The sequence below is a fragment of the Streptomyces gilvus genome, from assembly GCF_022513565.1.
GTDB lineage: Bacteria > Actinomycetota > Actinomycetes > Streptomycetales > Streptomycetaceae > Streptomyces > Streptomyces gilvus.
Window position 1 is genome coordinate 1 of the sequence record NZ_JAKWBE010000016.1, and the last position, 112,325, is coordinate 112,325.

The window sequence follows — 112,325 nt, forward strand, 5'->3', positions numbered from 1 at the left end:
CCGACGGGGGTGGAGAACGGACCGGGGGATGCGGGTCAGGCCGTGACGGTCGTGCTCTGGCCCGGTTCCACCAGGTGCGTGACGGTGCGGTCGCCGACATGGGCGACCCACTGCAGGGGACCGGTGCCGGACTGGAGCGTGAGGGTCGTACGGGCGTGGCCGTCGTGTCTGACCGCGACCCTCATGTCGCGGTACGGAAGACCCTCGACCTCGACCCAGCCCTCGGCCAGGTGCGAGCGGGTCTCCAGCGCCCCGTCGTGACGGGGTACGACACCGGTCAGGCCGGTGCACAGATGGGAGACCACGGTGAACGGCACCTCCGGGTACAGGGCACGTGAGTCGATCAGGTGCCTGATCCAGCGGATGGCGGTCGTGTCGTGGTCGTAGGCGAAGAACGCCTCCGGCAGATACGTGAAGGCCTCGATGTTGCTCGGGGGCCGCTGCTCGAGCGAGGTGTCGAGGAAGGCCAGATGGGCCTCGGCGCGGTCCCCGTGGGGCAGCAGACGCTTCACCGCGGGGAACCATGACGGCTCGAAGGCGAACTCGCCGAAGGTGCGCCGCGCAGAGATCCCGGTGAGGTAGTGGCCGCCGTCCTCGTCCCACCAGTCGCGTTCGAAGTGGAGGCGGAGCCGCTCGGCGTCTGCCTGCGCCTGACGGGCCAGGTCCTTGTCCCGGGCGGCCGCGGCGATGGCGGCCGTGGCCGCCCACTGGCAGGCGATGCCGTCGGAGGCCACCTGCATGTCCGGGGCGCTCGGCATCTCGTTGTAGGTGGGGCTGCCCGCGAAGATGTCGCGGGCGTCCTGCTCCCCGGCCACGCCCGTACCCAGGATGTCGTGGCGGGGCACGAACTCCCGCAGCAGGTCGCGGTAGTAGCCGGTGAACACCGGATCGCTCAGGTACCGGTCGTCCCCCGTCCACAGGTACTGCTCGACGCTCTTCTCGGCGATCTCGAAGGCGGCGGGGGTCTCGCGTACGAACCGGGTGTCGTCCACGTAGTCGATGGCGGCGGGGGCGCCGTCGAACGTGAACGCCCAGAGCGGGTAGAAGCCGCGGGCGGCCGTGGCGGATGCGGCGAAGTGCCGCAGCATCGAGAAGTTCTCGCGGTCGAGCCCCAGGAGGTGGGCGCCCAGTGCCTGGTGGGCGACATCGCGTGAGTAGAACATCGGGCGGTCGGTCAGCGCCGCCCAGTACGACGGGACCGCGCCGCGGTCACCGGTCCTGACGCGGCTGAGGGCTTGGGGGACGGCCCAGGCGAAGCCCTGCTCCAGGTGGGGGTCGGAGCAGGCGAAGCGGAGGCCCGGGCTGGGCGTGGTGTCGCGAGGTGTGCTCACGCCGAGGACGGTAACTCCATGACGTAAAAGGTGCAAGAACTTTCACAGATACGACAGGAAGGGAGCAGGGAGATGCTGGTGGCGGGGCGCTCGCGGCGGTGGATAATCGCCGCGCGGATGCAGGCTGAGGGCCGGAGGGGCTGAATGGCGAAGATCGGGATTGCGGACGTGGCCCAGGCGGCGGGCGTCAGCGAGGCGACCGTGAGCCGGGTCGTCAACAACCGCGGCACGGTCGCGGCCGCCACGCGCAAGGCCGTCGAGGAGGCCATGCGCACGGTCGGATACGTCCGCGCCCACGCCGGCAGCCTCGTCATGCTCGTCACCCCGGGGCTGACCGACCCGTTCTTCGCGCAGACGGCGGACCGGATCGTCGCGGGCCTGGGGCTGCACGGGCTGCGGGGCGCGATCTGCTCCGCGCCGGTCGGCGGGGCCCAGGAACTCGACTTCGCGTCGGCGATGGTCGACGCCGGGGTCGTGGGCGCGGTCTTCGTGTCGGCGAGCAACACGCTGGAGAACGCGGACCCGGGCGTCTACCGGCTGCTGGAGAGCAGGGCCGTGCCCTACGTCTGCGTCAACGGCCCGGCCGGCGACAGCCGTGCCCCGGTGCTGTCCACGGACGACCGCATGGCCGCCGAACTGGCGGTCGACCATCTGTGGCGGCTCGGGCACCGGCGCATCGGGCTGGTCGCGGGCCCCCGGGGCAACCGCCCCAGCGACCGCCGGGTCGACGGCTTCCGGGCGGCGATGAAGACCCGCGGCGCGAGTGCCGCGAACGCCCCTGTCGCCCGGCACGAGTACAGCATCGAGGGCGGCGTCTCGGCGGCCTCGCGGCTGTGCGAGGACTCCGCGGTCACCGCCATCGTGGCGGCGAGCGACGAGATGGCGCTGGGCGCCATCAGGGCCGCGCGGTGGTCGGGGCTGCAGGTCCCCGCCGACCTGTCGGTGGTGGGCTACGACGACGCGCTGCCCCTGGAGTTCTTCGACCCCCCGCTCACCAGCGTCAGGCAGCCCGTCGAGCGCATCGCGGCGTCGGTGGTGCAGATGCTCATCGGCCTCATCCGGGGCCGCCACGTGGACGAGACGGAGCTGTTCTTCTCACCCGAACTGATCGTGCGCTCCTCCACGGCGCCCGCGCCGACAACGGAGCGTTGACGTATACAGGAAAATTCTTGCAGTAACCAAGCAGCCTGCTGGTGGAGGCGGCTGCGTCCGGTGACGACGAAGAAGGCGTGGGGCGTCAGCCACACGTTGCGCTGGAGCAGGCGCTCGACGTCATGGTGGGTGCGGTCGCCGGTGTCCCCGAAGGTCTCCAGCGGGATCCCGGGCAGCATGCTCTTGGCACCCGGGAGCTGGGCCAGGTCCCGGGCGAGGAGGTGCGCCGGATACATCAATCCAGTACATGGACTACCGTTGGTACATGTCCATGAAGCGCACCAACGTCTACGCCGACCCCGAGGACCTGGCGATCATCAAGGAGGCCGCCAAGCGCCGCGGTATAAGCGAGGCCGAGATCATCCGCCAGGGCATCCACCTCGCAGCCATGGCGAACCGGGTCTGGGACGAGCCGCTGTTCTCGCGCACCTTCGAGGGGCCGGGGCGGACGCTGCCCAGGTCGGAGGTCCGCGACACGGTCGCCGAGGCCGTCCGGCGTGAGACCGGCTCGGGCTCCGGATCCGCCGCGTGATCATTGTCATCGCGGACACGTCCGGTCTTCTGGCAGCGCTGGACTCGGCTCATCCGGAACACGGGGCGGCGAACGAGGCGATCATGGCCGCGGGCCTGCTGGTGATGTCCCCGCTGCTGCTGGCCGAACTGGATCACGTGGCCACGCGTGAGCTCGGCAGGGAGGCTGCCCTCAGCGCGGTTGACGATCTGCGGCGTTGGATGAGCCGGGGTCGTGTCGTCCTGCCGGAGATCACGGAGGACCACCTGGGCGCAGCCCAGTCCGTCCGTGTCCGTTACCGTGCGGTGGACCTCGACCTCGCCGACGCGGTGAACGTGGCGCTTGCCGCCGACTACGACACGGACGCGATGCTCACCCTGGACCGACGAGACTTCCGGGCCGTACGCCCGCTGGGCCGCTACAAGGCGTTCCGTGTACTCCCCGACGACCTCCCGCTCTGACGCAGGGGCCGTAGCGGTCAAGTGCCTGCTTCCGCAAGGGGTTTGGGCACCGCCCACGACGAAGACAGGCGATCGAGAGTGGCTCCGACCCGCTGGGCAGCAGAGCGGGGTCGTCGCGACTGCACTCTCCATGTGCTGTACAAACCCGGTCCGTGTCCCAGTTCCGCCTTCGTCGTACGACGCAGCTGTCGTGGTCTCCGCTCACCTTTCGCCCATCCCGTTCGCACCCCGGAGCGCACGTCGTTCCCGCCCGGCTGGGGGTCGGTCAGCTTTCCGGCCGCCGGATAGCCTGACGGGATGAACGAGAATCCTCCGCCCTGTCCGAAGTGCTCCTGCGAGTACACCTACGAAATGAACGCTCTGATCGTGTGCCCGGAGTGCGCCCACGAGTGGTCTCCGGCCGAGGCCGGCGCCGAGGGCGGGGACGCCGCCGGGGAGCGTGTCGTCAAGGATGCCGTCGGCAATGTGCTGCAGGACGGCGACAGCGTGGTCGTCGTCAAGGCGCTCAAGGTCAAGGGCAGTCCCTCGGGGATCAAGGCCGGCACGAAGGTGCGCGGCATCCGGCTGGTCGACGGCGTCGACGGGCACGACATCGACTGCAAGGTCGACGGTTTCGGGGCGATGCAGCTGAAGTCCGGCGTGGTCAAGAAGGCCTGATCGCGGAGCCTGATTCCGCCGCCCCGTCCATGGCGGGAACACCGGGGCAGCAGCATGATGCTGAATTGCAAAATTTCGCAATTGGTTAGATGCTGTGTTGGCTGTGCCTGCAGGTAGCCGCGGGCACAGCCTTTCGCGTCCGCCCCGCGGTGGGGCTCGCAGGGGAAGCCGAGGGGTCGTGTCCGTTCCGCTGTACCAGGCCAAGGCCGAGTTCTTCCGGATGCTGGGGCATCCCGTACGGATACGGGTGCTGGAGCTGTTGCAGGACCGGCCGATGCCGGTGCGGGACCTGCTTGCCGCCATTGAGGTGGAGCCCTCCGGCCTGTCGCAGCAGTTGGCGGTGCTCCGCCGCTCCGGGATCGTCACCTCGACCCGCGAGGGCTCGACCGTCGTCTACGAGCTGGCAGGCGGGGACGTGGCCGACCTGATGAAGGCCGCGCGGCGCATCCTGACCGAGATGCTGGCCGGGCGGAACGAACTGCTGGCCGAGCTGCGGGAAGCCGAGGTCGCCGCGCGATGACCTCGCAGTTTTCGCGGATCGGCCGGGTCTGGGCCCGGATCGCCTTGCTGCTGCCCGGCCGTGCCGATCTGGCGGAGATGCGGCGTGACCCGCGCCGGGATCTGCTGGCCGGGCTGACCGTGGCCATCGTGGCGCTACCGCTCGCGCTCGGCTTCGGCGTCTCCTCCGGGCTGGGCGCCGAGGCGGGCCTGGCGACCGCGGTGGTCGCGGGCGCGCTGGCCGCACTGTTCGGCGGATCCAATCTGCAGGTGTCCGGACCGACCGGCGCCATGACGGTGGTCCTCGTCCCGATCGTGGGCCGGTACGGGCCGACGGGTGTCCTCACGGTCGGGCTGATGGCCGGCGTGATGCTGGTGGCGCTGGCCGCGCTGAGGGCCGGCCGTTACATGCAGTACGTCCCCGCCCCGGTGGTCGAGGGTTTCACCCTCGGCATCGCCTGCGTGATCGGCCTGCAGCAGATCCCGAACGCGCTCGGCGTGCCCAAGCCGGAGGGCGACCGGGTGCTGGTGGTGACCTGGCGGGCCGTCGAGGAGTTCGCGAAGGCCCCGAACTGGACCGCCGCAGGTCTCGCGGTCGCGGTGGCCGTCGGCATGTTGCTCGGGGCCCGCCGGTGGCCGACCGTGCCGTTCTCCATCCTGGCCGTGATCGCCGCGACCGTCGTCGCGCAGGTCGCCGGGTTGGACGCGGCGAAGCCGATCGGCGACCTGCCCTCCGGGCTGCCCGCGCCCTCGCTGTCCTTCCTGGACCTCGGTTCGCTGGGCACCCTGCTCGCCCCGGCCGTCGCGGTCGCCGCCCTGGCCGCCCTCGAATCGCTGCTGTCCGCGTCCGTCGCCGACGGCATGACGGTCGGCCAGAAGCACGACCCGGACCGGGAGCTGTTCGGCCAGGGCCTCGCGAACATCGCCGTCCCGCTCTTCGGCGGGGTCCCGGCCACCGGCGCGATCGCCCGCACCGCGGTCAACGTCCGCACGGGCGCGGGCTCCCGGCTCGCCGCCCTCACCCACGCCGCGATCCTCGCCGTGATCGTCTTCGCCGCGGCTCCGCTGGTCTCGAAGATCCCCCTCGCGGCCCTGGCCGGCGTGCTGCTGGCCACGGCGATCCGCATGGTCGAGGTCGGCTCGCTCAAGGCCATGGCGAAGGCGACCCGCTCCGACGCGCTGATCCTCGTCCTCACCGCGGTCGCGACGCTCGCCCTGGACCTCGTGTACGCGGTCGTCATCGGCCTGGTGGTCGCCGGCGCCCTGGCTCTGCGCGCTGTGGCGCAGCAGGCCCGCTTCGACCAGGTGCCGCTCGACCGCAGCGACCACACGGCGGAGGAACACGCCCTGCTGGCCGAGCACATCGTCGCCTACCGCATCGACGGGCCTCTGTTCTTCGCCGCCGCCCACCGCTTCCTGCTGGAACTGACCGAGGTCGCCGACGTCCGCGTCGTCATCCTGCGCATGTCCCGGGTGTCGACGATGGACGCCACCGGAGCCCTCGTCCTCAAGGACGCCGTGGAAAAGCTGCGGCGCCGTGGCATCACCGTCCTGGCCTCCGGGATACGCCCCGGCCAGCGCCAGGTCCTCGCCTCCGTCGGCGCGCTCGACCTCCTCAAGTACGAGGGCCGGGAGTACGCCACCACCCCCGAGGCGATCCGCGCCGCCCGCGGCCACCTGGAAACGGCCGGAGTACTGCCCGTCCTTCCTGCCCAGACGCCCCTGACCTCCCGCACCTCCACCGAGGAAGCCCTGCGATGACCACAGCCCCCGCCACCCTCCGCATGGTCGAGGTCTCCGGTGCGGAGGCCCTGTGGCTGCTGGGAGGCAGCGGCCTGGGCCGCCTGGTGTACGTGCGGCGTGACCTGACGGTCGTACGGCCCGCCCGGCACGTGTGGGAGTACGGCCGCTTGGTCGTGCGTACGCCGGCCCCGGCTGCGGCGGTGCCCGCGACGGCGACGTACCCGGTGGACGAGATCCGCGCCGTGCCCGGCACCGGCTGGACCGTCACCGTCTGCGGCCCCGCCGAAGTGATCACCGACCCCGACGGGACCGCCCACTGCCGGCGCACCCTGCCCGGCTGGAGTCACGGCCCGCACGACACCCTGCCGCGTCCGCACCCCAAGTCGGTCACCGGTTTCCGCCTCGCCCGCGCGGAGGCGTGATGTCCACACAGTCCCCGCAGCGCGAAGCCCTGCCCTACCGGCACGTCCTCACGCTGCCCACCGAACCGTCGGCCGTCCGCATCGCCCGCGAGACCGCCGAGCAGGCCCTGGTCGAGTGGGGGATCGGGTTACGCCACCCCGCCGTCGGCCCGGCCCTGCTGATCCTGAGCGAGCTGGTCACCAACAGTGTCCGGCACGCGGCCATCTCCTCTCCGACGCTGACCGTGATATACGCGGCCGGCCGGGGCTGCCTGGCCTTCGGCGTCCACGACCGCCACCCTTACCAACCCCCGCTGTACGGGTCGATCAGCGGCACCGGATCGGGGGGCCTGGCCACGGTCATGGAACTCGTCCTCGGCCTGGACGGCACCGCGGTGGTCCGCGCGGACGCCGACGGCAAGGGCAAGAGCATCTGGATCACCCTGCCCCTCTGACGAGACAGCAGACCCGAACTGGCGACCCGTACAAGGAAGTTCAGCCTCATGACCATCGACTGGCGCTACACCGTCGAGGAGAACCTCGGCGTCCTCTCCGTCGCCGGCTACCTCGGCCCGGACGCCGTGCGCCGCTTCACCGGCGCCATCGGCTGGGCCCTCGCCCGCGGCACCGGGCCCGTCATCGTCGACCTCGCCGAACTGCGCAGCTGGTCCGCCGAAGGACAGCTGGCCGTCATCGACGCCGCCCGCCGCCTCGCCGAGGCCGACCGCGGCCTGGAGCTGGCCGCGATCCCCGCCGACGGCTCCCTCGTCCCCACCGCGGACGGCCCGCCGATCCCGGTCCACGCCGACGTGGCCACGGCACTCGCCGCGCACCAGGCAGAACAAGGGGAGCCGGTGCAGGGGCGTCACGAATGGCGCACCACCGGGTGGCCGACCGAAGGCGAGGCGGGCGAGTAGCGCGCGGCCGGTCAACTGGTTCCGGAGGCAGTTGGTGATCAGCACAGGCGCGGAGGGCGATGCGGGCCTTCACCGTGGCTGCCTGGGCGTTCTCGCGCGGTGCCGAGAAGATCGTCCTGGCCTCGTCCGACGGTGAGGCACTGGCCTTGCGGCGCAGATGGCGGCACCGTTCGGGGAGGGCAGCGCCAGCCGGGCGGCGAACGGCGCCCGGTGCAGGTGGGCCGGGGACAGGGACCAGGGTTCAGCCGGCGTGACGGCGGTGCGGTGGACGGCCAGCCGGGCACCGGACTGCCGGGCGCAGGCGGCGGCCTTCTCGATGGCGGCCTTGCCGCGCAGCGGGGTGATCCTCACGCAAACCTCCCTCGCATGACCTCAGTAATTGCTAATGTTGGCAATTACTGAGGTCGTCACTGGTGGATTCGGTGGGTCCGGTTCCTTGGTGCGGGGTCGGCGTGGCCGGTACCGCAGGCGAGGATGGCCGCATGTTGTTGACGAGCGAAGCGAGGTGGGGGTCGCCCCGCCCGAAGGGTGGGAGAGGGCGGATGCGATGCGCCGAGGTCCGGCCGGTGGGGCCGTGCTGTTGCACCGGGGAGGGGACGGCCAGGTGAGCATGCCGCTGTACCAGCTGAAGGCCGAGTTCTTCAAAACCCTCGGCCACCCCGCCCGCATCCGCGTCCTGGAACTGCTCAGCGAGCGCGAGCACGCGGTCGCCGAGATGCTGCCCGAGGTGGGCATCGAGCCCGCCCATCTCTCCCAGCAGCTCGCGGTGCTGCGGCGGGCCAACCTGGTCAAGACCCGCAAGGAGGGCTCGACCGTGTACTACTCCCTGACCAGCCCGAACGTGGCGGAGCTGCTGCGGGTGGCGCGGACCATCCTGACCGGCGTGCTGACCGGGCAGGCCGAGCTGCTCGCCGACCTGCAGGCCGCTCAGGGGGAGGCGAAACCGCCGTCGTGACGGCGGCCCCTGACCGGCGGCCGTCTCCCGAGGAGTTGACAGCGCTCTGTGGTGCGGGCGGCGGCCGCCTTCACCATCAGTCGCCGCAAGGGCAAAGCGTCCGGAAAGTGCCGTAACTCCACTCGCGGGATGGCCTGTTGGTCATCTGCGGACAGTCCTCACCGTGTCAGGGAGGGTTCATGGGCCTGCTGCGCAAGATCCGCACCACCGGGCGGGTGGCCGAGCCCGCGCCGCCGCGCCCCGAGGGCGAGGCCCTGGAGCAGGCGCGGGAGTTCGGCGGGTCGGTGCAGGTGCGGTGTGTGGATGCCGGTTCCTGCAACGGCTGCGAGATCGAGATCGCGGCGGCCTTCAACCCGGTGTACGACGCCGAGCGGTACGGCGCCCGCCTGGTGGCCTCGCCGCGCCATGCGGACGTGGCGCTGGTGACCGGGCCGGTGACCCGCAACATGGCCGAGCCGCTGCGGCGCACGGTGGCCGCGATGGGGGAGCCGCGGCTGGTGGTCGCGGTCGGCGACTGCGCGATCAACTGCGGTGAGTTCGCGGGCGGGTACGGCGTCGAGGGCGCGGTCTCCGATGTCGTACCGGTGGATCTGGCCGTGCCGGGATGCCCGCCGGAGCCGGAGCGGATCGTGGCGGCCCTGCGGAGAGTGACCGGACGGTGAGCGCGATCCCGGCCGCCCTCGCGACGGCCACCGTCCTGGGCGGCGCGGGCGCGGCGGCCGGGCTCGGGATGCCGTACCGGGTGCGCATCCCGCTCGTGGGAGTACTGACGGCGGGTGTGGGAGTGGCCGGTGGCGCGGCGGGTGTGGCCGCATGGGGAGGCAGCCGCTGGTCGGCTGGGTTTCCCGGGCTGCTGCCGCTGGCCGGGGCGCATCTGGCGGTGGATGCGCTGGCGGGTCTGTTCATGGCGGTGGCGGGGGCCGTTGTGATCGCGGTCGCCGTGTACGGCATCGGCTATGCGGCCGGTCACGGTCCGCACGGGCTCGGGTCGCGTACGGCGCAGGGGGTGCTGCCGCTGTTCGCGCTCACCTTGGTCCTCGTCCCGGTGGCGGCGTCGGTGTCGACGTTCCTGGTGCTGTGGGAGCTGATGGCGCTCGGCTCGCTGCTGCTGGTGCTCGCCGAGCACCGGGAGCGGGCCTCGGTGCGGCAGGCCGGCGCCTGGTACGCCGTGATGACCCACCTCGGGCTGATCCTTCTGCTGGTCGGGTTCTCCGTCTTCGCCGCGCACGCAGGCGGGGAGACCTTCGCCGCCCTGCGGGCCGGAGCGCACGGAGTGTCGCCGACACTGCGGGGGCTGGTGTTCGTACTGGTCGCGGCGGCATTCACGTCCAAGGCGGGAGCGGTGCCGCTGCACGCATGGCTGCCGCGCGCCCATCCGGAAGCACCCAGCCCTGTCTCGGCATTGATGAGCGCCGCCATGGTCAACCTCGGCATCTACGGCCTGGTGCGGACCGGCCTCGACCTGCTCGGCGGCGGCCCGGCCTGGTGGTGGCTGGGCCTGATCGCGGTGGGTGGCGCCAGCGCGGTGTACGGGATCTTGCAGGCGGCGATGGCCTCCGATCTGAAGCGGCTGCTGGCCTACTCGACCAGCGAGAACATGGGCCTGGTCCTGATCGGGGTGGGGGCCTCCGGGCTGTTCACCTCCTACGGCAACCGGCCGTTGGCCGCCCTCGCGCTGGCGGCGGCCCTGCTGCATGTGGTCAACCACGCGGCGTTCAAGGCCCTGTTGTTCTGCGCGGCCGGGTCGGTGCTGCGGGCCACCGGGCTGCGGGACCTCGACCGGCTGGGCGGGCTACGGGCCCGGATGCCGTACACCGCCGGGCTGTTCGCGATCGCCGCGCTCGGAGCCGTGGCGCTGCCGCCGGGCAACGGGTTCATCAGCGAGTGGCTGCTGCTGCAGTCCCTCATCCACGGACTCCAGGTGCCGGGGGTGGCGGTGGCGGTCGATCTCCCCGATCGGGACCGGGCCCGCCTTCCGCGCGGCTCCCGCCCTGCTGGTCGCCACGACCGTGGTGGTCGCCGCACTGGTGCCGCTGCTGTCCACCGACACCCCGGTCAGCTCCCACGCGGACCTGATCCTGGTGGTGGCGCTGATCGCGCTGGGCACGCTGGCGCTCGCGCTGGCCGGGCTGGACACCGGGACCGCGTTCGGCGGGATGGGCGCCTCCCGGGAGATGACGGTCGCCTCGCTGGTGGAGCCCACGCTGCTGCTGTCGGTGTTCGCGCTGTCGATTCCGGCCGGGACGACCAACCTGCCCGCGATCGTCTCCGGCGCCGTCCACGAACCGGCCCGCCTGGCCTCCCCGGCCGGCCTGCTGGCCGTCGCCGCGCTCGGGGTCGCGGTGCTCGCGGAGACCGGGCGGATCCCGGTGGACAACCCCTCCACCCACCTCGAACTGACCATGATCCACGAGGCGATGGTGCTCGAATACGCCGGACCCGACCTGGCGCTGGTCGAACTCGGAGCCCAGATGCGGCTCACCCTGCTGCTCGGCCTGCTGTCCTCCCTGTTCGTGCCCTGGGGCATCGCCACCGGCGCCTCCTGGACCGCGCTCGTGGTGGCCCTGATCCTGCTCGCGGCCAAGCTCGTGCTGCTGGGCGCCGTGCTGGCGGCGGCCGAGGTGTTCTGGGCCAAGGTGCGGCTCTTCCGGGTTCCCGAACTGCTCGCCGGGTCCTTCCTGCTGGCGCTGCTCGCGGTGACCACCTCCTACTTCCTGACCGGAACCTCATGAGCGGCGGCCTGTACACCCAGCTCCTCGACCTGGCCTGCGGGGCCTTCCTCCTCGCGGCCGTGATCGTGCTGTGGATGAGCGAACTGACCATGATCGTGCGGGTGTTCGCCCTGCAGGGCGTCGCCCTCGCCGCGATCGCCGTCCTGCTCGGCGCACACGAGGAACGCTGGGACCTGGTCGGTGTGGGCGTCGGCGTCGGGCTGCTGAGGGCGGGCGTCCTGCCGTATCTGATGCGCCGCGCCCTGGCCGCGCTCGCCGACGACCGCGCGCACAGCGAGGAGGCACGGGAGACCCAGCCGCTGGTCAACGTCGCCGCCTCGCTGCTGACCGCGGCCCTGCTGACGCTGCTGGCCTACGCCGTGGCCCGGCCCTTGACCGAACTGCACCCCACGCCCGCCACCCGTGCGCTGCCGGTCGGCCTCGCGGTCGTGCTGATCGGCTTCTTCGTTCTGGTGACCCGCAGGCGGGCGCTGGCCCAGGTGGTCGGCTTCCTGCTGCTGGACAACGGCATCACCGCCACCGCGTTCCTGGCCACCTCCGGGGTCCCGCTGATCGTCGAACTGGGCGTCTCCTTCGACGTGTTGCTGGCGGTGCTGGTGCTGCAGATCCTCACCACCCGGGTGCGGGAGGCGTTCGGCACCACCGACATCGACGACCTGCGGGAGCTGCACGACTGATGCTGCATCTATCAGAAGCGCCCACCGCTTCCGCTGCGCTCCTCACCGCGCCTGCCGCCGTCCCACTGCTGGTTGCCGGGGCGTACGCGCTGACCGGACTGCGAGCCCGCGCGACCGCCGCAGCCTTCGCCGCGGAGCTCATCGAGGCGCGGCACCGGGTGACCGCGCAGGGTGCCGTCCTGGTCGCCGAGGCACCCGAGCCCAAGCAAGCCCCGCAGCAGTGGCATCCCACGGACCGGGCCGCTCTCCTCTCGCCGGCCGCGATCCTCACCTGCGGGAGCCTGCTGGCCGCAGACGTCGTCAGGCACGGCCCCACCGCGGCGTACTCCGGGCTCCTGCGCGCGGACGCGCTGACCGCCTGGATGCTTCTGGTGGTCGGCGCCGTCGCCCTCGTTGCTTGCGGATCCGCCCCTGCCTACCTGACCGGAGAACGGGCGGCGGGGCGGGATACCGCGCAGTCGGTGTGGCGCTATCACGTCCTCGTGCAGGCGTTCCTGGCCGCCATGTGCCTGGCCGTGGTGACCGCCAACCTCGGCGTGCTGTGGATCGCGATCGAGGCCACCACCATCGTCACCGCGTTCCTGGTCGGCCACCGCCGCACCCGCATGTCCGTGGAGGCGGCCTGGAAGTACGTGGTGATCTGCTCGGCCGGCATCGCGCTCGCCTTCCTCGGCACGGTGCTGGTCTACTACGCGGCCCGGCAGGCGGGCATCGCCGAGGCGTGGGCGCTGGACTGGCCCACCCTCATCGCCCGCGCCCACCGGCTCGACCCGGCGGTGACCCGGCTCGGTATCACCCTCGTCGTCCTGGGCTTCGGCGCGAAGGCCGGCCTGATCCCGCTGCACGCCTGGCTGCCCGACGCGCACAGTCAGGCCCCGGCACCGGTGTCCGCACTGATGTCCGGGGTGCTGCTGTCGGTCGCCTTCGCCGCCATCCTGCGCTACCGGGTCATCGCCGACGCCGCCCTCGGCCCCGCCTTCACCCGCGTCCTGCTGGCCGGGATCGCGCTGCTCACCCTCGCGCTCGCGGCCGGGCTGCTGCTCGCCCAGCGCGACTACAAACGCATGCTCGCCTACTCGTCCATGGAGCACATGAGCCTGATCGCGCTTGCCGCGGCGATCGGCGGCCCGCTCGCCCTGTCCGCCGCGCTGCTGCACATCGCCGGGCACGGGCTGGCCAAGTCCGTCGCCTTCTGTGCCTCCGGCCGCATCCTGCAGATCACCGGCACGGCGAAGATCGGACGGGTCCGCGGGCTGCTCGCCCAAGCACCCGCAGCGGCCGGGGCGTTCGGGTTCGCGGTGGTGGCGCTGATGGCGTTCCCGCCCTTCAGCCTCTTCACCTCCGAACTCGGCATCGCCCGCGCCGGCTTCGCCGCCAACGCCGGCCTGGGCTGGGCCACGGCGGCAGCCCTGCTGCTCGTCCTGGTCGCCTTCGCCGCACTGGCCGCCCGCACGGCCCGGATGCTGCTCGGACCGGGAACACCGACCGAGACCAACAGCCCGTCCACGGTGTGGCCCCTGCTGCTGGGCCTGGCCGCCTGCGCCGCCCTCGGTGTCGCCACCGGCCCGCTCACCGACCTGCTGCACGCCGCCGCACAGGCGATCGGAGGCTGAAGCGATGCGCACCGCCCACGAGATCAGCGCCACCGAACTGCCGGGAAAGGCTGAGGCGTTGCTGACGGACGGCCACCGGCTCGCGCTGGTCGCCGCACACCACGACGGAGTCGGCGTCCGCGTGGTGTACCTGTTCGTCTCGGGCCCGCCCGACACCCGCACCGAACTGCACGTGCGCCTCGACCCCGACCGGCTCGAAGTGCCCACTCTCGCCCATCTCTCCTTCTCCGCAGGCCGGTTCGAGCGTGAGATGCGCGACCTGTTCGGCATCGTCCCCCTGGACCACCCCCTGCCCCGCCGCCTGGTACGGCACTTCCACTGGCCACGCGGCTGGTACCCGATGCGCCCCGACGCCGGCCCACCGCCCACCTTCGGCGAGCAGGAAGGCCCGTACCCCTTCCTGGAGGTCGAAGGCGACGGCGTCTACGAGATCCCGGTCGGCCCGGTGCACGCCGGCCTGATCGAGCCCGGCCACTTCCGCTTCTCCGTCGTCGGCGAGACCATCCTCAAACTCAAGGCCCGCCTCTGGTTCGTCCACAAGGGCATCGAGAACCTCTTCCAGGGCCGCACCCTCGCCGCCGGACTCCCGCTTGCCGAACGCGTCAGCGGCGACACCGCGGTCGGCCACGCCCTCGCCTACTGCCTGGCCGTCGAGGAGGCCACCGGCACCGAGGTCCCGCCCGAGGCCCAGCGCGCCCGCGCGATGCTCCTCGAACTGGAGCGCATCCACAACCACGTGGCCGACCTCGGCATGCTCTGCAACGACGTCGGCCACGGCATCCTCAACGCCCACACCCAGCGCGTACGCGAACAACTCCTGCGCCTCAACCGGGAGATCACCGGCCACCGCCTGCTGCGCGGCGGCGTCGTCCCCGGTGGCGCGGCCCTGCGCGCGCTGCCCGACCCTCAGCAACTGAAGGCCATCGGCGCGGACATCCGCGAGATCACCGACCTTGCCCTGGGCCACTCCACCGTCCACGACCGCTTCACCGGCACCGCGATCCTGCATGCCGACGCCGCCCGCACCATCGGCTGCCTCGGCTACGTCGCCCGGGCCAGCGGCCTCACCGGCACGGACGCCCGCATCGCGCACCCCTTCACGCCGTACGACGACACGAGGCTCACCGTGCCCGTCCACAACAGCGGCGACGTGCTGGCCCGCTTCCTCATCCGCGCCGAGGAGATCGACGTCTCCCTGGCCCTGATCGAGCACTTCACCGAGGGGCTGGCGGCCCCCTTGGCCGTGCCGGCGCCTCCGCCGACGTCCGGAGCGCACCCTCGCACCGGGGTGGGCCTGGTGGAGGGCTGGCGCGGCACCATCGCCACGCGAGTCGAACTCGCCCCCGACGGCACCCTGACCCGCGTCAAGCCGGTCGACCCGTCCTTCTTCAACTGGCCTGCTCTGCCGGTCGCGTTGGCGGACACGATCGTCCCGGACTTCCCGCTGACCAACAAGAGCTTCAACCTCTCCTACGCGGGCAACGACCTCTAGCGTCTGCCGCCGGCGTCGCCGCATCACCCTCTCCCCGACGTGTCCGTTCCATGTCAAGCGGGACGGGCCGTTCTGGCTGCACTGGCACGATGGCACCCGAAGGCGTCGGCACGCGCCGGACTACTTCGTCCGGCTCGCCGACGGCCGCGGCCGTGTCGTGGACGTGCGGGCCGACGACCAGGTCGATGATGCGGCCGCCGAGTCCTTCGAGACGATGGAACTGGCCTGCCAGGCGGAGGACTGGGAGTTCGTCCGGGCCGGGACGCCCGAGCCGGTCTTCATGGCGAACGTGCGGTGGCTGGCCCGCTACCGGCGGCGCCGGTGTCTGCGGTGGTTGATCGCGGCACGGCTGCTGGAGGTCTTCGAGGAGCCGGTGCCGCTGCGGGAGGGGGTGCGGGCGGCGGGCGACCAGCTGGTGGTGCTGCCGGTGCTGTTCCACCTGATGTGGTCCGGTGTCCTGGCAGCCGATCTACGGGGCGAGTTGCTTCACGACCACAGCGTGGTCTGGAAGGAACGGGGCCGGTGAACGCGGTGCGGCGGCCGGCGGGCATCGAGATCGGGGCCTGGGTCCGCTTCGACGGACAGGTCCGCGCGGTGGCCGCGGTGGCCGCGGTGACCACGACGACCGTGACGCTGACCGAGACGAACGGGTCGGCGGTCGGCGTCGAGCTGGACGTTCTGTTGCGCGGGGAGGACTTCGCGGTCGTCGACGTCCCGGTGCGCCAGCCGCTGCCGGCGGCCTCGCTGCTGGAGACGTTCCCGAGGCCGGTGGTGGAGAAGGCTCTGTGGTGGGAGGGGCACATGCTGGAGGTCCTGCACGGGCTGCCTCCCGGAACCGAGCCGGGGACGTTGCCGCGGCCCGAGTACGGACCGGACCGCTCGCTGACGGCCCGGCAGCGGGCGAAGGCCGCCGAGCTGACCGCCGCCGGTCATAAGGTGGCAGCTCAGACGGTCGCCAACTACCGGCGCCGCTACCAGGCCGACGGAGTCGTCGGGCTTGCGGACCACCGTCCGGTCCGCAAGAAGCGCGAGTTCGGGTCCGTGGACGACGCCGTGGTCGCGGCCATGCGGCAGGCCATCGCCGAGGCGACGGACGCCTCCACCCGCCGGGGAACGTTCCTGCTCTGGCGGACTGCCGAGATCCTCCACCAGGCACCCGCCGGCGAGGCGGTCAAGCTGCCGTCCGAGCGGACCCTTTACCGGCTGCTGGACAAGCTCACCCGGAACACGCACACCTTCAACTCGGCCACGACCCGCAGGTCACGGGCCCACGGGGCCAGCGGCGAGTTCGGCGAGTTGCCGGTGTTCGCGCCGGGCGAGGTGATGCAGATCGACTCCACCCCGCTCGACGTCCTGGTCCTCCTGGACAGCGGCGTGGTGGGCAAGGTCGAGCTCACGGCCATGATCGACGTTGCGGCCCGGTCGCTGACCGCGGCGGTGCTGCGGCCCACCACGAAGTCGGTCGACGCCAGCGTGCTGCTGGCTCGCACCGTCACTCCGGAGCCGATGCGGCCGGGCTGGGTCGACGCGCTGAAGATGTCCGGCCGCGGTGAACGACGTGATTGCCCCGGCCTCGAACTGCCAAGGCCGTCCAGTCCGCACCGGGCGCGGGGACGCGGTTGTCGTGGACGCTGATGTACTCGGCTGCGTCGTGGCCGCTACGCAGCCGGGGAGTCCAGTTGCGCCAGAAGACGTTCCTTGCCCGATCGGTCCAGCCAGGTGCCGAAGTTCATGAGGTCGGGGAAGGCTCTCCGCACGGGCGCGAGGTCGATGTCGTAAAAGGTGTCGTTGGCCCAGGCCATCACCTTCGCCACCTCAGGGGCGTGCTCCCACAGCACGTCAAGCGGTACCTGGGTGTGGGGGATGGGGTGGCCGGCCGCGCTGCCCAGTGCGTCGGCGATCTGTGGGGCCGTCAGCCGGTCGCCGGCGATCTCCATCGTCCGGCCCGCGTAAGTGTCGGGGTCGGCGAAGGCCAGCGCGGCGAAGGCGCCGACGTCGTCGATGGCGATCAGTTTCATGACCATGTCGTCGTGCCAGGGCACGTTGAGCGCGCCGTTCTGGAAGAACCGCGCTGGGCTGGTGAAGTCCTCCATGAACCCGGCCGGACGCAGGATCGTTGTGGGGATGGCCAGTGTGCGGAGGTGCTGCTCGATCTGCCATTTGTCGATGGGGCCCCAGCCATGCTCCACGTAGAAGCGGTTCTGCTGCTCCACGCCGCCGACTGAGGAGTACACCAGGTGCTGCACTCCGGCGGACTGGGCGGCGTCCGCGATGTTCTTCGCCTGGGTGATCTCGTTGGGGTTGTCGGACTGGACGCTGTAGGCCCCGTACGCGCCGCGTATCGCCGCGTCGATGGAGGCGCGGTCGTCCAGGTCGCCGCGGACGAGTTCGGCGCCGGCGGCGGCGAGCGCGGTAGCTGCCGGGGCGTGGTCGTCCCGGACGAGTGCGCGGACCCGCCAGCCGGCGGCGAGCAGATGGCGGGCGGTCGCCCCGCCCTGGTTCCCGGTCGCGCCCGTGACAAGAACGGTTTCGGCGTGAGCGTCCATGGCGATCTCCTCTGCAACCCTTAATTGTTTCTGCATTCGATGCAAGCTTGCATTGGATGCGAGTTTGCTGTCAATGCATTAACCTCTACGTCATGGCCAGACATGAGACCGCCGCCCCGGAGCCCTCCCTGCGCGAACGGAAGCGGGCGCGCACCCGCCGGGCGCTGATCGAGGCGGCCGCGGAGCTGTTCGAGCGCCAGGGGTATGAGGAGACGACTGTCGCCGAGATCGCAGCGGCAGCGGAGATCGGCACCCGGACGTTCTTCGGGTACTTCGCCAGCAAAGAAGACATCCTGTTCCCCGACAGCGACGCGCGCGCGCGGGCCACGATCGCGGCGATCGCCGACCGCGACCCGGCTGAGGGCCCGGTGGACGTGCTGCTGCGGGCGCTCGACGCCATCGCCGAGAGCGACGCCGACATGGTGAGCCCAATGGCCGGCGTGCGCATGAGGCTGTTCCACACCGTTCCCGCAGTGCGGGGCAAGGCGCTGCAGGTCCAGCTCGCGGCCCAGCGGGAGATCGCTCGCGAGCTGCAGGTGGCGTTTCCCGACGAGCTGGACCGGGTGACTGCGGCGGCGCTCGCCGGGGGGCTGACGGGAGCGGTGAGTGGCGCACTTGACGCACTCATCGGGGAGGACGGCATCGACGGCGCGGACGCCGACAACGTGCGGACGCGGGTGCGGCAGGCGACGGAAGCGGCGTTGCGACCGTGGCGTCAGGCCGCCGGGCAGTAGTCCGGAGGGTCCGCGGTCGCAGCGCACCCCGACTCCATGACCTGCCGTTGACAGTCATGGACTCGATGAGGAGGAGCACCCACCCGGCGTCCACCGCTTTCGGCTGCAGTGCAGCGGCTGGCACGCGACCGGCAAGTGGACGAAGAACGTCACGGCGTCCGAGGTGGCCACGCTCATGCAGGCCTTCGTCGACGCGGTCCTCGCCTCGCAGGAAGGCCGGCCGCCTTCTCCCGGCACACCCAAGAGCGGGGTGACCGCCGGACGGGCAGTGTCGTTGAGCACGGCATCGCGTGCATGAACATCCGCCCCCGCGCGCATACGCGAGCGAGCCCCGGACCGCATCGGTCCGGGGCTCGCGGGCTGTTCGGGGCGCGGCTGCTACACGTCGAACTCGAGGTGCTCGACGTCCGTGAACCGGACCTCCTCCAGGCTTCCGGCGCGGCGACCGCCGTCCTGGAAGCACACCTCCCTTGAGCGCTTAGGCGGCGATCTTTTGTAGTCGGGCGTCGCCGGCGCCGGCCTCCTGGGCTTTGAAGAGGCGGGCGGCAGGGCGACGGTCAGGTGCCGGACGGGGTCCTGGTCCGTCGACCCGATCGGCGCGGTGTAGCCCATGCGGGCACGGGCGTCGATGACGATGCCGCCCGTGCTCGCCGCCTTGGCGGCCGGTCCAACTTCGATGGCAATCGATCCACGTTTCGTGTCAGAGGACACGGACGCCGGCTCGGGCCCTTCACTCGGCCCCGACGTCGAGCCGGAGTTCCGCCACCTTCTCCTTCAGGCCCTCGATGATCTCGGTGACGTCCTCGCTCGGGTTGGGCCGGGTAGTGGCGAACACCTGCTGGGTCAGTGCCTCGCCGTTGCGGTCGCGCAACGGCACCCACTTGAAGTCACGGCTTATCGGCCCGCCGAGTCGTCGTTTCGTGACGAAGGGGTAGGCGACGTCGGACGGGACGACGACCGTGCCGTGCCCGTCCTCGCCCAATGTCACCAGGACCTTGGTGCCGTACGCCTCGACTGCCGGAGTGGGATGCGGGGTCTTGGTGTCCTTGAACGCCTCGGTGAACGCCTTCTCCAGCAGTTCCCGGGAGCGCGCGGCGCTGGGGGGAACCAGCAGTGGGTGCTGGGCCACTTCGTCGAGAGTGAGGTGGTCGTGCGGGTCGTCGTGGGGGATCATCGCTTCCAGCCGCGAGGTGTACAGCAGGGTCTTCTGCAGCTTCGCCATGGACTTCGGCGGCAATCCGATCACGAGGTCGGAAACTCCGTCGGCGACTCGGCCGACGACTGCTTCCTCGAAGCGACTGCGGTCGCGGTCGTGTTCGCTGAGCGGCGCGAGTTTGATCTCTATGTGGTCCCTGACTTGGGCGGCGACCGGGGAGACGAAGTATGAGTGCTGCGGGAGGAACTCGACGACCACGGTGGTACTGCCGATGCGGGTGATCTGTGCCCACTGGTGTACCGCCCGCTGGGCTGCAGGCAGGACCTGCTTGCCGAACTCGGTGACCTCGTAGACGTTTCCTTCCCCCTTGGTCAGGAGAGGGCGGCCATACACCTCGTCGAGGGTGGCCAGGTGCTGACGGACGGCCGATGCCGTCATGCCCATGGCCTTGGCAGCGTGCTGCGGCGACTGCTTCTCGGCAGTGACCACGAAGGCGTGGAGCCGTTGGAGCGTCACACGAGGATCAAGGTCGACCGGGAGGTTCTCCATGCAAACCACCGTAATCCCTGGTAGCTGAGCTGTCTCGCAGCATCGGAGAACTTCGATCCCGATCGGCAGAATTTCTTCTTGCGGGGAAGGTGAAATTTCTGCTTTCGATCAAGGAAGCTTAGCTTGCCCTATGCGGGTTTCAGCCACTAGCGTGGCCAGACACATCAATAGGAAAGGGCCGCCGTGGCACCGGCAGCCCTTATCCGAATCGGCACGCACGGATTGGAGACCCCTGATGCCGATCAACAAGAAGTCTACGTCCGAGGGCGGTGACCCGCCTAGGGTCCTTCGCCCCCCGACCCTGCAGACCTGGGTCGCGCTCCAGCCGGCCTGGCTGGTCGCGGGGATGCTCATCCCGGACAGCCGGCTTGCCATCTATGCGTGCGTGCCGGTGAGCCTCGGCACCGCCTGGCTGGCCGGCCGGTGGAAGCTGCTGCGGACCCCGACCTGGCTCGGACTGCTCACCGCCTGCGTGGCCTACATCTGCGCCACGTACCTCGGTGTCCACGAAACCGCAACGATCGCCCTGGCCCAGGCCGGTGACAAGCTGGCGGTGACGATCACGATCCTGTCCTGCTACGCAGTCCGGGAATGTGTGGCCCGCGCGCCGCAGTGGTGGAACGCCTTCATCGAGAGCCTCGCCAGGAAGCTTTCGACGGCGATGCGGACCGACCCGCCCACCGCCGGGCTCGACCCGGCCGAATAGGCACGCCACAACAAAGGGGCCGGAGAGCTTCTGCTCTCCGGCCCCTTCCCGCGTCCGCAGGGCCGCTTCGACGTAGGTGGGGTCCCGTGCCCCTCGGCAGGATCGACGGATCGTGCGTCGCTCGCAGGGTCAGGCACCTTGGGCTTGCGCCAGCCGGTAGCCGCTGACGATCTCCGGCCGGATGCGCACCACCTGCCCCATCTCCTTGCCGATCCACGGCATGAGCAGACTCTCGTACCGGGCGAGCGCACCGGGATTCACCCGGGTCGCCGTGCCGGTGACCACGACGCTCCACCCGGTCCGCGTCGCCGGGTCGATCTCGTCGGCCTCGTACGCCACCACCTCGGACTGCAGCGCACGGCCCAGCAGGGCCGAGCCGCCGTGCGTGCGCACGATGATGTCGCCGGCGTCCACGAGGTGGTTGACGGGGCGGATCGCGGGCAGCGCCTGATCGGTGAAAGCCATGCGACCCAACTGCACGGAGCCCAGCAGCATCAGGGCCACTCGTCGCGGCTCAGCTCGACCGTACGCCCGGGTGAAACGGATTCGGCAGGGCTCGCGTCCGAGGGGTTCGAGGTCATCACGCCCCCTCCTCCGGCGTCACGCGCCCCGCTCCCTCGGGCCACAACACCTCGACGTCCATGCCACTGTCGCGGGCGAAGGCCACGAGATGGGCTGTGGCATCCCGGCTGTCCGACGGAGAGCCGTCCCACACCGCCGGCAGCCGGGCGCAGGAGCGCAGCAGGCTCTGACGCAGCGCCAAGTCGCCGCATCGATGGGAGTCTCGGCCCCCCGTGTTTCCGCGATCGAGCACGGCGAACTCGACCGAGCCGAGGTAGCCACTCTCAGGGCTTACGTGGAAGCACTTGGAGGTCGGCTGCGCGTGGTCGCAGATTTCGGGGATGCGGAGTACACAGTCGCTTGAGGCGCCTGACATCCTCGCGTACGCGCACCGGACTGGCCGTTTGCCGCGATTCCGTGAACGATCATGGTTCGCACATGCCGCACTGACAGCCGGGGTACCCATTGCGCGGGTCTCTCTCCGAAATGTCAGGGCGCCTCACGGGTTCGGGTCCTGGTGGTTCCGTCCAGGTGCGGGCTTGGGGCATTGGCCTTCTGCGGCCGCCGCGCGGTGCCGAGGATCAGTGGGCGGACGAACGGAGGTGACTTGGGCAGTTCGCCGTGCTCGACGGTCCCGACCTCGAAGCCGGCAGCCTCGATCGAGTCGAGGGTCGGGCGGTTGCACTCGCAGCAGACCAGCAGGCGGTTGAGCCAGTTGAAGCGGTCCTGGGTGCGGGCGAGGTGTGCGTCTCGGGAGCGTACGTGTTCGAGGAAGAGCAGCTGTCCGCCAGGACGCAGTACGCGGCCGATCTGGCGCAGGGCGCGCGGCTGGTCGGCGACGCCGCACAGGACCAGGGTGGAGACGACCGTGTCGAAGCTGTCGTCCTCGAAGGGGAGGTCCTCGGCCGGGGCGCGGAGCACGGTGGTGTGCGGTGCCCTTTCCCGGACGTGTCGTTCGAGTCGGCGGAGCATCGTGGCTTCGGGCTCGGTAGCGGTCAGGGAGCGCACGTCGGGGCCGTACAGGTCGAGGTTGGCGCCGGTTCCGGCACCGATCTCCAGGACCTCGCCGGTGGCTCGGGTGATCAGCCGGCGCCGCAGCTCGCGCAGCCCCGCCTCCTCGGCCCGGGCCATGGCACGGTCGTAGGTCAGTGCGAAGAACGCCGTGTGGATGCTCATGGCTGCCTCGATTCCTCACCACCGGGCTCACGCGCCCGGTACGCCTTCGACGCTACGGACCGGGGGCGAGCACCGCGTGGGGCGGTTGCCCCATCTTTCGCGGCGTCCTCACGCGGTGGCTGCCTCGGTCTGCGGCAGCAGGCCGTGCTCCAGGGCGAAGAGACAGGCGCCGGCGCGGCGGGAGGTGCCGATCTTGGCGTAGATGTGCTCGACGTGGTTGCGGGCGGTCTTCGGGGAGATGACCAGGCGGCTCGCGATCTCCTTGTTGGACAGGCCGCGGGCCAGCAGCCGCAGCACGTCGACCTCGCGCCCGGTCAGACCGGCGGGTCCGACGGTCCGGCGGGGGACGCGATGGCCCGCCGCGGCGAGCACCGCCGTGACGGCCTCCGCGTCGAGTCGACCGGCCGCGGCCTCGGCGCGCAGCTCGGCGGCGGCCTGCGGTGCGGTCAGGGCCTCTCGGTGCGGCCGTGGCTCGATCATGGACCGGTAGGCGTCCGCCGCACCGAGGATCCGGGCCCGCCGGGAGATGGCGGGCGCCATGAGTCCGCGCGGGTAGCCGGAGCCGTCCAGCCGCTCCCGGTGTTGCACGGCGATCGCCCCGAGCGGAGCCAGCGTCGGCGACTGGCAGAGCATGCGCTCCGTCAGATAGGGCTGCAGGCGTACCCGTTCCCGTTCGCCCGTGCCGAGCGGCCCGGGCTTGTCCCAGATCGCGTTCGACACACCCAGGCGTCCCAGGCCGTGGAGCAGGGCGGCCCGGTGAAGTTGGGTCCGCTGGTCCTCGGCCAGGCCCAGTCCGGCGGCGGCCGCGTCGACCAGGTCGGCCACGGCCCGCGCATGGCCCAGGGTGTAGGGCGACTTCAGGTCGACGAAGTCGGCGACGGCCAGCAGCGCCTGCTCGAACTTCTCTCCGCCCAGCCACACCTCCAGCGCCGGTTCGGCGCCGATCACCGCCTCCCAGGTGTGCACCGCGTCCAGCTCGCCGAGCACCGTCTCGGCGTCCCGGCACAGCACGGCCACGAGACGGGGATCGAACTGGGATCCGGCGCGCCGTTCGGCCAGCGCCGTGGCGGCCGCGGTGCCACCCAGGCGGTGCGCGACCTCGATGAACTCGGCCAACTGCGCCAGGCGCGACGCGACCGGTACGGATTCGCCCTTGAGCTCCCCGGGCCAGCCGCGTCCGTCCCACTGCTCGTAGGAGGTGGCCACCGCGCGGCGGACGGAGTCCGGCAGTGCGAGCCGCCCGGCCAGCGAGGCGGCCAGGGCAGCATGGCCGCTGATCATCTGGTCCACCTCGTGGAAGCCGCCCAAGGCGAACTCCACCCCGACCCGGAACCGGTGCAGCGGCGGGTTGCCCGACCCGATCAGCCGCACCGCCGCGACGGCACCGGCCAGGCTGCGCTGCTCGTACCGGTACTTGCCGGCCTTCAAAGCGATGTCGTCGCCGAACCACTTCGCCTGCTCGTGGGCATCCGAGTGGCAACCCACGTTCACCAACAGTGCCGTGTAGTAGACGGCGACCCGCTCCTCGTCGTCCAGGCCGATCCGCTCGGCCAGGCGCAGGGCGATCAGGCACTGTCGCAGCACGTGCTCCATCGGCTGGCCGAAGCCGAGGTCGACTCCCAACGACAGCGCGGCGACCAGCTCGGCCAGCCGCAACCGCCGACCGGCATCGCTCCCGCTCACACCTCGACCCTACGCCGCCGAGCGGGCCGCGGCATGGTGTCGGGGACCTCGACGTGCAGGACGGCATGAACGTGCTGGAGATCGGCACCGGAACCGGCTACTCGACCGCCCTGATGTGCCACCGGCTCGGCAGCGAGTGCGTGACTTCGATCGAGACAAACGAGGGCGTGGCCCGCCGGGCCCGCGCCGCTCTCACCGGATCCGGTCACACTCCTCACCTGGTGGTGGGGGACGGCCGCGCCGGCCACCGCGCCGGAGCCCCGTACGACCGGCTGATCGCCACATGCGGCTTCCGCAGCATCCCGCCCGCCTGGCTGGAACAGGTCCGGCCGGGCGGCGTCATCCTCACCACCCTGCGCGGCTGGATGCGCTCCCTCGGCCTGGTCAAGCTCATCGTCACCGGGGACAGCGCGAGCGGCTGGTTCAGCGAGGACGACCCGAGCTTCATGATCGCCCGCCGGCAGGACGCTCCGGAGAGCCTCGGCAGGGTGCCGGGCCCCGACGACGGAACTGTACGGAAAGCCACATACGAGCCAGAGGTCCTCACCAGCTCCAGGCCGGCCTTCATGGCACAGCTCGCGGTGCCGGACGCCCGTTTCTTCTCCATGGCTCTCGAAGGCGGCCCGGTCAACACGTTCCTGCTGGACAGCGTCACCGATTCCTTCGCCGTCCTCGCTCCCACGGACGGCGGCGGCTGGCAGGTCCGCCAGGGCGGCCCCCGCCGCCTGTGGGACGCGGTCGAGTCGGCGATGGGCACCTGGGAGGAGTACGGCTCACCGAACACCGCCGCGTTCGGCGTGACCGTCTCCCACGACCAGCAGGTCGTCTGGCTCGGGAACCCGAACGGCCCGCAATGGCCGCTACCCTCCTGAGGCAGCCACCACCGACGCGAGGCCGCGCCATCGCCGCCGGGCGTGCAGAGGGCACGTCACCCTGAATTTGGACTAGCAACAAACAAACCCCAGGTCGCTGACCTGGGGTTGTCTCTGGAGCGGGTGACGAGAATCGAACTCGCGCTCTCAGCTTGGGAAGCTTGGGTTCTTTAGCGGTGATTGACGGGCTGGCCTGCGGCGGAAGGACCTTCCAGCCTCGGTGGAACTGTGGCCTGGTCCCCGCTGTTCCCCGTGAGTCCCCGCTGGATCTGGCACGCGAATGGCACGACTCTCGTCCGCCTCCGAAGCACCCCTGGGCTGGGCTTGTCCGGCCTCCTTCCGCAGTGGCCTACCTAACCTGCCGAGTCAACAGGCGGTGTCTCTGCGGCTGGTGGCAGCTCGCGGCTGCCCTCCAAGGCCTGGCCGAAGCTCTTGCAGAACTCCGTGAAGCTCCACTGGGCGCCTGGAGCTGGCGCAAACGAAGCGAACGATCCGATGGCCTCGCCGCCCGCTGCCACGTCCAAGGTGCCTTGCTCGCCGATGCGTGCGCTCGGACAGTCCCGGAGTTCCTGGGCGAACATGGGTTTGGTGCGCCTCCCCTGTCCCAGCCATGCACCCCAGTAGATGGTCCGGTCGGTAAGGAAGAGGACGCCATCTTGTGGGCCGTCCCACAGGATCCGCGCGGGGGAACTAGCGATCTTCCGTTCCCCGGGCTCAAGCACAGGCTCCATGCTCTGCCAGTACTCCGCCTGCGCTTTGTCGTAGCGCCGTTGCGCCCACCGTCTCAACATGGCCGAAGCCCCCTCCCGCAAGTGCGCCCAGTATGGAGTGTTTTGCAGCGTCTGGCACTGGCTTCGAGTGATGTCCCGCTCGGAGTCCTGCTCCCGTTGGCACAAGCGCCGACGGGAGTGGGCCCCTGGTTGGGGGCAACGATCCGTGACAGCCGCATCACCGAATCGAACGATCCGGTTGACGGACTATCACCTGAAGTCCCCATACTGATCCTCTTGGGTGCATCTGACAGCTGCACATGACCAACGCTCTGGGGGGCCGAGTTGAGCGGACAGCGGAAGAAGACCGTCGCCTTCTACGAGGTCGTTCGGGCAAAGGAAGCCAGTAACCTTCGGTTCGATGCTATCGACTGGGGCTTTGTCCTGGACAACCTTGCGGCCCTCTCTGTTCATGAGCGCCATCTGATCCATGAGGACGATGTGTACGTTGGTGAGCCTATCGATTCATCGAGCGGAAAGCACTTAGTGCTAGCCCGCCTCCGCGATGGCGACTTGCAGCAAATTGATTACGAGGCTCAAAAGATCGATGCCCTACAGCTTGATGGAAACCGGAGCGTCGTCGACACTACAATCATCTGCTTCCTGCCCTACGGGAACGTTATCGGCGTAATTCAGGGGAGTGCGTCAGCCCCAAGGCCGACAGCTTTGCAGCGATGGCTCAATGCGATGCGATCGGGGATTGAGGAGGATCTGGCAATCATCCCTCTGATAGGGAAGAATGCCTGGGAGAAACTGAAGGCGGCCGAATCAGTCAACCTATTTGAGATGCGACTGCGTCCTGCCGCAACATCGATGTTCCCCACTTCGGTGGAAGGGCTAGGTGATTTCGCGAGGCATGCCCACAAGCAGAACCCGGATGCCCTCATCACCTTGACTATCAAAATTCCAAAGGGGCGCGGACTCTCTCGAAGTGCCGCCAGAGCAAGGGGGGAACGCCGCCTGCATGCGAGTGTGCAGGAGTTCCTTTCCGATTTCGGCAGCCTCGTTGGACCCCACGGGGTGATCGATCGGGCCATCGCTGACGTGATGCTGTCCGCATCCGATGGCAGCATCGTCGAAGACAAGATCAACTTCGTCGTCGATCACATTACGGCGTCCAAGCAAGTGACACTGCCTCGCGGAGGTGGCGCCGGCCCGTGGTATGAGGCGGCAGTGCAAGCGGTGATGCAGGCGGCGGCGGAGCATGATCGTGACCTGAGGGCCGCTGTCAGTGCCATGCCCTAGGCTCCATCTGAGCCTGAAGGGGGTGCGCCATGGGCGCAGTACGCACTGCATGGGGCTACGTCTATAACCAATGGAGCCATCACCCCATCGTCGACTTTGCCCTAACTGCTGTATCGCTAAGCGCGCTTGCCTTAACGCAGGGTCATCACATTTTGGCCTCTCATGATGCCGATCAACGCATGAATATTTATGCAACAGTTGCGTCAGTGGCAGCGATTGTCGGCGGGTTTGGAACGGCCGCAATTAGCCAGTATGCAACCAGTGCTGGCCAACGAATGACTATCCTTCGGCAGATGTTCGGAGTTCACCTTAGGCGCAATTGGGTTGGCCTTCTGACTTCTATGCTTTTGGTCTCGTTTGGATGTCTTGCCGTCATGATTTCGGACACGAAAAAAGAGATTGGCCTAGGTGGCTGGATTGCGGAGTACCTAATACTCTTCGGCGTCATAAGGTCGCTTCGCTTGGTGTGGCTCTTTAGGCTTCTAATCGACGTGTCGGACCATGACGCGGGAAATCCGGCTGGGGATTCCACAGTTACAGTAAATCGGGTCAATCGCTAGCAGCAGGTGCGCCTTGCATGCGCAGGGCGGCGGAGCGGCTTTGGGGTGGCGCTGCTTTGGCGCGAGTGATCATGGCCCCGTAAGCTTCCGGCGCGTCGGGCAGTCTGTGGACCTGCCCGGTAAAGCACGACGTTGGGGCCATGATCTTCGAGGCTCGCGCCAAAGTGGCTCCGTAAAGCCGTGGAGCCGACCGCCCCAGCCACGACGTACCCCTTCTCTGGCGTCAGGTGGCTGCATGCTTTGAGCGCGGCACGGGCGCCGGCCGGGCTGGAGCGGGGCGGAGACAGGAGCGCAGGCCCGGCCGGGGGCCGGGCCGCGCGCGGTGAGCGGAGCGAGCCGCCTTGAACCCGTAGAGAAAGTTGTAACTCAGTCGGACGCGTGGGGCTTGAAGTCGTATGCGCAGGCGGGGAGTTCGACGCCCTGGCGGTTGGCGAGCGGCAGGAAGAGCACCGGTCGGATCGTCCAGGTGACGCGGGTGCCGTCCTGGGTGATGGACACCTGGCATGGCTCGAAGCGTAAGAGGGCTCTGCGTGCCTTGATGCGGCCGTCGTACAGCCACTCCCATGCCTCGTCGGAGGCTTCCGGGTCGAGGGCCGGTGTGATGGTGCGGAGCGTGGCGGCCACCCAGTTGTCTGCCTCGGGTGCGGTGTAGGCGTCGTAGGAAGCGAGGAGCGTGGGCCGTCGTCGGGCGGTGAGGTCTTCGGTCCAGCACTCGCACCAATAGCCCTGCGCTGGGCTGTTCGTCAGCACGGGTGACCTCCCGCGTGCTGGTCGGCGAAGAGCTCCGCGGTGATGGTGTGGCCGCCGTCGCTGTCGTGGACCACGACCCGGTGGGCGATGGCGCTGACCATGCCCAGTCCCCGGCCGTGTTCGGCCTCCTGGTCCTGGTGCTCGACCTTCGGGGCGGTGCCCGTGCCTCCCTCGTCCGTCACTGACAGGGCGATCGCCTGTGCCGATACCGCCAGGGCCAGGTGGAAGCTGCCCCGCTCATGCCCGCTGGCCGTGTGCAGGATCGCGTTCGCGCTCAGCTCGCTCACGATCAGCTCTGCGTCCTCCGCTAAGGGCGAGCCGCGCAGGATGTCGCGGGCCCAGCGGCGGGCCCTGCTGACCTCTTCCGGAAATCCTGGGCAAGTGAGCCCCCAGACCCGGGCTGTACTCGTATACTCGTGCATACAAGTTCCTTCGTGCTGGTAGGCCGCCATGTGCAGCGGGTTCGGACTAGACGAGTTTCACGCCGTCGTGGGCGCGGATGGCCGGCGGGGACGTCGCGTCGAGTGCGTCCAGGACGCGGATCGCGTACGCCTCGTCGGCAAGGTCGGAGACTTCTTCACGGGTGGCCCAGCGCAGGGCGCGGGTCTCGTCGCCGGTGGTCGGTGTGCCGTCGGCGGCCTGGCAGCGGAAGACCAGCGAGACGATCAGGCCCGTCATGTTCTTGTAGACGCCGGTCAGGGTCGCCGGAAGGGCGATCTTGATGCCGGTCTCTTCGAGGACTTCGCGTTGCAGCGCCTCAGGGATGGTTTCCTCGCGTTCGAGGACGCCGCCCGGGGGCTCCCACTTTCCGTTGTCGCGGCGCTGGATCAAGAGGGCCCGATTATGGGCGTCGACGATCACTCCAGCGACGCTCACGGAGTGCGGACGGTCCATGCTCACGTTCCTCGGCCCTCTCGGCTGGCTAGGCTCTCCACCGTAGCAACAAGACTCGCCCACACGTCTAGATACCTAAAGGAGTACGCGCGTGAGTCCTTCCCTTCCTTCCGGCCTCCTCGGTGACCTCGACCCCACGAGTGATCGTGCGGTCTTCCGGCAGATCGCCGACCAACTGCGTGAGGCCATCGACCGCGGGCGATTCCACGAGGGCGACAAGCTGCCCTCGGAAGCCGACCTTGTCGAGCACTACGGGGTATCCCGTATGACGGTTCGAAACTCCTTCTCCATCCTCCAGGGAGAAGGGCTGGTGCACGCCGAGCACGGCAAGGGGGTCTTCGTCCGGCCCCGGCCACCCGTGCGGCGCCTGGCTTCGGACCGGTTCGCGCGGCGGCACCGGGAGCAGGGCAAGTCCGCGTTCATCGTCGAGGCCGACGCCGCCGGCAGCCACCCCCAGGTCGACTCGCTGGAGGTCAAGGAGGAGAAGGCCAGTCCCGACGTCTCCGCGCGGCTCGGGTCCGTGCGGCGGGTGCTGGCTCGTCGGCGCCGGTATTTGCTGGACGGGCGGCCGGTCGAGTTCGCCACGTCCTTCCTGCCGCTCGACATCGCGCGGGGTACGCAGATCGCCGAACCGAACCCCGGACCCGGCGGCATCTACGCCCGCCTCGAAGAGCTCGGCCACCGCCTCGACCACTTTGAGGAGGAGATCCGCGCCCGGATGCCCTCGCCCGCCGAGGTGAAGACGCTCCGGCTGGCCTCCGGCGTGCCGGTCATTCACCTGATCCGAACCGCCTTCGACACCGAAGGGCGAGCCGTGGAGGTATGCGACACCGTGATGGCAGCTGACGCATACGTGCTGTCGTACCAGCTTCCTGCGACCTGATCGTCATGGTTTGCGGTGGTGCGCGGGGGCGATTCCCGGACTCGTACACCCCAACACGCTTACTCGTATAGACGAGTGGGCAAGTTGTGAGGCATAGTGGTTCGCGCGTTCCCGGAATCGGGTTCGCAGGAAGCTACATATATAGACGAGTAGATAGGGGAAGTTACTTGCGCACCATCCGCGTTGAGACCTCGGCCGCGACGATCCTGCTGACCGAGGCTCCCGAGCCCAAGGTCCGCGACCGGCAGACGGGCGAGATCGCCAAGGACGCCGTCAGCGGTGAGGCTCTGATGACCATCGGCGTCGTCCACATCGAGGACGGCGAGTCCTCGCTGATCAAGGTCACCGTTCCGGAGAGCGGGGTGTCCGAGGGGCTGGCGTTGGGTGCGCCGGTCTCGCTCCCGGGGCTGGTGGCCCGGCCGTGGGAGTCCGTGTTCAACGGGCAGAAGCGGCACGGCATCGCCTTCCGTGCCGCCGCCGTCACTCCGGCCGCCTTCCCGGCCGCTGCGGGGGCCGCCGCCTGATGACCGACCTGACGACACTCCTGGAGGTGGGTGGTCCCCTCGCCGCGCTCGGCGGCGGGGCCGCCTACACCCGGGCCAAGCATCCGGGCGTGTACTGGTCCACCGTCGGCCTGCCGATATCCACCGCCAGGCTCCTCGGTTCGTACGGCTCAGTCATGGACGCGTGCGGGCTGACCGTGGCGCCGTCCCGGCTGCGGGTCCTGGCGGTCAGGGCGACCACGAATCGTGAGGTGCGGCCGGTGCCGCCGCGCCGGGGTCTGATCCGGCCCACCTCGACCGGGCTGCGGATCCGGCTGCGGCTCGCCCCGGGGCAGGAACCCGCCGACGTCGCCGCCTCGGCCGAACGGCTGCGGCACGCCTGGGGCGTTCACGCCGTGTACGTCACCACCGTCAAGCCGGGCGTGGTCGAGCTGCGGCTCGTCGGCTTCGACGTCCTGCGGCGCGTGCGGATGCCCCGCAAGCTCGGCGGTGGGTACCTGCGCATCCCGGTCGCCCTGCGCGAGGACGCCACGCCCTTCGTGCGCGACTACCGCACCATCCCGCACCAACTCACCCTCGGCGCAACGCTGTCCGGCAAGTCCATGTATCAGCGTCACCTGATCACCGGCCTCGCCCGACAGCCGGTCGCCCTGGTGGGCATCGACTGTAAGCGGGGCGTGGAGCTCGCGCCGTTCGCGGCCCGAATGTCAGCGCTCGCCACCAATCCCAAGCAGGCGGCTGAACTGCTGCCCGTGCTCGTGCAGGAGATGGAGGACCGATACGACCTGATCAAGGCCCGGCAGGGCATCGCCCCGGACACCCCCGACGAGGAGATCACCTCCGACATCTGGGGCCTGCCCGAGACCGAACGCCCCGTGCCCGTTGTGCTGTTCGTTGACGAGGTGGCCGAACTCTTCCTCGTCGCAACGAAGAAGGACGAGGAACGGCGCGACGAGATGGTCACCCAGCTCATCCGGCTCGCCCAACTCGGCCGCGCCGCCGGCATCTACCTGGAGGTGTGCGGGCAGCGCTTCGGCGCCGAGCTGGGCAAGGGTGCGACCATGCTCCGCGCGCAGCTGACTGGTCGTGTCTGCCACCGCGTCAACGACGAAGGCTCCGCCAAGATGGCGCTGGGCGACATCGCCCCGGAAGCGGTGATGGCCGCTTGCGCCATCGCGCCCGAACTGCCCGGCCTGGCCGTCGCCGGTGACACCTCCGGCGGCTGGTCCCGCATCCGCACCCCGTACCTCTCCCTCGGCGACGCCGCCGAGATCTGCCGCGACTCGGCGCACCTGGTCCCCGACCTGCCCGCCCTCAAGCCCTTCCGCCCCGCCGTGCCCGTCCGGCCGGTCGAGGCCCCGTCCCCGGTCCTCAAGCCGCGCCCGGTGACCGACTGACCCTCCACCCCAACCCCGGTCGGCGTGACCGCCTCACGCCACGTCCCTACCCCCGCCATGCCCGAATCCCGGAAGGAGACGCCTCGTGCGCGCCCTGCTGGCCCGCGTCGACGCGGTACTCGTCCAGGCGCTCATCGCCGCCGCGCTGTCCTTCGCCCACCTGCACGACATCGCTGCGGCGGCCGGACAGGACGGCTGGAAAGCGTGGGCCTACCCGATCAGCGTCGACCTGCTGCTCGTCGCCGCCTGGCGCCGACTGCGCTCCGGGGGAGCAAAAGCATCCTCCTGGTGCTGGTTCGTCATCGCCCTGACCGCATCCCTCGGCGCCAACGTCGCCACCGCCGGACTGCTCGACATGACCCATGTGCCGGCATGGCTGCGCATCCTCGTCGCGGGCTGGCCTGCCGTCGCCTTCCTCGGCGGCACGCTCCTTGCCCACTCCGCCCCGGCGGCGGCAGAGGACATCGACCTCGAGGGCGACGTCGAGGCTGTCGAGGATCAGGAGGACGCGCTCGAACCTGCCCCCGCGCCACCCGCCCAACCGGCCGTCGAGGAAGCGCCCGAGCGTCCGGTCGTTCCGGTCCCGGCTGCTCTGGTCGACCACGCTCGCAAGGTCGCCGCCGAACACCACACCCGTACCGGTGCGCCGATCGACACCCCAACCCTCCGTGCCCGCCTCGGCGTCCCGGACCCCATGGCCGAAGCCATCGCCGCACAACTCGCCTGAACAGGAGGAACCATGCCGCTCTTCTGCTTCAACACTCCCGCCGACTACCTCGAAGCGGCCCGCCAGATGGCCGACGCCGGACGTCCGACGCTGGCCCGGCTCTTGGCCGAAGAGGCCGCCGATCGCACTTCGGACGCCGCCGAAGCTGCCCGGACCTTGCACGAGTTCCCCGGCTCCAGCCTGCGACAGGAGGACTGACCATGACCGCCAACCGCCGCTTCCGGGACGTCACCCGCATCGGCCCCGTCCAGGTCGGCACCGCATACGACAACCGGGGCCAGGAGAAGCACACCGCCGCCTGCACCGCCCCGCGCTGCGGCTTCTCCGCCGACTACGACAGCCGCGCCGCCGCCGAACTGGCCGCCCGCACCCACCGCTGCCCCGTCCGCTGAGAGGACTCCCACCCCCGTGACCGTCAGCCTCCCGCTCGTCTTCGTCCTCGGCTTCTTCGCATGGGGAGCGGTCAAGTTCCTCGGCGTCCGGACCTGGATCGTCGTCCTGATTGCCCTCTTCGGTTTCTGGCTTTCCCACACCTTCGTGGCCCCCGCCATCGAGTCCGGTACGCGCTCCGGCGTGGACGTCATAAACGGCTCACATGACTAGACGAGTAGATAAGAAAGATAAGAAAGGGTTCCTCGTGCTCCTGCCCAAGTACCCCGACGGCCCGACTCCGCCGCCCGCGCACACTCACGCCCCGACCGACCCGATGCCCGTACGGCGCTCGCTCCCGTCGGTCTCCATCGACCGCGATGCGGTCGTCGCCCTGGTCGTCGGTGGAGTCGTCCTCACGGCGCTCCTGGCTGCCGTCGCCGTCACGGCCATTTCCGTCGCCGTCGCCGCCGTCGTCCTGCGCTCGATGCTCCGCGACCACACCCGGCGCTGAACCCGCCCCCTCTGGCCGCCGGGGCGGCGGCACACGACCAAGCATCTCGCCGCCCCGGGGCCTGTTCCTCCCGACCGAGCCAGCCAGAAGGAGAACGCCATCTTCACCCGCACCACTCCGGCCCCACTCCCGGAAGTCGCGAACCTGGCCTCCCAGGGCACGCTGCCGGGTATCCTCCGTCAGCTCTCCACCCTCGGTGGCTGCACCCACCCGATCCGCCTGGACGGCCACCGCACCGAGTACGACGTCGACACAGCAACCGGCGAGATCGGCGCCGTCCTCCGTCACCTCGACTCGACCGAGCTTCCCGCCGGCCAACTCCTCGTCCGCTGCAACAACCGCCGCACGACCCGCTGTCCGCCGTGCGCGGAGGTCTACCGCCGCGACACCTTCCACTTGATCACCTCCGGGCTGCGTGGTGGCAAGGGCATCCCGGAACACGTCGCGGCCCACCCACGTGTGTTCGCCACCTTCACCGCCCCGAGCTTCGGCCCTGTCCACAACCGCCCCTCCAGCGGCCGTACTTGCCGCTGCGGCGTCCACCACGACCAGGACGACGACGCACTCGGCACCCCGCTTGCCCCAGACTCGTACGACTACGAGGCGGCCGTGCTCTGGAATGCCCACGCCGGTCAGCTCTGGCGCCGCTTCTCGACGTATCTGCGCCGCGAGGTCGCCAAGCGCGCGGGGCTCTCGCAGCGCCGTTTTCGTGACCACGCGCGCGTGTCGTTCGCCAAGGTCGCCGAGTACCAGAAGCGCGGCGCCGTCCACTTCCACGCCGTCATCCGCATCGACGGCCCCGGCGGCGGAGACACCCCGCCTCCTCTCTGGGCCACCGCCGAACTGCTCACCGACGCCATCCGCACGGCCACCACCAAGGTTCGCGTGGACGGCCCGGTCGTCGACAGGCGCACTCACACCTTCACCTTCGGCCGCCAACTCGACGTCCGCACCATCAAGTCCGCCGACTTCAACGACGGCCAGGAGCTGACCGAGCGGGCCGTAGCGGCGTACATCGCCAAGTACGCCACCAAGGGCGCCGAGACAGCCACGGGAGCTCTCGACCGCCCCCTGAAGTTCGTCGCCGAACTCGCCCAGCTCGACATCAGCGACCATGCCCGCCGGCTGATCCGCACCGCCTGGGGCCTCGGCGCCCGCAAGAGCCTGGAACACCTCCGCCTGCGCGCCTGGGCCCACATGCTCGGCTTCCGCGGCCACTTCTCCACCAAGTCCCGCCGCTACTCCACCACCCTCGGCGCCCTCCGCGACGCCCGCGCCGAATGGCGCCGTGCCCAAGCCAACGCCATACCGAACCAACGGGAGACCGACACCACGTACGTCCTCGCCCACTGGGTCTTCGCCGGGACCGGCCTGTCCTCCGCCGAAGCCTGGCTTGCCGCATCACTCGAACCCGCTCCCGGAACGGAAGGAGAGCCCAGCGCATGAAGGACCGGTACCTGTCCGTCGACCAGGTTGCCGAGCTGCTCGGCACGACCGCCCGCTTCCCCCGGCGGCTGATCGAGGAGCGGCGCATCCGGTACGTGAAGGTCGGCCGGCATGTGCGCATCCCGGAGAGCGCGGTGGAGGAGTTCATCGAGGCCCGGACGGTTCAGCCCCTGAGGCGGCCTCGCCCGAGCTTTAGGAGGGCTGCCTGATGGCCAACGGTAAGGGCAGGCGCCGCCGTTTCGGCGCGATCAGACGGCTTCCGTCCGGGCGCTATCAGGCACGCTATCCAGGCCCGGACGGCGTCATGCGCCCTGCTCCGGAGACCTTCGCGACCACGGCGGACGCTGACGACTGGCTCGCCGAGAAGCAGACGGAGATCAGGCGGGGGGAGTGGCGCGACCCGGAGGCAGGATCGGTCAACTTCCGGGTGTACGCCGAGAAGTGGGTCGAGGAACGGGAACTCTCGGTACTGAGTGAGGACCTGTACCACTACCTCCTCGACGACCACATCCTTCCGACCTTCGGCGACTCGGACCTCGACGAGATCACCGCACCCAGGGTGCGTGAATGGCGTGCTGAGCGTCTTCGTACGACCGGCGCCAAGACCACGACCGCCAAGGCGTACCGGCTCCTGAAAGGCATCATGGAGACGGCCGTGGACGACGACCTGATCAAGCGCAACCCGTGCCGGATCAAGGGTGCCGGAAAGGAGAAGGCAGCCGAACGCCGCATCGCCACGGTCGCCCAGGTCGACGCCCTCGCCGATCAGCTCGGTCCCCGCTGGCGCCTCATGGTCTACCTGGGCGCCTACGGCCCTCTCCGTCCCGAGGAACTCGCGGGCCTCCGTCGCCGGGACATCAACGTCGACCAACTGAAGATCACGGTTCGCCTTGCCGAGCCGGAGCGCACCAACGGCCGACGTGCCCCTGGCGACACCAAGTCCGAAGCCGGTACCCGGACCGTCTACCTGCCGGAGTTCCTCCGCTCGGAGCTGCGCATCCACATGGAGCTGTTCGCGGGCAAGGGACCTGACGGGCTGGTCTTCCTCGGCGAGAAGGGCGCCCCCTTCCGCCGCAGCACCTTCGGCCGGAAGTGGCGCAAGGCCCGTATCGCCGTCGGCGTCCCCGAGGGCTTCCGCTTCTACGACCTTCGCCACACCGGACACACGCTCTCGACCCGTTCCGGCGCCACCCTCAAGGACACGATGGTCCGCGCCGGCCAGTCGTCCGAGAAGGCCGCGCTGATCTATCAGCACTCCGACGACGACCGACAGCAGGAAGTTGCAGCCGGTCTCGACGCGACCGTACGCAAGGCACGCCAGGAAGCTGCACCCGTGCCAGAACAAGAGCTCACTGCCCCCGACGATCAACCATCTGGCACGAATCTGGCACGCGACCGCTGATCACCACAGACAGCAAAAAGGCCCGGGTCTCTGACCTGGGCCTCAGCCATGGAGCGGGTGACGAGAATCGAACTCGCGCTCTCAGCTTGGGAAGCTGATGTTCTACCATTAAACTACACCCGCGTAAGACGCCGACCGAGATCGGTGTCGGAACGCATCGTTACCTTACCTCATCCCAGACCCCCGGCGCTGAAGCCGTGGGGTCTGAGTGCGTTTCAGGGGGGCGATGGGGCTGCGGGGCGCGGGAGTTGGGGCGTACGGTGGAGGGGTGGGAGAGGGTCCGGGTGAGGTCGGAGTGCCGCCTGGAGAGTCGTTCCTTTGATCCCGTAATGTGGCATTTGTCGTCCGGTGAGCAGCATCCGGGCGCGGCTCTTGGGGAAGGGACTCATGGACTTGATGGAGCGCACCGTCGTCCGCTGTGCCGATGGGCACGTCTTCAGCACCGCTTCGTTCCCGATGCAGCAGGCCGAGCGGCTCGGCCCCGGCCGGCTGATGCGGTGTCCACGCTGTGCCCGGCTGCGCAGTGTCGTGCCGGTCAGCCTCGAGAAGCGGTAGCGCGCGGCGGTAACAGGCGGACGTGAGGCGCGTGGCGCGGCTGGATTGTGGGCCGTCCACGCGCCTTGCGTATCCTCGGGGCGTGCTTCTCTCAGACAAGGACATCCGGGCCGAGATCGACGCCGGGCGAGTGGTGATCGATCCCTACGACGAATCCATGGTGCAGCCGTCGAGTGTCGACGTACGCCTGGACCGGTACTTCCGGGTGTTCGAGAACCACAAGTACCCGCACATCGACCCCTCCGTCGAGCAGGTCGACCTCACCCGGCTCGTGGAGCCGGAGGGCGACGAGCCGTTCATCCTGCACCCGGGCGAGTTCGTCCTGGCCTCGACGTACGAGGTCATCACGCTCCCCAACGACCTCGCCTCCCGCCTGGAGGGCAAGAGCTCCCTCGGCCGGCTCGGACTGGTCACCCACTCCACCGCCGGCTTCATTGACCCCGGCTTCTCCGGTCACGTCACCCTGGAGCTCTCCAACCTCGCGACGCTCCCCATCAAGCTGTGGCCCGGCATGAAGATCGGCCAGCTGTGCATGTTCCGCCTCTCCTCGCCCGCCGAGTTCCCCTACGGCAGCGAGCGCTACGGCTCCCGGTACCAGGGCCAGCGCGGCCCCACCGCCTCCCGGTCCTTCCTCAACTTCCACCGGACGCAGGTATGAGCGCCGAGCGCGAGAACCTCACCTACGAGGCCTTCGGCACGGCCGTCCGCGAGCTCGCGCAGATCATCGCCGACGACGGCTACGAACCCGACCTCGTCCTGAGCATCGCCCGCGGCGGCGTCTTCGTCGCCGGCGGGCTCGCCTACGCCCTGGACTGCAAGAACATCCACCTGGTGAACGTGGAGTTCTACACCGGCGTGGGGACGACGCTCGACATGCCGGTGATGCTGGCGCCCGTCCCGAACGCGATCGACTTCACCGACAAGAAGGTGCTGATCGCCGACGACGTGGCCGACACCGGCAAGACCCTGAAACTGGTCCACGACTTCTGCCTCGACGCCGTCGCCGAGGTCCGCTCCGCCGTCATCTACGAGAAGTCGCAGTCACTGGTGAAGTGCGAGTACGTGTGGAAGCGCACGGACGCCTGGATCAACTTCCCGTGGAGTGTCCTGCCCGTGGTGCGCAAGGCGGGGGAGCCCGTCACCTCGTCGAACGAAGCTCTCTGAGGCGAGCGGGGGCTCGCGGTTCCTGCCTCCGATCCATGCATCTATGCACCGTGACTATACATTGCGAGTATACGAGGTGTGTATAGTGCGCGCTCGTAGGGGCAAGTGCGGTGCGCGAGCGGGGAGGTCGGCATGGCGGCGACTGCGATATCCGACGAGTCGGCGGTACGGAGCGGTGGCCCCGGTGCCTGGGGCGCCGCGACGGCGGTGACGGCCGGCGGGGTGCTGCTGGGTGTGCTCACCAACCTGGCCCAGGGGTGGCTCCCGGGCGCGTGGAACCAGCTCGCCAACTCGGGTGCCGTCTGGTCGGCCGTGGCCTTCGTCGGCGGAGCCCTGCTCGCCGGGCGGGGTACGGTCCGCCTGGCCGCTGCCGGGGGGCTCGGCGCTGAGGCCGGACTCGTCGTGGGGTACTACGGCTACGCCGAGTTCGGGCGGGACGGCATGGGGGACCTGTTCTTCCCGCTCGTCTGGCTCGGCATGGCGTGCGTGGCCGGGCCGCTGTTCGGCGTCGCGGGTCAGTGGTGGCGACGCGGCGGGGGTGTGCGGGTCCGTGTCGCAGGGCTGGCCGCGTTCGCCGGCCTCTTCGGGATGGAGGGGGTGACGGCCGCCTGGGACCTTCACCACGCGTCGCAGGCCTGGGCCTGCTTCGCCGCCTTCGCCCTGGTCCCGCTCCTCATGGCCCGCACGCACCGCGAGCGCGCTTTCACCCTGGCGGCGGCCGTGCCCTGCGCGCTCGTCGCCTACGCGATCGTGGCCCTGCCTCTTCAGGCGGTGTCCGCCTAGCCTCCGGCCCCGGCCCCGGCTTCGGCGCGCGGTGCTCTCGCTCGGCCTCGCAACACGTACCCCTGTATCGAATGAGTACAGGGGTACGTGTTTGAATCGAACATGTGAGCGATAATTCGCCGAGGGGTGCAGCCGAGGGAAATGGCGAAGGGAGCCTTGCATGACAGGCCGGAGTGCGGGGCCGTACATACCGGATGATCCTGAAGGCATGTCCGGACCGATTCGCGTGATCGTGCATCCGCCGTCACCCACCGGTGGCCGGCGTGTCCGCGTGGACGGGGAGATCCTCGGGCTGGCCCACAGCCTGGTCGACCTGGCGGAGTTCCTCCGCCGTGCCGGTCTGGAGATCGACCCGGCGGAGGCAGCCGAGTCGCCGTGGATCGACTGGCGGGGGGTGGGCCCGGAGCGCTGGGATCCGGAAGCCTGACAACCCCCGCCGAGCCGTTGCTAGAACGTCCCCAGCTTCACGATCGACAGCAGGGCGATCAGCTGGATCGCGCTCGCGCCCAGGGCCTTCGGCCAGGGCAGGTCGTGGGAGCGGCTGACCATCATGGTCAGCAGGGCGCCGGCCGCGACCCAGGTCGCCCAGCCCAGGGCCTGCACGAATGTCGCGTCGCCGCCGAAGAACATGGCGAAGACCAGACGGGGCGCGTCCGTGAGGGACATGATCAGCATGGAGAGGCCGACCGTGGGCTGCCAGGCCCCGTCGCCGCCCAGCTGACGGGCCAGCGTGTGGGTCACCACGCCCAGCACGAACGCGGAGATCACCATCGCCACGGCGGTCGTCAGGACGATCGGTACCGCGTTGGAGAGGGTCGCGTTGATCGCGTCCGACCGGGCGCCGTCGAAGCCGAAGACCGCGAGCAGGCCGTAGAGGAACGTCACGACGAGGGCCGGGCCCCACATCGTGTAGTCGCGCATCTGGAGAAAGGTCTGGCCCGGGGCGAGGACGATCCCCCTCAGCAGGTCCTTCCAGTGCAGCCGGGGACCGATCGGTCCGGCCGGCGCCGAGCCCGCGCGATAGGTCTCGCCCTGGTTGTACGGGTCCTCGCCGACCGAGAACGACTGGGTGTGGCCCGGGTTGTCGGCCGCGTACGGGTCGGGGCCGCCCTGCGGGGCGTAGCCGCCGTCACCGAAGTACTCCGGTTCGTCCCGGCCGCCGTAACCACCTCCGTACTGCCCCTGCCCCTGCTGCCCCTGTCCCGGGTACGGCTGCGGGGCGGGCGGATAGCCGTACGACGGCCCCTGCGGCGCCTGCTGTCCGTACGGGGGTTGTTGCGGTCGCGTTTGCGGAGCGCCGTTGTTCCGGGCGCCGCGTCCGATCCTGAATCCAGCCACGCCTTCGAACGTACCCGCTCCCGCAGAGTGACGTGCCGGGCCCGGCGGTTCGGGCCCGGCTTTGCTGCCGAGCTGTGACATCCCCTAAGGGGGAGGTAAAGGCGCCCCCTAGGGACCCCTGGCGAGCCCCTGGGGAGATCCGGAGGGGGCGGGACGGCCGGTCCCGGGCCGGTGCGGGTCAGTCGGCGAACAGGGCGCCGAACTGCGGGTTTCCGGTGGTGGAGACGCCGGACGCGCTCGCGGAGATGGCGCGGGAGCCGGTCGTGGTGATCTTCGTGCCGTTGGAGGGCAGGTAGGTGACGGCTCCGTCGCCGCCGTTCTCGTACGAGCCCACCACCAGGTCGGCCTTGCCGTCGCCGGTGACGTCGTCGAGCTTGACGTCGGCGCCGAACAGGTCGCTCTTCTCGTCCTCACCGGGGACGCCGGGCGTGCTCTGGGCGATGTTCTGCATGCCCGACGTGGTGTTGAGACCGGCTGCGGAGCCGTACAGGACGGTGACCGTACCGGTGTTGGTGACGCCGTTCAGGTCCTCGTTGGGGGAGCTGACGACCAGGTCCTGGAAGCCGTCGCCGTTGACGTCGCCGAGGTCGAGGTCCCAGCCGAAGCCGTCGCCGGTCTCCGAGGCGCCGGGGACGTTGCCGGTGTCCTGGGTGAGGCCGCTGGTGCGGCCCGGGCCGGACGCGGAGCCGTAGGTGATGTTCACCTTGCCGCCCTTGGCGGAGTCCGGGATCGTGGTGCCGTCGCTCGCCGTGGCGTCCCAGGAGGCGCCGCTGACGATGTCGCCGTAGCCGTCGCCGTTGATGTCGCCGATGCCGGTGACGATGCCGGTCTTCAGGGTCTTGACGCCCGAGACGCTCAGGCCGCTCGCGGTGCCGGGGATCCAGTAGTTGGTGTTCCAGCCCCGGGAGGTCCTCGTCTCGAAGCCGTCGACGATCAGGTCGGTGCGGCCGTCGCCGTTGACGTCGCCCGCGGTCAGGTGCATCGGGCCGTACGGCGAGCCGTTGCTGCCGGACTGGATCGGCGGCTTGATGGTGTAACGGCCGCCCGGGGTACCGCTGGTGGTGAAGCCGCCCTTGTAGACGTAGAGGACGTTGGAGGAACTGCCGACGGCCAGGTCGGCCTTGCCGTCGCCGTCGAAGTCGCCGGCCGCCAGGTTCGCGCCCCAGAGGTCGTGGGAGGAGGGGGCCGGGTCGGGGACGTTGATGCTCTTGCCGGTGAGGCCGCTTCGGGAGCCCAGCAGGATGACCAGGGAGCCGCCGTCCGTGTCGGTGCCGACCTTCTCGTGCGGGGAGCCGACGGCGAGGTCGTCGTAGCCGTCGTGGTTGAAGTCGGCGTACGCCAGCGCCCCGCCGAACTCGTCGCCGGCCTCGGCGGCGCCTGGGACGCCGGTGGTGTTCTGGCTGATCGTGGTGCGCTTGGCGGAGGAGACGCCGGTGGCGCTGCCGTAGAGCGCGACGACCTGCCCGGCGTTCTTGTGGCCGCTGACGTACGCGGTGTACGCGGAGGTGGCGATGTCGCCGATCCCGTCGCCGTTGAAGTCGGCCTGCCGGACGTGGACGGAGTCGGCGGCGGTCGCGGTGGCGGCCGTGACGGTGACCAGCCCGCCCGTCAGCGCGACGGCGGTGGCCGTCGCGAGGGCGAGTCTGAGGGGCTTGTGCATGTGGATTCCTTCGGAAGGGGGGGCGGTCCGGGAGGACCGGCCAGGGTGTGCCGGATGTGGCTGACGGGGTGTTCGCCGACGAGGCTTCGGACCAGTCGGTCAGTCGGCGAGTCGGCCAGTCGGTCAGTAGGTCAGTCAGTCGTTCGGTCGTTCGGTCGGTCAGTCGGCGAGTGCGGCGCCGAAGTTGGGGCGGTTGCCCAGGCCCAGGTCCCTGGCCGTGAGCGCGGTCGAGCCGGTGCCCGTAGGGCCGGTGGCGGTGCCGGGGAAGAAGTGCAGCCGGCCGATCTCCGGTGCGGCGCCGACCAGTTCGGCGCGGCCGTCGCGGTTGTAGTCGCGCAGCAGGACCGAGGCGCCGAACCAGGAGTCGTTCTCGTCGGTGGGGCGCTGGACACCGGGTGTCGCGTAGTCGTACTGGCGGGACCCCACGCCGGTGAGGCCCGACCGTCCGCCGCGCAGGACGGTGACGGCGCCGGCCCGCCAGAATTCGCGGCCCAGCGTCTCCGTCGGGACGCCGACCGCGAGGTCCGGGTAGCCGTCCCCGTCGGTGTCGCCGGCCGAGACGTCGTACCCGAAGTAGTCGTTCGCCTCGCGGACGCCGGGCACGCCCGCGGTGTCCTGGCTGAGCGAGGTCACCCTGGTGCTGAATCCCGTCGACGTCCCCTTGAGGAGCTGGACCGCGCCGCCCTTGCCGGAGCGGGAGACGCCGACGGCCAGGTCGCCGTAGCCGTTGCGGTCGAAGTCGGCGATCACCGCGCTCGAACCGACGAGGTCGGAGGAGGCGGGCAGGCCGTACTTCTTGGGCGGCCGGACGGGGCCGGAGCCGCTGCCCCGGTAGAACCAGACCCGGTTGGACCCGGTGTCCCAGTCGTAGCCGACGACCGCGAAGTCGGCGGTGCCGTCCTTGGTGACCTTGCCGGAGACGACCAGTTCGGGGCTGATGTTCTCGCCGTCGACGGGGTCGAGGTTGGTCGCGCGGCCCCGGGAGCCGGACTGGGTGAACGGGCCGCGCAGGAACCAGACGTAGGTGTCCCCGACGGCGACCACGTCCGTCCTGCCGTCGGCGTCGAAGTCGCCCACCGCGATGTCCTTGGCGAACCGGTCGTCGCCCCCCATGGTGAACGAACTGCCCTTGCTCAGACCCGACTTGGAGCCCCACAGGACGGTGAACATGCCCCGCCGGGAACCCGCGTCCTCGCCGGGCGCGGTGACGACGACGTCCGCGTGGCCGTCCTTGTCGAGATCGGCGGTGGTGACCTTGGCGCCGAAGCCGTCCCCGGCCTCGGCCGCGCCCTCGACGCCGGGGCTGTCCTGCGTGTAGACGGTGTGCCTGGCCGGGTCCAGCCCCCTGGCCGTGCCCCACACCACCACGACCGCGCCCGCGTCCTTCTTCCCGCCGACCGTGGCGGTGCGGTCGCCGACGACGAGATCGCGGTAGCCGTCCCCGTTGAAGTCGTCGGCGTACTTCGCGGCCGCGGTCGCCGCGGTCGCCGGGGCCGCCACGGTGAGCGGCGTCAGGGCCGCGGCGAGCAGGGTGGCGGCCAGCAGGCCGACGCCAGGGGTACGGCTGGGCAAGAAGGGCTCCAAGAGTCGCGATGATCCCCGGATCGCGCCGGGACCGCACGGTGTCGCGATGAGGAGACCACCGGTGAGGCGTAAGGGTTGTACGGGAGTTGGGTAAGTCCGTGTGGTGCTGGTGGGTTGGCTGGATCCCGCCTCAGGGCTCGCGGCGCAGCTGCCTGACCGCCTGCCTGTTCACCAGGCCGGTGTCGGTGCGGGGCGGCACAGTGGAGACATGGACACAGACGGACGGATGTTCCTGGCCCGGGGGAAGGTGGCCACCCGGCTGCCCGCGCAGGATCTGGACCGGGCCCGGCGCTTCTACGCCGAGGTGCTCGGGCTCGAGCCCGTGGACGAGCGGCCCGGCGGGCTGCTGTACCGGTGCGGGGGAGTGGACTTCGTGCTCTTCCGGTCGACGGGGGCCTCGCCCGGCACGTTCACGCAGATGGCCTGGGAGGTGGCGGACATCGAGGTGGCGGTCGCCGAACTCCGGCGGCGCGGAGTGGAGTTCGAGGAGGTGGACGTACCCGGGCTGCGGACCGTGGGCGGAATCGCCGAGGTCGAGGGGAACTACTCGAGCAAGGGCTACCGCGGCGAACGCGGCGCCTGGTTCCACGACAGCGAGGGCAACCTGCTGGCGATCGGGGAGCCGGTGGTCTGAGCGGGGTGTCTCACCCGAGAGGGGTGATTCGCGCCGGCTCGGGGATCGGGAGTCTGGGGATGGCGGGCGTCGCGCCATCCGGGTGAAGTGCGTCGGCGCAGCCCCGTGCGGCGTGCGGTCACCGGCCGGGCGTCCTTGACTGGGAGTCGGTGACCACCGGTCCAGCAGGGGAGAAGACATGGCAGGGCGTCCGAGGACGAGAAGCATCCGGTGTGGTGCGAGCGCGCTGCTGTTGGCCTGTGCCGTGGCCGGCATGAGCGGTTGCTCCGACAGTTCGGGGACGGCGTCGACCGGTCGCAGCAAGGCGGCCTCCATCGCCTCGTCCGTCGCCTCCGCCGTGCCGTCGCTGGCCTCGCAGGGCGCTTCCGCGCTGGCTTCGGCCTCGGCCGAGGCCAGACGGCGCCTGGAGGACGTGAAGAACGGGATCGACGCCAAGGACGAGGTACACCTGGGCACTCCGGCCACGGACGCCGACGGGCGGAGCACCGTGGCGGTGAGTGCGCACAACAGCGCGGACACGGCGAAGTCGTTCCTGGCCCAGATCGACTTCCGCGACCAGGCAGGCAACCTCCTGGACACCACTGTGGTGACGCTCAACGACGTCGGAGCGGGAAAGGACGCCAAGGCCACCGCTCACAGCAACCGCAAGCTGTCCGGTTCCATCCGAACCGAGGTCGCCAGGGCCCTGCGTTACTAGCTCTTTACTAGCTCGGCAAGGCGCAGGGCAGGCGTTTCCCGTTCAGCTGCTCGCCTCACCGGAGGTCCGTACCCATCTCGGTGGTTTTCGGCCGTTGCTGGGGTGCTGAGCAGTGGCTCGGTGTGCGGTCGGTGCTCACGCCGTCCTGATCGGGTCTGCGGCAGGATGAGGGCATGAGCGTCGTCAAGATCAACGTACTGTCCGTGCCGGCCGAGCAGCGGGAGGTGCTGGAGAAGCGGTTCGCTTCGCGGGCCCATGCTGTGGAGGGGTCCGACGGGTTCGAGTGGTTCGAGTTGCTGCGGCCGGTCGAGGGGACCGATCAGTACCTCGTGTACACGCGGTGGCGGGACGAGGAGTCGTTCCAGGCCTGGATGGAGGGGTCGATGAAGTCCGCGCACCAGGGCGGCTCCGAGGGTGAGGAGCGGCCGAAGCCCGCTGCCTCCGGGGCGACCCTGTGGTCGTTCGACGTGGTGCAGTCCGCGGGCCCGAAGGGCGAGTAGCGAGCAGGCATGGAAAAGCAGCGGCCCCCTGGCTCGTACGAGACAGGGGGCGCCCGGCGTGTTCGTGCCCTGGCTACTTCACCGGCTCCGGCTCCGGCGCGGTCTCCGGCGTTTCCTCGCCCGCCGGGTCGGCCGGGGTCTTGACGGAGTCCAGCAGGAGCTGGGCCACGTCGACGACCTGGATGGACTCCTTGGCCTTGCCTTCGTTCTTCTTGCCGTTGACCGAGTCGGTCAGCATGACCAGGCAGAAGGGGCAGGCCGTGGAGACGATGTCCGGGTTGAGGGAGAGGGCCTCGTCGACGCGCTCGTTGTTGATGCGCTTGCCGATCCGCTCCTCCATCCACATCCGCGCACCACCGGCGCCGCAGCAGAAGCCGCGCTCCTTGTGGCGGTGCATCTCCTCGTTCCTGAGGCCCGGGACGTTCGCGATGATCTCGCGCGGAGGGGTGTAGATCTTGTTGTGGCGGCCCAGGTAGCAGGGGTCGTGGTAGGTGATGATGCCCTCGACCGGTGTGACCGGGACCAGCTTGCCCTCGTCGACGAGGTGCTGGAGCAGCTGGGTGTGGTGGATGACCTCGTAGTCGCCGCCGAGCTGCGGGTACTCGTTGCCGATCGTGTTCAGGCAGTGCGGGCAGGTGGCGACGATCTTCTTCGCGGACTTCGGCTTGGCGGACTCGGGGGCCACCTTGCCGTCGTCGTCCAGCTCCTCGCCGAACGCCATGTTCAGCGCCATCACGTTCTCCATGCCGAGCTCCTGGAACAGGGGCTCGTTGCCCAGGCGGCGGGCGGAGTCACCGGTGCACTTCTCGTCGCCGCCCATGATCGCGAACTTGACGCCCGCGATGTGGAGGAGTTCGGCGAAGGCCTTCGTGGTCTTCTTGGCGCGGTCCTCCAGGGAGCCGGCGCAGCCGACCCAGTAAAGGTATTCGACCTCGGTGAGGTCCTCGATGTCCTGGCCGACGACCGGGATCTCGAAGTCGACCTCCTTGAGCCACTCCAGGCGCTGCTTCTTGGCCAGCCCCCAGGGGTTGCCCTTCTTCTCCAGGTTCTTGAGCATCGTGCCCGCCTCGGAGGGGAAGGCCGATTCGATCATCACCTGGTAGCGGCGCATGTCGACGATGTGGTCGATGTGCTCGATGTCCACCGGACACTGCTCGACGCAGGCGCCGCAGGTGGTGCAGGACCACAGGACGTCCGGGTCGATGACGCCGTTGTCCTCCACGGACCCCACGAGAGGCCGCTCGGCCTCCGCGAGAGCCGCCGCCGGGACGTCCTTCAGCTGCTCCTCGGACGCCTTCTCCTCGCCCTCCATGGACTTGCCGCCACCCGCGAGCAGGTAGGGCGCCTTGGCGTGCGCGTGGTCGCGCAGGGACATGATCAGGAGCTTGGGGGACAGGGGCTTGCCCGTGTTCCAGGCGGGGCACTGCGACTGGCAGCGGCCGCACTCGGTGCAGGTGGAGAAGTCCAGCAGGCCCTTCCAGGAGAACTGCTCGACCTGGGAGACGCCGAAGACGTCGTCGTCACCGGGGTCGGTGAAGTCGATCGGCTTGCCGCCGCTCGTCATCGGCAGCAGCGCGCCCAGCGAGGTCTCGCCCTTGGCGTTGCGCTTGAACCAGATGTTCGGGAAGGCGAGGAAGCGGTGCCAGGCGATGCCCATGTCGGTCATGAGGGAGACCGTGATCATCCAGACGAAGGACGTCCCGATCTTGATCATCGCCGTGAGGTAGATCAGGTTCTGCAGCGTGGAGACGCTCAGGCCCTTGAACGCGAGCACCAGCGGGTACGAGGCGAAGTAGGCGGCCTCGTAGTGGTGCACGCCGGCGAGCGCGCCCTCCAGGCCCCGCAGCGTCATGATCGCGAGGCCGATGATCAGGATGACCGACTCGACGAAGTAGGCCTGGCCGAAGTTGGAGCCCGCGAACCGTGACTTGCGTCCGGGCCGCCGCGGGTGGCTCAGCTGCCGGATGACGATCAGGGTGAGGATGCCCAGGGACGTCATGGTGCCGATGAACTCGACGAACAGCTCGTACGGCAGCCAGTGCCCGATGACCGGCAGCACCCAGTCGGCCTGGAAGAGCTGGCCGAAGGCGTTGACCAGGGTGAGCACCAGGGAGAAGAAGCCGACCGCGACGAACCAGTGGGCGACGCCGACCACTCCCCAGCGGTTCATCCGGGTGTGGCCGAGGAACTCCCGGATCACCGTGGCGGTGCGGGCGGTCCAGTCGTCGGTGCGGGTTCCCGCGGGGACGTCCTGGCCGAGGCGTACGAAGCGGTAGATCTGAGCGATGGCACGGCCGAACAGCGCCACGCCGACCACGGCGAGTACCAGCGACACGATGATCGCGGCGAGTTGCATTTCGGGGCTCCTCGGGCCTGCGAGGTGTTCTGCGGGGTCTCTCTGCGGATTCCCCGAGATTACTGATCGGTAACTTATGCAGTCCGTCTGAGACTACCCATATTCTCCGCCGCACTGTAGTCAGCGGTGCGGTGATCTGCGTCGCTGAGGGTGACCTCAAAAGGTCCCACAGGATCCGATCGTGTTATTCGTACCAAATTGCTACATTCGCCCCTAACTTAGACCCGTGCTCTATGGGATCGCCGCCGCCACCACCGCCCTCCTCCTCGCCGCCGTGCTCAGCGCGCTGCTGCGGGTCCCCGCCCTGCGTCTCGGGGTGGTCGACCGGCGGCGGCAAAGGCCCCTGCCGCTGTTCGGGGGGGTCGCGGTCGTCCTCGCGACCTGCCTGGTCGCGGTCGGAGGGGACCGGTTCGGGGTGACACGGCTCGGCGGCGACGTGGGCCGGCTGGTCGTCGCCGGGGCCGTCGTCGCCGCGCTCGGGCTGGTCGCGGACGTACGGCGGGTCAAGGTGCGGGTGCTGGTCGTCGGTACGGCGGTGGCGGCGGCCTGTGTGGTGCCGTACGACGAGACCGGGCTGCCGGTGGGCCTGCTGGCCGTGGGATGGATCACCTTCGTCGCCCTCGCCTTCCGGGCGCTCGACCACGCCGACGCGCTCGCGGGCACCGTCGGGGTGGTCACCGCCTTCGGGGTGGGCGCCTGTGCGGCGGCCGAGGTGATGGACGGACTCGCCGTGCTGCTCAGTGTGCTGGCGGCCGCGCTGACCGGGTTCCTGATGCACAACTGGCATCCCGCGCGCGTGGGGCTCGGCTCGTGCGGCTCGCTGTTCACGGGGTTCGTGCTGGCCGCGGCCGCCGTGTCCACCCGGGCCGGCTACGGGCTCGCCCCGAGCGCGGGCGTGCTGTTCGCGCTGACCGCCGTCGCCAGTGCCGACGTACTCCTCGTGGTGCTGGGGCGGCTGCTGGGCGGGCGGCCGGTGCTGCGGCGCGGGCCGGACCATCTCGCGCACCGGCTGCGGCGGACGGGGCTGACCGGTCCCGGGGTGACCGTGCTGCTCGGGCTCGGGGCGTTCGCGGGGGTGCTCGTCGGGGTGCTCGTGCATCTGGGGTGGATCGCGGACTCGGGCGTGTTCTGGGTGGGGGGAGGGGCGTTGTGCGTGGTGCTCGTACTCCTTCGGATCCCTGGTCGTCCCCCTAGGGGTTCCGCGTCCACGCAGGTCAGAGGCCAGTTGCGTGTAAGGAACGGATAAGAGTTGAGTCCGGGTGACTCAGGTCTGTTGACCCAATCGCCGACGTCGTGCACACTTGAGTCCGTTGCACTCAAGTCAGCTGGAGGAACCAACCATGGCACGTGCGGTCGGCATCGACCTGGGCACGACTAACTCCGTCGTCAGCGTTCTGGAGGGCGGCGAGCCCACCGTCATCACCAACGCCGAGGGCGCCAGGACCACGCCGTCCGTCGTCGCCTTCGCGAAGAACGGTGAGGTGCTCGTCGGCGAGGTGGCCAAGCGTCAGGCGGTCACCAACGTGGACCGGACCATCCGGTCCGTGAAGCGCCACATGGGCACCGACTGGAAGATGGAGCTCGACGGGAAGCCCTTCAACCCGCAGCAGATCTCCGCCTTCATCCTGCAGAAGCTGAAGCGCGACGCCGAGTCCTACCTGGGCGAGAAGGTGACCGACGCGGTCATCACCGTCCCGGCGTACTTCAACGACTCCGAGCGCCAGGCGACCAAGGAGGCCGGCGAGATCGCGGGCCTGAACGTCCTGCGCATCGTGAACGAGCCCACCGCGGCCGCGCTCGCCTACGGCCTCGACAAGGACGACCAGACGATCCTCGTCTTCGACCTCGGTGGCGGCACCTTCGACGTGTCCCTCCTGGAGATCGGCGACGGCGTCGTCGAGGTGAAGGCCACCAACGGTGACAACCACCTCGGTGGTGACGACTGGGACCAGCGCGTCGTCGACTACCTGGTGCAGCAGTTCAAGTCCGGTCACGGCGTGGACCTCGCCAAGGACAAGATGGCGCTGCAGCGTCTGCGCGAGGCCGCCGAGAAGGCCAAGATCGAGCTGTCCTCGTCCACCGAGACCTCGATCAACCTGCCCTACATCACGGCCTCCGCCGAGGGCCCGCTGCACCTGGACGAGAAGCTCACCCGCGCCCAGTTCCAGCAGCTGACGGCCGACCTGCTGGAGCGCTGCAAGACGCCGTTCCACAACGTCATCAAGGACGCCGGCATCTCCATCAACGAGATCGACCACGTCGTCCTGGTCGGCGGCTCCACCCGTATGCCCGCCGTCGCCGAGCTCGTCAAGGAGCTGACCGGCGGCAAGGAGGCCAACAAGGGCGTCAACCCGGACGAGGTCGTCGCCATCGGCGCCTCGCTCCAGGCCGGTGTCCTCAAGGGCGAGGTCAAGGACGTCCTGCTGCTCGACGTCACCCCGCTGTCCCTCGGCATCGAGACCAAGGGCGGCATCATGACCAAGCTCATCGAGCGCAACACCACGATCCCGACCAAGCGCTCCGAGATCTTCACCACGGCCGAGGACAACCAGCCGTCCGTGCAGATCCAGGTCTACCAGGGCGAGCGCGAGATCGCGGCGTACAACAAGAAGCTCGGGATGTTCGAGCTGACCGGTCTGCCGCCGGCGCCGCGCGGCGTCCCGCAGATCGAGGTGTCCTTCGACATCGACGCCAACGGCATCATGCACGTGACCGCCAAGGACCTGGGCACGGGCAAGGAGCAGAAGATGACCGTCACCGGCGGCTCCTCGCTGCCGAAGGACGAGGTCGACCGGATGCGCCAGGAGGCCGAGCAGTACGCGGAGGAGGACCACCGCCGCCGCGAGGCCGCCGAGACCCGCAACCAGGGCGAGCAGCTCGTCTACCAGACGGAGAAGTTCCTCAAGGACAACGAGGACAAGGTCCCCGGCGAGATCAAGACCGAGGTCGAGGCCTCGATCGAGGAGCTCAAGGCCGCGCTCAAGGGCGAGGACACCGCCGAGATCCGCACCGCCACCGAGAAGGTCGCGGCCGTCTCGCAGAAGCTCGGCCAGGCCATGTACGCCGACGCCCAGGCCGCCCAGGCCGCCGGTGGCGCGTCCGCCGGCGCGGACGACGCCCCGAAGGCCGACGACGACGTGGTCGACGCCGAGATCGTGGACGACGAGCGCAAGGACGGTGCCGCGTGACGGAGGAGACCCCGGGCTTCGAGGAGAAGCCCGACGTCCCCTCCGGCGCCACCTCTGACGACGCCGAGCCGAAGGCCGCCGCCTCCGAGGGGGCGGCCCCGGCCGGGGACGCAGCGCAGATCGCCGGTCTGACGGCCCAGCTGGACCAGGTGCGCAAGGCGCTCGAGGAGCGCACGGCGGACCTCCAGCGGCTGCAGGCCGAGTTCCAGAACTACCGCCGCCGCGTGGAGCGGGACCGGATCACGGTCAAGGAGATCGCCATCGCGAACCTCCTGACCGAGCTCCTGCCCGTGCTCGACGACATCGGCCGCGCGCGGGAGCACGGCGAACTCGTCGGCGGATTCAAGTCCGTCGCGGAGTCGCTGGAGACCGTCGCGGCGAAGATGGGTCTGCAGCAGTTCGGCAAGGAGGGCGAGCCCTTCGACCCGACCATCCACGAGGCCCTGATGCACTCCTACGCTCCGGACGTCACCGAGACGACCTGCGTGGCGATCCTGCAGCCCGGGTATCGCATCGGCGAGCGCACCATCCGCCCCGCGCGGGTGGCGGTCGCCGAACCGCAGCCGGGCGCGCAGACCGTGAAGGCCGAGGGGGCCGAGGAGGCCCCGGCGGCCGAGGAGAAGAAGGACGACGGCCCTGAGGAGGGCTGACGTAGGTACCGATCGGAACACCGGAAAGGGGGCGCGTCGGGGTTGAGCACCAAGGACTTCATCGAGAAGGACTACTACAAGGTCCTCGGCGTCCCCAAGGACGCCACCGAGGCCGAGATCAAGAAGGCGTACCGGAAGCTCGCCCGCGAGTTCCACCCGGACGCCAACAAGGGCAACGCCAAGGCCGAGGAGCGCTTCAAGGAGATCTCCGAGGCGAACGACGTCCTCGGCGACCCCAAGAAGCGCAAGGAGTACGACGAGGCCCGCACCCTCTTCGGCAACGGCGGCTTCCGCCCGGGGCCGGGCGCGGGCGGCGGGTCCTTCAACTTCGACCTGGGCGACCTCTTCGGAGGCGGCGCCCAGGGCGGGGGCTCCGGCGGTTTCGGCGGCGGGCTCGGTGACGTCTTCGGGGGCCTGTTCAACCGCGGCGGGACGGGCACCACCCGGACCCAGCCGCGGCGCGGCCAGGACATCGACACCGAGGTCAGCCTCAGCTTCACCGAGGCGATCGAGGGGGCGACGGTCCCGCTGCGGATGTCCTCGCAGGCACCGTGCAAGGCCTGTTCGGGCACCGGCGACGCGAACGGCAACCCGCGGGTGTGCCCGACGTGCGTCGGCACCGGCCAGGTCGCCCGGGGCTCCGGCGGCGGGTTCTCCCTCACCGACCCCTGCCCCGACTGCAAGGGCCGCGGCCTGATCGCGGAGAACCCCTGCGAGGTCTGCAAGGGCTCGGGGCGTGCCAAGTCCTCGCGCACCATGCAGGTCCGCATCCCGGCCGGCGTCTCCGACGGGCAGCGCATCCGGCTGCGCGGCAAGGGGGCGCCCGGTGAGCGGGGCGGCCCCGCGGGCGACCTGTACGTCACGGTCCATGTCTCCGGGCACCCCGTCTTCGGCCGCAAGGGCGACAACCTGACGGTGACCGTCCCGGTGACGTTCGCCGAGGCCGCTCTCGGCGGTGAGGTCCGGGTGCCGACCCTGGGCGGGCCGCCGGTCACCCTGAAGCTGCCGCCGGGCACGCCCAACGGCCGCACCATGCGCGCCCGGGGCAAGGGCGCGGTCCGCAAGGACGGCACCCGCGGGGACCTGCTGGTCACCGTCGAGGTGAGTGTCCCCAAGGACGTGACGGGGAAGGCTCGTGACGCACTCGAGGCGTATCGCGAGGCGACCGCGGGCGAGGACCCGCGGGCGGAGTTGTTCCAGGCCGCGAAGGGAGCATGACGAGATGGACGGCCGTCGGCGCGGTGACAATTTTCGTGGGCCGTATGAACTGACCGAGGAGACCCCGGTCTACGTCATCTCGGTGGCGGCCCAGCTGTCCGGTCTGCACCCGCAGACCCTGCGTCAGTACGACCGCCTGGGGCTGGTCTCCCCGGACCGCACCGCGGGCAGGGGCCGGCGCTACTCGGCCCGCGACATCGAACTGCTGCGCCAGGTGCAGCAGTTGTCGCAGGACGAGGGCGTCAACCTGGCCGGCATCAAGCGCATCATCGAACTGGAGAACCAGGTCGCCGCGCTCCAGCAGCGCGTCGCCGAGCTCCAGGCGGCCGTCGACGGCGCGGCGGCGGCGATGCAGCAGCGCGAGGCGGCGGTGCACGCGTCGTACCGGCGTGACCTGGTGCCGTATCAGGAGGTGCAGCAGACCAGCGCGCTGGTGGTCTGGCGCCCCAAGAAGCCCAAGGACTAGACAACCGGCCCTGGCGACGGCCCGTTTTCGAAGAGACCCCGGAATGGCCGATTCCGGGGTCTCTTCGTGTGAGGACAGGTGAGGGCGCGGTGATCGTCGAGGTGCTTGATGGAGGGTCCGTAAAGGTCCATTGGCGAAGGTTGTGCCAGGTCTTCACAACACAAGCGGAGCGTGGCGTTGCGCACTCGTTAAGTAGTTCCGCTTGACGCCCGGGGTGGGTGCCGCGTTGGCTTTTCAGTCATCCGGTCGCATTGAGGCGCCCGTGTCCCGAAAGCATCAGAAGTGAGCAGGCCAGTGAGCAGTTCCATGCGTCGTATCGCCATATCCGTGGCCGCGTCCACGCTGTCCCTCTCGCTGGCGGGCTGCAGCATGCTGGGTGTGTCGGGCAGCAGCGCCTCGGCGAGGCCCACGAAGGGCGACGACGTCACGGTCGGTCTGCTGCTGCCGGAGACGGCCAACACGCGCTACGAGAACTTCGACTACCCCATCGTCAAGAAGCAGGTCGCCTCCCTCACGAGGAACCAGGGCAAGGTCGACTACGCCAACGCCGGGCAGGACGCGAAGAAGCAGGCGTCCCAGATGCAGAAGATGATCGACGACAAGGTCGACATCATCCTGCTGGACGCCGTCGACTCGCACGCCATCGCCGGCGAGGTGAAGAAGGCCAAGGACGCGGGCATCCCGGTCATCGCCTACGACCGCCTCGCCGAGGGCCCGATCGACGCGTACATCTCCTTCGACAACGAGCTGGTCGGCGAGGTCCAGGCGCGTTCCCTGCTGGAGGCCCTCGGCAGTCAGGCCGACACCTCCGACAAGGTCGTCATGATGAACGGCTCCTCCACCGACCCCAACGCCAAGCAGTTCAAGGCGGGCGCGCTGTCCGAGCTGGGCGGCAAGGTGACCATCTCCGACTCCTTCGACACCGTCGACTGGAAGCCGGAGAACGCCCAGGCCAACATGACCAAGGCGATCGAGAAGATCGGCAAGAACAACATCGCGGCCGTCTACTCCGCCAACGACGGCATGGCCGGCGGCATCGTCAAGGCCCTGGAGAACGCGGGCGTCACCAAGCTGCCCCCGATCACCGGGCAGGACGCGGAACTCACGGCCGTGCAGCGGATCGTCTCCGACGAGCAGTACATGACCGTCTACAAGTCCTACCCGGACGAGGCCGCGGCCGCCGCGCAGATGGCCGTCGCCAAGGTCCAGGGCCACGACATCCAGTTCGACGCCCTCACCCAGGACAGCGTGGACAGCCCCACCAACAAGGACATCCCGGCGCAACTGCTCACCGTGACCGCGGTGACGAGGAAGAACATCAAGTCGACGGTCGTCGCGGACGGCTTCTACAAGATCTCCGACATCTGCACCGCCGAGTACAAGGCGAAGTGCGCGGCCATCGGCCTGAAGTGACGTGATGTGACGTTATGTCACGAGATGTCACGAGATGTCACGAGATGGGACGAGATGGGACGTGGAGGGCCGGGGTCGGATGACGGAACCGGCCCTCCCGGCCGTTCTCACGCCACCCGGGTGAACTCCACCGTCACCTCCGGCCGTCCGCCCGCCACGCCCCGGTAGACGCCCTTGTGCGGGGTGACGTCGTCGTAGTCCCGGCCGCGGGCCACGACCACGTGGGACTCGTCGGCGCGGACCCGGTTGGTGGGGTCGTGCCCGCACCACTCGCCCGCCCAGTACTCGATCCAGGCGTGGCTCTGCCCCGCGACGGGCCGGTGCAGTTCGGCCTCCCGCTCGGGGTGGAGGTAGCCGGAGACATAGCGCGAGGGCAGGCCGACGCCCCGCAGCAGGGCGATGGTGAGGTGGGTGATGTCCTGGCAGACGCCCGCGCCCTGCTCCCAGGCCTGGGCCGGGGAGGTGTTCACGCTGGTGGCGCCGGGCAGGTAGGAGACCCGGTCGGCGACCAGGGCGGAGACCGCGAGCGCCGTCTCGTGCGGGTCGAGTCCTGCCGCGGCCTTCCGTGCCTTCTTCACCAGCTTGGCGGGGACCGTCGTACGGCCCGTCGGGGTCGCGTACTCAAGGAGGCGGGAGCCGGCGATCCGTTCGGCCACCTCCGACCACGCGGGCGGCCGGGGCAGCGGGGCCGGCGGGGAGGTCTCGACCAGGCTGGAGGCCGTGATGGTGAGGTGGCCGTGCGGGTCCATCAGATCGAAGCCGGTGACCTGGGTGCCCCAGTAGTCCCAGTACGACCAGGTGGGTGTCGTCGGGCTGACGGTGACCCGGGCGTCCAGCGTGGTCTGGCCGGGCAGCGTCAGCGGGGTCATGCGGACCTCGTTGTGCGAGGAGGCCGCGGGCTGGGCGTACGAGACGCGGGTGATGTGCCTGATGCGGAGCCGGCGGGTCATGCTCACGCTCCTTCCTGGGCCCACTCGACGGGCCCCGGGTAGGGGAAGAACCGCTCGGCCACCGCGTCCGCGGACGCCATGCAGGCCTGCTGCAGGTCCCCGAGCAGGTCCGGCAGCTGGTCCTCGAGGGCGTGGGTGTCCAGGTATTCGAGGCGGGTGCGCAGCCGGCCGATGGGGCGGCGCGCGGGGTCCTGGCGGGGCCGGCCGAGGGCGGTGAGGCACTCCTCGGCCGTGGTCAGCGCGTGCAGCGCCGAGCGCGGGAAGTCGCGGTCCAGGAGCAGGAACTCCGCCACGCGCGGGGTGTCGCCGAAACCGCCGTACACGCGCGCGTACGCCTCGTCGGCGCCGGACGCGCTCAGCAGGGTCGGCCAGTCGGGCGCGTGCGCCGCGTCCAGCACCCGTACGGACAGCAGCCGTACGGTCATGTCCACCCGCTCCAGGCTCCGGCCCAGCACGACGAACCGCCAGCTGTCGTCCCGGCTCATGGTGGAGTCGGCCAGCCCGAAGAAGAGGGCGGCCCGGCTGCGCACGAGCTCCAGATAGGCGTAGGGGCCGGTGCGGCGGGCCGCCGTCCGCTGGTCGGCCAGCGCGTGCCAGGTGGAGTTCAGGCACTCCCACATCTCCGAGGAGACGGCCTCGCGGGCGCTGCGCGCGTTGAGCCGGGCGGCGCCCAGCGCCCCCTCGATGGAGCCCGTGGAACGGGCGTCGAAGGCCAGCTGGTCCAGGACCTGCTGCATGTCCACGCGTGTGCCGCCCGCGTCCATGCCGAGGATCGCGTACAGCGACCGGCAGGCCGCGTCCTCGTCGCGCCAGGGGTCCTCCAGCATGCGGTGCAGATAGGCGTCGAGGATGCGGCCGGTGGCGTCGGCCCGCTCGACGTAACGCCCGGTCCAGGTCAGGGACTCGGCTATCCGGGAGAGGATCACGTCGTTCACTGCTGCGCCCCTTCCTGTACGACCGCCCGGGTGCCGTCGGGGCCGAGCCGGCGCGGGGCGACGGCGGGGATCGCGGGGTCCGGCTCGGGCGCGGGCTGCTCGGCGGGGCCCTCCGCCAGCACCCAGGTGTCCTTGGAGCCGCCGCCCTGGCTGGAGTTGACGATCAGGTTGCCCTCCTGGAGGGCGACGCGGGTGAGCCCGCCGGGCAGCACCCACACCTCGCTGCCGTCGTTCACGGCGAACGGACGCAGGTCGATGTGGCGCGGCGCCATACGCTCTCCGGCCAGGGTGGGGGAGGTGGACAGGGCGACCGGCCGCTGCGCGATGAAGCCGCGCGGGTCGGCGGCGACGGCTTTGCGAGTGCGTTCCAGGGTCTCGCGGTCGGCCTTCGGTCCGATGACGATGCCCTGCCCGCCCGCGCCGTCGACCGGTTTGATCACCAGCTGCTCGATCTGGTCGAGCACCGCCTCCAACTGTCCTGGTTCATCGGGCCGGTAGGACTCCACATTGGGAAGAACCGGTTCCTCGGAGAGGTAGTAGCGGATGAGGTCCGGGACGTAGGTGTAGAGCAGTTTGTCGTCGGCGATCCCGTTGCCCACGGCGTTCGCGAGTGTGACGTTGCCCGCCATCGCGGCGCCCATGATGCCGGGGCAGCCGATCACCGAGTCGGGCCGGAAGTGCAGCGGGTCGAGGAAGTCGTCGTCCAGGCGCCGGTATACGACGTGGACCGGGACCTCCCCGCGCGTCGTACGCATCCACACCCGGTTGGCCCGGCACACCAGGTCGTGCCCCTCGACCAGCTGCACGCCCATCAGCCGTGCCAGCAGGGCGTGTTCGAAGTAGGCGGCGTTGCTGGGCCCGGGGGTCAGCACCACCACCCTCGGGTCCCGCACCCCGTCGGGCGCGGCGGCGCGCAGGGCCGCGAGCAGCCGGTGGCAGTACCCGTCGACCGGCAGCACGTGCTGTTCGGCGAAGAGGGAGGGGAAGATCCGGGTCATGGCCCTGCGGTTCTCGATGACGTACGACACCCCGCTGGGCACCCGCACGTTGTCCTCCAGCACCCGGAAGTCCCCGGCCTCGTCCCGCACCAGATCGATTCCGGCCACATGGATGCGCACCCCGCCCGGGGGCTCGACCCCGTGCGCGGCGCGGTGGAAGTGCGGGGAGTTGAGCAGCAGCCGCCAGGGCACGACACCGTCCTCGAAGGCACGGCAGGGCCCGTAGGCGTCGGCCAGATAGGCCTCCAGGGCCCGGACCCGCTGGCTCACCCCGCGTTGTATGAGATCCCATTCCAGCGCGTCGAGGATCCTGGGCACGAGGTCCAGCGGCCAGGGCCGCTCCTCGCCCGCGAAGGCGTACGTGACGCCCCGGTCGGTGAACGCCCGGGCCATCTGGTCCGCCCGGAAGCGCAGTTCACTCGGTTCGATCGGCTGAAGTGCGGCCAGCACCGGCTCATAGGCGGTCCTGACCTCACCCGGCCGTTCGAACATCTCGTCCCATGCGTCGGCCAACGCGTATGCGTCGAATATGTCCGCCATGAGGGGACGTTAGATGCGGTTCGTAACACGGTGATCTCTGCGGCATTTCCGGGAGCTTGCGCGGAAGGACCGGCTCCGCCGCTGCCCCGGTGTGGCCGGTCCGCACCCCCTCAGCTTGTTGCAACCGGGCGGGCGGCGGGCCGGTAATAGCCGGGCACACAGGCGCATTTCGACGCCCGTGGCGTCCGGAGCCGTGTTGCGGAGCCGGGAGTGTCCGCGCATAGTTGCGCTGCGGAACACGCCGGATGCGGGGGTGAAATGGGCGATGACCGGGCACGGGACGGACGAGCATCCACACGGTGCTGACCGACTGTGCGAGGCCGGGGATCGTGTGTATTCCCGGGCCGTGCGGCGGGGCCGTGTGTCGCGCCGCGACGCCGAGCCGGTGCCCTGTCTGCTGGACCTGGCCCTGCTGCACCCCGACCCCGACGACATGGACTGGCTGGTGCCGACGTCCCCGCTGGAGGTCATGACGCGGCTACTGCGCGAGGTCCACGACCAGGTCAGCGCCAACCAGCGGCGGGTGGGCTCGGCGGTGGCCGCCGTCGAGTGGTACGCGGGGCTCGGGCCGGCCGTGCAGGTGGGCGCCGGCGAGGGCACCGCGATCCGGGTGCTGGACGGGCTCTCCCGCATCCAGGCGGCGATGGACGAGGCGACACAGGCGTGCACCACGGAGGTGCTCACCGTGCAGCCGGGCGGCATCCGCCCCGAGCACGAGCTGACGGAGGGCCTGCACCGGGCGCTGGAGCTGCGGGCGCGGGGCGTGCGGATGCGCGACCTGTACACGCATGTCGCCCGCCACGGGCAGGGCCTGCTCAACTACCTGGAGCTGATGGGCAACACGGTCGAAGCCCGCACCCTCGACGAGGTCATCGACCGGCTGATCCTCTTCGACCGCACGGTGGCCTTCATCCCCGCCAACGCCGACCGCACCCTCGCCCTGGAACTGCGTCACCCGGCCCTGGTCGGCTACCTCGGCACGGTCTTCGACCGTCTGTGGCGCCTGGCCATCCCGCTCACCGCGCCCCTGCCCGACACCGGCATCGAGGGCATCTCCCACCGCGAGCAGTCCATCGCGGCGCTGCTCGCGGAAGGCCACCAGGACGCGGTGATCGCCGAGCGCCTGGGCATAAGCGTCCGCACCTGCCGCGCCCACATCGCCCGTCTCTCCGAGACCCTGGGCGCCGCGAGCCGCACCCAACTCGGCGTCCGCATCGCCCAGGTGGGCCTGCACGGGCCCCGCGGCCCGGAGGAGGTCACTCCTTCGGTCACTCTTCCCGGTCGAGGATCCCCGACCGTGCGATGAGGTAACCGAGCTGCGCCCGGCTGTCACTGCCGAGGGTGGCGGCGAGCTTGGCGATGTGCACCCGGGCGGTACGGATGTTCAGCCCCAGCCGGTCGGCGATCACGGCGTCGGTGTGCCCCTCGACGAGGAGGGTGGCGATGGCGCGTTGGCGGGGGGTGATGCCGTCGGGGGCGGGCTCCGGGACGGCCCGGGGGTGCATGGGGGTCGCCAGGTGCCACAGGCGGTCGAAGACCGTGGCGAAGTAGTCCAGCAGGACGGGGTGACGGACCTCGAGGGCCAGCGTGCGGTCCTTGTTGGCGGGGATGAAGGCGACGGCGCGGTCGATGACGACAAGGCGTTCGGTGACCTGGTCGAGGGTGCGCGCCTCGGCGTCTCCGCGCAGCTGCTCGTAGCGGGCGACCACGGCGGGGGAGTGGCGCTGGGTGTGCTGGTAGAGGGTGCGGATACGGCCGCCCCGGTCCAGCAGGGCCTGGTCGCGGGCGAGGCTGCGGGCGAGGCGGGTGGCGGGACTGCGGCCGTCGTAGGGCTGGATGGCCAGCAGTTCCCTGGAGGCGTCCGCCATCGCGGTGGTGATGGCCTCGTTGATGCGGTCGACTCCGCCGAGGACACCGATGGCCGGCGCGTCCACCGGTGCGGTGCTCCGCCCGTCGATCCGCATGAGCGGTTCGAACGTCTCGGCCAGCCGCTGCTCGCGCCGGCGTTCCTCGGCTATGCGGTCCGCGGTGCCGCGCAGCAGGCGGTGCAGGGCGACGGCCGGCGCGACGGGCTCCAGGCGGCCGGGGTCCGTGACGGCGGGGTGCAGCAGGCCGAAGTCCACGAGGCAGGGCGCCGCGTCGGCGTCCGCACCGCTCACATGCCCTTCGCGCAGGGCGCGGCCGTACAGCTCCCGGCCCGCGTCGCACAGTTCCTCGGGGCCGTGCCGGTGCGTCCTTCCGTCACGCATCGGGCTCCTGTTTCAGAAGCCCCGACTGCGCTATGAGGAAGCCGAGTTGGGCTCGGCTGCCGCTGCCCAGAGCCGTCGCGAGCTTGGCTATGTGGGCGCGGCAGGTCCGTACGTTCATCCCCAGGCGCCGGGCGATCGCCTCGTCGACATGCCCCTCGACCAGGAGCTTGGCGATGGAGTGCTGGATCTCCGTGATGCCGTCCGGGGCGGTCTCGTACGGGGCGCCGGCGCTCAACGGGACCGCACGCGCCCACATGAACTCGAAGACCTTGATCAGATAGCGGACCAGCCCGGGGTGCCGAAGCTCCAGGGCCACCTCCCCGTCGTCACGGGTCGGGATGAACGCCACCGTCTCGTCGCAGATGATCAGCCGCTCGACCAGCTCGTCGATTGTCCGGTACTCGACCTTGCCGTCGGTGAACTGGGCGACGTAGGCCAGCGTCTCCGGGCTGTAGCGGGCGGGGTGCTGGTAGAGCGTGCGGATGCGGCAGCCCCGTTCGATCAGCGGACGGTCGCGGTTGAGGCCCTGGGCGAGGGTGTGCTCGAGGCGGCGACGGCTGGGCTGGACGGTGAGCATCTCCGTGTGGGTCTGGGCGGTGGCCAGGTCGAGCGCCGCGTTGATCCGGTCCAGGCCCTCCAGCACGGTGATGGAATGAGTGGTGGCCGTCGGCTGGGCACTGATGCTCATGAACGGCTCGAAAGCGTCGGCGAGTTCGATGGACTCCCGGCGGCGCTGGGTGATCTCGTGCTCGATCGGGTTGAGCCGCTGGGCCAGGGCGATCGAGGGGGGTACCGGGCGTAGCCAGTTCGGGTCGTCGGGATCGGGATGAAGGAGGGCGAACTCCATCAAACAGGGCGCGGGTTCCACATCCGTACGGGCTAGGCGTCCCGTCCGGAGAGCGTTCCCGTAAAGGCGGCGCCCGTCCTCGCACAGGTCGGTCAGCCCGTGGGGATGTGTCCGCTTAGTCTCATTTATCGCCAAATCTCCACCCCCCAGGGTCCTGAACGTGCAGGAACATGATGCATCGTTTGTGTGGCCATGACGTGCCGGAATGGGCCATCGTCGTATTCGGACGGGGGAGAGGTGACCTTTACATGAGGACGAAGCCGACTATGCATAAGAGAATGCTTCGCTCGGCGCTTGTCGCCGCCTTCTCCACCGCTGTGGCCTTCGGAGTACTGGGCGGCCTCACGGGGGCGAAGAGTGACAGCGCGCAGGACAGCACCTGGCGCACGACCTCCGTCTCCGCCGCAGCGGCCGGCGACAGTACGTGGGCCGTCACCGCGGCGGACGTCCCGGGTGACAGCACGTGGGTCGCGCCCGGTGACAGCACGTGGGTGGCGCCCAGCGACAGCACGTGGGCCGTGCAGTCATGACCACCCCACCCGACGACCGCTCCTTCCGCCGCGAGATGGCCACCGCCTACCGCTCGGGCTGGCACTTCATCGACCTCGTCACCGCGATCCCCCACTCCGGTGACTCGCTGATGGTGACCGTCTTCGGTGAGCCGGTCGTCGTCACGCGGGACGAGGACGAGGACGTACGGGCGTACCGGTGTCTGCGGCGGCCTCGGGGGGCGCCGCAGCCCGTGCGGTGTGCCGTCCGGTACGGAATGATCTTTGTGAACCTCGACCAACGAGACCACCGGCTGGTGGAACCGGAAACCCCCCAAGTTCGGACCATCTCAGCCACCCCCCGCAGTGCCTGACGCGATTCCCCCGTCGTAACAGATCGCTCAGGTGCTTCCCCCCGCAGCGGCGTCACCGTGACCTGAACACGGTGACGCCGCTGCAGTTTTGGGCGACATTTCAGTACATCGGCCCGACCGTCCGGGGTCGCACCCGCCCGTCACCCCTGCCCCATCGCCCGCGTCAGCTCGATCTCGATCACCACCCGGTCGGGATTCGGCGCCGGCGTGCGCTCGTAGCGCTCGGCGTAGCGCCGCTCGGCCTCCGCGACCCGCGCGCGGTCCGTCCGTACGACCGCCCTGCCCTCCAGCGTCGCCCAGCGTCGCCCGTCCACCTGGCACGCGGCGACCCGTGCTCCCTCGGGTCCGGCCGCCTGGACATTGGCCACCTTCGTACTGGACTTGTTGGTGATCACCCGAGCCAGTCGCTCCTCGGGGTCGTATGTGACACCGACGGGCACCACGTGCGGGCTGCCGTCCGGGCGGGGGGTCGTCAGCGTGCACAGGTGGCGTTCCCGCCAGAAACGGAGGTACGTGGGGTCCGGGGCGCCGGGGTCCTGGGTGTAGGTCGCCATGCCCGGAACTTAGCCCCTGGGAACCTCCTGCTCTACCCTTGAGCGGAATAGACTCAACTTTGTGTACGCTGACTGAGTCAGCAACTGGAGAACGTGGCAGGAGGAGAGCGCGAACGTGGACGCCGAGCTGACCAACCGGAGCCGGGACGCCATCAACGCGGCGAGCAACCGCGCCGTGACCGAGGGGCACCCCGACCTCACCCCCGCCCACCTGCTCCTCGCACTGCTCCAGGGGCAGGACAACGAGAACATCACCGACCTGCTGGCCGCCGTCGACGCCGACCAGGCGGCCGTACGGGCCGGAGCGGAGAAGATCCTCGCCGGACTGCCCAGCGTGACCGGTTCCACCGTCGCGCCCCCGCAGCCCAACCGCGAGCTGCTCGCCGTCATCGCCGACGCCACCGAGCGCGCCCGCGACCTCGGCGACGACTACCTCTCCACCGAGCACCTGCTCCTCGGCATCGCCGCCAAGGGCGGTCCGGCCGGTGACGTACTGTCCGGGCAGGGGGCCAGTGCCAAGAAGCTGCAGGAAGCCTTTCAGAAGGCGAGGGGAGGACGCCGGGTGACCACGCCCGACCCCGAGGGCCAGTACAAGGCCCTGGAGAAGTTCGGCACCGACTTCACGGCGGCGGCCCGGGACGGCAAGCTCGACCCCGTCATCGGCCGCGACCAGGAGATCCGCCGCGTCGTACAGGTGCTCTCGCGCCGTACCAAGAACAACCCCGTCCTCATCGGTGAGCCCGGCGTCGGCAAGACCGCCGTCGTCGAGGGGCTCGCCCAGCGGATCGTCAAGGGGGACGTGCCGGAGTCGCTGAAGGACAAGCGGCTCGTCGCCCTGGACCTCGGCGCGATGGTCGCCGGGGCGAAGTACCGGGGTGAGTTCGAGGAGCGGCTGAAGACCGTCCTGGCCGAGATCAAGGACTCGGACGGCCAGATCATCACCTTCATCGACGAGCTGCACACCGTCGTCGGCGCGGGCGCCGGCGGCGACTCCGCGATGGACGCCGGCAACATGCTCAAGCCCATGCTGGCCCGCGGCGAGCTGCGCATGGTCGGCGCCACCACCCTCGACGAGTACCGCGAGCGGATCGAGAAGGACCCCGCCCTGGAGCGCCGCTTCCAGCAGGTCCTGGTCGCCGAGCCCACCGTCGAGGACACCATCGCGATCCTGCGCGGCCTCAAGGGCCGTTACGAGGCCCATCACAAGGTCCAGATCGCCGACAGCGCGCTCGTCGCCGCCGCGACCCTCTCCGACCGCTACATCACCTCCCGCTTCCTGCCCGACAAGGCCATCGACCTCGTCGACGAGGCCGCCTCGCGGCTGCGCATGGAGATCGACTCCTCCCCGGTCGAGATCGACGAACTCCAGCGCGCCGTCGACCGGTTGAAGATGGAGGAGCTGGCGCTGGAGAAGGAGACCGACCCGGCCTCCCGTGAGCGGCTGGAGAAGCTGCGCCGCGACCTCGCCGACAAGGAGGAGGAGCTGCGGGGCCTGACCGCCCGCTGGGAGAAGGAGAAGCAGTCCCTCAACCGCGTCGGTGAACTCAAGGAGAAACTCGACGAGTTGCGCGGCACCGCCGAACGCGCCCAGCGTGACGGCGACTTCGACACCGCCAGCAAGCTGCTGTACGGCGAGATCCCGGCCCTGGAACGGGACTTGGAGGCCGCCTCCGAAGCCGAGGAGGAGGCCGCCAAGGACACCATGGTCAAGGAAGAGGTCGGCTCCGACGACATCGCCGACGTCGTCGCCGCCTGGACCGGCATCCCCGCCGGGCGCCTGCTGGAGGGCGAGACGCAGAAGCTGCTGCGCATGGAGGACGAGCTGGGCAGGCGCCTGATCGGCCAGAAGGAGGCCGTCCAGGCGGTGTCGGACGCCGTCCGCCGCACCCGCGCCGGCATCTCCGACCCCGACCGCCCCACCGGCTCCTTCCTCTTCCTGGGCCCGACGGGCGTCGGCAAGACCGAACTCGCCAAGGCGCTCGCGGACTTCCTCTTCGACGACGAGCGGGCCATGGTCCGCATCGACATGTCCGAGTACGGCGAGAAGCACAGCGTCGCCCGTCTGGTCGGCGCCCCTCCCGGCTACGTCGGCTATGAGGAGGGCGGCCAGCTGACCGAGGCGGTGCGCCGGCGGCCGTACAGCGTGGTGCTGCTGGACGAGGTCGAGAAGGCCCACCCCGAGGTCTTCGACGTGCTCCTGCAGGTGCTGGACGACGGCCGCCTGACGGACGGTCAGGGCCGTACGGTCGACTTCCGCAACACGATCCTGGTGCTGACCTCCAACCTCGGCAGCCAGTTCCTGGTCGACCCCATCACCAGCGAGGCGGAGAAGAAGGAGCAGGTCCTGGAGGTGGTCCGGACGTCCTTCAAGCCGGAGTTCCTCAACCGCCTCGACGACCTGGTGGTCTTCTCGGCGCTGACCAAGTCCGAGCTGGAGCGCATCGCGGGGCTCCAGATCGACCGTCTGGCCAAGCGCCTGTCGGAGCGGCGCCTGACCCTGGAGATCACCGATGAGGCGCTGGACTGGCTCGCCACGGAGGGCCTGGACCCGGCCTACGGCGCCCGTCCGCTGCGCCGCCTCGTCCAGACCGCCATCGGCGACCGCCTCGCCAAGGAGATCCTGGCGGGCGAGGTCAAGGACGGCGACACGGTCCGGGTGGACGCGTTCGGCGAGGGCCTGATCGTGGGGCCGACGACGGGCAAGACGCTGTAACCCGGCAGGAGTCGCACGCCCGTCGCCCTCGCGGGTGGCGGGCCTGTCCTTCGAGCTGTGGCTGCTCCTGCACTTCGCCGCGCAGACGGCTCACGTCCCGACCCGTGAGAAGTTGCCGCCGCCCCTGTGGAAGCACGTGTTTCCACCGGCGTCCGGCGGCTCGTCGAGCGGATGGAGGAGCGCTGAAGGCGGCCGTACGAGGGCGCCTTCCCGGGGGAGGTTGCCGGTCGTGGGGCAAGCGAGAGAGGGTGGAGTCAGACGTCTGGTCTCAGCTATGGCCGGACGAGCCAGACGACCGCCAGGAGTCTCCAAGTATGACCATCGACCCGTCCTCGATTCCGAACTTCGGGGGCCAGCCCGAGCCGCAGCCCCAAGGACCGGCGGGCCCCGTCATTCCGGATCAGGACCTCGTGAAGCAGCTCCTCGACCAGATGGAGCTCAAGTACGTCGTCGACGACGAGGGCGACCTCGCTGCGCCGTGGGAGCAGTTCCGTACGTACTTCATGTTCCGCGGCGAGGCGGACCAGCAGGTCTTCTCGGTGCGGACGTTCTACGACCGCCCCCACAAGATCGACGAGAAGCCGCAGCTGCTGGAGTCCATCGACGACTGGAACCGGCGGACCCTGTGGCCCAAGGTCTACAGCCACACCCACGACGACGGCACGGTCCGTCTGATCGGCGAGGCGCAGATGCTGATCGGCACCGGCGTCAGCCTGGAGCACTTCGTCTCCTCGACGGTCAGCTGGGTGCGCGCCGCCATCGAGTTCGACAAGTGGCTCGTGGAGCAGCTGGGCCTGGAGCAGGAGATCAACGAGGCGGACGAGCCCGGGGACGACGAGGAGTAGCCCCCGTCCGCCTCTACAGCGGCATGTTCGCGAGCACCAGCAGATACGCCCCGTAGCAGTACGAGAGCCCGGCCAGGGCGCCGACCACCACGGTCGCGTGCCAGGGCCGGGCTCTCGCCGTCCGCACCAGGGCCCGGGCCAGCGGGATGAGCAGCGGGAAGGCCGGGATCAGGAAGCGGGGCTTGCACTCGAAGAAGCCCGAGCCGCCGAGCACGACCAGCAGCAGCACACCGGTGTAGACGAGGAGCGGGAGCGGGGCGCGATCGGCGAGGAGAAGGGCGTACAGGACCAGGCCCGCCGCGACGATCACCAGGGCCATCGGGAAGACCAGCCGGTCCCCCTGCAGCAGCAGATGGCGGACGAACTGCCACGCGCCCTCGCCGAAGTCGAAGCGGGACCCCCAGCGGCGCTGCAGGTCGAAGTAGCCGCGCAGCACGCTTCCCTCGCGGCGGCCGACCCACAGCACGTACGCCACCCACCCCGTCGGCGCGATCGCGGCCGCCGTCCACAGCCTGTGGGTAACTTCGCGGCGCTGCCGGACGCGCCGCCCCGTCTCCCACAGCGCCGCGGCCACCACCGCCGCGGCCAGCGCGAAGGCGTTGGGCCGGGACAGCCCCGCCAGCGCCGCCAGCGCCCCCGCCCACAGCCAGCGGCCGGTGAGCAGGGCGTACAGCGTCCAGGCGGCGAAGGCGGTCAGTACGGGCTCGGTGTACGCCATGGACAGCACCACCGAGTGCGGCAGCAGGCCCCACAGCAGGACCAGGGCGGTGCCGACGGCCCGTCCGTGCAGCCGGGCGCCGACCGCGTAGATCCCGCAGGCGGCCACCGCGGCCGCCGTCCACGACACGACCAGGCCCGCCGCTCCGCCGCTGAGCGGGCTCAGGGCCGTCACCGCCCGGACCAGTGCCGGGTAGAGCGGGAAGAACGCCATGTCGCTGACCACTCCGAGGTGGGTGCGCTCGGTGCGGACGTAGCCGTGCGCGGCGATGCCCAGGTACCACAGGGAGTCCCAGGACCGGCCGAGCAGCGCGAGCGGGTTGCGGCCGGTCCGCCAGGAGGCCAGGGCGAGCACGGCGACACCGAACAGCCGGGCGGTGAGGAAGAGCCCGACGGCGCCGCCCATCGCGACCGTGGGGGACACCCGGGCGCGGTCCTTCGTGCCCGGGCTCGGCTTCGTGCGCGAGGAGGGGATGAGGGTGCTGGCGTGGGTCACAACGGCACATTGACGGTTAAAACGGGCAGGCGCGAGTGTTGTGCCGCCGGGTGAGTACGTTTTCGTGGCGTCCGGCGTGGCGGCGTGACGCCTCAGACGAGCGCCTTCAGCCGCCGGGCCGCCTCCTCCAGCGCCGAGCCCTGCTTGCAGAACGCGAAGCGCACGAAGGGGGCGCCTTGCTCGCGGTGGTCGTAGAAGACCGCGTTGGGGATGGCGACGACCCCGGCGCGTTCCGGCAGGGCACGGCAGAAGGCGAAGCCGTCGCTCTCGCCGAGGGGGCGGATGTCGGTGGTGATGAAGTAGGTGCCCGCCGTCCGGAATACCTCGAACCCGGCGTCGGCAAGCCCCGCCGCCAGTACGTCCCGCTTGGCCAGCATGTCCGCGCGGAACGCCTCGAAGTAGCTGTCCGGCAGCGCGAGGGCCTCGGCAACGGCGTAGTGGAAGGGCCCGGAGGCGACATACGTCAGGAACTGCTTGGCCGCACGGACGGCGGCGACGAGATCGGGGGCGCCGGTCATCCAGGCGACGCCGCGTTCACGCACCCATTTATCAGGACCTCCGGCCAGCCGTCTCGCTTGAGCGATCGCAATCAGAGCATAATCAGAGTACAGTCTGAGTATGAGCATCGCGCACCTGGCATCTGAATCGGAAGCCGTCACGTTCACCGATCTGTCCCGGAACCCGAAGGCCGTCGCGGCCAGGGCCGCCGCGCTTGGATGCCTGCGTGTCACGCACCGGGACGCGCCTGACATGGTGCTGACCACCGCCATACATGCAGAGCGCACCGAAGAAAACCTGACCACCGCTTCCCGGCTGTTCCTTGCCCTGATGAAGCAGGACGACGGTGCCAAGTCGCTTCTGCTCGCGCTGCCCGAGGTGTTTCCGTGGGCGCGCCACCTCGACGGCGAAGAAGTCCGGGAGTTCACCGCCGAGCTCCTGGACGCGCTGTCCGACGCCGCTGAGCTGGGCGCCCGGGAGGCTGTGCACCGGGCGATCGTCTCGTGGCGGGCAACCGCCCGCATCAACGCCGACCCTGACCAGCTCAGGGAAGCCCTCCGTCCGCTTGGTGACGTCGACCTCGGCCCGGTCGAGGTACACGAGTGAGTCCGAAGAAAGGCGATCGGGTCAGCGTGCCTCCGCTGAGCGGATGGAACGTCATCTACGGGACGACGGAGGCCGCGACCGGTTGGGAGGAGCTGTGCCGGGTGGCGCTGCCGAACGCGCATCGCTGCCTGGAGGCCCTTCGTACGGACCCGCTGTCGCGGGCCAACTGGAATCGCCAGCACCAGCTCCGCGGCAGGCATGCCACCAGAGAATGGAAGGGCTCCGAGCTGGAGCAGTGGGAGTACGAGATCACCAGCGGCGGCCGGGTCCGCTACCTGGTCAGCCCGGAAACCTCGACTGTGATCCTGGTGTACGCCTCCCCGCGACATCCGAAGGACACCGAATAGCTCGGCCAGCGGTTATTTCATGACAGAGATGCGCGGAGGCGATGCCGGCCAAGGGGATCACTGTGTTGGTTCGGTGCTCGGCGCGGCCAGCGACTTGAGTCGGGCGGCTGCGTCCGCCAGCACCTCAGTACGTTTGCAGAACGCGAATCGTACGAAGGGTGCGCCGTGCTCGCGGTGGTCGTAGAAGACCGCGTTCGGGATCGCGACCACCCCGCAACGCTTCGGCAGCGTACGGCAGAAAGCGAAACCGTCGCTCTCGCCGAGTGGGCGGATGTCGGTGGTGATGAAGTACGTACCGGCCGGGCGGAACACCTCGAAGCCCGCCTGCTCCAGGCCGCCCGCGAGCAGCTCGCGCTTGGCCCGCATGTCGGCGCGGAACTCCTCGAAGTACGAGTCCGGCAGGCTCAGGGCCTCGGCGACCGCGTACTGGAAGGGGCCGGAGGCCACGTACGTCAGGAACTGCTTGGCCGACCGCACCGCCGCGACCAGCGCGGGCGGCGCCGTGACCCAGCCGACCTTCCAGCCGGTGAAGGAGAAGGTCTTGCCGGCCGAGCCGATGGTGACCGTGCGCTCCCGCATGCCCGGGAAGGTCGCGAGCGGGATGTGCTCGGCATCGTCGAAGACCAGGTGCTCGTACACCTCGTCGGTGACGACCAGCAGGTCCCGCTCGACGGCGAGCTCGGCGACGGCGGTGAGCTCCTCGCGGGTGAGGACCGTGCCGGTGGGGTTGTGCGGGGTGTTGATCAGCAGCAGCCGGGTGCGGTCGGTGACGGCGGCGCGCAGCTCGTCGAGGTCCAGGCGGAAGCTGCCCTCGTGCGGGCGCAGGGTGACCGGCACGCGCGTGCCGCCCGCCATCGCGATGCAGGCCGCGTAGGAGTCGTAGTACGGCTCGAAGGCGACGACCTCGTCCCCGGGCTCCAGCAGGGCCAGCAGGCTCGCGGCGATGGCCTCCGTGGCGCCCGCGGTCACCAGCACCTCGGTGTCGGGGTCGAACGACAGTCCGTACCGCCGCTCCTGGTGCGCGGCGACGGCGGCGCGCAGCTCGGGGATGCCGGGGCCCGGCGGGTACTGGTTGCCGCGCCCGTCGCGCAGCGCCCGCACGGCGGCCTCCCGGACCTCCTCGGGACCGTCCGTGTCGGGAAAGCCCTGGCCCAGGTTGATCGACCCGGTCCGCAGAGCCAGGGCCGACATCTCGGCGAAGATCGTCGTCCCGAACTCGGCGAGCCTGCGATTGAGGAACGGGCGGTCACTGGAGGTCATGCGGGCCATCCTGCGCCCAAGCTCTGGAGTTCCTCAACTCTGCTTTGGCCGGGGAGGCGGCGGGGCATCCCCGGTGCACGCAAGTAGCGAGGCGCCCACGGGGGGCTGCTTCGGGGGACTCGGAAGGACGGTGACGACTGTGTTCACCGGATTCATCGTGGCGGTGATCGTGCTCGCGATCGTCGGTGTCGTCGTGGCGACGGCGCGTGCGGGCAGCCGCGGCAAGGCGTTCGGGGGCGGCTCCTCCTCGTCCGGCGGCAGCTGGTGGGCCGGCGACAGCGGCTCCTCGTCCGGAGGAGGGCACCACTCGGGAGGGCACCACTCCGGAGGGCACCACTCCGGCCACTCCTGCGGGGGCGGTCACTCGTGCGGGGGCGGCTCGTCCTGCGGCGGCGGCTCGTCGTGCGGGGGCGGGGGCGGCTGCGGCGGCGGGGGGAACTGAGCGGCCGATGCGGTCCCTCCTCGGGCGCCTCGCGAATCTCCCGTTCCCCGGCACAGGTGTGCGGACACGGGACAGGAGCGAGGCGCCCGGCCGCGCTCCGGCGTGCGCCACGGCCGCCGTGGCGTACGCCGTAGTTGAACAGTTGAGCTGTGGAGCCCTCTGAGGGATGGAAACCCCACGAACTTGGGTAAAAACGCTGTGGCGGCGCCACCGTTCATGATTCCCTCTAAATCACCAACGCAGCCCCTCGGACGTCCCGCGGACACCTCCTGACCTCCCGACTGGGCTGACCGGGCCGATCCCCCCACAGTCGCCCGGGTGCGCCGGAACCCCACACCACCCTTTCTTTGCGTGCTAGCGGAGCCGATCCATGCTCACGACCCTGAACACCTCGTACACCGACACGCGCGCGGCCGACCTCGCCTGGGCCCTGGGGCGTGAACCGCTTCCCGCTCTGGCCACGCTCGACCTCGAACTGACCGGGGCGAAACTGCAGTTGAGACTCCTCGGCGCCTCCCACCAGGTGCTGCTGGAGGAGCGGCGCGGCAGTTGCTCGGAGACGGTGGCGTGCATCCCGGGCAGCAGCACGCCCCTTCCGCTCGGCATCGCCAAGCGCGTCGGCGACTGGGAGTACGAGTTCGCCGCGCGCGTCGAGGTGCTCTCGCCGGGCTCCTTCGCGGGCCGCGCCCAGGAGTTGCTGGCCCTCGTCTCCGAGCACCCGCACGGCCTGGCCGGCGTCTTCCCGGGCAGCCCGCACGCCTTCACGGCGATGCTGGCCCAGCACCAGGAGGGCCAGGTCCGCTGGCGCACCTGGCACGCGTACCCGCAGGACAGGCAGCTGGTGGCGACCCGGACCAGGGTCGGCGTCCGGGTTCCGGCGCCGGCCGCCGGGCCGGGCTCCCTCGGGGCCCGTTCCAAACCCGGAAGGGACCAACCGACCACCAGTTCCACACGTGTGGGTGACGAAGGGTGATGCCCGTGTGACGTAACGTCGCAGTCGTGATCGAACCGCACGCCCCCGCACCACCCGGCCCGCCGCCTCCCTGGGCGGGCCCGGCGCGGCTGCCGGTGCGGCCGGCCACCGGGCGCTTCCTCGTCCTCGCGTGCGTGTTCGTCTGCGCGGCCTGCGGACTGGTGTACGAGCTCGAACTGGTCGCCCTGGCCTCGTACTTGATCGGTGACTCGGTCACCCAGGCGTCCGTCGTGCTGTCGGTCATGGTCTTCGCCATGGGCATCGGCTCGCTCGTGGCGAAGCGGCTGCGCTGGCGGGCCGCGGCCGGCTTCGGCGCGATCGAGGCGGGCCTCGCCCTGATCGGCGGCTGCAGCGCCATGGCGCTGTACGCCGTCTTCGCCTGGACCGGCGACTGGGGCGGGCTGTGGGCGAGCGGGCCGCGCTGGCTGCTGGTGGCCTTCTCACTGGCCATCGGCCTGCTGATCGGCGCCGAGGTGCCGCTGCTGATGGAGCTGATCCAGCGGGTGCGCCGGCAGGACGCGGGCGGCGCGGTGGCCGACCTGTTCGCCGCGGACTACGTGGGCGCGCTGGTCGGCGGGCTGGCCTTCCCGTTCCTTCTGCTGCCCCTGCTGGGCCAGTTGACCGGCGCCCTGCTCACCGGCGCCGTCAACGCCGTCGCGGGCGCCACCCTCGTCCTCGGCCTGTTCCGCCGCGACCTCACCCGCCGCACCTGCTGGACGCTGCTGGCCGCCAACCTCGCCGTCCTGGCCCTGCTCGCCTCGGCCGCCGTCCTGGTCGACGACTTCGAACGGGCGGCCCGGCACGCCGTGTACGGCCAGGACGTACGGGTGGCCCTGCAGACCGGGGTCCAGGAGGTCGTCCTCACCGGCGGCACCCACGGCCGGCCCCTCGACCTCTTCCTCGACGGCCGGCTGCGCGTCAGCGGACGCGACGAACAGCGCTACCACGAGGCGCTGGTCCACCCGGCGATGAACGGCCCGCACGCGCGCGTGCTCGTCCTCGGCGGCGGAGACGGGCTGGCCGTCCGCGAGGTGCTGCGCCATCCCGGCGTACGGCGGGTGGACGTCGTCGAACTCGACGCGGGCGTCGTACGGCTGGCCCGCCGTGACCGGGCGCTGTCCCGGCTGAACCGGCACGCCTACGACGACCCACGCGTGCGCGTGACCACCGCGGACGCCTTCCACTGGCTGCGCACGGCGCCCGCGGCGGCGTACGACGTGGTGATCTCGGACCTGCCGGACCCGGGCATCACGGCGAGCACCAAGCTGTACTCCGAGGAGTTCTACGGGCTCGCCCGCCGGGCGCTGGCGCCGGGTGGGCGGCTGGTGGTGCACGCGGGGCCGTTCGCCGGCCGGCCGCGGGTGTTCTGGACGGTCGGGGCGACCCTGCGCGCCGCCGGTCTGCACCCCGTCGCCTACCGCGTGGGCGGCCGCGACGCCGGTTTCGCCGCGAGCCCCGACCGTACGGCGATCGGCTCCCGCGCGCCGGGCGACTGGGGCTTCTTCCTGGCCGCCGCCGACGCCACCCCGCCCCTCGGCCTCGACCCGCGCGCCCCGCACCCGCGAACCCTCACCCCGGCGTCCCTCGCGGCCGACGCCCGCACCGCCGCCGCCACCCGCGTCACGGGCCTGCCGCCCTCGACACTGGTGCACCCGCGGTACGCGGACTGACGGACGCGATCCCCGTGCCCGTCGCGCGGTACGCCGACTGACGGACGCGGTCCCCGCCCCCGCCGCGCGGTACCCCGACTGACGGACGCGCTCCCCCCCCGACGCGGGAACGACTGACACGCGCTCCCGGTCCCCGTCGCGCGGGAACCACTGATGGACGCGCTCCCGGTCCCCGTGGTGCGGGAACCGCTGACGGACGCGCTCCCGGTCCCCGTCGCGCGGGAACCACTGACGGACGCGCTCCCGGTCCCCGTCGCGCGGGAACCACTGACGGACGCGCTCCCGGCCCCCGCCGTGCGGGAACCACTGACGCACGCGGTCCCCGCCCCCGCCGCGCGGGAACGGCGGTCCGTCGACCTCCCCCCGAGGTGACGGACCGCCGTACTCCCCCGCTTCCCCCGTCGAGCCACCTGTCGCGGCCTGCACCGAAAAGCTACGGGCGTCCCACCCCGCCCCGAATCCCCCACCGGTTGGAAAGGCGCCCCAACCTGCGCGGCAATCGGGCGGTTCCTGCAACTTCCGCGGTACCGCGGGAGGTTGACGCCCCGCCTCGCGCACCGGGGTTACGCTGCGGCGATGCGGATCCACCCCCTCGTGGTCGACGGCCTGATCACCGCGGCGCAGACGACCGTGGCCGTCCTGCTCGGCCGGGAGTCGGCCGCCCAGGGGTGGCCCGCACTCGACCCGCTCGGCTGGAGCCTGGTCGCCCTGTGCAACCTGCCCACCGTGCTGCGCGCCCGCGCCCCGGTGGCCGTCTGCGTCTTCGTCGACGCCTGCGCGATCGCCTACGTCTCCCTCGGCCACTGGCCGGTGGTCAACTCCTTCGGCCCGATGCTCGCCTTCTACACGGTGGCGTCCCTGCGCCCGCCGCGGACCACCGCCCTCTGCGCCGCGCTGATGGCGGGCGTGTGGATCTACGCGGGGCTGGTGACGCAGGGCAGCTCGATGGCGTCGGTGGCCGCGCAGTCCGTCGCGTACCCGGTGGTGCTGTGGTGGTTCGGGCACACCGCCCGCCGGACGGCCGACCTGACCCGGCAGCTGAGGGCCGAACAGGCCGACCGGGCGCGCCGCGAGGTCGCCGAGGAGCGCGTACGGATCGCCCGCGAGCTGCACGACGTGGTCGCCCACCACATGGCGGTCATCAACGTCCAGGCGGGCCTCGCCCGGTTCGTGTTCACCTCCGACACCCGCACCGCGCGCGAGGCGCTGGACACCATCGCCGGCACCAGCGGCGAGGCACTCGCCGAACTCCGCCGCATGCTGGGCCTGTTGCGGGCCGACGGGGTCTCCGGCGCCGACAGCGGCCCGGCCCCCGGACTCGGTCAACTGGCCGAAATGGTCGAGCGGGTACGCGCCGGCGGCGTCCCCGTCGACCTCCGCGTCACCGGCGAGCCGCGCCCCCTGCCGCCCGGCGTCCAGCTCTGCCTCTACCGCGTGGTCCAGGAAGCCCTGACCAACGTGCTCAAACACGCCCCCGGCAGCCACGCAACCGTGGAACTCGCCTACCGGGCGGGGGAGATGGCGGTGTCCGTCGTGAACGAGGGGGAGGGGGTGATTCCGGACAGAAAGCAGGAACGCGGCGGACACGGCTTGATCGGGATGCGGGAGCGGGCCAAGCTCTACGGCGGGACGATCGTCGTCGGCCCGCGCAGCGAGGGGGGATTCGGCGTGCAACTGACCCTGCCGACAGCGCCGCCGGCCGCACGCCGGGGGGACACCGTCGAGGAATGACCGACACCGGCAACGCCCCACCGGCGATCAGGGTGCTGGTCGTCGACGACCAGTTCCTCGTCCGCGGCGGACTCGTCGCGCTGCTGCGCGCCGCCCCCGGCATGGAGGTCGTCGGCGAGGCGGCGGACGGCGCTCAGGCCGTGCGGCTGGCCGCGAAGACCCACCCGGACGTCGTCCTGATGGACATCCGCATGCCGGGCATGACCGGCATCGAGGCGACCGAGCGCATCCTCGCGGCCGCGACCGACCCCCCGCCCCGCGTTCTCGTCCTGACCACCTTCGACCTCGACGAGTACGTGTACGGCGCCCTGCGCGCCGGTGCCTCCGGGTTCCTCCTCAAGGACGCGGGCCCCGAGCGCCTGCTCGCCGCGGTGACGGCCGTGCACGGCGGCGACGCGCTGTTCGCGCCCGCGGTGACCCGGCGCCTGGTGGAGGCGTTCACCCGCGCGGCCGACCTGCCCGGACCCCCGCCGGGTCTCGCGGCCCTGACCGGCCGTGAACTGGAGGTGCTGAAGCTGGTCGCGCGCGGTCTGACCAACGCGGAGGCGGCGGACCGTCTGTTCATCAGTGAGGCGACGGTGAAGACCCATCTGAACCGCACGATGAGCAAGCTGGGCCTGGCCAGCCGGGCGCAGGTGGTCGTGATCGCGTACGAGACGGGGCTGGTGACGCCGGGGGGTTGAACCGGCCGCGTCACTTTCGGCCAACGGGGGTGCAGCCGGCGAACCCGTGGGTAGGCTCGGCGGCTATGGAGCATGACGTGTTCGTTCCGGTTCCGTCCGCGCGGCTGAGGGAGGCGCTCGCCGATCCCGCGAGGGTGGCCCGGGCGGTTCCCGGGCTCCAGCAGGACACCGGGGCCGAGCCCGTGTCCGGGCGGCTCAAAGTGCGCGTCGGCAGCCACTCGGTCACCTACCGGGGGACGCTCAGGATCACGGCCCGGGACGACGGGGCGTACGCCGTCGAGGGCGACGCCACCGAGACCCGCGGCACCGGCTCGGTGAAGCTGGCGCTCACGCTGCGGGTGACGGAGGCGGAGGGCGGCTCCAAGCTGGCCTTCGAGGGGACGGCGTCCGCGGACGGGCGGGTGACGGAGCTGCCCGCCGACGCGGTGGGCTCCGCGGTGACCCGGCTGCTGAACCGTTTCGCGGAGAACCTGGCGGCGACGGACGAGTCGGAGCAGCCCGAGCCGCCGGCCACTCAGACGTCCGAGGCCGGGGCCACCGACGACTTCGAGACCACTCCGGACGCGGACGACGAGCCGGCGCCCGGCCCGGTGTCCCGCCCGGCGTCCGTCTTCGACACCGAGGTGCCGCCGCCGTCACTCGATCCGGTGGCCGAGACCGACGACGATGAGGACACCGGGGACACCGGGGACGAGGCGGCGGCGGACGCCCCCGAGGACTTCCCCGAACCTCCCGCCGAAGCGGCCCACGCCCGGCGCACGATGATCGGCCGCAGCGCCGAGGAGGTCGACCACGCCCCGCCGCGCGGCCGCTACGCCCCCGTACCCGCCCCCCAGACGGTCTCCCCGGGATCCCCGCTGCGCTGGGCGGCCCCCGCGGCGGCCGTGGTGCTGGCCTCGGCGATCGTGGTGGGACGGGCGCTGCGCCGACGCCGGTGACGCGCGCACCGCGCCCCTGTCCACCGCCGCCCCCTTGATCACCCCAGTAGGGTCGTCCCGTGAGTGACGAAGACATCACGCTGACCGCGGGCGACGCGGAGGTGACCGTACGGCCGGGCAACGGCGGACGGATCGGTGGACTGCGGATCGGCGGGGTCGAACTGCTGCGCCAGGGTGAGCGGTTCGGCTGCTTCCCGATGGTCCCCTGGTGCGGACGGATCCGGGACGGACGGTTCCGGGACGGCGCCAGCGTGCACCAGATGCCGCTCAACTCTCCGCCGCACGCCATCCACGGCACCGTCCGCGACGGCGCCTGGCGCCCCGCGCGCGTGGGGACCGACGAGGCGGTGATCACGTACGACCTGGTCGAGCCCTGGCCCTACTCCGGGCGGGTCACCCAGCAGATCGCGCTGACCCCGGACTCGCTGACGCTGACGATGTCCGTGGAGACGTACGACTCCTCCTTCCCGGCCCAGATCGGCTGGCACCCCTGGTTCAACCGGAACCTGGGCGGCGAGGACGTCCGCGTCGGCTTCACCCCCGCCTGGCAGGAGGAGCGCGGGGAGGACCACCTCCCCACCGGCAACCGGATCGAGCCGCGGCCCGGCCCCTGGGACGACTGCTTCGGCATGCCCGGCGGCGTCGACGTCACGCTCACCTGGCCCGGGCAGCTGGAGGTGAAGGTGGCCAGCCGCGAGGAGTGGGTCGTGGTGTACGACGAGCAGGAGGCCGCCGTCTGCGTGGAGCCGCAGACCGGGCCGCCCGACGGACTGAACACGCTGCCCCGGCTGGTCACGCCCCTGGAGCCGCTGGAAGCCGCGACCACCTGGACTTGGCGCCGCCTTTAAGCTGACTGGCATGACGACGGACGTACGTGGCGCGCTGCTGCAGCAGATCAAGGACAAGGCCGTGGTGCACGGCAAGGTGACCCTCTCCTCGGGTCTGGAGGCCGACTACTACGTCGACCTGCGCCGCATCACCCTCGACGGGGAGGCCGCTCCGCTGGTCGGCCAGGTGCTCCTGGACCTGACCGCCGACCTGGAGTTCGACGCGGTGGGCGGGCTCACCATGGGCGCCGACCCGGTCGCGGCCTCGATGCTGCACGCGGCCGCCGCGCGCGGGAAGCGTCTGGACGCCTTCGTCGTGCGCAAGGCGGCCAAGGCGCACGGGATGCAGCGGCGCGTCGAGGGCCCGGAGATCAAGGGCCGGCGCGTGCTCGTCGTCGAGGACACCTCCACCACCGGCGGCTCCCCGCTGACCGCCGTCGAGGCGGTGCGCGAGGCCGGCGCCGAGGTCGTCGCGGTGGCGACCATCGTGGACCGGGCGACCGGGGCCGCGGAGAAGATCCAGGAGGGGGCGGGAGTGCCGTACCTGTTCGCCTACTCCAAGGACGACCTCAACCTCGACTGAAGGTTTTTCGGCCGGGGGTCCGGGGGTTGCCCCCCAGGATGTCGCAGCCCACAAGATGGACACGGCGGGCAAAGCACCCGGCCATGTCTGCGAAGATGTGGGCCGACGACGACGTCACCCCCAAGGTCTAGGTCAGGGCCGTAGTACGCAGATCGCCAACCCGCACATACCAAGGAGCGGACAGATGCCCATCGCAACTCCCGAGGTCTACAACGAGATGCTGGACCGGGCGAAGGCAGGCAAGTTCGCCTACCCGGCCATCAACGTGACCTCGACCCAGACCCTGCACGCGGCCCTGCGCGGTTTCGCGGAGGCGGAGAGCGACGGCATCGTCCAGATCTCGACGGGCGGCGCCGAGTTCCTGGGCGGCCAGTACGCCAAGGAGATGGTGACCGGTTCGGTCGCGCTCGCCGAGTTCGCGCACATCGTCGCCGAGAAGTACCCGGTCAACGTGGCGCTGCACACCGACCACTGCCCGAAGGACAAGCTCGACGGGTACGTACGCCCGCTGCTGGCGATCTCCGAGAAGCGGGTCGAGGCCGGCCTCACCCCGCTCTTCCAGTCGCACATGTGGGACGGCTCCGCCGAGACCCTCGCGGACAACCTCTCCATCGCGCAGGAGCTCCTGGAGCAGGCCCGCCGGGCCAACATCATCCTCGAGGTGGAGATCACCCCGACCGGTGGCGAGGAGGACGGCGTCTCGCACGAGATCAACGACTCCCTCTACACCACGGTCGAGGACGCGATCCGCACCGCCGAGGCCCTGGGCCTGGGCGAGAAGGGCCGCTACCTGCTCGCCGCCTCCTTCGGCAACGTCCACGGCGTGTACAAGCCGGGCAACGTCGTCCTGCGTCCGGAGCTGCTGAAGGAGCTGAGCGACGGCGTCGCCGCCAAGTTCGGCAAGCAGTCCCCGTTCGACTTCGTCTTCCACGGCGGCTCCGGCTCCACCGAGCAGGAGATCCGTACCGCGCTGGAGAACGGCGTCGTCAAGATGAACATCGACACCGACACCCAGTACGCCTTCACGCGTCCGGTCGCCGACCACATGTTCAAGAACTACGACGGCGTCCTCAAGGTCGACGGCGAGGTCGGCTCCAAGAAGACCTACGACCCGCGCACCTGGGGCAAGCTGGCCGAGGCGAGCATGGCCGCGCGCGTCGTGGAGGCCACGCAGAACCTGCGCTCGGCGGGCAACAAGATCAAGTAAGCCCTGCCGGCCAGTGGTCGGCCGAGAGCCCGGTGCCTGTCCCAAGGCGCCGGGCTCGCTGTATACCTGGGGCATGCCCGACGTCCGGCTGGCCTCACCCCAGGGCAGATGGATCCTGCTCACCACCGTCCTCGGCTCCAGCATGGCGATGCTGGACTCGACCGTCGTCAACGTCGCCCTCCCGCGCATCGGCCGTGACCTCGGCGCCGATCTCGCGGCGCTGCAGTGGACCGTCAACGCGTACATGCTCACGCTGGCCGGGCTGATCCTGCTCGGCGGCAGCCTCGGCGACCGTTACGGCCGCCGCAAGATCTTCGTGCTCGGGGTCGTCTGGTTCGCCGCCGCGTCCCTGCTGTGCGGGCTCGCGCCGAACGCCGGTGTGCTCATCGCCGCGCGTGCCCTCCAGGGCGTCGGCGGGGCGCTGCTCACGCCCGGTTCCCTCGCGCTGATCCAGGCGTCCTTCCACCCCGACGACCGGGGCCGGGCGGTGGGCCTGTGGTCCGGGTTCGGGGGGATCGGCGCGGCCGTCGGGCCGTTCCTGGGCGGCTGGCTGGTGGCCGGGCCCGGCTGGCGCTGGGTCTTCCTGCTCAACGTCCCGCTGGCCCTGCTGTGCGCCCCCATCGCCGTACGGCACGTCCCCGACTCCGCGGACGGCCGCAGCCACGGCCGCTTCGACATCCTCGGCGCCTTCCTGGGCGCCCTCGCGCTCGCCCTCGTCACCTACGCCCTGATCGAGGCCCGGCAGGGCTCCCTGATCGTCGCCGTCACGGCGGTCGCCGGTGTCCTCGCGGGCGTCGCCTTCGTGTACGTCGAGAAGCGGCGCCCGGACCCGATGATGCCGCTGGACATCTTCGCCTCGCGCCAGTTCACGGCCGTCAACCTGGTCACCCTGTGCGTGTACGCGGCCTTCGGCGGCTACTTCTTCCTCACCGCCCTCCAGCTCCAGGTCGCCCTCGGCTGGTCGCCGCTCGCCGCGGGGACGGCCCTGCTGCCGACGACGGCCATGATGCTGCTGTTCTCCGCCCGATCCGGCGCCCTCGCCGACCGGATCGGCCCGCGCATCCCGCTCACCGTCGGCCCGCTGCTGTGCGCGACCGGCATGCTGCTGATGCTGCGGGTCGGGCCCGGCTCCTCCTACGCGGCCGACGTCCTGCCCGCCCTGCTGGTGCAGGGCGCCGGCATGGTCGCCCTGGTCGCGCCGCTGACCGCGACCGTCCTGGCCTCGGTGGACACCGCGCGGGCGGGGCTGGCCAGCGGCATCAACAACGCGGCGGCCCGTGCGGCGGGCCTGATCGCGGTGGCCGCGCTGCCGCTGCTCGCCGGGATGGGCCCGGAGGCCTACCGCACCCCGACCGCCTTCGACACCGCCTTCCACCGCGCGATGCTCCTGTGCGCCGGGATCCTGGTCGTGGCCTCAGCGGTCGCCTTCACGACGGTCCGCTCGCTACCTCCCGACTGCCGCCGCCCGGAATGCCGCACCCACGGGGGCGTGGCGGCTCCGCCGCTGGAGGGGGGACGGGCAGCGAAGCGCCTCTCCTGATCCGGGGCGGCCAGGCGTCTCGGGTGAACTCGGGTGGTAGAGCGCTCGCGCGAGCTGGGGTGGACGCGCGCCGCCTGAGCGGGGCCGGGGCGCGGGTCTGGTGTGGGTGGGCTGGGGTGGTGATCGCGTGCTGGCTGAGCCTGGGCGGTGAAGCGTGTTTCCTGGGCCCGCGCGGCCAGGCGCGGGTTCTGAGTTCGGCGGGCGTACGGGTCTGGCGTGGGCTGGGGTGGTGGTCGCGTGCCTGTCTGAGCCTGAATGGTGAAGCGTGTTTCCCGGGCCCGCGCGCGGCCACACGCGTGTTCTGAGCTGGGCGAGGGGCACAGGTCTGACGTGGGCAGACGTGGTCGAGCGCTTGCCTGAGCCAGGGCGGCGGAACTGTGCTTCCTGAGGCTGGGCGGCGCAGCGCGTCGACTGAGCCGGGCGGGGCAGGCGTCGACTGAGCCGGGCGGGGCAAGCGTCGACTGAGCCGGGCGGGGCAAGCGTCGAGTGAGCCGGGCGGGGCCACGCGTCTGGCGTGGGCTGGGGGTGAGCCTGTCGTCGGCGACGGTGGGCAGGCCGGTGGCGCGGGCGAGGGCGTGGGCCTTGAGGAGGGCGTTCTCGGCGAAGGTCACACCGGTCTCCCCGCCGGGAAGCGCGCCTCCCGAGCCCGCGCGGCCAAGCGCATCTCCTGAACCTGGGCGGGCCAAGTGTCGACTGAGCCGGGGTGGCCAGCGACTGTGCTGAGCCGGCCAGTGTTTCTGCCGACCCCGCCCCGCCGAGCGTCTCTCCCGTGCCGGTGCGTAGGTGGGCCCGCGCCTTCGGCGAGGGGGATGGAGGAGACTGGGGCCATGGCCATTCACGAGAACCTTCTCGGGGGACCGCCCCCGACCCACCTGCCCGACGACCCCGCGCCCCGCGAGCTGCTGGCGAACGGCACGCCGCCCGCGGACGTCGCGGCGAAGTATCCGACGTCCTCGCTGGCCTGGGCCCAGTTGGCCGATGAGGCGTTCGAGCGGGGCAGCGTCGTGGAGTCGTACGCCTACGCCCGTACCGGCTACCACCGCGGCCTGGACGCCCTGCGGCGCAGCGGCTGGAAGGGGCACGGGCCGGTGCCATGGGAGCACGAGCCGAACCGCGGCTTCCTGCGCGCCCTGCACGCCCTCGCCCGCGCGGCCGGCACGATCGGCGAGCAGGAGGAGTACGAGCGCTGCACCCAGTTCCTGAAGGACTCCTCCCCGACGGCGGCCCAGACCCTCGGCTGACCCGTCCTCCCAGGCCCGCCCGTCCGGTGTGACGAGGCGGGCCTTGCGATGCCGCGGGGCATTGAAAAGAATGCGGGTGGGGACCGGGGCCCCCGTGTCGGTAACGGCAGGGGCGGACCGCTACCCGGAGAACATCACAGGAGACAGCGATGTCCCACGAGGCTCACGAGACTCAGGAGCCAGAGACCCCGCATCTCGACTTCGCCGGCACGACGCCGTACGAGGACTACGTCAAGGCGGACGTGCTCACCCACCTCCAGCACACCCTCTCCGACGACCCCGGAGAGATGGTCTTCCTGGTCACGACCCAGGTCATGGAGCTGTGGTTCACCGTCATCGTCCACGAGTGGGAGACGGCGGCGCGCGCCCTGCGCTCGGACGACGTGCCGACCGCGACCGCCGCGCTGAAGCGCTCGGTGCGGGAACTGGAGGCGCTGAACGCCTCCTGGAAGCCGCTCGGCCAGCTCACCCCGGCCCAGTTCAACTCCTACCGCTCCGCCCTCGGCGAGGGCTCCGGCTTCCAGTCGGCGATGTACCGCCGCATGGAGTTCCTGCTCGGCGACAAGTCCGCGTCCATGCTGGTCCCGCACCGCGGTGCGCCCCGCGTCCACGCGGAACTGGAGAAGGCCCTGCACGAGCCGAGCCTGTACGACGAGGTGCTGCGGCTGCTCGCCCGGCGCGGGCACGCGGTCCCCGAGGCGGTGCTGCGGCGCGACGTCTCGCAGCGCTACGAGCCCTCCGACGAGGTCGAGGCGATCTGGACCGCGCTCTACGCGGGCGACGAGAGCGACGAACTCGCCCGCCTCGGCGAGGCGTTGACCGACGTCGCCGAGCTGGTGTGGCGATGGCGCAACGACCATCTGGTCGCCACGCGCCGCGCGATGGGTTCCAAGGCGGGCACGGGCGGCTCGGCCGGGGTGGCCTGGCTGGAGAAGCGCGCGCAGAAGAACGTGTTCCCCGAGCTGTGGACGGCGCGGTCACATGTCTGAACTCGCCCTGCGTGCAGAGAAGTTGGACGCCGCCGACGAACTGGCCGCGGTGCGCGAGAGGTTCGTCCTCGACGAGGTCGTCTACCTGGACGGCAACTCGCTCGGCGCGCTGCCCGCGGCCGTCCCGGGCCGGGTCGACGACGTCGTACGACGCCAGTGGGGCTCGCTCAGGATCCGGTCCTGGGACGAGAGCGGCTGGTGGACGGCGCCGGAGCGGATCGGTGATCGGATCGCCCCCCTGGTGGGGGCGGCGGCCGGGCAGATCGTGGTCGGCGACTCGACAAGTGTCAACGTCTTCAAGGCACTTGTGGGCGCGGTCCGGCTGGCCCGGCCGGCGGGGGAGAGCCGTGACGAGATCGTCGTCGACGCGACGACCTTCCCGACCGACGGCTACATCGCCGAGTCCGCGGCCCGGCTGACGGGCTGCACCCTGCGCCCGGTGACGCCGGGACAGGTGCCGGGCGTGCTCTCGGACCGTACGGCCGCCGTGCTGCTCAACCACGTCGACTACCGCACGGGCCGGCTGCACGACCTGCCCTCGCTCACGGCGGCGGTGCACGCGGTGGGCGCGGTCAGCGTGTGGGACCTGTGCCACAGCGCGGGCGCGCTGCCGGTCGGCCTGGACGAACACGGCGTGGACCTGGCGGTCGGCTGCACCTACAAGTACCTGAACGGCGGCCCCGGTTCACCGGCGTACCTCTACGTCCGCCGTGACCTCCAGGACCGCTTCGACTCCCCGCTGCCGGGCTGGAACTCGCACGCCGAGCCCTTCGGCATGCGCCCGGACTACGAACCGGCGCCGGGCGCGCTGCGGGGCCGCGTCGGCACCCCGGACATCCTGTCCATGCTGGCCCTGGAGGCGGCCCTGGACGTCTGGGACGGCGTCCCGGTCGAGGCGGTCCGCGCCAAGTCCCTCGCCTTGACGGACTTCTTCCTGGAGTGTGTGGAGGAGTACGTGGCGGCGGGGCTCGTGGAGTCGCTGACCCCGGTGGCGCACGAGGAGCGCGGCAGTCAGGTCGCGCTGCGCTGTGCGGACGCCGGGGATGTCATGAAGCGGCTGATCGAGCGGGGTGTGGTCGGCGACTTCCGGCACCCGGACGTCCTGCGCTTCGGTTTCACACCGCTGTACGTCTCCTTCGCGGAGGTGGAGCGGGCGGCCCGGGTGCTGGGGGAGACGGTGGCGGGCTAGCCGCAGCCGTCGAGGGGAAACGGGCTCCCCAGAACCGTTTTCCCCTCACCCAGCGTGACATCCACGTGTCGGCGCACGTCACCGGCCTGGTACCGTCCCGCCAACGGCCGGTTCCCGACCAGGCCCTGACTCCGTTACGTCGCTGAGAGGTTGGAGCATGCCGGACGACGCCGCAGCAGCCCGTGCCGCCGCCGAGGAGGAGTCGGCGTTCTCGCACCCGGCGGTCGACCCCGACTCCACCGCCGGGTACGGGGACCACCCCGACCAGCTGATCGACTTCTACGCCCCGCGCGTCGAGAGGGGGGCGGGGGCGCCCGTACCGCTGGTCGTCGTCCTGCACGGGGGCGCGTGGCGGGCGCCGTACGACCGGCGGCACATCTCGCCGTTCGCGGACTTCCTCGCCCGGCGGGGGTTCGCGGTGGCGAGCGTGGAGTACCGGCGGGGCGACGGGACCTCGGGAGGCTCCAACTCCCCTGCGGTGGCCGGGCGGTGGCCGGAGACCTTCGACGACGTCGCGGCGGCGCTGGACGCGCTGCCGGCCCTCACCCGGCAGGCCCTGCCACAGGCCGACCCGCGCCGCATGGTGCTCACCGGACACTCGGCGGGCGGCCACCTCGCCCTGTGGGCGGCGGCCCGCCATGTCCTGCCGCCGGACTCGCCCTGGCGCACCGCCGTCCCCGCCGCGCTCCGCGGGGTGGTGGCCCTGGCTCCCATCGCCGACTTCGAGGTGGCCGACAAGCTGAACGTCTGCTCCGGCGCCACGCGCCAACTCCTGGGCGGCGACGACACGTTCGCCGAACGCCGGCCGTACGCAGACCCGGCGCTGCTGCTGCCCACCGGCATCGCCACGACGCTGGTCCAGGGGCGGAGCGACCTCGTCGTACCGCAGGCGGTGGCCGAGTCGTACGCGGACGCGGCGGCGAAGGCCGGCGAGATGGTGGGCCTCACGCTCCTGGAGGACGTCGGCCACTTCCCCCTCATCGACCCGGCGGCGGACGCCTGCGCGGTGGTGGCGGAGGAGATCGCCCAACTGGCCTTCTGAGCCGACTCTTCCGAGCCGACTCTTCCGAGCCGCCCCTCACATACCCGTAGTACCTGAGAGCTACTCCGCAGGACGGCTCCCCGGCGGGACGCGGGCTACACCCCCGCGTCCGTAACTTCCCCATCAGTCAAGCCCGATGACCGGGCGGACCGGGAGGGGAGACGACGATGGGGCGAGCCACGGGGGAGCGGGGAGCGGTGGCCGGGGGCGGCACCCGGCGAACACGGGTGAGCGGATTCAGGGGACCCAGGGGACCCAGGGGACCCAGGGGATCAAGATGGCGCCGCACCGCTCTCGCCGCCCGCGTCGAGGCCGCCACCCCGCCCGACCGCGACCGGGCCGTGGACGCCCTGCGCGCCCTCGCCGTCCTGGGCGTCGTCCTCGGCCACTGGCTGGTCACCGCCTTCGTGGCGGACGGCACCGCCCTGCACACCAGCAGCCCGCTGCAGCGGATGCCCTGGCTCGCCCCGATCTCCTGGGCTTTCCAGACCCTCGCGGCCTCGACGAGTACGTGTACGAGGCGCTGCGGGCCGGCGCCTCCGGGTTCCTGCTCAAGGACGCCTCCGCGGACAAGCTCGCGGAGGCGGTACGGGTGGTGGCGGCCGGCGACGCCCTGCTCGCGCCCGGTGTCGCCCGGCGGCTGATCGCCCGGTTCTCCCAGCTGGACGGCGGGCCCCGCGCCCCGCTCAGCGACCGGGTCGGGGACCTGACCGGGCGGGAGACGGAGGTGCTGGCGCTGATCGCGCAGGGCCTGTCGAACGCGGAGATCGCCGGGCGGCTGGTGGTCGCCGAGCAGACCGTGAAGACGCATGTGGGCCGCATCCTGGTGAAGCTGGGCCTCAGGGACCGTACGCGGCGGCGGTGTTCGCGTACGAGTCGGGTCTGGTGCGGCCGGCGGGCCACTGACCCGGGTCCGGAGCGGCCGTAGTACCTGAGAGGGAGGCCGAAGGACCCTCCTCACTGGTGACGACCGGGGGCCCGGCCCGCGCCTACCGTTTCCGACGTGACCGAGACGACCCAGACGCACGTGACGCCACCGGAGCGACCGGAGGGCGCGTTCGAGCCGTACAAGCCGCGCAGCCCGGAGGCCCGGGCAGTCATGGACGCCCTGCGGGGCCTGCGGCAGAACCTGTTCCACGACGTGCTGGCCTACCGCCCGATGCCACGCGCGCGTGCCGACGGCCCGCTCGCCCGCCGCTTCTCCGGCCGGGCGCGCGAGTACGCGACCTGGGCGCCGTATGCCCTGGTCACCGCGGCCGGGATCATCGCGTTCTTCGTCGCGGCGCGGGAGGACGACCACGGCGGGGTGCTCAACGGCATGCTCGGCCTGTTCGCTCTGGCCCCGGTGCTGCTGACGCTGGTGCGTCCGGTGGGCGCGTTCTGGCTGTCGATGATCCTGACCCCCGTCGCCGAGGCAGTGGGCGGCGACGGGGTGACCGAGTGGCCCTGGCTGATGGGGAGCTTCGTCTGCCACTTCCTGGTGCTCACGATCGTCGCCGTCCGCACCCGGCCGCGCACGGCGGCGTGGATGTGGGTGTTGACGGCGGGGTACGGCATGTTCGCGGAGACGGCCTTGAGCGGCGGCCACTACTTCGGCTCCGACACCGTGCAGATGCTGTTCCTCTCCGCGCTGTCCCTGCTCGCCGTCACCGTCTGGCACATCCGCCACGAGGCCCGGCAGGAGGTGAACGCGCAGCAGACGGTGACCGCCCACGAGCGCTCCCGGCGCACCCTGCTGGAGGAGCGCACCACGATCGCCCGCGAGCTGCACGACGTGGTCGCGCACCACATGTCGGTCGTCGCCATCCAGGCGGAGGCCGCCCCCTACCGGGTCCAGAACCCGCCGCCGGAGCTGGAGAAGGCGTTCGCGACCATCCGGGAGAACGCGGTGGCGGCCCTGACCGAACTGCGCCGCGTGCTGGGCGTCGTACGCGCCGAGGACTACGAGGCCCCGGACGCCCCGCAGCCGACCCTCGCCGACCTGGACGCGCTGCTCGCCAACGTCCGTGAGGCGGGCCTGAGCGTCGACAAGACGGTCACCGGAGCGGTGCGCGAACTCCCGCAGGGCGTCGAGCTGTCGGCGTACCGGATCGTGCAGGAGGCGCTGAGCAACACCCTGCGGCACGCGCCGGGCGCGGCTGCCAAGGTGGAGGTGTCCTACGTCCTCGGCGGCCTGGGCCTGCGCATAGTGAACGGCCCGCCGCCCGAGCCGTCCCTGGTCAAGCCGTCCCCAGGCGCCGGCCACGGCATCACCGGCATGCGGGAGCGCGTCACCATGCTGAACGGCGGGATGACGGCGGCCCGTACGGACGAGGGAGGCTACGAAGTGACCGTCTTCCTGCCGGTCGCCGCCGCGGTGAACGAAGGAGAGGCATGACGATCCGCGTCCTGATCGCGGACGACCAGATGATGGTGCGCGAGGGCTTCTCGGTCCTGCTGAACGCGATGCCGGACATCGAGGTCGTGGGGGAGGCGGTGAACGGCCGCGAGGCGGTCGACCGCGTCCGCGAACTCTCCCCCGACGTGGTCCTGATGGACATCCGCATGCCCGAACTCAACGGCATCGAGGCGACCCGGGAGATCGTGGCCTCCGACACCACGGCGAAGGTCCTGGTCCTGACGACCTTCGACCTCGACGAGTACGTGTACCAGGCCCTGCGGGCGGGCGCCTCCGGCTTCCTCCTCAAGGACGCCTCGGCCCGCCAACTCGCCGACGGTGTACGGGTGGTGGCCTCGGGCGAGGCACTGCTCGCCCCCTCGGTGACGAAGCGGCTGATCACGGAGTTCTCGAGACTCTCGGGCACTCCGCGTCCGATGCACTCCGCCATGACGGCCTACGGCGACCTCACCGACCGGGAGACGGAGGTCCTGGTCCTCATCGCCCAGGGCCTGTCGAACGCGGAGATCGCCGAACGACTGGTGGTCGCCGAGTCCACGATCAAGACCCACGTCAGCCGCGTCCTGGTGAAGCTGGGCCTCAGGGACCGCACCCAGGCGGCGGTGTTCGCGTACGAGGCGCGACTGGTGACGCCGGGTTAGCCGAGCCGGTCGAGGACGGCGGGCAGGCCCTTGTCGAGCATCCCGCAGCAGGACCCGGCGGAGGCGAAGGCGGCCCTACGACGACGGCCGACGTCCGCCGCGCGGCCCGCCCGCTCGACACGGGTCTGCGCTCGCTGTAGGAACACCCCTGGTCAGAGCCCGGTGCGGCGGGTTAGCGTCCCCGCATGGCAGCCTTCGACCCGTGGGACCCGGCGTTCGTCGCCGACCCCTACCCCGCCTATGCCGAACTCCGTGCCAAGGGCCGCGCGCAATACTTCGAGCCCACGAACCAGTGGCTCGTCCCGCACCACGCGGACGTCTCGGCGCTGCTGCGGGAGCGGCGGCTCGGGCGGACGTATCTGCACCGGTTCGACCACGAGGACTTCGGCCGCACCGCGCCGCCGCCCGAGCACGAGCCGTTCCACACGCTCAACGACCACGGCATGCTCGATCTCGAACCGCCGGACCACACCCGGATCCGCCGGCTCGTGTCGAAGGCGTTCACGCCGAGGACGGTCGAGCAGCTGAAGCCCTACGTGAGCAAACTCGCCGGGGACCTCGTGGACCGGCTGGTCGAGAAGGGCGGCGGCGATCTCCTCACCGACGTGGCCGAGCCGCTCCCCGTCGCCGTCATCGCCCAGATGCTGGGCATCCCGGAGGCGGACCGGGCCCCGCTCCGGCCCTGGTCGGCGGACATCTGCGGGATGTACGAGCTGAACCCGTCCGAGGAGACGGCACGCAAGGCCGTCCAGGCCTCCGTCGAATTCTCGGACTACCTGCGCGAGCTCATCGCCGAGCGGCGCGCGGAGCCGGGCGACGATCTCATCTCCGGGCTCATCGCCGCCCACGACGAGGGCGACCGGCTGACCGAGCAGGAGATGATCTCCACCGCCGTGCTGCTCCTCAACGCCGGTCACGAGGCCACCGTCAACGCCACGGTCAACGGCTGGTACGCCCTGTTCCGCAACCCCGGCCAGCTCGCCGCCCTGCGCGCCGACCACTCCCTGATCCCCTCGGCGATCGAGGAGCTGATGCGGTACGACACCCCGCTCCAGCTCTTCGAACGCTGGGTGCTGGACGACATCGAGATCGACGGGACGACCATTCCGCGCGGCGCCGAGATCGCGATGCTCTTCGGCTCCGCCAACCACGACCCCGAGGTCTTCCGCGACCCCGAACGGCTCGACCTCACCCGCCCGGAGAACCCGCACATCTCCTTCTCCGCCGGCATCCACTACTGCATCGGCGCCCCGCTGGCCCGCATCGAACTGGCGGCCTCGATGACGGCCCTCCTGGAGAAGGCCCCGAAGCTGAGCCTCGCCGCGGAGCCCGTGCGCAAACCGAACTTCGTGATCCGCGGGCTCGCGGGACTCGAGGTCACGGTCTGAGGCGACGCACCAGGGCCCACAGGCCGAGCGCCGCGGCGGTCCCGCCGAGGACCGCGAACGGCAGCTCGGCGTAGAGCACCTTCCAGTCCGGCGACTGCTCGAACCGCCACAGCCGGTGACGGACGTCCACGGCCCACACCGCGAGCCCCGCCCCCGCGCCGAGCGCCGCCATCAGGCAACCCGCGGCGGCTTCCGTACGTTGCCCCATGACGGCAACAGACGTCCGGGGGCCGCCCCGGGTTCCCGTGCAGGCCGTGGGGTCCCTGAACTCCTGGTCAGGTCGTGAGGTCCCGCCGCCGCAGTCCGGCCAGCCCCATCGCCACCAGCACCACCGCCAGCCCGAGCAGCACCAACACCGGTGGCCACCGCATCGAACCGCCCGGCAGCTTCGGGAGGTGGCCGAACGGGGACACGTCCAGGACCGTCTGCGGTACGTCCAAGGCCGGGCCCACCCAGCCAATCAGCAGGACCGCTCCCGCGACCCCCCACGCCGCCACCGCCGCCCGCGGCAGGAGTCCGAACAGCAGCACCGCCACCCCGCCGATCACCCACACCCCGGCGACCTGGACCAGGCACGCGCCCAGGACGGGCCCGACCTGGTGGCCGTAGCCGACGGCGAAGCCCAGTCCGGCCAGGAGCATGATCAGTACGGCGCCCCCGAAGGCGATCGTCAGATGGCCGGCGGCCCACCGCAGCCGGCCCACCGCGTTCGCGAGCACCGGTTCCGCCCGCCCCGAGGTCTCCTCACCGCTGAGCCGCAGCACCGAGGCGACGACGTACAGCGCGGCCACCAGCCCCAGCATCCCGGTCATCGAGGCGAGGAACGCGTCCGTGATTCCGCTCTGCCCGCCCATCCGCTCGAAGATCTCCCGGGCCCGCTCGTTGTCGCCGACCAGGTCGGCCACGCCGTCGGTGAGGCCGCCGTAGACCGCCCCGGCCAGGAAGAAGCCGATCGACCAGCCGAGGACACCGCCGCGCTGCAGCCGCCAGGCCAGCGCGGCCGCGGTTCCGAGCCCTCCCGTCGCCGGTCCCGGGCGCGTCGGCAGGAAGCTCATGCCCACGTCACGGCGGCCCGCCAGCGCGTACGCCACCGCGCCCTGCGCCACCACCGCCGCCGCGAACAGCCCCAGCACCCACCAGCGCTCGCCGGCGAAGGCCCGCAGGTTCTCCAGCCAGCCCAGGGGGGACACCCAGGTCCAGACGGAGGAGCCGTCGGTGCTCGCCGCGTCGCCCGCCGCGCGCAGCACGAACGCGGCGCCCAGCAGCCCGGCCGTCAGTCCCCGCGCGAGCCGCGCGCTCTCCGTCAGCTGCGCGACGATCGCCGCCAGCGTCGCGAACACCATCCCCACGCCCGCCAGCCCCAGGCCGAAGGCGACCGCACCCGTGGCGCCCTGGCCCGCCAGCCCCGCTGCCACCAGCAGCCCCAGCACCCCGCTCGCGACGGCCGCCGCGAGCAGCGCCGCCGTCAGGGAGGCCCGGCGGCCCACCGCGCCGGAGGCGATGAGCTCCTGCCGGCCGCTCTCCTCCTCGTCCCGGGTGTGCCGTACGACGACCAGCAGCGCGGTGACGGCGGCGAGCGCGCCCGCGTAGACGCCGACGCGCCAGACGGTCAGGGCGCCCAGGTCCGTGCCGAAGGCGGGGCCGATCAGCGCGCGGAAGGAGGAGTTGGTGGCGACCTGCTGCAGCAGATCGGCGCGTTCGGTCTCGGTGCCGTACAGGCCCTTGAGCGTGTTCGGCATGGACAGGACCATCAGGGCGTTGACCGCCACCCACACCGGGATCATCACCCGGTCGCGGCGGAGCGAGAACCGCAGCAGCGTGCCCGTACCGGCGAGGGAGGTCATCACGCCTCCTGGTAGTGGCGCAGGAACAGCTCCTCCAGCGTGGGGGGAGTGGAGGTCAGCGACCGTACGCCGGAGTCCGTCAACGACCTGAGGACGGCGTCGAGTTTGTCCGTGTCGACCTGGAGCCGGACCCGGCGGCCCCGCACGTCGAGGTCGTGCACGCCGGGCAGCTTCGCCAACCCGTTGGGGGCGCCCGCGAGTTCGGCCGTGACGCTGGTCCGGGTCAGATGGCGCAGGTCGGCGAGGGAGCCCGTCTCGACGGTACGGCCCTTGCGGATGATGCTGACCCGGTCGCACAACTCCTCGACCTCGCTGAGGATGTGGGAGGAGAGCAGGATGGTCCGGCCGCGCTCCCGCTCCTCCTCCACACAGCGCTGGAAGACCTCCTCCATCAGCGGGTCCAGGCCCGAGGTCGGCTCGTCCAGGATCAGCAGGTCGACGTCCGAGGCGAACGCGGCGACCAGGGCGACCTTCTGCCGGTTGCCCTTGGAGTAGGTGCGGCCCTTTTTGGTCGGGTCCAGCTCGAAGCGTTCGACCAGGTCGGCGCGGCGGGCCGGGTCGAGGCCGCCGCGCAGCCGGCCGTAGAGGTCGATGACCTCGCCGCCGGAGAGGTTGCGCCACAGGGTCACGTCCCCGGGGACGTACGCGATCCGGCGGTGCACCTCCACCGCGTCCCGCCACGGGTCGCGGCCCAGGACCTGCGCGGCGCCGGAGTCGGCACGCAGCAGGCCGAGCAGGACGCGGATGGTGGTGGACTTCCCGGCGCCGTTCGGGCCGAGGAAGCCGTGCACCTCGCCGGCCTCGACCTCCAGGTCCAGGCCGTCCAGGGCGTGGGTACGGCCGAAGGACTTGTGCAGCCCGGCGACCGTGATGGCCTTCGTCATGCTTCAGAACGTACGCTTCTTTCAGAAATTTGTGAAGATACGGAAGTCCTCGAAGCCCGGTTAGGGTGGTGACCATGACGGACGAGGCGGGGCGGGACACGGAGGCGGTCTCGAAGTTCGTGGAGAGCTTCGCGGCGCAGCTCGTCGAGGCGGGGATGCAGCGCATGCCGGCCCGGGTCTTCGCGGCGCTGCTCTCCTCCGACGCGGGGCTGATGACCTCGTCCGAACTCGGCGAACAGCTGCGGATCAGCCCGGCGGCGGTGTCGGGAGCGGTGCGCTACCTGACCATGACCCACATGGTCTCGCGCGAGCGGGAGCCGGGGTCGCGGCGGGAGCGGTACCGGGTGCACGGCGACCAGTGGTACGAGGCCCTCACCAGCCGCGAGGCCGTGATCAAGCGCTGGGAGGGCGCCCTGCGCGAGGGCGTGAAGAGCCTCGGCCCCGACACCCCGGCCGGCCGGCGCATGGCCGAGACCCTGGCCTTCTTCGAGTTCGTCGAGAGCGAGGTCGCGGCGATGATGGAGCGGTGGCGGGCGCGGCGTGCGGAGCTGTTCGGCGGCACCGATTCACGGCTGTGACACATCGGATGCCCTGAGTGATGGGTGGTTTGTATTCAGGGGGAGGGCGCATCATGACACTGATGACTGAGCGACCGACGACAAACGGCAGCGAACCCCACAGCTTCGAGGATCTCCTGGACACCCTCGACCAGTTGGACGTGCCCGGCTACCGGGCGGAGATCATCAAGGGGAGCATCGTTTTGTCGAAGGGGTATTACCGCCGCGTCATGCGCATGGTGTGCAGCCAGCTCGAGCCGCATCTGCCCGAAGGAGAGTCCATCGGTTCCGAGCCGTTTCTGTTCGTCTTCCCGGGCGACGAGCGTGCGTACGGGCCGGACATCCACGTGGCACCAGAGCAGGTCTTCGAAACGACCAGCAACCGTCTTGACGGTGAAGCCCTCTCCTTCGCCGCCGAGCTGACGTCCACTTCCACCCGGGACGACGACCTGACGGACAAGGTCATGGTCTACGGGCGGGCGGGTGTCCCGGTGTACCTGCTCCTCGACATGCAGGAGGAGCAGGCGACCGTGCTCTGGACGCCCTCCGCCAGGGGATACGAAGCGCACTGCACGAAGCCGTTCGGGGAGAAGCTCACGATCCCGGCTCCGTTCGACTGCGTTCTGGACACCGCCGGCTTTCAGGCTCCCGCTACGAAGACGCCGGCACCGTAAGTCCCCAAGCCCCCTCCCATACCGTCCACGTCCGCCTGCGCACCGGCCCCCACACCCCCGCGTCCGCCCCGTAGCGGAAGTCCGCACCGGAGACGCTCACCGTGCGGCCCCGGGCCAGGACCGGTGACGCCTCCGCGCCCACCGAGAGGGGGCGGACCTCCACCTCGGCCACCCCGCGGGCGCCCGGGGTCACCGACACCGTCTCCACCGGCTGGTCCAGGTCCACCACCGTGACGCCGTCGACCTCGACGCGCAGCCGGGCGGGGCGGAGTGCCGGGAGCGGGGTCTCGCGGGCCGGGACCAGCGTCCGTACCAGGGACTGGGCGGTGCGCAGCCAGGGGCGCCCCTCCTCGGCCACCGGCTCCCGCCGGACCACCGAGGGAATCCGCAGCGCGCCCAGGACCACGCCGTCGCTGTCGTCGACCAGGAGGTCCAGCCGGCGCTCGGCCCCGTCCAGGACCGCCCGCGCCGCCGCCACCGTCCCCATGGGCACGCCCAGCGCCCCGGCCACCGTCAGCGCGGCCCCCACCGGCACCATCGACAGCGCACATCCGGCCAGCTCCCGCCGCCGGTGCAGCACGGACACCGCACGCGCCAGAGCCCGGTCGTCCCCCACCACCACCGGTCGTCGCGACCCCCGCCGGGCCAGCGCCCGGGCGAACTCCTCGGGCCCCTCCGGCAGACAGACCTTCGCCTGCGCACCCGCGCTGAGCACGTCTTTCGCGATGCGTACCGACTCCCCGTCCGTCCGTCGGGCCACCGGATCGATCACCACCAGCAGCTGATCGGAACTCGCCTCGGAAGTCGCGGAAGTCGCCACCTCGGTCCTGCCTCGCTTCCTCGGGTAGCATCTTTGTGCAAGAGCCCCTTGCGCTATTGCGCCAGGGGCTTCGTCTATTCCGGGGCCATCCGGTCCGACGGTTCGCGGCCAACGACGCTCGCGGCCGGTCGTGGTGCACGCGGCGGGAAACCCTACGCGTACGCCCCTGACCTTGGACATGCCCCGCCCGGAAGGGGTGTACGCGCGTGCCCGCACTTGTGCTGCTCGGTGCTCAGTGGGGTGACGAAGGCAAGGGAAAGGCGACGGACCTGCTAGGCGGCTCCGTCGACTATGTGGTGCGCTACCAGGGCGGCAACAACGCCGGCCACACGGTGGTCGTGGGCGATCAGAAGTACGCCCTTCACCTGCTCCCTTCCGGAATCCTCTCGCCGGGGTGCACCCCGGTCATCGGCAACGGTGTCGTCGTCGACCCGTCGGTCCTGCTCTCCGAGCTGAGCGGACTGAACGCCCGCGGCGTCGACACGTCCAAGCTCCTGATCAGTGGCAACGCCCACATCATCACGCCGTACAACGTGACGGTGGACAAGGTGACGGAACGCTTCCTCGGAAAGCGGAAGATCGGCACCACCGGACGCGGCATCGGCCCGACCTACGCGGACAAGATCAACCGCGTCGGCATCCGGGTCCAGGACCTCTACGACCACTCGATCCTCACCCAGAAGGTCGAGGCGGCGCTCGACGTCAAGAACCAGATGCTCACCAAGCTCTACAACCGGCGCGCGATCGCCGTCGACCAGGTGGTCGAGGAGCTGCTGGAGTACGCCGACAAGCTCAGGCCGTACGTCGCCGACACCGTGCTGGTGCTCAACCAGGCGCTGGAGGAGAACAAGGTCGTGCTGTTCGAGGGCGGCCAGGGCACGCTCCTGGACATCGACCACGGCACGTATCCGTTCGTGACGTCCTCGAACCCGACCGCGGGCGGCGCCTGCACCGGCGCCGGCGTCGGTCCGACGAAGATCAGCCGGGTCATCGGCATCCTCAAGGCGTACACGACCCGTGTCGGCTCGGGCCCCTTCCCGACCGAGCTGTTCGACGCGGACGGCGATGCGCTGCGCCGCATCGGCGGCGAGCGGGGCGTGACGACCGGCCGTGACCGGCGCTGCGGCTGGTTCGACGCGGTCATCGCCCGCTACGCCACCCGCGTCAACGGCCTGACCGACTTCTTCCTCACCAAGCTCGACGTCCTCACCGGCTGGGACGAGATCCCGGTCTGCGTCGCCTACGAGATCGACGGCCGGCGCGTCGAGGAACTCCCGTACTCCCAGACCGACTTCCACCACGCGAAGCCCGTCTACGAGTACCTGCCGGGCTGGAACGAGGACATCACCAAGGCCAAGTCCTTCTCCGACCTGCCGAAGAACGCGCAGGGTTACGTGAAGGCGCTGGAGGAGATGTCGGGCGCGCCGATCTCCGCGATCGGGGTGGGCCCGGGCCGGGACGAGACGATCGAGATCAACTCGTTCCTGTAAATCCCTTTTGTGGCTTGCTTGTTGGGCCGGTCATGGACTTCCTTGACCGGCCCATGGCTTGCTCCTGGTTCCGTACGGACTCGACGGGGCGCAACCATCTACGCGGGTAGCTCGCCGCTGTGCCCTCCCCAGTCCCTCCCTTTCCAGGAGCCCGTATGCCCGCCAGTCCGCTCAACCGCCGGGAGTTCGTGAAGAAGTCGGCCGTCACCGGGGCCGCCGTCGCCGCCGCGGGAGCGGTCGGCAGCGGCATCGCGCAGGCCGCCGAGCGCAAGCCCGAACCACACCGGAAGACCTGGTCGTTCTCCATCCTGGGCACCACCGACCTGCACAGCCACGTCTTCGACTGGGACTACTACAAGGACGCGGCCTACTCCGACAGCAAGGGCAACTCCGTCGGCGTCGCCCGCGTCGCCACGCTCATCAAGCAGCAGCGGGCGGCCAAGGGCGAGGAGCACGTGCTGCTCGTCGACGCCGGCGACATCATCCAGGGCACCTCGCTGGCCTACTACTTCGCGCGCGTCGACCCCATCACCAGCGGGGTCAAGCACCCCATGGCGGTCGCGATGAACCACATGCGCTACGACGCCGCTGCGCTCGGCAACCACGAGTTCAACTACGGCATCGACGTGCTGCGCAAGTTCGAGCAGCAGTGTCACTTCCCGCTGCTGGGCGCCAACGCGCTCGACGCCAAGACCCTGCGCCCCGCCTTCCCGCCGTACACCGTGAAGCGGATCTGTGTGCCTGGCGCGCCCGACATCAAGGTCGGCATCCTCGGCCTGACCAACCCCGGCATCGCGCTGTGGGACAAGGACAACGTCAGCGGAAAGATGGTCTTCCCCGGCCTGGTCGAGCAGGCGAAGAAGTACGTGCCGAGACTGCGCGCGCTCGGCTGTGACGTGGTCTTCCTGACCGACCACTCGGGCCTGGACGGCAGTTCCTCCTACGGCGACGAACTGCCCTACGTCGAGAACGCCTCCAACCTCGTCGCCGAGCAGGTCCCCGGCATCGACGCGATCCTGGTCGGCCACACCCACGTCGAGGTCCCCTCCTACACCGTCAAGAACGCGGAGACCGGCGAGGACGTCCTGCTCTCCGAGCCGTACTGCTGGGGCTACCGGCTCAGCGTCTTCGACTTCGAGGTCGAGCTGGAGCACGGCCGCTGGAAGGTCACGTCCAAGACGGCGCAGACCCTCAACCCCAACACGGTGGACGAGGACCCGGAGATCAAGAAGCTCCTGGAGGCCGACCACCAGCTGGTCGTGAAGTACGTCAACACACCGGTCGGCGCCTGCACCGAGGACCTCTCGGCGGCGGAGTCCTGCTGGAAGGACGTCCCCATCATGGACTTCATCCAGCAGGTCCAGATGGACACGGTGAAGGCGGGGCTGTCGACGTCCGACGCGGCCCTCCCGCTCATCTCGGTCGCCGCGCCCTTCTCCCGCACGGCCGACATCCCGGCGGGCAGCGTCACGATCAAGGACATCGCCGGCCTGTACATCTACGACAACACCCTCTACGGCAAGAAGCTCACCGGCGCCCAGCTGAAGGACTACCTGGAGTACGCGGCGAAGTACTACCACCAGGTCCCGTCCGGCACGAAGGTCGACACCGCGACCCTGACGAACGCCAACAACTTCTGGGACTACATGTACGACACGGCGGCGGGCGTCTCCTACGACATCGACATCGCCCAGCCCGAGGGCTCCCGCATCAAGAACCTCACCTACAACGGCACGGCGGTCGCCGACGACCAGGTCTTCGTCGTCGCCGTCAACAACTACCGCGCCAACGGCGGCTCGGGCTACCCCCACATCGCCTCGGCGGACATCGCGTACAGCTCCACGAACGAGATCCGCCAGCTGATGATCGACTACGTGACGTCCAAGGGCACCCTGAACCCGGCGGACTTCGCATCCACCAACTGGCGCCTGACGCAGGACGGGACGCCGGTGTTCTAGGAAAAAACGCAGTCCGTGGCCCCACCGGAACACGATCCGGTGGGGCCACGTATTTCCTCTGATGCCGGTTACTTACGCGACCGAAGGAATCTCTCCAGTCCCCGAAGCGGAGCCGCCATGCTCCTTCTGTTGAGCCCGGCCGCTTCTAGATGGATGAGGATCACGGCTTGCTCGCAGCTTTCGGGAAAATATTGCACGTATTCACGAATGCAGGCGTCCAGCGTGTGAAACGTGTATTCCTCGATGTCGACATCGGACGGACCAACTCCCGTCGTTCCGCCGGGCCCAGGAGGAGTCGCCAGAATGATCTCCGGCTCGTCAGGGTCCAGGGTGTTGAGCAGAACCTGGGCTACGCCTGGCTGCGGTGTACCGCCATGCTGCTCATGCGCCAACGGCCACCACATGACGGCGGCATCACAGTTGGACGATGTCTCCGGCACCGACCCTGTTCTGAACTCGACGTCGGGTGTGTCCGCCAGTCGCTCCCGGCACTGGTCCATCGTGGCCTGCGAGGTCGACGCGATCACGTATCTCACGGGCACCCCAGTGAGGTGCTCATCGATGGCATGAAGCGGGCCCTTCCCAGCTTGGGGAGCACGTCGTCCGTCAGTGCAACTCCGCCGTCGACGACATCCGCAGTGTGCGGCATGTTCGCACCGGCGGGGATGTCAGCCTTGTTGATCACTGTGCGGACCATGGTATAGGGACCGTCCTTCTCCCCCCGAACAGCGTATGCGCGACGGGCGTACTCCGCTGCCCCCTCCTCGGTGTAGGAGAAGTACTTCACACCGTTTGTACTCCTGAAAGAGCGCCCTGCCTTGATGTCCGCAAGCTCCGGGTTCAACACGGCACGCCACAGGTACATCTGATCGGGTCCGAGAGCCTGGTTGTGCACGAGCAATGAGGTGTCGCCCGCCACCACGTAATATGTGTGGAGATCACGGACCGTGAGGTTGTAAACCGCTGCCGTCAGTACCGTCCACCGCTTGACCGCAGCGATCCGGACATGCGTCCCCGATCCAGTACTCAGCCATTCGTTCGGCTTCAGGTCGGTGGCCCGAAGCCACTCGTGCAGTTCTGGAACCCAGAAGGGATGGCCGTCGGTCGCGGTGACCGACGCCGTCTTGGAGCCCTTCTTTCCGTCAATGTCGACGGTGACCTTGACGAGGTGCTTGAGGCCGGTGCCCTTGATCTTGGCCGTCACTGTCTCGGCCTTTGTCTTACCGCTGTCCGGGTCGGCGGCGAGAACCTCGTCACCGATGTGGATGTCCTCAATTCGTTTCGTCGAACCGTCGGCCATCAACACACTGGTGCCAGGCATGAAGCTATTGGGTACCTTGCAGGCCTTGGCAGCATCCTCGGCCGCCTTCGCCGCCTTCTCGCTCTTGCGCCAGTCCTTGAAGGTGTCCCACAGCTTCTTGCCGAGGCCGACGATGCGTTTGCCGAGGGCGTAGGCCTTGTCGACGCGGTACCAGTACTTGGAGACGAGCTTGCCGACCGGGCCGCCGCCGATGAGGGACGTGACGATGTTCGCGGCCGTCGCCCCGCAGGAGCCCAGGCTGCCCGTGGTGAAGCAGTCCAGGGCGTCGGTGATGCCCAGTTCGTCGGCGATGATCTTGCCGAGTTCCTTGGCGATGGCGATCGCGCGCTTCTTGGCGGCGTCCTCCTTCGCGCGGGCCTCGTCCGCCTTGGCCTTGGCCGGGGAGTAGCCGCTGTTGCCCTGGCTGTCCCCTCCGCCGCCGTTGCCGGACTTGCTGTCGTGGCCGGTGCCGCCCTCGTTGATCGTCTTGATGGTGTCCCGGGTGCAGCTGTAGTTCGGGTAGCAGCTCTCCGTGCCCGTCGGATCGCTCAGTGAGACAGGGCTGTTGTTGGCGTACGCGTAACCGTTGATCTGCTGCGGGTCGTCGTAGTCGACGATCGGGTCCGCCGAGATGAAGCGGCCCGTGTCCGCGTCGTACTCACGGGCGCCGAGTGTCGTCAGGCCCGTGGTCTTCTGGATGGTGCCGCCGACGAAGCCCTTGTCGTTGACCCAGCCGGTGGAGGCGGAGGAGGACGAGTCGCGGGCGTTGCCGAACGGGTCCGTGCGGCGCCGGTTCGTCGCACCCGTCTTCGCGTCGACCGCCAGTTGAGCCGTGCCCTGGTGGTCGGAGGCGAGGAAGTGGACGCCGTCCGCCTCCCGCATCGCGACCGTCATGCCGGCGAAGGAGTAGTACCGGGTCGCCGTCACCTTGGCCGTGGACTTGTCGTAGTGCAGCTCCATGCCCGGCAGGTAGAACGTCTTCTCGGCCGGGGTGTCCTGGATGAGCCGCTCACCGCCCGCGTCGTACTTGTACGACGTCACGGTCCCGTCGGCGTTCGTGACCGTGGTCAGCTCGCCCTGCTTGTCCCAGTCCAGCGACTGGGTGTCGCCGTCCAGGACACGGGTCTTGGTGTCGCCGGAGACGTCGTAGGTGTACGTGTCCCGGGAGGTGACCTGCGGGGTGGTGCTCGTCGCCGTGGTCGTCCGGGTGACCGACGAGACCGTGTGGGCGCCGGACGCCGCGCCGTTCGGGCCGGAGCCCGTCTCGCCGTACTTGTACGAACGCGTCGACGTCCCCGCCCCGTTCAGCCCGTGCCGCACCTCGCTGGTGCGGTTGCCGATCGAGTCGTAGCCGTACTCCGTCCAGAACGGGGACACGCCCCCGACCGTCGAGGACGAGACACCCGCGGCGCAGGCCGCGTCCGTGCCGCCCGTGCCCTTGGCGCCGTTCGGCGTCACCGAGGACGTCCAGGTCTGCTTCAGCCGCTGCAGTCCGTCGTAGGAGAAGCACTGCACGTCCGAGGTCCCGCCGGTCGGCGTGTCCGCGATGGACAGGACGTTGCCGTTGGCGTCGTAGGTGTAGTCGGCGTCGTAGGCGACGCTCGACGCGCCCTCCACGTCCACCCGCGAGTTGGTCAGCCGGTCGGTGCCCGCCTCGTAGGTGCTGGTGAGCCACGTCTTCTTCGCCGACGACTCACCCGTGTACAGCTCCAGCTGCTCCAGGTTCGACGTCGGTGAGTACGACGCGTCGGTGACGTAGCTCAGGCCGCCGAGGGAGGTGCCCAGACCGACGGGACGCTGCAGGGCGTCGTAGGTGTACGTCAGCGCCTCGGCGGACAGGTCGCCCGCCGCCGGCAGTCCCTCGCCCTGGACCGAGCCGTCCCGGTTGTACTGGGTGGTGAACTCATACGTGCCGCCCAGCTGCGGCTCGGCCGTCTTGGACAGGTAGTACTTCGTCGAGGTCGGCTTGAAGTCGTTGGTCTCGTCGAGGACCGGGTAGGTCACCGACGAGTAGACCGCGCCGTCCTTGTAGGTGTAGACGCCGTACAGCTCGCCCTTGGCGACGGTGTCGTACTTGGTGACGGAGAGCCTGGTGCCGGTGTTCGCCTCGCCCTGCCAGGTGGAGACGGCGCGGCCCAGCTCGTCGTAGACGGTCGAGGTCTTGTCGCCGTTGACGGTGACGGACGTCTGACGGTCGAGTTCGTCGTAGGTGTACGACGACGATCCGGTGTCGGGGTCGACGGCCGTCTTCTTGTTGCCCAACTGGTCATAGGTGTACGACCACTTGCTGCCCTTGTCGTCCGTCACGGCCGTCAGCCGGCCGGCCGGGTCGTAGCCGTAGGACGTGGTGACGGCGGAACCGTCGCTCGGGTACTCGATCCGCGTCGTCGTACGGTCCCGGGCGTCGGTCACCGTGGTCGTCTTCGTGCCGCCCTGGGGCGGGGTGGTCGTGACGCGGTCGCCGCCGTAGCCGTAGCTCGTGCGGTACTTCTCCGTGCCCTGGACCTTGAAGACGGAGGCCGTGGTGCGGCCCGCGCCGTCGTACTCGGTGACCGTCTGCGCGTCGAGGTCGGCGTTCACCGGCTCGAAGAGGGTCGAGGACGGGGCGCCCGCGGCGTAGTAGGTGTCGTTGACCTGCCGCACCCGGCCGGAGCCGTCGTACAGCGTGTCGGCGACCATACGGCCGCCGTCGGCGCCCTGCGTCTGCTCCTGACGGGGCCTCAGCCAGCCGTCGTAGAGCGACCATTCGCTGCCGTACGTCGTCCCGTCGGCCTGGATCTTCTGCGTGTGCACGGCGGTCGGGCCGGCGTCGGCGCGGATCAGGTACTCGTACTTGAGCGACGGCGTGAAGCTCGACGCCTTGGGGCGGTCCGGCAGCCAGACCGAGACCAGGCGGCCGAGGCCGTCGTAGGCGAGGTCGGTGCGCTTGCCGTTCATGTCGACCTTGGCGGTCGGCACACCCCAGGCGGGCGCGTACTCCGTGGAGGTCGTCCAGCCGAGCCGGTTGGTGACGGTGGACTTCGTCGCCAGGCCGTAGGTGTCGCTGTAGATGGTGGAGGAGGTGTACGCCGTCGAGGACGACGCGGTCTGCGCGTCCTTCGCCACCAGCGGACGGCCGTAGTCGTCGTACGTGGTCACGGCGGTCGTCCGGTACGTCGCCGTCGTGCCGTTGTGCGAGGACAGCCGCTTGGTCATGGTGACGTCGCCCTTGGTGGGCGCGGCGCCCAGCGTGGTCGAACCGTCGTAGTACGTCAGGTCGTCGGAGATGACGTCCTTGGAACGGTCGGGGGTCGACGCGCAGTCGACGCCGACCTTCTCCACGCGCGAGACCAGCGAGTAGATGTGCGCGCTCGCGCTGTCCGCGTACTCGGTGCGGGTGCACTGGTTGTTCGCGACGCCGACCTCGCCGTCGTCGTCGACGGTCGTCGCGCGGCCGGTCGAGTCGTCGTAGGTGGTGGTCGACCTGGTGTGGCGCCAGCCGCCGACCGCGAGGGCCGTGTAGGTGTCCGTGGAACCCGTCGACACATAGCGGGCCCTGCGGGTGCCCCAGTCCTGCGTCTGGGTCGCCGTCACCTTCGTCCACGGCACGGTCACCGACTTCTCGGTGATCGCGTCACCGTTGTAGGTGACCGTCTCCAGCTCCTGGCCGGCCTTCCAGTCGGAGTCGTCGTAGGAGACGCCGTTGGAGTCCTTCACCGTCGCCGAGCGGGTCGTGCCGTTCTTGTCCACGTCACCGTCGAGGCCGCGGAAGAAGGTGTGCTCCGTCTTGGTGTTGGAGGCGGAGTTGGTGCCGTCGGAGGTGACGACCCGCACCTTGCCGTAGCCGCGCCAGTCGCCCCAGGTGCGGTACTCGGACTTGGTGATGCCGTCGGCCGGTGTCTTCCGCCAGCCCGCGTCACCGAGGTAGGTGTACGACGTGACCTGGTCGGCGCTGTCGCCGGTGAGGTCGGTCTGGACGACCGAGTCGACGACGTACTTGTGGAACCAGTCGACGACGGGGTTCGCGGCGCCCGGCGGGTTCCACTTCACCGGGAAGCAGCGCACCTTGGACGAGTCCTCCGCCGGGACGTTGCTCGTCGTGCACTGGTTGTCGGCGTAGTTGACGCTGAGCACGCCGCCGGACTCGTTCTTCACCGCGGACAGCCGGAAGCGGTAGAAGGGCTGGAGGTTGTCCCCGGTCTCGTCGACGCGGTTGGGCAGTTGCTTGCCGTACAGCTCGAGGGACGGGAGCGAGGCGTCGGTGCCGACCTTGCCGGTGTGGTCGATCTTGCTCAGCCACAGCGACTTGGAGCCGTCCCCGTTGTCGGTGAAGACATGGGTGAGGCTCCACACGTCGACCGGGGTGTAGGCCGCGTCCCCGGTGCGGATCTGCGTGGTGACCTTCGTGAGCTTCTTGCGGGTCCAGAAGGTGGGCGAGTTCTGGCCCGGGCACTTGGAGTCGGCCTTGCAGTTCTGGTCCCAGGGGACGTCCGGCCAGTCGGCGGCGGTGGAGTCGGTGAGCGCGCCGGCGGAGCAGTCGGTCAGGGAGCCCACGCAGCGTTCGGCGGTGGTGAAGACGACCTGGGCGGCCGGCTTGGTGGAGTACGCCTTGCCGTCGCGCTGGCCGTAGTCGATGCGCTTGAGGTACCCCCCGCGGACGTAGGCCTTGCCGTTCTCCGTGGTCTTCAGGCCCTGCGTGTAGTAGTTGGTCTCCGTGCCGTAGAAGTACGACATGGCGTTGCCGTGCGGATCCACGACGTAGTCGAGGTTCCAGCGCCAGGCCTGCGTGCAGTAGGCGCTCGCGAAGGTCGCGTTGTAGCAGGGCTCGCCGGAGTCGTCGCCGTAGACCGGTTCGGTCCAGGTCGAGTTGGTCTCCTCGTTGCCGCTCGCGTAGCCGGTGAGGCGGTTGAGACCGAAGTAGTACTGGGTGCCGTCGGCGGTGGTGATCTTCCAGTACTCGCCGTTGTTGTCGCCGTTGGTGGCGCCGGTCAGGTGCTCGACCTTGGCGTTGTCGTCGGAGCCGACCCGCCACTGGCCGGTCGTGTCGTCCTTGATCAGCTGACCGGAGGTGCCGCCGGTCAGGGACAGCGTGGCGTTGTCGAACGCCCAGCACTCGTCGCCGTTGGTGGCGTCGTGACCGTCGTCGGCGCACGCCTTGTAGCTGCGCTCGATGTAGCCCGGGTCGTAGGAGAAGCCCTGGCCGATCCACGAACCCTGGTTGTTCGTCGTCGCCGTCTGCCCGTCGATGGACTGGGAGTTGTAGCTCAGCCCGACGGTCGGCTGGAGGCCGCCCGGCACGGGCGGTGTGGTCAGCGGGTAGTTCCAGGTGAAGGCACCGGAACTGGTGTCGACGCCCCACTGCGAGGACTGCGACAGGCTGGTCGCCTTGTAGTCGCCGCCGTCACCACTGCTGCCCGACGTGGCCGCCACGACGGTGGCCGAGGCGGTGCTCGCACCCGCCTCGAGGAGCTGGCTGGAGGGCCCGGAGGTGTCCGCGGCGGCGGTCACGGTCCCCGTCAGCGTCCGCTTCGCCGGGTCATTGGTGCTCTTGAGATACGTCGGCGTGGAGCAGGCCTTCTTCTGAGGCGTCGTCAGCACACAGGCCGGGTACGTGGCGAGGCGCAGCCGTGAGCCGTAGTCGCCGCCGTAGGCGTCGGCGAAGTCGGAGTAGTCCAGAGTGACTTGGGCGGGTCCCTTGGTGGTGGCGCCGTCGGTGCGGGCGACGGTGAAGAGAACCCCGTCGACACCGGCGTCCTGCGCGGCCTTGCGGCCGAGCATCTCGACCCGTACGGACTCGGCGCCCTTCCCCCCACCGGCCGCCTTCGCGGTCAGCGGGAGCCCCGCGGCGCGGGCGGTTCTGCCGGTGAGGTCGACCTCCGCGCTGCCCGCCTTCGGCCAGTGCGCCCTGGCGGTCTTCTTCACCGCGGCCTTCTTGGCCTGGTCGGTCTTCTTGAACGTCTTGGCGGTGCCAGTCCTGCCGCGCACCGGGTCGTCGAGGTTCGTCTGGGTCTTCGGCCGGGTCAGACCGCCGTCGGAGGCGGTGGCCGCGGGGGCGTACTGCGGGAGCAGTCCGATGGACAGCGCCAGTCCGAGGACCACCGCGGCCCGTCTGCGGCCGCTTCGCCAGGCCGGTCGCACCGACCGGAACCAGGGAGGCGAGGACATCAACTCTCCTAGAGGTAGGGGTGTGGGGGGTGGCACGCATGCCGAGAAGGGCGGGCGGCACAGTGGCCGCCCGCCCGGGTGGGGAAAGGACTACGCCGAGGTCTCGTCGATGCTGGAGCCGGCCGGCAGGACCGCCACGGTGGCCACCAGGGAGGCGTCGAGCGGCCCCTGGTACATCCGCACCTCGTCGACGGCGCCGGAGAAGTACTCGCTCGCCGTCTTCCCGGTCAGCGTGCGGCCGACCTGGAGGCTCGTCGCGCTGAAGTCCCAGGTGTTGTCCCAGGCCGCGTCGGCGACGGCGGTGCCGTTGACGTAGAGCAACACGTCACCGAAGACCGCGTTGTAGACCAGCGCGAGGTGGTCGCCGTCGCCCTCCGAACTCGGCGGGTCGGCGGCGTCGAGGAGCGTGGTCGTCACCGGGGCGGCCGCGTCGGCGCCGGTCACCACCAGCTGCCAACGACCGCTGGACGCCTGGTACTTGACCTTGATCGCGGAGTTGTTGGCGCCGGTGAGCGACAGCACCGTCTCGTCCGTCGTCGGGTTCGCCGAGGCGAGCCGGGCGCGCGCCGTCAGGGTGAAGCTGTCCTGGGCGGTGAGCGGTCCGGCGGCGGCGCGGGTGGCGTAGGCGTCCGTGCCGTTGAGGGCGAGGTGCCCGTCGCCCCACAGCGGCGCGGCCGGCGTGGTGCAGACCGGGTCGGCCTCGGGGTCGCAGGACTCGTCCGGTACGTAGATCGAGGCGCCGCCGCCGAGGGTCAGTCCGGTGCCGCCGCCCGTCTCCGGGGAGATGCCGGACGTCGCCCCGTCGAGCTGCCAGTAGGCCAGCTGGTGCGGCTGGATGCCGCCGAGTTCCTGGCCCTCGGTGGGCGGGATGACCCGGTCGTGGATCTTGACGTCGGCGACGCTGCCCTTGAGGTTGTTGATGTAGCCGTCGACGTCGAGCCGGCGGCCGATCTGCACGGCACCGGTCGCGTTCCACACCGTGTGCCGGGCCTGGACGTCGTCGGCGACGAGCACGCCGTTGACGTACAGCATCATCTTGCCGAGCTCGGCGTCGTACACCCCGATCAGGTGGGTCCAGCTGCCGGCGACGGCCGCCGCGCCGGAGACCTTCCAGGTGCCCAGCGACTCCATGTCGCTGACCGGGATGCGGAAGGTCCAGGAGGCGGAGTCGACGTCGTAGCCGAGCTCGAAGCCGGGCTGGGCGGTGCCGTCCTGGCTGACGACGGTCATGCTCTGGGTGGGCAGCGTCGGCAGCATCACCCAGGCGCTCACCGAGAAGGTCCTGCCGGTGTCGACGTTGGCCGTGCCCGAGTCGAGGTAGGCGTTGTCGGTGCCGTCGAAGGAGGCCGCGGTGTCGGTGGAGCCGAGGGGCCCCTCGACGCCGAACGCCACCCCGGAACCGGCGGTCGCGGCGGGCGTGCCGCTCGCGCCGGCCGCCTTGGTCGAGCCCTTGGCGTCACCGAGGGTCCAGGCGGCCTTGGGGGCCCGGCCGTCGCTGACCAGGAAGACATGCACGGTCGGCGTCTTCTGCGCGTTGCCGGCCCCGTCCACCGCGGTCACGTGCAGGGTGTAGGTGCCTTCGCTCGGCGGCATCCAGCGGATGGTCGCCGGGCCGCCGGTGGACTCGGCGGCCACCGTCTTCTTGCCGTTGTCGGCCTGCGGGCCGGTGAAGTAGTACGTGTACTTCGTGACGTCGGCCGACGGCGAGTCCATGGTGAAGTCGCCGTAGTCGCCGACACCCGTGTGCCAGGCCTCGTCGTCCGGGTACTGGGCCGAGGTGATGGTGGCCGACTTGGGCTTGCTGGTGTCGTAGATGAACTCGCAGCGGGTCTGGTTCCCGTCGGTGGACCAGGCGCCGTACGACTGCTGGTCGAAGCCGCGGACGGCCCAGGCGATGGTGGTGTTCTGCGGGATGCTGAAGCCCGGCTCGCCGTCACCGGCGACATCGCTGCCGATGGTGTAGAAGAACGTGGCCACGCCGGTCTGGTCGCTCCAACTGGAGTCCACCGTGTTCTTCTTGGCGGCCGTCGCGTAGTGCGTGACCGTGGTGCCGCCGGAGGTCCACCAGACCTTGAACTGGGCCTGCAGCGTCTCGCTGTTGGAGCCGGTGTCACCGTGGTCGTAGTCCCGGATCACGGCGGAGACGCGCGGGGCGTCGGTGACGTAGTGCTCGGTGGCGCTGCCGTACTCGCAGGTGCCGCCCGGCTTCATCTGCAGGTCGTCCTGGACGGGCTCCAACGGAGGGCGGTTGTACGTCACTTCGAGGTGCGCGTTGCCGCAGAACCGCTTCCAGTACGACGTGTCGGACTCACTGCCCGCCTTGAGGCGGAAGGTGGTGGTGTCCCAGCCGTTGTCGGCGGCCTTCTGGATGGTGCCCGTCACGCCGAAGCGCACGTTCTGGTTGGTGGAGGTGCACGAACCAGCTGTCTCTGTAGGGGACTTGGTGGCGATGGTCTCCTTGGAGGAGGGCTGGTTGGACCAGTTCGTGCCGGAGCTGATCGCGCTCGCGCCGGTGCTGTTGACCCGGGCCAGCTGTACCTCGCGCGCCGCGGAGCTGTAGGTGAAGACCTGGGTCACCGCGAACTCCGCGCTGACGATGTCCTTGCCCTCGAAGCTCCCCGTGGGGATCGCGAAGAACTGCCGCTTGACGTCGTCGGAGCTGGAGCAGCGGTACGACACGTCGGACGGGCAGCGGCCCACGCCCTCGTCGTCGTCGAACTTCCAGAACTCGGCGGTCGAGTAGTGCGAGGACACCATGGTCCAGGAACTGCGGTTGGCGGTCTTGACCACCGGGTCGATGTAGACCGGGTAGACGGTGTCCTTGTCGTTGAGCAGGCCCGCGTCGGGGCTCAGGGTCATCCTGCCCGGGCCGAGGTCCACGCCGACGTCGGCGACCTGGGCTCCCTCGGGCGGCGTCTGGGTGCTCTCTTCGGCCGGGTTCGCGTCGTCCGTCTTCGCGTTGTCCTTCTTCGCGTGGCTGGAGTCCCACATCACCGGCTGGGGCGCCTCGAAGACGGTGCCGCCGGATCCGGTGTCGGTGGCGGTCAGCCCGCCGTCTCCGGTCTCCTTCAGCTTCACCGAGGAGGTCTCGAGCGGGAGTTGGAGCTTGGCCAGCTCGGGGTCGGCGGCGGCCTTCGCGTTCTTGACGACCAGCACGTGCGAGAAGCCGTCGGCGCTCGCGGTGACCTTGAGGTCGACGCCGTCGAGGACGTTCGCGTAGGTGGCGGTGGAGCCGTCGACCTCGGGCCTCGGCAACTTGTCCGGCCAGTCGAGCGAGAGCGAGCGCCCGTCCTTCTCGATCTCGGCGAAGGTCGTGTCCCCACCGCCCGAGAACGACATGGCGGCCAGCGCCGCCTTCGGAGCCAGCGTGCCGTTCTTCCGCCGGACCAGCGTGGTGTCGATGTCCGTCCACTTCCCGTCGACACGGGTGCGGACGGGCAGGACGTACTCGCTGGTGGTGAAGGTGCCGTCGGGGTTGGCGACGGTGGTGCTGCGCTCGTCGCGCAGGCTCTGGATCTCGACGGACCTGCCGGACTTCCTGGCCTTGGCCCGGGCGTCGTTCGGCGAGAGCGCGGCGCCGCTGCCACCGGACGTGGCCTTCTCCGCCTTCGCCTGCTCGGCGGCCGGCGCGGGGACGACGCTCAGCCCGGTCGACAGCAGCGCCGCGACGGCGGCGGCAGCGGCGAGGGGCCGGCGCCCGGTTCCCCTACGGCCCGGTCTCATACGGCTCTGCACGGCGCTGTGTCTTCTTCTCCCCGGCTCGCCGTTCATCCGATCACTCCGAAGGTGGAGCCGGCGTCGGGCAGACCGTTGGCGCCGGGCTGGTAGGTGGTGGTGCCGGTGTTGGTCGTGCCGTCGACATCCGTCCACGGCCGGACGTAGAGGACGCCCTTGTTGGTGGCCGATTCCTTGCTGTACGGGATGCCCACGTAGAGGTTGGTTCCGCCGGCCACGAGCGCCAGGCCCGTGTAGTCGCGGGTCGTGGCCGTGCCGGGCAAGCCCGATCCCCGGGTGAGTTCCTTGTCGGCCGCGCCGATGGCCGCGTCGAGCGGCCGGAAGATGTGCACGGCGCCCGCGTCCTTGACCGTCGCCGTGTCCTTGCCGGGCTCACCGACCGCGAGACGCACATTGGCCGAGGTCGTCACGACACTGGCGTCGGTGTTGGCGATCGCCACGCGCTGCCCCATGAAGTCACCGGCGACGGCGTCGCCCTCCAGGTCCGCGGTGCTGCCGTCCATCGCGGTGACCAGGGAGTAGGCGCCGGACGGCTGTATCCGTACGACCGCGACCCCACCCGCGTCAGCCAGGGTCCCGACGTCCTCGCCCGGCATCCCGATGGCGAGCAGGACGTCGGAGTTGTATGTCTGGTCGCTCGGCCGGTAACCGGTCATCGAGATCGAGGTGCCGAAGCCGTCGCCGGACTCCGCTACCCCGGGGATTCCGGAGCTGTCCTGGTCGAGCCCCAGGAGCGGGGTGGGCATGCCGTTCGCGAGGGTGTGACTGAACACGGCGACCCCACCCGCGAAATGCTGGTCCCCGATGGCCTCGCCCGGAGTACCGACGGCGAAGTACCGGTTGGTCCCGGCGAGCGAGTAGCCGAACCGGTCGTCCTCCTCGGGAACCCCGGGCACCCCTGCGGAGTCCTGGCTGACTGCGAGCTTCGTGGTGCCTTGGGCGTACTCCACGCAGCCGGCGTGGGCGTATGTCTTACCGCTCACGGTCACGCCCTCACCGGGGACGCCGATGACCAGGTAGGGCGTGCCACTCGCCGTCGTGCCCGCCTTCAGCGAGTAGCCGAACCAGTCGTACGCCTCGGTCCCCGAAGTGGGGTTGAAGCCTGCCTGCGAATACCCCTCGATCCGAGAGCCCGCCCCGATGCCGGTGGGCGTTCCGTGGATGACATAGATCGCTCCGGCGTCGACGAGGTTCTTGCCGTCCTTGAGGACATCCTCATACGGCGTTCCCACCACCAGGTCGCTGCAGCCGTCGCCGTCGGCGTCGTAGGAGGCGACGGCGGTTCCGAAACCGTCACCCGTCTCCGGTGCCGCCGGCATCCCCGTCGTGGCCTGGGATATCTCGGACACTCCCTTGCCCCCGCCGAGCACCACGCGCACGAGGCCGGCCTTCTTGGCCCCGTTCACCGTGGCCCCCGGGTCCCCGACCACCGTGTCGCCGACCCCGTCGCCGTTGAAGTCGCTTGTGGTCCCTGCCGTGCACGTGGCCGCCACCGCTTGTGGCGACGTCAGGGTCACAACCCCCGTAGCGGCCAGGAACAGGCCGACCGCTGCGGCCAACCCCCCGGCCATATGTGTACGCGTACGCACACTCACCCCTCGTTGGTCCCCTCGGCGGGCTTAGGTAAGGCCGCCCCATGAATGACGTAAGAGGAGACTAAATACGAGCCAAATAAAGGTCGTCAAGGGTTGCCCAGAAACTGATTGTGGAGGGCAATTACACAGACTGTGATCAAGTTTACCTTTAGGGTGAGACCGAACGGCAAGCGGCGCTCACGTGTCAAACAGGGACGAAATGGAGCGCAGTCCACCTGCTGGAACGGGGCGACCAACCGGTACTTCGCCAAACCTTTACATGACCTACGGACGATGGCCGTGATATGTTCATGGGTTGCACAACCGATTTCCTTGACCCCAAATGCCCTGGCGCAGGCCTTTCACCTACGGGTTGTCACCAGAATCGGGCGAGTTATTTCGTGAATTCTCTGTGCCCGCTTGACCGCCACCACTGGAAAACGAGTCCTTGACGGCGGGTAAAATACGTGGAATGCCGAGAGTCAAGGTCAGCGTCATCGTTCCCGTCTACAACACCGGGAAGTACGTCGACGAGTGTGCGCCGTCACTGCTGGAGCAGAGCCTGCCCGCCGACGAGTACGAGGTGATCTACGTCGACGACGGGTCGACGGACGACACGCTGGCCCGGTTGGAGAGGATCGCGGCCGAGCACCCCAACGTCCAGGTGCACACCCAGCCGAACTCCGGCTGGCCGGGCGCGCCACGCAACCTCGGCATGCGCCACGCCAAGGGCGAATACGTCCAGTTCGTCGACCACGACGACCAGCTCGGGCACGAGGCGCTGGAGCGACTGTACGAGCACGCGAAGCGGAACGACGCCGACGTGGTGCTCGGCAAGATGTCCAGCACGATGGTGCGGCCCCGCCGGGTGTTCCGGCACACGGTGGACGCCTGCACGATCGAGAACGACGAGCTGATGCAGAGCATGTCGCCGCACAAGATGTTCCGGCGGGCTTTCATCGAGGAGCACGGTCTGCGGTTTCCGGAAGGTCCGTGGATCATGGAGGACCTGCTCTTCGTCAGCGCCGCGTACCTCAAGGCGCAACGGGTCTCGATCCTCGCCGACTACCCCTGCTACTACTGGCTGAAGCGGGAGGACGGCGGCAACAACACCCAGCACCGCTTCGATCCGCAGCACGGGTTCTGGCCCAACCTGCGCACCATCGTCCGTCAGATCAAGGACGGCACAACGCCTTCCGACGACATCGACGCCCTCCAGAACCGTCTCCTGCACCGCCTTTACCACGTGGAGATCCTCTCCCGTGCCCGTGAGCCCGAGATCCTGCGCGAGGACCCCGCCCATCAGCGCCCCCGTTTCGAGACGGCCCGCCAACTCGCCCTGGAGGAGGTCCCGCCGGCCGTCCGGGAGGGCCTGCCCGGGGTGTCCCGCGTGCGCGCCGACCTCCTCGAACGCGGCGACTTCGACGGCGCGGTGGCGTTCGCGGAGCACGTCCGCGCGGTGCAGGCCCGCGGGGAACTGGGCGAACCCCGTTGGGAAGACGGCTGCCTGGTGGCCGACGTCAGACTGAGCCTGGTGCGCGGGGACGGTGAGCCGCTGACCCTCGTCGACCGGGACGGCACGTGGTACCTGGACCCTCGGCTGCTGGACGGCGTGCCGGGGGCGGAGGACGGCTGGGAGGTCCGCGACCCCTTCCGT

The 112,325-nt window shown here is 70.3% G+C and carries 107 protein-coding genes, 1 tRNA gene and 8 pseudogenes (1 of these 116 running past the window's edge); 81 read left to right on the top strand and 35 right to left on the bottom strand.

Features of this window, described 5'->3' with window-relative positions; translation table 11 throughout:
* Positions 1-35 precede the first annotated feature (35 nt).
* On the bottom strand, positions 36-1,331 hold the full coding sequence (locus tag MKW14_RS23895) for a hypothetical protein (RefSeq protein ID WP_240865237.1): 1,296 nt from the start codon (positions 1,329-1,331) through the stop codon (positions 36-38).
* Between the two features lie 144 nt (positions 1,332-1,475).
* Here MKW14_RS23895 and MKW14_RS23900 point away from each other — a divergent pair, with 144 nt between their 5' ends.
* The 19 genes and pseudogenes from MKW14_RS23900 to MKW14_RS23995 all read left to right on the top strand — a co-directional run bounded on the left by MKW14_RS23900 (position 1,476) and on the right by MKW14_RS23995 (position 16,775).
* Positions 1,476-2,483, top strand: coding sequence for a LacI family DNA-binding transcriptional regulator (locus tag MKW14_RS23900; protein WP_240865238.1), 1,008 nt, complete (start codon positions 1,476-1,478; stop codon positions 2,481-2,483).
* A gap of 265 nt (positions 2,484-2,748) precedes the next feature.
* Complete coding sequence (locus tag MKW14_RS23910; protein ID WP_240865240.1) at positions 2,749-3,015, top strand: ribbon-helix-helix domain-containing protein; 267 nt, start codon at positions 2,749-2,751, stop codon at positions 3,013-3,015.
* Positions 3,012-3,455 (top strand): PIN domain-containing protein, encoded by a 444-nt coding sequence (locus MKW14_RS23915; RefSeq protein ID WP_240865242.1) that lies wholly within the window; start codon positions 3,012-3,014, stop codon positions 3,453-3,455. Before MKW14_RS23910 ends, MKW14_RS23915 begins: the two co-directional genes overlap by 4 nt.
* Before the next feature lie 297 nt (positions 3,456-3,752).
* Positions 3,753-4,112, top strand: a complete 360-nt coding sequence (locus MKW14_RS23920) for a zinc ribbon domain-containing protein YjdM (protein ID WP_240865244.1) — start codon at positions 3,753-3,755, stop codon at positions 4,110-4,112.
* 178 nt (positions 4,113-4,290) lie between these two features.
* Positions 4,291-4,632 carry an ArsR/SmtB family transcription factor gene (locus MKW14_RS23925; RefSeq protein WP_240865246.1) on the top strand — a complete coding sequence of 114 codons (342 nt, stop codon included), beginning with the start codon at positions 4,291-4,293 and terminating at the stop codon, positions 4,630-4,632.
* Positions 4,629-6,371 (top strand): SulP family inorganic anion transporter, encoded by a 1,743-nt coding sequence (locus MKW14_RS23930; protein ID WP_240865247.1) that lies wholly within the window; start codon positions 4,629-4,631, stop codon positions 6,369-6,371. The genes MKW14_RS23925 and MKW14_RS23930 overlap by 4 nt, the downstream gene beginning before the upstream one ends.
* Positions 6,368-6,775, top strand: a complete 408-nt coding sequence (locus tag MKW14_RS23935) for a pyridoxamine 5'-phosphate oxidase family protein (protein WP_240865249.1) — start codon at positions 6,368-6,370, stop codon at positions 6,773-6,775. The genes MKW14_RS23930 and MKW14_RS23935 overlap by 4 nt, the downstream gene beginning before the upstream one ends.
* Positions 6,775-7,209, top strand: coding sequence for an ATP-binding protein (locus MKW14_RS23940; protein ID WP_240865251.1), 435 nt, complete (start codon positions 6,775-6,777; stop codon positions 7,207-7,209). The genes MKW14_RS23935 and MKW14_RS23940 overlap by 1 nt, the downstream gene beginning before the upstream one ends.
* Positions 7,210-7,257: 48 nt before the next feature.
* Complete coding sequence (locus MKW14_RS23945; RefSeq protein ID WP_240865252.1) at positions 7,258-7,671, top strand: STAS domain-containing protein; 414 nt, start codon at positions 7,258-7,260, stop codon at positions 7,669-7,671.
* A 59-nt stretch (positions 7,672-7,730) separates the two neighbouring features.
* Positions 7,731-7,829, top strand: a pseudogene (locus MKW14_RS23950) (2-phosphosulfolactate phosphatase); the annotation flags it as partial.
* Positions 7,830-8,275: 446 nt separating this feature from the next.
* Complete coding sequence (locus tag MKW14_RS23955; protein WP_240865254.1) at positions 8,276-8,626, top strand: ArsR/SmtB family transcription factor; 351 nt, start codon at positions 8,276-8,278, stop codon at positions 8,624-8,626.
* A 179-nt stretch (positions 8,627-8,805) separates the two neighbouring features.
* Positions 8,806-9,288, top strand: a complete 483-nt coding sequence (locus tag MKW14_RS23960) for an NADH-quinone oxidoreductase subunit B family protein (protein ID WP_240865256.1) — start codon at positions 8,806-8,808, stop codon at positions 9,286-9,288.
* A gap of 425 nt (positions 9,289-9,713) precedes the next feature.
* Positions 9,714-10,478: pseudogene (locus MKW14_RS23965) on the top strand (proton-conducting transporter transmembrane domain-containing protein); the annotation flags it as partial.
* A gap of 103 nt (positions 10,479-10,581) precedes the next feature.
* A complete protein-coding gene (locus tag MKW14_RS23970) occupies positions 10,582-11,358 on the top strand; it encodes a respiratory chain complex I subunit 1 family protein (protein ID WP_308314624.1) in 777 nt (258 codons plus the stop codon).
* The gene (locus MKW14_RS23975; protein ID WP_240865412.1) at positions 11,355-12,035 is read left to right on the top strand and encodes a hypothetical protein; all 681 of its coding nucleotides are present in this window, start codon (positions 11,355-11,357) and stop codon (positions 12,033-12,035) included. Before MKW14_RS23970 ends, MKW14_RS23975 begins: the two co-directional genes overlap by 4 nt.
* Positions 12,035-13,648 carry a proton-conducting transporter transmembrane domain-containing protein gene (locus tag MKW14_RS23980; protein ID WP_240865259.1) on the top strand — a complete coding sequence of 538 codons (1,614 nt, stop codon included), beginning with the start codon at positions 12,035-12,037 and terminating at the stop codon, positions 13,646-13,648. Before MKW14_RS23975 ends, MKW14_RS23980 begins: the two co-directional genes overlap by 1 nt.
* A gap of 4 nt (positions 13,649-13,652) precedes the next feature.
* Positions 13,653-15,140: a hydrogenase large subunit gene (locus MKW14_RS23985; RefSeq protein ID WP_240865260.1), complete on the top strand. Its 1,488-nt coding sequence runs from the start codon at positions 13,653-13,655 to the stop codon at positions 15,138-15,140.
* A gap of 76 nt (positions 15,141-15,216) precedes the next feature.
* On the top strand, positions 15,217-15,666 hold the full coding sequence (locus MKW14_RS23990; RefSeq protein ID WP_240865413.1) for a TnsA-like heteromeric transposase endonuclease subunit: 450 nt from the start codon (positions 15,217-15,219) through the stop codon (positions 15,664-15,666).
* Positions 15,663-16,775, top strand: coding sequence for a hypothetical protein (locus MKW14_RS23995; RefSeq protein ID WP_240865261.1), 1,113 nt, complete (start codon positions 15,663-15,665; stop codon positions 16,773-16,775). The genes MKW14_RS23990 and MKW14_RS23995 overlap by 4 nt, the downstream gene beginning before the upstream one ends.
* Before the next feature lie 23 nt (positions 16,776-16,798).
* On the opposite strand, the gene MKW14_RS24000 is transcribed toward MKW14_RS23995, so the two are convergent.
* Entirely contained in the window at positions 16,799-17,686 is an 888-nt protein-coding gene (locus MKW14_RS24000) for an NmrA/HSCARG family protein (RefSeq protein WP_240865262.1), read from the bottom strand.
* 92 nt (positions 17,687-17,778) lie between these two features.
* Between MKW14_RS24000 and MKW14_RS24005 the strand changes: the two genes are divergently transcribed.
* Complete coding sequence (locus MKW14_RS24005; protein WP_240865263.1) at positions 17,779-18,420, top strand: TetR/AcrR family transcriptional regulator; 642 nt, start codon at positions 17,779-17,781, stop codon at positions 18,418-18,420.
* Between the two features lie 378 nt (positions 18,421-18,798).
* Here MKW14_RS24005 and tpg read toward each other — a convergent pair.
* A pseudogene (gene tpg, locus MKW14_RS24010) lies at positions 18,799-19,080 on the bottom strand (telomere-protecting terminal protein Tpg); the annotation flags it as partial.
* 70 nt (positions 19,081-19,150) lie between these two features.
* Entirely contained in the window at positions 19,151-20,125 is a 975-nt protein-coding gene (locus MKW14_RS24015; RefSeq protein WP_240865264.1) for a LysR substrate-binding domain-containing protein, read from the bottom strand.
* A 235-nt stretch (positions 20,126-20,360) separates the two neighbouring features.
* On the opposite strand from MKW14_RS24015, the gene MKW14_RS24020 reads away from it, so the two are divergent.
* Complete coding sequence (locus tag MKW14_RS24020) at positions 20,361-20,831, top strand: hypothetical protein (RefSeq protein ID WP_240865265.1); 471 nt, start codon at positions 20,361-20,363, stop codon at positions 20,829-20,831.
* A gap of 129 nt (positions 20,832-20,960) precedes the next feature.
* On the opposite strand, the gene MKW14_RS24025 is transcribed toward MKW14_RS24020, so the two are convergent.
* Both MKW14_RS24025 and MKW14_RS24030 read right to left on the bottom strand, forming a co-directional pair.
* The gene (locus MKW14_RS24025; protein ID WP_308314620.1) at positions 20,961-21,296 is read right to left on the bottom strand and encodes a pyridoxamine 5'-phosphate oxidase family protein; all 336 of its coding nucleotides are present in this window, start codon (positions 21,294-21,296) and stop codon (positions 20,961-20,963) included.
* Positions 21,297-21,411: 115 nt separating this feature from the next.
* Complete coding sequence (locus tag MKW14_RS24030; RefSeq protein WP_240865430.1) at positions 21,412-21,594, bottom strand: hypothetical protein; 183 nt, start codon at positions 21,592-21,594, stop codon at positions 21,412-21,414.
* Here MKW14_RS24030 and MKW14_RS24035 point away from each other — a divergent pair.
* Positions 21,571-21,756, top strand: a pseudogene (locus tag MKW14_RS24035) (XRE family transcriptional regulator); the annotation flags it as partial. The gene MKW14_RS24030 and the pseudogene MKW14_RS24035 overlap by 24 nt on opposite strands.
* A gap of 125 nt (positions 21,757-21,881) precedes the next feature.
* Here the strand turns inward: MKW14_RS24035 and MKW14_RS24040 are convergent.
* Entirely contained in the window at positions 21,882-22,568 is a 687-nt protein-coding gene (locus MKW14_RS24040; RefSeq protein ID WP_240865266.1) for a class I SAM-dependent methyltransferase, read from the bottom strand.
* Positions 22,569-22,676: 108 nt separating this feature from the next.
* Positions 22,677-24,251 (bottom strand): HD domain-containing phosphohydrolase, encoded by a 1,575-nt coding sequence (locus MKW14_RS40975; RefSeq protein ID WP_308314621.1) that lies wholly within the window; start codon positions 24,249-24,251, stop codon positions 22,677-22,679.
* A 53-nt stretch (positions 24,252-24,304) separates the two neighbouring features.
* On the opposite strand from MKW14_RS40975, the gene MKW14_RS24055 reads away from it, so the two are divergent.
* Positions 24,305-25,123 (top strand): methyltransferase domain-containing protein, encoded by an 819-nt coding sequence (locus MKW14_RS24055; protein ID WP_240865268.1) that lies wholly within the window; start codon positions 24,305-24,307, stop codon positions 25,121-25,123.
* A gap of 1,055 nt (positions 25,124-26,178) precedes the next feature.
* Positions 26,179-27,138, top strand: a complete 960-nt coding sequence (locus tag MKW14_RS24060; protein WP_240865270.1) for a hypothetical protein — start codon at positions 26,179-26,181, stop codon at positions 27,136-27,138.
* 926 nt (positions 27,139-28,064) lie between these two features.
* Here the strand turns inward: MKW14_RS24060 and MKW14_RS24065 are convergent.
* From MKW14_RS24065 to MKW14_RS24075, 3 genes are read right to left on the bottom strand one after another with little or no spacing between them, the layout of a single operon-like run.
* On the bottom strand, positions 28,065-28,448 hold the full coding sequence (locus tag MKW14_RS24065; protein ID WP_240865272.1) for a hypothetical protein: 384 nt from the start codon (positions 28,446-28,448) through the stop codon (positions 28,065-28,067).
* Positions 28,442-28,870 (bottom strand): ATP-binding protein, encoded by a 429-nt coding sequence (locus MKW14_RS24070; RefSeq protein ID WP_240865273.1) that lies wholly within the window; start codon positions 28,868-28,870, stop codon positions 28,442-28,444. The genes MKW14_RS24065 and MKW14_RS24070 overlap by 7 nt, the downstream gene beginning before the upstream one ends.
* A 46-nt stretch (positions 28,871-28,916) precedes the next feature.
* On the bottom strand, positions 28,917-29,324 hold the full coding sequence (locus MKW14_RS24075) for an NUDIX hydrolase (RefSeq protein ID WP_240865415.1): 408 nt from the start codon (positions 29,322-29,324) through the stop codon (positions 28,917-28,919).
* Positions 29,325-29,433: 109 nt separating this feature from the next.
* On the opposite strand from MKW14_RS24075, the gene MKW14_RS24080 reads away from it, so the two are divergent.
* The 11 genes from MKW14_RS24080 (at position 29,434) to MKW14_RS24130 (ending at position 36,583) form a co-directional block, all read left to right on the top strand.
* Entirely contained in the window at positions 29,434-30,225 is a 792-nt protein-coding gene (locus MKW14_RS24080) for a GntR family transcriptional regulator (RefSeq protein ID WP_115907211.1), read from the top strand.
* Positions 30,226-30,392: 167 nt separating this feature from the next.
* Positions 30,393-30,749 carry an SCO3933 family regulatory protein gene (locus tag MKW14_RS24085; protein ID WP_055625151.1) on the top strand — a complete coding sequence of 119 codons (357 nt, stop codon included), beginning with the start codon at positions 30,393-30,395 and terminating at the stop codon, positions 30,747-30,749.
* Positions 30,749-32,125 (top strand): FtsK/SpoIIIE domain-containing protein, encoded by a 1,377-nt coding sequence (locus MKW14_RS24090; protein ID WP_240865275.1) that lies wholly within the window; start codon positions 30,749-30,751, stop codon positions 32,123-32,125. Before MKW14_RS24085 ends, MKW14_RS24090 begins: the two co-directional genes overlap by 1 nt.
* Positions 32,126-32,210: 85 nt before the next feature.
* Positions 32,211-32,852, top strand: coding sequence for a DUF2637 domain-containing protein (locus tag MKW14_RS24095; protein WP_240865276.1), 642 nt, complete (start codon positions 32,211-32,213; stop codon positions 32,850-32,852).
* A 12-nt stretch (positions 32,853-32,864) separates the two neighbouring features.
* Positions 32,865-33,050 carry a hypothetical protein gene (locus MKW14_RS24100; RefSeq protein WP_240865277.1) on the top strand — a complete coding sequence of 62 codons (186 nt, stop codon included), beginning with the start codon at positions 32,865-32,867 and terminating at the stop codon, positions 33,048-33,050.
* Positions 33,051-33,052: 2 nt separating this feature from the next.
* Complete coding sequence (locus MKW14_RS24105; protein WP_240865278.1) at positions 33,053-33,244, top strand: mobile element transfer protein; 192 nt, start codon at positions 33,053-33,055, stop codon at positions 33,242-33,244.
* Between the two features lie 16 nt (positions 33,245-33,260).
* Positions 33,261-33,455, top strand: a complete 195-nt coding sequence (locus MKW14_RS24110; protein ID WP_240865279.1) for a hypothetical protein — start codon at positions 33,261-33,263, stop codon at positions 33,453-33,455.
* Between the two features lie 34 nt (positions 33,456-33,489).
* A complete protein-coding gene (locus tag MKW14_RS24115; protein WP_240865280.1) occupies positions 33,490-33,735 on the top strand; it encodes a SpdD protein in 246 nt (81 codons plus the stop codon).
* Positions 33,736-33,879: 144 nt separating this feature from the next.
* Positions 33,880-35,181, top strand: a complete 1,302-nt coding sequence (locus MKW14_RS24120) for a replication initiator (protein WP_240865417.1) — start codon at positions 33,880-33,882, stop codon at positions 35,179-35,181.
* Positions 35,178-35,390 (top strand): excisionase family DNA-binding protein, encoded by a 213-nt coding sequence (locus MKW14_RS24125; RefSeq protein WP_240865281.1) that lies wholly within the window; start codon positions 35,178-35,180, stop codon positions 35,388-35,390. The genes MKW14_RS24120 and MKW14_RS24125 overlap by 4 nt, the downstream gene beginning before the upstream one ends.
* Positions 35,390-36,583: a tyrosine-type recombinase/integrase gene (locus MKW14_RS24130; protein WP_240865282.1), complete on the top strand. Its 1,194-nt coding sequence runs from the start codon at positions 35,390-35,392 to the stop codon at positions 36,581-36,583. The genes MKW14_RS24125 and MKW14_RS24130 overlap by 1 nt, the downstream gene beginning before the upstream one ends.
* Positions 36,584-36,632: 49 nt before the next feature.
* Here the strand turns inward: MKW14_RS24130 and MKW14_RS24135 are convergent.
* Positions 36,633-36,706: transfer RNA gene (locus MKW14_RS24135), tRNA-Gly, on the bottom strand.
* Between the two features lie 264 nt (positions 36,707-36,970).
* On the opposite strand from MKW14_RS24135, the gene MKW14_RS24140 reads away from it, so the two are divergent.
* The 5 genes from MKW14_RS24140 to MKW14_RS24160 all read left to right on the top strand — a co-directional run bounded on the left by MKW14_RS24140 (position 36,971) and on the right by MKW14_RS24160 (position 39,512).
* On the top strand, positions 36,971-37,138 hold the full coding sequence (locus MKW14_RS24140; protein ID WP_165954844.1) for a hypothetical protein: 168 nt from the start codon (positions 36,971-36,973) through the stop codon (positions 37,136-37,138).
* An 82-nt stretch (positions 37,139-37,220) separates the two neighbouring features.
* Positions 37,221-37,796 carry a dCTP deaminase gene (dcd, locus tag MKW14_RS24145; RefSeq protein ID WP_240865283.1) on the top strand — a complete coding sequence of 192 codons (576 nt, stop codon included), beginning with the start codon at positions 37,221-37,223 and terminating at the stop codon, positions 37,794-37,796.
* Entirely contained in the window at positions 37,793-38,302 is a 510-nt protein-coding gene (locus MKW14_RS24150; RefSeq protein ID WP_240865284.1) for a phosphoribosyltransferase, read from the top strand. The genes dcd and MKW14_RS24150 overlap by 4 nt, the downstream gene beginning before the upstream one ends.
* Before the next feature lie 132 nt (positions 38,303-38,434).
* Complete coding sequence (locus MKW14_RS24155) at positions 38,435-39,085, top strand: DUF6518 family protein (protein WP_240865285.1); 651 nt, start codon at positions 38,435-38,437, stop codon at positions 39,083-39,085.
* A gap of 208 nt (positions 39,086-39,293) precedes the next feature.
* Positions 39,294-39,512 carry a hypothetical protein gene (locus MKW14_RS24160; RefSeq protein WP_240865286.1) on the top strand — a complete coding sequence of 73 codons (219 nt, stop codon included), beginning with the start codon at positions 39,294-39,296 and terminating at the stop codon, positions 39,510-39,512.
* 20 nt (positions 39,513-39,532) lie between these two features.
* Here the strand turns inward: MKW14_RS24160 and MKW14_RS24165 are convergent, their stop codons facing one another.
* The 3 genes from MKW14_RS24165 to MKW14_RS24175 all read right to left on the bottom strand — a co-directional run bounded on the left by MKW14_RS24165 (position 39,533) and on the right by MKW14_RS24175 (position 43,655).
* The gene (locus MKW14_RS24165) at positions 39,533-40,504 is read right to left on the bottom strand and encodes a Yip1 family protein (protein WP_240865287.1); all 972 of its coding nucleotides are present in this window, start codon (positions 40,502-40,504) and stop codon (positions 39,533-39,535) included.
* A 97-nt stretch (positions 40,505-40,601) separates the two neighbouring features.
* Positions 40,602-42,083 (bottom strand): FG-GAP and VCBS repeat-containing protein, encoded by a 1,482-nt coding sequence (locus tag MKW14_RS24170; RefSeq protein ID WP_240865288.1) that lies wholly within the window; start codon positions 42,081-42,083, stop codon positions 40,602-40,604.
* Positions 42,084-42,242: 159 nt separating this feature from the next.
* Positions 42,243-43,655 carry an FG-GAP and VCBS repeat-containing protein gene (locus tag MKW14_RS24175; RefSeq protein WP_240865289.1) on the bottom strand — a complete coding sequence of 471 codons (1,413 nt, stop codon included), beginning with the start codon at positions 43,653-43,655 and terminating at the stop codon, positions 42,243-42,245.
* 220 nt (positions 43,656-43,875) lie between these two features.
* Here MKW14_RS24175 and MKW14_RS24180 point away from each other — a divergent pair, with 220 nt between their 5' ends.
* From MKW14_RS24180 to MKW14_RS24190, 3 genes are all read left to right on the top strand, one after another.
* Positions 43,876-44,301, top strand: coding sequence for a VOC family protein (locus MKW14_RS24180; protein WP_240865290.1), 426 nt, complete (start codon positions 43,876-43,878; stop codon positions 44,299-44,301).
* Positions 44,302-44,554: 253 nt separating this feature from the next.
* The gene (locus tag MKW14_RS24185) at positions 44,555-44,998 is read left to right on the top strand and encodes a hypothetical protein (RefSeq protein ID WP_240865291.1); all 444 of its coding nucleotides are present in this window, start codon (positions 44,555-44,557) and stop codon (positions 44,996-44,998) included.
* A gap of 173 nt (positions 44,999-45,171) precedes the next feature.
* Positions 45,172-45,498 carry an antibiotic biosynthesis monooxygenase family protein gene (locus MKW14_RS24190; protein ID WP_240865292.1) on the top strand — a complete coding sequence of 109 codons (327 nt, stop codon included), beginning with the start codon at positions 45,172-45,174 and terminating at the stop codon, positions 45,496-45,498.
* 73 nt (positions 45,499-45,571) lie between these two features.
* On the opposite strand, the gene MKW14_RS24195 is transcribed toward MKW14_RS24190, so the two are convergent.
* Positions 45,572-47,854, bottom strand: a complete 2,283-nt coding sequence (locus tag MKW14_RS24195; protein ID WP_240865293.1) for a (Fe-S)-binding protein — start codon at positions 47,852-47,854, stop codon at positions 45,572-45,574.
* A gap of 226 nt (positions 47,855-48,080) precedes the next feature.
* Here MKW14_RS24195 and MKW14_RS24200 point away from each other — a divergent pair, with 226 nt between their 5' ends.
* The 6 genes from MKW14_RS24200 (at position 48,081) to MKW14_RS24225 (ending at position 54,789) form a co-directional block, all read left to right on the top strand.
* The gene (locus MKW14_RS24200; protein WP_240865294.1) at positions 48,081-49,100 is read left to right on the top strand and encodes an MraY family glycosyltransferase; all 1,020 of its coding nucleotides are present in this window, start codon (positions 48,081-48,083) and stop codon (positions 49,098-49,100) included.
* Positions 49,101-49,194: 94 nt separating this feature from the next.
* A complete protein-coding gene (gene dnaK, locus MKW14_RS24205) occupies positions 49,195-51,042 on the top strand; it encodes a molecular chaperone DnaK (RefSeq protein WP_240865295.1) in 1,848 nt (615 codons plus the stop codon).
* Entirely contained in the window at positions 51,039-51,692 is a 654-nt protein-coding gene (gene grpE, locus MKW14_RS24210) for a nucleotide exchange factor GrpE (RefSeq protein ID WP_240865296.1), read from the top strand. The genes dnaK and grpE overlap by 4 nt, the downstream gene beginning before the upstream one ends.
* Positions 51,693-51,734: 42 nt before the next feature.
* Positions 51,735-52,910: a molecular chaperone DnaJ gene (gene dnaJ, locus MKW14_RS24215; RefSeq protein WP_240865297.1), complete on the top strand. Its 1,176-nt coding sequence runs from the start codon at positions 51,735-51,737 to the stop codon at positions 52,908-52,910.
* Between the two features lie 4 nt (positions 52,911-52,914).
* Positions 52,915-53,376, top strand: coding sequence for a heat shock protein transcriptional repressor HspR (locus MKW14_RS24220; protein WP_240865299.1), 462 nt, complete (start codon positions 52,915-52,917; stop codon positions 53,374-53,376).
* Between the two features lie 306 nt (positions 53,377-53,682).
* Positions 53,683-54,789, top strand: a complete 1,107-nt coding sequence (locus MKW14_RS24225) for a sugar ABC transporter substrate-binding protein (protein WP_240865300.1) — start codon at positions 53,683-53,685, stop codon at positions 54,787-54,789.
* Between the two features lie 107 nt (positions 54,790-54,896).
* On the opposite strand, the gene MKW14_RS24230 is transcribed toward MKW14_RS24225, so the two are convergent.
* The 3 genes from MKW14_RS24230 to MKW14_RS24240 are packed head-to-tail and all read right to left on the bottom strand — an operon-like array spanning position 54,897 to position 58,212.
* A complete protein-coding gene (locus MKW14_RS24230) occupies positions 54,897-55,739 on the bottom strand; it encodes a transglutaminase family protein (RefSeq protein WP_240865301.1) in 843 nt (280 codons plus the stop codon).
* Between the two features lie 2 nt (positions 55,740-55,741).
* Positions 55,742-56,674: an alpha-E domain-containing protein gene (locus MKW14_RS24235; protein ID WP_240865302.1), complete on the bottom strand. Its 933-nt coding sequence runs from the start codon at positions 56,672-56,674 to the stop codon at positions 55,742-55,744.
* Positions 56,671-58,212, bottom strand: a complete 1,542-nt coding sequence (locus tag MKW14_RS24240) for a circularly permuted type 2 ATP-grasp protein (RefSeq protein ID WP_240865303.1) — start codon at positions 58,210-58,212, stop codon at positions 56,671-56,673. The genes MKW14_RS24235 and MKW14_RS24240 overlap by 4 nt, the downstream gene beginning before the upstream one ends.
* A 265-nt stretch (positions 58,213-58,477) precedes the next feature.
* On the opposite strand from MKW14_RS24240, the gene MKW14_RS24245 reads away from it, so the two are divergent.
* A complete protein-coding gene (locus tag MKW14_RS24245) occupies positions 58,478-59,518 on the top strand; it encodes a helix-turn-helix transcriptional regulator (RefSeq protein ID WP_240865304.1) in 1,041 nt (346 codons plus the stop codon).
* On the opposite strand, the gene MKW14_RS24250 is transcribed toward MKW14_RS24245, so the two are convergent.
* Both MKW14_RS24250 and MKW14_RS24255 read right to left on the bottom strand, forming a co-directional pair.
* Positions 59,481-60,461, bottom strand: coding sequence for a LuxR C-terminal-related transcriptional regulator (locus MKW14_RS24250; protein ID WP_240865305.1), 981 nt, complete (start codon positions 60,459-60,461; stop codon positions 59,481-59,483). The genes MKW14_RS24245 and MKW14_RS24250 overlap by 38 nt on opposite strands.
* Complete coding sequence (locus tag MKW14_RS24255; RefSeq protein WP_240865419.1) at positions 60,454-61,404, bottom strand: helix-turn-helix transcriptional regulator; 951 nt, start codon at positions 61,402-61,404, stop codon at positions 60,454-60,456. The genes MKW14_RS24250 and MKW14_RS24255 overlap by 8 nt, the downstream gene beginning before the upstream one ends.
* Before the next feature lie 182 nt (positions 61,405-61,586).
* Here MKW14_RS24255 and MKW14_RS24260 point away from each other — a divergent pair, with 182 nt between their 5' ends.
* A complete protein-coding gene (locus tag MKW14_RS24260) occupies positions 61,587-61,838 on the top strand; it encodes a hypothetical protein (protein WP_240865307.1) in 252 nt (83 codons plus the stop codon).
* Positions 61,835-62,170: a hypothetical protein gene (locus MKW14_RS24265; protein ID WP_133044153.1), complete on the top strand. Its 336-nt coding sequence runs from the start codon at positions 61,835-61,837 to the stop codon at positions 62,168-62,170. The genes MKW14_RS24260 and MKW14_RS24265 overlap by 4 nt, the downstream gene beginning before the upstream one ends.
* Before the next feature lie 140 nt (positions 62,171-62,310).
* On the opposite strand, the gene MKW14_RS24270 is transcribed toward MKW14_RS24265, so the two are convergent.
* The gene (locus tag MKW14_RS24270) at positions 62,311-62,724 is read right to left on the bottom strand and encodes a pyridoxamine 5'-phosphate oxidase family protein (RefSeq protein ID WP_240865309.1); all 414 of its coding nucleotides are present in this window, start codon (positions 62,722-62,724) and stop codon (positions 62,311-62,313) included.
* Positions 62,725-62,839: 115 nt separating this feature from the next.
* On the opposite strand from MKW14_RS24270, the gene clpB reads away from it, so the two are divergent.
* Together clpB and MKW14_RS24280 are read left to right on the top strand one after the other, a co-directional pair.
* On the top strand, positions 62,840-65,437 hold the full coding sequence (gene clpB / locus MKW14_RS24275) for an ATP-dependent chaperone ClpB (protein WP_240865311.1): 2,598 nt from the start codon (positions 62,840-62,842) through the stop codon (positions 65,435-65,437).
* 314 nt (positions 65,438-65,751) lie between these two features.
* Positions 65,752-66,282 (top strand): YbjN domain-containing protein, encoded by a 531-nt coding sequence (locus MKW14_RS24280; RefSeq protein ID WP_133044158.1) that lies wholly within the window; start codon positions 65,752-65,754, stop codon positions 66,280-66,282.
* Between the two features lie 13 nt (positions 66,283-66,295).
* Here MKW14_RS24280 and MKW14_RS24285 read toward each other — a convergent pair whose 3' ends face one another.
* Positions 66,296-67,495, bottom strand: a complete 1,200-nt coding sequence (locus MKW14_RS24285; protein ID WP_374116590.1) for a glycosyltransferase family 39 protein — start codon at positions 67,493-67,495, stop codon at positions 66,296-66,298.
* Positions 67,496-67,587: 92 nt separating this feature from the next.
* A pseudogene (locus tag MKW14_RS24290) lies at positions 67,588-68,022 on the bottom strand (aminotransferase class I/II-fold pyridoxal phosphate-dependent enzyme); the annotation flags it as partial.
* A gap of 91 nt (positions 68,023-68,113) precedes the next feature.
* On the opposite strand from MKW14_RS24290, the gene MKW14_RS24295 reads away from it, so the two are divergent.
* Positions 68,114-68,599 (top strand): prevent-host-death family protein, encoded by a 486-nt coding sequence (locus MKW14_RS24295; RefSeq protein WP_240865312.1) that lies wholly within the window; start codon positions 68,114-68,116, stop codon positions 68,597-68,599.
* A 26-nt stretch (positions 68,600-68,625) separates the two neighbouring features.
* A complete protein-coding gene (locus tag MKW14_RS24300) occupies positions 68,626-68,946 on the top strand; it encodes a hypothetical protein (protein ID WP_240865313.1) in 321 nt (106 codons plus the stop codon).
* Positions 68,947-69,003: 57 nt separating this feature from the next.
* Here MKW14_RS24300 and MKW14_RS24305 read toward each other — a convergent pair whose 3' ends face one another.
* Entirely contained in the window at positions 69,004-70,215 is a 1,212-nt protein-coding gene (locus tag MKW14_RS24305) for a pyridoxal phosphate-dependent aminotransferase (protein ID WP_240865314.1), read from the bottom strand.
* A 121-nt stretch (positions 70,216-70,336) separates the two neighbouring features.
* On the opposite strand from MKW14_RS24305, the gene MKW14_RS24310 reads away from it, so the two are divergent.
* From MKW14_RS24310 to MKW14_RS24360, 11 genes are all read left to right on the top strand, one after another.
* A complete protein-coding gene (locus tag MKW14_RS24310) occupies positions 70,337-70,648 on the top strand; it encodes a hypothetical protein (protein WP_240865315.1) in 312 nt (103 codons plus the stop codon).
* A gap of 370 nt (positions 70,649-71,018) precedes the next feature.
* The gene (locus MKW14_RS24315; protein ID WP_240865316.1) at positions 71,019-71,621 is read left to right on the top strand and encodes a DUF2617 family protein; all 603 of its coding nucleotides are present in this window, start codon (positions 71,019-71,021) and stop codon (positions 71,619-71,621) included.
* Between the two features lie 26 nt (positions 71,622-71,647).
* On the top strand, positions 71,648-73,291 hold the full coding sequence (locus MKW14_RS24320; protein ID WP_240865318.1) for a polyamine aminopropyltransferase: 1,644 nt from the start codon (positions 71,648-71,650) through the stop codon (positions 73,289-73,291).
* Positions 73,292-73,444: 153 nt separating this feature from the next.
* On the top strand, positions 73,445-73,663 hold the full coding sequence (locus MKW14_RS24325; protein ID WP_240865319.1) for a hypothetical protein: 219 nt from the start codon (positions 73,445-73,447) through the stop codon (positions 73,661-73,663).
* Between the two features lie 204 nt (positions 73,664-73,867).
* Entirely contained in the window at positions 73,868-75,022 is a 1,155-nt protein-coding gene (locus MKW14_RS24330; protein ID WP_240865321.1) for a sensor histidine kinase, read from the top strand.
* Positions 75,019-75,705 carry a response regulator gene (locus tag MKW14_RS24335; protein WP_240865324.1) on the top strand — a complete coding sequence of 229 codons (687 nt, stop codon included), beginning with the start codon at positions 75,019-75,021 and terminating at the stop codon, positions 75,703-75,705. The genes MKW14_RS24330 and MKW14_RS24335 overlap by 4 nt, the downstream gene beginning before the upstream one ends.
* A gap of 65 nt (positions 75,706-75,770) precedes the next feature.
* On the top strand, positions 75,771-76,643 hold the full coding sequence (locus tag MKW14_RS24340; RefSeq protein ID WP_240865326.1) for an SRPBCC domain-containing protein: 873 nt from the start codon (positions 75,771-75,773) through the stop codon (positions 76,641-76,643).
* Positions 76,644-76,702: 59 nt separating this feature from the next.
* Positions 76,703-77,491, top strand: a complete 789-nt coding sequence (locus tag MKW14_RS24345) for an aldose epimerase family protein (RefSeq protein ID WP_240865327.1) — start codon at positions 76,703-76,705, stop codon at positions 77,489-77,491.
* Between the two features lie 10 nt (positions 77,492-77,501).
* Positions 77,502-78,053: an orotate phosphoribosyltransferase gene (gene pyrE, locus MKW14_RS24350; protein ID WP_240865328.1), complete on the top strand. Its 552-nt coding sequence runs from the start codon at positions 77,502-77,504 to the stop codon at positions 78,051-78,053.
* Positions 78,054-78,237: 184 nt separating this feature from the next.
* On the top strand, positions 78,238-79,260 hold the full coding sequence (gene fbaA, locus MKW14_RS24355) for a class II fructose-bisphosphate aldolase (protein ID WP_133044166.1): 1,023 nt from the start codon (positions 78,238-78,240) through the stop codon (positions 79,258-79,260).
* 73 nt (positions 79,261-79,333) lie between these two features.
* Complete coding sequence (locus MKW14_RS24360) at positions 79,334-80,800, top strand: MFS transporter (RefSeq protein WP_240865329.1); 1,467 nt, start codon at positions 79,334-79,336, stop codon at positions 80,798-80,800.
* A gap of 533 nt (positions 80,801-81,333) precedes the next feature.
* On the opposite strand, the pseudogene MKW14_RS41580 reads toward MKW14_RS24360, so the two are convergent.
* Positions 81,334-81,486: pseudogene (locus MKW14_RS41580) on the bottom strand (non-canonical purine NTP pyrophosphatase); the annotation flags it as partial.
* Positions 81,487-81,627: 141 nt separating this feature from the next.
* Between MKW14_RS41580 and MKW14_RS24370 the strand changes: the two are divergent.
* From MKW14_RS24370 to MKW14_RS24405, 8 genes and pseudogenes are all read left to right on the top strand, one after another.
* Positions 81,628-82,041 (top strand): DUF3151 domain-containing protein, encoded by a 414-nt coding sequence (locus MKW14_RS24370; protein ID WP_240865330.1) that lies wholly within the window; start codon positions 81,628-81,630, stop codon positions 82,039-82,041.
* A gap of 149 nt (positions 82,042-82,190) precedes the next feature.
* Positions 82,191-83,030: a tryptophan 2,3-dioxygenase family protein gene (locus MKW14_RS24375; protein ID WP_240865331.1), complete on the top strand. Its 840-nt coding sequence runs from the start codon at positions 82,191-82,193 to the stop codon at positions 83,028-83,030.
* A complete protein-coding gene (gene kynU, locus MKW14_RS24380; protein ID WP_240865333.1) occupies positions 83,023-84,219 on the top strand; it encodes a kynureninase in 1,197 nt (398 codons plus the stop codon). The genes MKW14_RS24375 and kynU overlap by 8 nt, the downstream gene beginning before the upstream one ends.
* A gap of 157 nt (positions 84,220-84,376) precedes the next feature.
* Complete coding sequence (locus MKW14_RS24385; protein ID WP_240865334.1) at positions 84,377-85,261, top strand: alpha/beta hydrolase; 885 nt, start codon at positions 84,377-84,379, stop codon at positions 85,259-85,261.
* Between the two features lie 167 nt (positions 85,262-85,428).
* Positions 85,429-85,758, top strand: a pseudogene (locus tag MKW14_RS24390) (hypothetical protein); the annotation flags it as partial.
* A 2-nt stretch (positions 85,759-85,760) separates the two neighbouring features.
* Positions 85,761-86,167: pseudogene (locus tag MKW14_RS24395) on the top strand (LuxR C-terminal-related transcriptional regulator); the annotation flags it as partial.
* Positions 86,168-86,264: 97 nt separating this feature from the next.
* A complete protein-coding gene (locus MKW14_RS24400; protein WP_240865335.1) occupies positions 86,265-87,638 on the top strand; it encodes a sensor histidine kinase in 1,374 nt (457 codons plus the stop codon).
* Positions 87,635-88,300 (top strand): response regulator, encoded by a 666-nt coding sequence (locus MKW14_RS24405; protein WP_240865336.1) that lies wholly within the window; start codon positions 87,635-87,637, stop codon positions 88,298-88,300. Before MKW14_RS24400 ends, MKW14_RS24405 begins: the two co-directional genes overlap by 4 nt.
* On the opposite strand, the gene MKW14_RS24410 is transcribed toward MKW14_RS24405, so the two are convergent.
* Entirely contained in the window at positions 88,297-88,446 is a 150-nt protein-coding gene (locus MKW14_RS24410; protein ID WP_240865337.1) for a hypothetical protein, read from the bottom strand. The genes MKW14_RS24405 and MKW14_RS24410 overlap by 4 nt on opposite strands.
* Positions 88,447-88,485: 39 nt before the next feature.
* Between MKW14_RS24410 and MKW14_RS24415 the strand changes: the two genes are divergently transcribed.
* Positions 88,486-89,688 (top strand): cytochrome P450, encoded by a 1,203-nt coding sequence (locus MKW14_RS24415; RefSeq protein ID WP_240865338.1) that lies wholly within the window; start codon positions 88,486-88,488, stop codon positions 89,686-89,688.
* Here the strand turns inward: MKW14_RS24415 and MKW14_RS24420 are convergent.
* The 3 genes from MKW14_RS24420 to MKW14_RS24430 form a co-directional block, all read right to left on the bottom strand.
* A complete protein-coding gene (locus MKW14_RS24420) occupies positions 89,678-89,896 on the bottom strand; it encodes a hypothetical protein (RefSeq protein ID WP_240865339.1) in 219 nt (72 codons plus the stop codon). The genes MKW14_RS24415 and MKW14_RS24420 overlap by 11 nt on opposite strands.
* A 67-nt stretch (positions 89,897-89,963) precedes the next feature.
* A complete protein-coding gene (locus tag MKW14_RS24425) occupies positions 89,964-91,532 on the bottom strand; it encodes an ABC transporter permease (protein ID WP_240865341.1) in 1,569 nt (522 codons plus the stop codon).
* Positions 91,532-92,416, bottom strand: a complete 885-nt coding sequence (locus MKW14_RS24430) for an ABC transporter ATP-binding protein (RefSeq protein WP_240865342.1) — start codon at positions 92,414-92,416, stop codon at positions 91,532-91,534. Before MKW14_RS24430 ends, MKW14_RS24425 begins: the two co-directional genes overlap by 1 nt.
* A 74-nt stretch (positions 92,417-92,490) precedes the next feature.
* On the opposite strand from MKW14_RS24430, the gene MKW14_RS24435 reads away from it, so the two are divergent.
* Together MKW14_RS24435 and MKW14_RS24440 are read left to right on the top strand one after the other, a co-directional pair.
* The gene (locus MKW14_RS24435; RefSeq protein WP_240865343.1) at positions 92,491-92,994 is read left to right on the top strand and encodes a GbsR/MarR family transcriptional regulator; all 504 of its coding nucleotides are present in this window, start codon (positions 92,491-92,493) and stop codon (positions 92,992-92,994) included.
* A gap of 53 nt (positions 92,995-93,047) precedes the next feature.
* Positions 93,048-93,647: a Uma2 family endonuclease gene (locus MKW14_RS24440; RefSeq protein WP_240865422.1), complete on the top strand. Its 600-nt coding sequence runs from the start codon at positions 93,048-93,050 to the stop codon at positions 93,645-93,647.
* On the opposite strand, the gene MKW14_RS24445 is transcribed toward MKW14_RS24440, so the two are convergent.
* On the bottom strand, positions 93,625-94,467 hold the full coding sequence (locus tag MKW14_RS24445; RefSeq protein WP_240865344.1) for a diacylglycerol kinase family protein: 843 nt from the start codon (positions 94,465-94,467) through the stop codon (positions 93,625-93,627). The two genes, MKW14_RS24440 and MKW14_RS24445, sit on opposite strands and share 23 nt — an antisense overlap.
* A 206-nt stretch (positions 94,468-94,673) precedes the next feature.
* Between MKW14_RS24445 and MKW14_RS24450 the strand changes: the two genes are divergently transcribed.
* Both MKW14_RS24450 and MKW14_RS24455 read left to right on the top strand, forming a co-directional pair.
* The gene (locus MKW14_RS24450; protein WP_240865345.1) at positions 94,674-95,957 is read left to right on the top strand and encodes an adenylosuccinate synthase; all 1,284 of its coding nucleotides are present in this window, start codon (positions 94,674-94,676) and stop codon (positions 95,955-95,957) included.
* A gap of 155 nt (positions 95,958-96,112) precedes the next feature.
* Complete coding sequence (locus MKW14_RS24455) at positions 96,113-97,915, top strand: bifunctional metallophosphatase/5'-nucleotidase (RefSeq protein WP_240865346.1); 1,803 nt, start codon at positions 96,113-96,115, stop codon at positions 97,913-97,915.
* 68 nt (positions 97,916-97,983) lie between these two features.
* On the opposite strand, the gene MKW14_RS24460 is transcribed toward MKW14_RS24455, so the two are convergent.
* The 4 genes from MKW14_RS24460 to MKW14_RS24475 form a co-directional block, all read right to left on the bottom strand.
* Positions 97,984-98,442: a hypothetical protein gene (locus tag MKW14_RS24460; protein WP_240865348.1), complete on the bottom strand. Its 459-nt coding sequence runs from the start codon at positions 98,440-98,442 to the stop codon at positions 97,984-97,986.
* Positions 98,443-98,447: 5 nt separating this feature from the next.
* Positions 98,448-105,359 carry an RHS repeat-associated core domain-containing protein gene (locus MKW14_RS24465; RefSeq protein WP_240865349.1) on the bottom strand — a complete coding sequence of 2,304 codons (6,912 nt, stop codon included), beginning with the start codon at positions 105,357-105,359 and terminating at the stop codon, positions 98,448-98,450.
* Between the two features lie 90 nt (positions 105,360-105,449).
* Entirely contained in the window at positions 105,450-109,094 is a 3,645-nt protein-coding gene (locus MKW14_RS24470; RefSeq protein WP_240865350.1) for a LamG-like jellyroll fold domain-containing protein, read from the bottom strand.
* Between the two features lie 32 nt (positions 109,095-109,126).
* Positions 109,127-110,653, bottom strand: coding sequence for an FG-GAP and VCBS repeat-containing protein (locus MKW14_RS24475; RefSeq protein ID WP_240865351.1), 1,527 nt, complete (start codon positions 110,651-110,653; stop codon positions 109,127-109,129).
* A 487-nt stretch (positions 110,654-111,140) separates the two neighbouring features.
* On the opposite strand from MKW14_RS24475, the gene MKW14_RS24480 reads away from it, so the two are divergent.
* Positions 111,141-112,325: the 5' portion of a glycosyltransferase family 2 protein gene (locus MKW14_RS24480; RefSeq protein WP_240865352.1), read on the top strand. Its footprint extends 756 nt past the window's final position; the window shows 1,185 of its 1,941 coding nt (coding positions 1-1,185); its start codon is at positions 111,141-111,143; its stop codon lies off the right edge, out of view.

What these genes read in the sequence shown, in the direction of transcription:
- MKW14_RS24360 (WP_240865329.1), top strand. Translation starts at nt 79,334, where the DNA reads ATGCCCGACGTCCGGCTGGCCTCACCCCAGGGCAGATGGATCCTGCTC.
- MKW14_RS24295 (WP_240865312.1), top strand. Translation starts at nt 68,114, where the DNA reads ATGAGCATCGCGCACCTGGCATCTGAATCGGAAGCCGTCACGTTCACC.
- MKW14_RS24125 (WP_240865281.1), top strand. Translation starts at nt 35,178, where the DNA reads ATGAAGGACCGGTACCTGTCCGTCGACCAGGTTGCCGAGCTGCTCGGC.
- MKW14_RS24440 (WP_240865422.1), top strand. Translation starts at nt 93,048, where the DNA reads ATGACACTGATGACTGAGCGACCGACGACAAACGGCAGCGAACCCCAC.
- MKW14_RS24375 (WP_240865331.1), top strand. Translation starts at nt 82,191, where the DNA reads ATGTCCCACGAGGCTCACGAGACTCAGGAGCCAGAGACCCCGCATCTC.
- MKW14_RS24015 (WP_240865264.1), bottom strand. Translation starts at nt 20,125, where the DNA reads ATGGAGAACCTCCCGGTCGACCTTGATCCTCGTGTGACGCTCCAACGG.
- MKW14_RS24370 (WP_240865330.1), top strand. Translation starts at nt 81,628, where the DNA reads ATGGCCATTCACGAGAACCTTCTCGGGGGACCGCCCCCGACCCACCTG.
- MKW14_RS23900 (WP_240865238.1), top strand. Translation starts at nt 1,476, where the DNA reads ATGGCGAAGATCGGGATTGCGGACGTGGCCCAGGCGGCGGGCGTCAGC.
- kynU (WP_240865333.1), top strand. Translation starts at nt 83,023, where the DNA reads ATGTCTGAACTCGCCCTGCGTGCAGAGAAGTTGGACGCCGCCGACGAA.
- MKW14_RS24305 (WP_240865314.1), bottom strand. Translation starts at nt 70,215, where the DNA reads ATGGCCCGCATGACCTCCAGTGACCGCCCGTTCCTCAATCGCAGGCTC.
- MKW14_RS23975 (WP_240865412.1), top strand. Translation starts at nt 11,355, where the DNA reads ATGAGCGGCGGCCTGTACACCCAGCTCCTCGACCTGGCCTGCGGGGCC.
- MKW14_RS24430 (WP_240865342.1), bottom strand. Translation starts at nt 92,416, where the DNA reads ATGACGAAGGCCATCACGGTCGCCGGGCTGCACAAGTCCTTCGGCCGT.
- MKW14_RS24165 (WP_240865287.1), bottom strand. Translation starts at nt 40,504, where the DNA reads ATGTCACAGCTCGGCAGCAAAGCCGGGCCCGAACCGCCGGGCCCGGCA.
- MKW14_RS24130 (WP_240865282.1), top strand. Translation starts at nt 35,390, where the DNA reads ATGGCCAACGGTAAGGGCAGGCGCCGCCGTTTCGGCGCGATCAGACGG.
- MKW14_RS24265 (WP_133044153.1), top strand. Translation starts at nt 61,835, where the DNA reads ATGACCACCCCACCCGACGACCGCTCCTTCCGCCGCGAGATGGCCACC.
- MKW14_RS24280 (WP_133044158.1), top strand. Translation starts at nt 65,752, where the DNA reads ATGACCATCGACCCGTCCTCGATTCCGAACTTCGGGGGCCAGCCCGAG.
- MKW14_RS24425 (WP_240865341.1), bottom strand. Translation starts at nt 91,532, where the DNA reads ATGACCTCCCTCGCCGGTACGGGCACGCTGCTGCGGTTCTCGCTCCGC.
- MKW14_RS24315 (WP_240865316.1), top strand. Translation starts at nt 71,019, where the DNA reads ATGCTCACGACCCTGAACACCTCGTACACCGACACGCGCGCGGCCGAC.
- MKW14_RS24185 (WP_240865291.1), top strand. Translation starts at nt 44,555, where the DNA reads ATGAGCGGTTGCTCCGACAGTTCGGGGACGGCGTCGACCGGTCGCAGC.
- MKW14_RS24020 (WP_240865265.1), top strand. Translation starts at nt 20,361, where the DNA reads ATGCCGATCAACAAGAAGTCTACGTCCGAGGGCGGTGACCCGCCTAGG.
- MKW14_RS24435 (WP_240865343.1), top strand. Translation starts at nt 92,491, where the DNA reads ATGACGGACGAGGCGGGGCGGGACACGGAGGCGGTCTCGAAGTTCGTG.
- MKW14_RS24260 (WP_240865307.1), top strand. Translation starts at nt 61,587, where the DNA reads ATGCTTCGCTCGGCGCTTGTCGCCGCCTTCTCCACCGCTGTGGCCTTC.
- MKW14_RS24250 (WP_240865305.1), bottom strand. Translation starts at nt 60,461, where the DNA reads ATGCGTGACGGAAGGACGCACCGGCACGGCCCCGAGGAACTGTGCGAC.
- MKW14_RS23945 (WP_240865252.1), top strand. Translation starts at nt 7,258, where the DNA reads ATGACCATCGACTGGCGCTACACCGTCGAGGAGAACCTCGGCGTCCTC.
- MKW14_RS24170 (WP_240865288.1), bottom strand. Translation starts at nt 42,083, where the DNA reads ATGCACAAGCCCCTCAGACTCGCCCTCGCGACGGCCACCGCCGTCGCG.
- MKW14_RS24240 (WP_240865303.1), bottom strand. Translation starts at nt 58,212, where the DNA reads ATGGCGGACATATTCGACGCATACGCGTTGGCCGACGCATGGGACGAG.
- MKW14_RS24270 (WP_240865309.1), bottom strand. Translation starts at nt 62,724, where the DNA reads ATGGCGACCTACACCCAGGACCCCGGCGCCCCGGACCCCACGTACCTC.
- MKW14_RS24330 (WP_240865321.1), top strand. Translation starts at nt 73,868, where the DNA reads ATGCGGATCCACCCCCTCGTGGTCGACGGCCTGATCACCGCGGCGCAG.
- MKW14_RS24155 (WP_240865285.1), top strand. Translation starts at nt 38,435, where the DNA reads ATGGCGGCGACTGCGATATCCGACGAGTCGGCGGTACGGAGCGGTGGC.
- MKW14_RS24220 (WP_240865299.1), top strand. Translation starts at nt 52,915, where the DNA reads ATGGACGGCCGTCGGCGCGGTGACAATTTTCGTGGGCCGTATGAACTG.
- MKW14_RS24225 (WP_240865300.1), top strand. Translation starts at nt 53,683, where the DNA reads ATGCGTCGTATCGCCATATCCGTGGCCGCGTCCACGCTGTCCCTCTCG.
- MKW14_RS24415 (WP_240865338.1), top strand. Translation starts at nt 88,486, where the DNA reads ATGGCAGCCTTCGACCCGTGGGACCCGGCGTTCGTCGCCGACCCCTAC.
- MKW14_RS24405 (WP_240865336.1), top strand. Translation starts at nt 87,635, where the DNA reads ATGACGATCCGCGTCCTGATCGCGGACGACCAGATGATGGTGCGCGAG.
- MKW14_RS24335 (WP_240865324.1), top strand. Translation starts at nt 75,019, where the DNA reads ATGACCGACACCGGCAACGCCCCACCGGCGATCAGGGTGCTGGTCGTC.
- pyrE (WP_240865328.1), top strand. Translation starts at nt 77,502, where the DNA reads ATGACGACGGACGTACGTGGCGCGCTGCTGCAGCAGATCAAGGACAAG.
- MKW14_RS23980 (WP_240865259.1), top strand. Translation starts at nt 12,035, where the DNA reads ATGCTGCATCTATCAGAAGCGCCCACCGCTTCCGCTGCGCTCCTCACC.
- MKW14_RS24140 (WP_165954844.1), top strand. Translation starts at nt 36,971, where the DNA reads ATGGACTTGATGGAGCGCACCGTCGTCCGCTGTGCCGATGGGCACGTC.
- MKW14_RS24040 (WP_240865266.1), bottom strand. Translation starts at nt 22,568, where the DNA reads ATGAGCATCCACACGGCGTTCTTCGCACTGACCTACGACCGTGCCATG.
- MKW14_RS24420 (WP_240865339.1), bottom strand. Translation starts at nt 89,896, where the DNA reads ATGGGGCAACGTACGGAAGCCGCCGCGGGTTGCCTGATGGCGGCGCTC.
- MKW14_RS24190 (WP_240865292.1), top strand. Translation starts at nt 45,172, where the DNA reads ATGAGCGTCGTCAAGATCAACGTACTGTCCGTGCCGGCCGAGCAGCGG.
- dnaK (WP_240865295.1), top strand. Translation starts at nt 49,195, where the DNA reads ATGGCACGTGCGGTCGGCATCGACCTGGGCACGACTAACTCCGTCGTC.
- MKW14_RS24090 (WP_240865275.1), top strand. Translation starts at nt 30,749, where the DNA reads ATGACCGACCTGACGACACTCCTGGAGGTGGGTGGTCCCCTCGCCGCG.
- MKW14_RS24160 (WP_240865286.1), top strand. Translation starts at nt 39,294, where the DNA reads ATGTCCGGACCGATTCGCGTGATCGTGCATCCGCCGTCACCCACCGGT.
- MKW14_RS23985 (WP_240865260.1), top strand. Translation starts at nt 13,653, where the DNA reads ATGCGCACCGCCCACGAGATCAGCGCCACCGAACTGCCGGGAAAGGCT.
- MKW14_RS24325 (WP_240865319.1), top strand. Translation starts at nt 73,445, where the DNA reads ATGGACGCGCTCCCGGTCCCCGTGGTGCGGGAACCGCTGACGGACGCG.
- MKW14_RS24000 (WP_240865262.1), bottom strand. Translation starts at nt 17,686, where the DNA reads ATGGACGCTCACGCCGAAACCGTTCTTGTCACGGGCGCGACCGGGAAC.
- MKW14_RS24340 (WP_240865326.1), top strand. Translation starts at nt 75,771, where the DNA reads ATGGAGCATGACGTGTTCGTTCCGGTTCCGTCCGCGCGGCTGAGGGAG.
- MKW14_RS24385 (WP_240865334.1), top strand. Translation starts at nt 84,377, where the DNA reads ATGCCGGACGACGCCGCAGCAGCCCGTGCCGCCGCCGAGGAGGAGTCG.
- MKW14_RS24180 (WP_240865290.1), top strand. Translation starts at nt 43,876, where the DNA reads ATGGACACAGACGGACGGATGTTCCTGGCCCGGGGGAAGGTGGCCACC.
- MKW14_RS24230 (WP_240865301.1), bottom strand. Translation starts at nt 55,739, where the DNA reads ATGACCCGCCGGCTCCGCATCAGGCACATCACCCGCGTCTCGTACGCC.
- MKW14_RS24245 (WP_240865304.1), top strand. Translation starts at nt 58,478, where the DNA reads ATGACCGGGCACGGGACGGACGAGCATCCACACGGTGCTGACCGACTG.
- MKW14_RS23960 (WP_240865256.1), top strand. Translation starts at nt 8,806, where the DNA reads ATGGGCCTGCTGCGCAAGATCCGCACCACCGGGCGGGTGGCCGAGCCC.
- MKW14_RS23935 (WP_240865249.1), top strand. Translation starts at nt 6,368, where the DNA reads ATGACCACAGCCCCCGCCACCCTCCGCATGGTCGAGGTCTCCGGTGCG.
- MKW14_RS23930 (WP_240865247.1), top strand. Translation starts at nt 4,629, where the DNA reads ATGACCTCGCAGTTTTCGCGGATCGGCCGGGTCTGGGCCCGGATCGCC.
- MKW14_RS24100 (WP_240865277.1), top strand. Translation starts at nt 32,865, where the DNA reads ATGCCGCTCTTCTGCTTCAACACTCCCGCCGACTACCTCGAAGCGGCC.
- MKW14_RS24195 (WP_240865293.1), bottom strand. Translation starts at nt 47,854, where the DNA reads ATGCAACTCGCCGCGATCATCGTGTCGCTGGTACTCGCCGTGGTCGGC.
- MKW14_RS24070 (WP_240865273.1), bottom strand. Translation starts at nt 28,870, where the DNA reads ATGCACGAGTATACGAGTACAGCCCGGGTCTGGGGGCTCACTTGCCCA.
- MKW14_RS24455 (WP_240865346.1), top strand. Translation starts at nt 96,113, where the DNA reads ATGCCCGCCAGTCCGCTCAACCGCCGGGAGTTCGTGAAGAAGTCGGCC.
- MKW14_RS23940 (WP_240865251.1), top strand. Translation starts at nt 6,775, where the DNA reads ATGTCCACACAGTCCCCGCAGCGCGAAGCCCTGCCCTACCGGCACGTC.
- MKW14_RS24465 (WP_240865349.1), bottom strand. Translation starts at nt 105,359, where the DNA reads ATGTCCTCGCCTCCCTGGTTCCGGTCGGTGCGACCGGCCTGGCGAAGC.
- MKW14_RS24025 (WP_308314620.1), bottom strand. Translation starts at nt 21,296, where the DNA reads ATGGCTTTCACCGATCAGGCGCTGCCCGCGATCCGCCCCGTCAACCAC.
- fbaA (WP_133044166.1), top strand. Translation starts at nt 78,238, where the DNA reads ATGCCCATCGCAACTCCCGAGGTCTACAACGAGATGCTGGACCGGGCG.
- MKW14_RS24105 (WP_240865278.1), top strand. Translation starts at nt 33,053, where the DNA reads ATGACCGCCAACCGCCGCTTCCGGGACGTCACCCGCATCGGCCCCGTC.
- MKW14_RS24150 (WP_240865284.1), top strand. Translation starts at nt 37,793, where the DNA reads ATGAGCGCCGAGCGCGAGAACCTCACCTACGAGGCCTTCGGCACGGCC.
- MKW14_RS23920 (WP_240865244.1), top strand. Translation starts at nt 3,753, where the DNA reads ATGAACGAGAATCCTCCGCCCTGTCCGAAGTGCTCCTGCGAGTACACC.
- MKW14_RS24005 (WP_240865263.1), top strand. Translation starts at nt 17,779, where the DNA reads ATGGCCAGACATGAGACCGCCGCCCCGGAGCCCTCCCTGCGCGAACGG.
- MKW14_RS23910 (WP_240865240.1), top strand. Translation starts at nt 2,749, where the DNA reads ATGTCCATGAAGCGCACCAACGTCTACGCCGACCCCGAGGACCTGGCG.